The following is a 113,767-nucleotide window of genomic DNA, read 5'->3' as shown; positions in this document are numbered from 1 at the left end:
CAGCAGCGGCGGCGGGTGGCCGGCGACCGCGTAGTTGAGCTGCAGGCCGCCGCCCGGCGACTCCTCGACCCGGGCCAGCACGCAGGTGGCGGTGCCCTCGGGCGACAGCGTGGCCATCGCGGTGTTCAGCCGGCGCAGGATGTCGCCCGGGGGCTCCTCGCGGTCGACCGCGAGGCCCCGCAGCATGTTGCGGAGCTGGCTCATCGCGACGGCGGCGCCGAGGTCGTGCCCGGCGACGTCCCCGATGACGAGGGCGGTGGCGCCGTCGCGGAGCACGAACGAGTCGTACCAGTCGCCGCCCACCTCGGCCGCCGCGGGACTCGCCCGGTACCGGGCGACGATGTCCAGGCCGGGGACGTCGGGCGGCTCCGCCAGCAGCCCGTGCTGGAGGGCGAGGGCGACCCGCTGGGTGCGCTGGAACAGCATGGCGCTGCTCAGCGCGTCGTGCGCGTGGTCGAACATCTGCCCGATCAGCGCGACGTCGTCCGCGCCCATCGGCGGGCGGTCGCCGCAGGCGGACGCGGTCACCACCGCCGCGACCGCGCCGTCCACGACCACCGGCAGCAGAACCACGCTGTGGGCCTTGGCGTCGGTGAGCCACGACACGGTGCTCGCGGGCAGCAGGTCCGCGGGCGGCTCGCCGGGCGGGAAGCTGCGGCGCACCGGGCGGCGCCCCCGGACCGCCCGGACGAACCCGCTGCCGGCCGGGAACCACTCCTCGCCGGACGGGAGGCGCCCCGGCAGCCCCTCCCGCGCGGCGGTGGCGATCCGGCGGGCGAGGACGGGAGCGCTCGCCGGGCGCTCGGCGAACTCCGGCAGCAGGTGCACGCCGCAGCCGTCGGCGAGCGCCGGGACGAGGACGTCCGCCAGCGCGCCGAGCATGTCGTGCAGGTCGGCGTGCTCGGCGGTCGCCACCGCGGCCCGCCCGAGCAGCTCCCGGCGGCGCTGCCGCCGCCAGGACTGCTCGACGTCGGCGCAGGTGCCCACCCATTCCACGACGGCGCCGCCCTCGTACACCGGCGCGGCGTGCACCTCGAAGTGCCGGTACTCGCCGTCCACGGTCCGCAGCCGGTAGACGTGCCGCCAGGGGTGGGCCTCGCGCAGCGCCCCGTGCCAGGAGCGCAGCGTCGGCACGCGGTCGTCGGGGTGCAGCGCCCGCAGCCAGCCCTCGCCGCGGAACTCCTCCCAGCCCTGCCCCGTCACCCGCTCCCAGCCGGGACTCGGCTCGATGGGCCCGCCGTGCGGCCCGGTGACCCAGACGATCTCGGCGCTCACCCGGATCAGGCTCTGGAACCGGTGCAGCAGCCGGCGGCGCGTCTCGGCCATCTCCCGCGAGCTGCGGGCGGCGGTGACCTGCTCGGTGACGTCCGCGGCGACGGCGAGGACGCCGGGCTCGCCGTCCTCGAACCGGGACAGGCTGAAGGAGAAGTAGCGCCGCTCGCGGCCGGAGCCGAAGTACAGGCTGACCGGCGCGTCGGTGACGTTGACCGGCTCCCCGGTGGCGAGGACGCGGTCGAACAGGTGGAAGTAGTCCTGTTCGAGGAGCTCGCCGAACGCCTCGCGGATCGGCTGCCCGATCGGGCGCACGCCGAAGCTCGTGCGGTAGGCGACGTTGGTGTAGACGAGGCGGTGCTCGGGCCCGGTCGTCACGGCCACGCCCACCGGCGCGAGGTCGAAGACCTCCAGCGTGAGCTTGCGGTGCCGTTCCGCTCCGGCGTCGTCCATCGTCCCCCCGTCGGCCGGCCGTCCTGGTGGTCGCCGTACCCCGGGAACCGGGCGGATATGGGAATCTTGACTGCGGTTGCGGAGAGGTTTACCGTCCGCGGCGGGTCCACACGCCGAACCCAGGTCCGGAGGCCGCGCGCATGACAGATGGGGTCCGCACGGGTGGGGCCGGCGTCCGCGCCAGTCCGGCGCTCGGCAGGGAGAACGTGCTGGGCGGCGTCCGCGCGCACCTCGCCGGGGGCGGCGGCGTGCTGCTGGAGGGCCCGGTCGGGATCGGGAAGTCCACCCTGTTCGCGACGCTCGCGGCCGAGCACGCCGCGGCCGGCCACCGGGTGTTCTCCTGCTGCCCGGCCGAGGCCGAGCACCAGCTGCCCTTCCTCGGCCTCATCGACCTGATCGCGCAGGTGGCGGACGAGGTCGTCGAGCGGCTCCCGCCGCCCGAGCGCCGGGCCCTGCGCTCGGTGCTGCTGCTCCAGGACGCCCCGACGGGTGAGCGCGACCTGCTGTGCCTGCGGCTCGGGGTGCTGCACGCCTTCCGGCTGCTGTGCGCGGACCGGCCGGGGCTGGTGCTGGTCGACGACGCGCAGTGGCTGGACCGCCCGACCGGGGAGCTGCTGGCGTTCGTGGCGCGGCGAGCGGCCCGGCTCGCGCCGCCGCTGCGGATGGCGGCCTCGGTCCGGCCGGAGCCCGCGCCCGGCGAGCCGGCCGCCGGCGGCCGGTGGCGGGACGCGGCGGGCCTGTGCCCGGCGCCGGTGCTGGCGGTCCGGGTGCCGCCCATGTCGGCCGCGGAGCTGGCGGTGCTGCTCGGCGACCGGTTCGGCCGGTCCTGGCCGCGCGCGCAGCTCGCCCGGATCCACGAGGTGAGCGGCGGCAACCCGTTCTTCGCGGTGGAGCTGGCGCGCAGCGTGCTGGAGCACCCGAGCGCCGCCGACCCGCCGATCCCGCAGAGCCTGTCGGTGCTGATCCGCAAGCGGGTGGCGGCGCTGTCCCCGGCCGTCCGGGAGGCGCTGCTCGTGGCGAGCGCGGCCAGCCGCCCGTCGGTGGAGCTGCTGCGCCGGACGGGCCGCGGCGACCTCGCGGAGGCCGAGCGGCGCGGGATCGTGGAGGTGGACGCGGCCGGGCAGGTCCGCTTCACCCACCCGCTGCTGTCCGCCGCGATCTACGCCGAGGCCGGGCCCGTCGAGCGGAAGGCGGCGCACCGGGCGCTCTCCCAGGCGGTGGGCGACCCGGTGGAGCGCGCGCTGCACCTGGCCCGGCTGACCTCCGGCGGGGACCGGCACATCGCGGAGACCCTCGCGCAGGCCGCGGCGGTGGCGCGCCGCCGCGGCGGGCCGTCCACCGCCGCGCACCTCGGCGAGCTGGCCGCCGACCGCACCCCCGAGTCGGCGCGGGGCGCCGCGGTCGGCCGGCGGCTCGGCGCCGCCGAGGACGCGGTCGTCGCGGGCGACTACCCGCTGGCCCGGCGGCTCGCCCGGCGCGTCCTGGAGGCGACGGCCCGGCCGGACGAGCGGGTCCGGGCGTGGATCGTGGTGCTGGACTCCTCCGGCCAGGCGCTGGCCGAGGTGGAGGAGGTCTTCCCCAAGGCGATGGAGGACGCGCGCGGCGAGCCGCTGCTGCTGGCGCCGCTGCACTACCGGCTGAGCTGGCGGGCGTGGATGGTGCGGGGCTCGGCGGCGGCCGCGCACGTGCACGCCCGCCGGTCCGCCGAGCTGGCCGCGCTGGCGGGCGACCGCAGGACCGAGCTGTTCGCGCTGTCCAAGCAGGCGAGCATCGAGCTGTTCCTCGGGCACCCGGACGCAGAGCGGACGCTCCGCAAGGCGCTGGCGGACCCGCAGGACCCGCAGGTGATGTGGCACCACAACGGGCCCGTCTACATCAAGCACCGCCACCACCTGATGCACGACCGGGTCAGCGAGGCCCGCGCCGAGTTACGGGCGCTCATGTACAGCGTCCGCCAGCGCGGCGTGGTGGAGAGCCTGTGCCTGTGCCTGTACTGCATGACGCAGGTGGAGATCTACCAGGGGCGCTGTCGGCGGGCGCTCCGCCTGGCCGGGCAGAGCCTGGACCTGGCCGAGGACTCCGGGCTCAGCCAGGGGCCGTCCTGGTACGCGCTGGCGCTGGCGGAGGCCGCGGGCGGCGACCTCGGCCGGGCCCTGTCGGCGGCGGAGCAGGCGGTGCAGCACAGCGCCGACGACGGCGACCAGCTGTTCCTGCCGCGCGCCCTGCACGCGGAGGGGCTGGTCCGGCTGCAGCTCGGCGACGCCGGCGCGGCGGTGCGGGTGCTGGACCAGGTCCGCGCGCTGGAGACCGGGCAGGGGCTCGGCGACCCGGCGATGCGCCGCTGGCACGCCGACCTCGCCGACGCCCTCGTCGCCGCCGGCCGCGCCGGGGAGGCGGCCGAGCTGGTCGCCGGGACGCGGGCGCGGGCCGCCCGGCTGGGACGGCGCGGCGTGCTCGCCGTGCTGGAGCGTTCCGCGGCGCTCGTCCGCGCGGCCCAGGGCGACCTCGGCGCGGCCGAGGAGGGCCTCGAACGCGCGGCGGAGCTGCTCCAGGCCCTGCCCTACCGGCTGGAGGAGGGCCGCGCGTGGCTGGAGCTGGGCGCGTTGCGCTCTCGGCGGGACGACCCGGAGCGCGGGCGCGCGGCGCTGCTGCGGGCGCGGGGAGTCTTCGCGAAGGCGGAGGCGCGGCCCTGGCTGGCCCGCACCCAGGCCGAGTTGCAGCGGCTCGCCGCCGCCGGGCCGGTCCGGCGGGCGTCCGGCGACGACCCGCTCGGCGTGCTCACCGACATCGAGCGCAAGGTGGCGGTCCTGGTGGCCGAGGGCGCCACGAACCGGGAGATCGCCGCCCGGCTGTTCCTCAGCATCAAGACGGTCGAGGCCGCGCTCACCCGGACGTTCCGCAAGCTCGGCGTCCGCTCCCGGGTGGACGTCGCGCGGCTCACGGTCTCCGGCCGCTGACCCCCTCCCCGCGCAGCTGCCTCCACACATAGGGATATCCCTATGCATTCTTCGTCAGGCTTACTAATGCGGACGAAGCTGCTCACACTCGCGCTTGTCAACCCCCCGTCACCACGGGCTCCCTTCAGTGGTGAAAGGACATCCATCCCATGTCCCAACGGACAATCGCGATCGCCGCGTCGGCGGCGGCGCTGGTCGCCCTGACCGGCGTCGCCGTGGCCTCGCCGGCCGCGGCCACCCCGCAGGCCCCGCCCCGTCCGCAGCAGCCCGCCGGGCCGTCCGCCTTCGCGGACGCCCCCTTCACGCTCGACCCGTCCCCGGCCGTCCGCAAGCGCGCCATCAGCAGGGCGCGGAAGGCCATCGCCGCGCACCCCGGCCGCGCGCACCGCGCGAGCGGGCACGAGTTCACCGCCCGGTCGGTCGCCGTCGACCGCGACGGGTCGGCCGACGTCCGGTTCGACCGCACCTACCGCGGGCTCCCCGTCTACGGCGGGGACCTGGTCGTCCACCTCAGGCCGGACGGCTCCTACGGCGCGCTGGAGACCGCGTCCGACACCGCCGGCGCGGTCCGGACGACGCCCAGGGTGCGCGCCTCGGCCGCCGCCGGGATCGCCCGCAAGCAGCTCAAGGGCACGGTCTCCGCCGTCTCGAAGCCGAAGCTGGCGATCAAGATGGAGGGCCGGTCGGCGGCGCTGGTCTGGCAGACCGTCGTGACCGGCGTCCGCGCCGACCGCACGCCCAGCAGGCTGCACGTGCTGGTGGACGCCCAGAAGGGCGGCGTCGTCCAGAGCGACGACGAGGTCTCCACGTTCGCGCCGTCCGGCGTCCGGACCGGCCCGGCCGCCGCGGCCCCCGCCACCGCCCTGACCCAGGGCACGGGCCACGGCATCTACGTCGGCACCGTCAACCTCGACCTCACGCAGTCCGGCGGCACCTGGACGATGCGGGATCCCTCCCACGGCAACGGCTACACCACCAACCTGAACCACGCCACGTCCGGGACCGGCACCGTCTTCAGCAACTCCACCGGCGAGTTCGGCAACGGCAGCAACGGCGACCCGTCGTCGGCCGGGGTGGACGCGCACTACGGCGCCGCCATGACCTACGACTACTTCAAGAACGTCCACGACCGGAACGGCATCTTCGGCGACGGCCGCGGCGTCCCGTCCCGCACCCACTACGGCAACGCCTACGTCAACGCGTTCTGGGACGGCTCCCAGATGACCTACGGCGACGGCGAGGGCAACGCCAGGCCGCTGGTCGAGATCGACGTCGCCGGGCACGAGATGAGCCACGGCGTGAGCGGCGCCATCGTCGGCTGGGGCGAGAACGGCGAGACCGGCGGGATGAACGAGGGCACCAGCGACATCTTCGGGACGATGGTGGAGTTCTACGCCGGCAACCCGGTCGACAAGCCCGACTACACCATGGGCGAGCTGATCGACATCTTCGGCAACGGCGACCCGCTGCGCTACATGTACAACCCGGCGCTGGACGGCCAGTCCCCGAACTGCTGGGACAGCGGCAACGGCGGGCTCGACCCGCACTACTCCATGGGCCCGCTGAACCACTGGTTCTTCCTGACCGCCGTCGGCAGCGGCGACCACGGCTACGGCAACAGCCCGACGTGCGACAACTCCACGGTCACCGGGATCGGCAACGACAAGGCCGCCAAGATCTGGTTCAAGGCCCTGGCGTCCTACGCCAACAGCAACGAGGACTACCACGACGCCCGCATCGACTCGCTGAAGGCCGCGGCCGACCTGTACGGCACCCACTGCACCGAGTACAACACCGTGATGGCCGCCTGGGCGGCGGTCAGCGTCACCGGCTCCGACCCGGTGCCCGGCGAGTGCCCCGGCCAGGGCGACAACCCGAGGGTCACCAACCCGGGGAACCAGACCGGCACGGTCGGCACGGCGGTCGACCTCGCCGTGCAGGCCAGTGATCCGAAGGGCGAGACGCTGAGCTACAGCGCGACCGGGCTGCCGGCCGGGCTGTCGATCAACGCCTCCAGCGGCGTGATCTCCGGGACCCCGACCACGGCGGGCTCCAGCACCGTCGCGGTCACCGCGAAGAACACCTCCGGGCTCACCGGCACCGCGTCCTTCACCTGGACGGTCAACCCGCCCGGCGGAGGCTGCTCCGCGCCGGGCGACAAGGTCTCCAACGGCGGCTTCGAGGGCGGAACGTCGCCCTGGACCACCACCTCGGGCGTCGTGTCGTCCAACAGCGACGGTGAGACCGCCCACTCCGGCACGCACTACGCCTGGTTCGACGGCTACGGCCGGTCCCACACCGACTCGGCGACGCAGTCGGTGACGATCCCGGCCGGCTGCACGGCGACCCTCACGTACTACGTGCACATCGACACCGAGGAGACCACCGGCGTCACGGCGTACGACGACCTCACCGTGAAGGTCGGCGGCACCACCGTCGCCACCTACTCCAACCTCGACGCCAACTCGGGGTACGTCCAGAAGAGCATCGACGTGTCCGCCTACGCGGGCCGGACCGTCACGCTCTCGTTCTCCGGCACGGAGGACGCCGCCCTGTACACGAGCTTCGTCGTCGACGACGTGGCCGTGAACGCCAGCTGACGGACGCGGTCCCGCCGCCGGCCCCCGCCCCCGGGGGCCGGCGGCGGCCCTGAGGAGAGCGAGGCGAGTCGTTCTACCGGCTCGCAAGCGACTACCAGGTCACCCTCGACCATCCCGACTCCCTTGAGGTGCCCTCCACAGGTATCGCGGTGCAGATGCTGTCGCTCGCCGAATCCGCGACCGACGCCCACTCCGCGCGGTTCGGCGCCTATCCGACGAGGAGGTCGACGCCATTCTCGGCAACGATTTCCGGTTCGGCGGAATGGAGTATCCGGGGTTCATCCTGGACCTGGTCGGCAATGTCGCGCTGCCGCGCGAACTGGCCCACCAGCGGTGGTACGGAATCGTCGGCGACGACGAGTACAACGCCCCCTGGCTGGCCGAGTCCTTCGCCGACTACGCCGGCGGGTGTCCCGCCGGCCGCACCGGGCAGCCTGGAGGGCGTGGAACCGCTGCTGACCTTCGGCCACGGCACCGCCGGGCGCGCGGAGCTGGCGCCCCTGCTGCGCGGCGCCGGGGTGCGGTCCGTCGTGGACGTCCGCACCGCGCCCGGCAGCCGCCGCAACCCCGACGTGCACCGCGACGCGCTCGCGGAGTGGCTGCCGGCCGAGGGCGTCGGCTACCGCTGGGACAAGCGCCTCGGCGGCTTCCGGCGCGCCGCGCCCGGCAGCCCCGACACCTTCTGGCGCAACGACTCCTTCCGCGGGTACGCCGGGCACACCCGCAGCCCCGAGTTCCTGGACGCCATGGACGAGCTGCTGCGCGAGGCCGGGCAGGCCCGCACGGCCGTCATGTGCAGCGAGTCGGTGTGGTGGCGCTGCCACCGCCGGCTGATCGCCGACTTCGCCGTCCTGGCGCGGGGCCGCCCCGTCCTGCACCTGGCCCACGACGGCCGCCTCACCGAGCATCCGCCCACGCCGGGGGCGCGCCTGCAAGAGGACGGCCTGCTCGTCTACGACGGGGAATGACCGCCCCGGGCCCCGGCGCGCCCGGGACCCCCGTGGGGCGGCCAGTGCCCCACCCTGGTGCCCCCGGCGGGGGGCGGCGGTGACAGTTGTCGGTGTCGGCCCCCGGTCTGGTGACCGGCGGGTCATTGAAGGACGGACCTCCCGCATCGGGAAAAAGTTCGGGGGAACTGTCACGGGTGGGGGGTCCGCCTTGTCCTAGATGGCGGCCGGGCGGCGAGCGCCGCCGCCCGGCGAACTGGAGGGGATCGAACATGAAGATCGTGGTCATCGGCGGCACCGGCCTGATCGGGTCGAAGGTCGTGGCGAGGCTGAGCGCGCAGGGGCACGAGGCGGTGGCCGCGGCGCCGAACACCGGGGTGAACACGCTGACCGGCGAGGGCCTCGCGGACGTGCTGGCGGGGGCGTCGGTGGTGGTCGACGTGGCGAACTCGCCGTCGTTCGAGGACAAGGCCGTGCTGGAGTTCTTCGAGACCGCGACCGGCAACCTGCTGGCCGCCGAGGAGGGCGCGGGCGTCGGCCACCACGTCGGGCTGTCGATCGTGGGCACCGAGCGGGAGCCGTCCCGCGGCTACTTCCGCGCGAAGCTGGCCCAGGAGGACCTGATCCGCAAGTCGCCGATCCCGTACTCGATCGTGCACGCCACGCAGTTCTTCGAGTTCACCCGGGGCATCGCCGACGACGCCACCGACGGCGGCACCGTGCGGATCGCGCCCGTGGCCTACCAGCCCATGGCCGGCGACGACGTCGCCGCGCAGGTCGCCAAGGTCGCGATGGGCGCCCCGCTGAACGGCCGGATCGAGATCGCCGGGCCGGAGCGCTTCCGGATGGACGAGTTCATCCGGGACGCCCTGGCCTACTGGAACGACCCGCGCGAGGTCGTCGCGGACCCGCACGCGCACTACTTCGGCGCCGAGGTCGGGGAGACGAGCCTGGTCCCGGTCGGCGACGCCGTCCTCGGCGCGATCCGCTACACCGAGTGGCCGGGCCGCGACGCGGTGGCGAAGTAGGCCCCGCCGGACGATCGGGGGAGTGCCATGACCGCAGCGGCGATGGTCGCCGAGTTCGATGACGTGGCGGAATGGACGGCCGAGGCCGTCGAGCTGCTCGGCGGCCGGCACGCCATCCCGGCCGCCTGCCGCGGCAGCGCGAGCCCGGCGGCGCTGGCCTGGCTCGCCGAGGCGTGCGAGCTGGCGCCCGGGACGACGCTGCTGGACGTCGGCGCCGGCGCGGGCGGCCCGGCGGCCTGGGCGGCGGAGCGGTTCGGCGTCCGGCCGGTGCTGCTGGAGCGGATGCCGGCCGCGTGCCGGGCGGCGGCCCGGCTGTTCGGGCTGCCGGTCGTGACCGCCGACGCGGCGCGGATCCCGCTGCGGACCGGGTCGGTCGACGCCGCCTGGTGCCTGGGCGTGCTGTGCACCGTCCAGGACAAGGCCGCGCTGCTCGCCGAGATCCACCGGGTACTGGCCCCCGGCGCGTCGCTGGGACTGCTGGTGACGGTCGCCGCCGGCCCGGTGCTCGGCGCGGTTCCGGACGGGAACCACTTCCCCACCCAGCCGGAGCTCGCCGGACTGCTCGACGGGGCCGGATTCGACCTCGTCGAGCAGATCGAGCGGCCCGGCGACGCCCCCCTGGCCTGGTCGCGGCGCGCCGCGAAGGTCGCCGCCGTCGTCGCCGCCCGGCACCGCGAGGACCGCGCGTACGCGCTGGCCGCCCACCAGGGCGAGCGCTTCTCCCGCCTGCTCGCCTCCGGGCGGCTGTCCATGCAGCTCGTTCACGCCGCCGCCCGGCCCGGTGCGGCGCGGCCCCCCAAGGAGGAGACATGACCTCAGCGGATGAGGACAGGAGTTTCGAGATCGAACTCGAGATAGAGATCGAAGAGGAGCTGACCCTCGTCGAGTCGAGCCGCCCGGAGGAGGCCGCCGCCGAACCGGTCGGCGACTGGCTGTTCGACCCGACCGACGCCGAGCGCGACGAGGTCGGCCTGCGCAACCTCCTCGGCGCCGTGGAGAAGCTGGAAGGCGACGCATGAGCCGGATGACCGCCCGCCCCGCGCGGATCGCGACGCTGGAGGGCCTCCGCGAGCACCTGCAGTGGGCGATCGAGCTGGAGCACGCGACCCTGCCGCCGTACCTGTGCGCGCTGTACTCCCTCGACCCGGAGCGCAACCCCGAGGCCGTCCAGGTGGTGGCGAGCGTGTTCGCCGAGGAGATGCTCCATCTGGCGCTCGCGGCGAACCTGCTCAACGCGGTCGGCGGCCGGCCCCGGCTGGACGTCCCGGAGATGCTCCCGCCGCACCCCCGGCCGCTGCCGCACGGCGACCGCTCCCTGGAGCTGTCCCTGGTGCCGTTCGGCCCGGAGGCGCTCGAGGCGTTCCTGCGGATCGAGCGGCCCGCGCCGCCCGGCGCGCCGCCGGAGGACGACGCCTACGAGACGATCGGGCAGTTCTACGACGCGGTCGAGGAGGGGCTGCGCGGGCTGTGCGACCGGCTCGGCGAGGACGCGGTGTTCACCGGCGACCCGGCCCGCCAGGTGACGGCCGCCCACTTCCGCAACAGCGCCGGGCGGCTGTTCGCGGTCACCGACCTGACCTCGGCGCTGGCCGCGCTGGAGGAGATCGTCGAGCAGGGCGAGGGCACCGCGCGCGGCGAGGTCTGGGACGGCGACCGGGACGTCTTCCACCCCGAGCGGGACGAGGTCGCCCACTACTACCGCTTCCAGGAGCTGAAGGCGGGCCGGCGCTACCGGCGCGGCGACACCCCCGAGTCGGGGCCGACCGGCGAACCGGTCGGCGTGGACTTCGGCGGCGTCCGGCCGATGCGGCGCAACCCGCGGCTGGCCGACCATCCGCCGGGCAGCGAGATCCGCGCCGCGCAGGAGGAGTTCAACGGCACCTACTGCGGCATCCTGCACCTGCTCGAACTGGCGTTCGATGGCAGTCCGGGGATGCTCCCGGTCGCGATCGGCACCATGTACGCGCTGAAGGCGCAGGCCGAGGCCCTGATGAGCATGCCGGACGAGAACGGCGCGACCGCCGGCCCGACCTTCGAGTACGTGCCGAAGGAGGCGCGCGGCTGGAGCAGGGGGGAGGAGCGGCGCGTCGTCGTGCTCCGCGACGGCCCCTACGTCGTGTACGGCGGGATCCCGCTGCGCCGCAAGCGCAAGATCGTCTCGGCCGAGGGCGCCGCGCTGACCTGGCAGACCGGCGAGGACCTGCCCACCGAGGACGTGTACGCGCTGTGCCGCTGCGGCCGGTCGGGGTCCAAGCCGTTCTGCGACGGGACGCACGCCGTGGCCGGGTTCGACGGGACCGAGAGCGCCGGCGTCCGCCCCTACGCGCAGCTGCAGCACGTCCACGACGGGGAGGGCATCTCGGCGCAGCGGGTCGGCGAGCTGTGCATCCACGCCGCGTTCTGCATCGGCCGCACCCGGCCGATCGCCGAGATGCTCGCCGACACCGCCGACAGCGACGTCCGCGCGGAGATCATGGGGCGGATCGACCACTGCCCGTCCGGCTCCTACAGCTACGCCCTGCGGCGCGGCGGCGAGACGATCGAGGCCGACCTCCCGCAGGCGGTGTCCGTCCTCGCCGAGGAGGACGGCCTGGCGAGCGCGCTGTGGGTCACCGGCCGGGTGCCGGTCGTGCGGTCCGACGGCCTGCCGCTGGAGACCCGCAACCGGATGACGCTGTGCCGCTGCGGCCACTCGGAGAACAAGCCGCTGTGCGACGGCACCCACCGGGAGATCGGCTTCCGCGACGAGAACGCGCCGTGACTCCGCCGCACCGCGACGCGTCCGCGCCGCACCCGGACTCCGGCATCCGGATCCGGGTGCGGATGCGGGCGCGCCCGATCGACGAGCCGCACCGGGCCGCGAGCCCGCTGGAGCTGCTGTTCGACCTGACGTTCGTCGTCGCGGTCGCGGCGGTCACCGGGGAGCTGGCGCACGAGATCGCGGCGGGGCACGGCGGCGCGGGGGTCGTCCCGTTCCTGCTGGTCTTCTTCGCGATCTGGTGGGCGTGGATGAACTTCACCTGGTTCGCCTCGTCCTACGACACCGACGACGTGGCCTACCGGCTGCTGACCATGGTGCAGATGGCGGGCGTGCTGGTGCTCGCCGCCGGCGTGCCGGCGGCGGCCGACCACGAGGACCTCCGCGGCGTCACGCTCGGCTACTTCATCATGCGGATCGGGCTGGTCACGCAGTGGGTGCGGGCCGGGATCGAGAATCCGGACGGCCGCCGCACCGCGTTCCGGTACGCGGCCGGCATGACCGCCCTGCAGGCGGGCTGGCTGCTGCGGCTGCTCGCCGCAGAGCTCGGCGCACTGCCGGCGGACGCGCACGTGCCGGTCTTCGTGGCCCTGGCGGTCCTGGAGATGGCGGTGCCGCCGTGGGCGGAGCGGGCCGCGCCCACCACCTGGCATCCGCACCACATCGCCGAACGCTACGGGCTCTTCACGATCATCCTGCTGGGGGAGAGCGTCCTCGCCGCGACCCGGGGCGTCGCGGGGGCGCTGGAGGAGTCCGCGGTGAGCAGCCCGTTCCTGGTGATCGCGGTGTCCGGCCTCGTGGTGCTGTTCGCCCTGTGGTGGCTGTACTTCCTCGCCCCGGCGGGCGCGGGGCTGCGCGACCGGCGGCACCGCTCCTACCTGTGGGGCTACGGCCACTACGGGATCTTCGCGTCGCTGGCGGCGCTCGGCGCGGGCCTGGAGGTCGCGGTCGAGCAGACCGGGCACCACGTGGCGGCGTCGCCGGCGGTGATCTGCTACGCGGTCGCCGTACCGGTGAGCGTCTTCCTGGTGGTGCTCTGGCTCGTGCACGCCTTGATCGTGGCGGCGCCGCTGACCCGTCCGGGCGCGGTCGCGGGATGCGCCGCCGCGGTGCTGCTGCTGCCGCTGGCGGCGCCGCAGCTGGGCGTGGCCGCCGTGGTCGCCGGGATCGCGGCGCTGTGCGTGCTGCTGACCGCCGTCACGATCGCGTCGCGCTGACCGCCGGGCGGCGGGTCAGTCCTCGCTCCAGCCGTGCTTGCGGGCGAAGGTCAGCAGGCTCTCGCGGAGCCGGACGAGGTGGGCGCCGGTCAGCTCGGGCACGCTGTCGAGGATCAGCTCGGTCAGCTCGATGCGCAGCTCCGTCGTGGTGAGGACGTCGCAGAGGACCTCGTCGTCGGACGGGACGATCCGCCCGCCGCCGGAGGCGGGTGCGACGCGGTCGCCGATGACGCTGACGTCGAACGCCTTCAGCCCCCGCTCGCCGTCGATGAGCTCGTATTCGACTGAGGTCCCGGTGGCGATCAGCGTTTTGTCGTCGTTCAGATCATTCACGTGGACGAAGACGTCCGGACCGCCTTCGTCGGGCGTGATGAATCCGTAGCCGCGAACCTCATCGAACCGCGCGATCTTTCCCACATGCACCACGACAGCATCCTTCACCGAAACGCACCTGCACCATCGTTCACCGAAATGCGCGGAGGGATCCGAAATCGCGCCGCGTCGTCCCGGCCTTCGCTCCCAGGGTATCCAACGAGCCGTCCGCCGCGTGCGGAAGCGAAATCGCGCGATCCCGCGCTTACCAGGCGGCCGCCCCGGCGGCGCGGTCCGGGCGGTAAGGGGCGAGGGCCGGTTCGCCGCCGCGCAGATCCGCGGCGATCAGATCGGCGAGGTGCGGGCCCAGCGTGATCCCGCTGTGGGTGACGGCGGTGTAGAGGCCGGGGAACTGCGGGCCGACGAGCGGGAACCCGTCGGCGGGCAGCGGCCGGACGCAGCGGTGGACCGTCTCGACGGGGGCGGTCAGCGCGGGGATCAGCGCGCGGGCGCGGTCGAGGAGTTCGGCGGCCCCGCGGTCGAGGGCGGCCGCGGGGGTGGCGAGGTCGGTGGCGTCGTCCAGGTCGGCGGCCTCCAGGGCCAGCCCGCCGCCCGGGACGGGGCGCAGGTCGACGCCGGGGGAGTGGACCACGCCGTTGAGCAGGGCCGGGCCGGGGCCGGTGAAGGCGGTGAGGCCGGGCGCCGGGGACCCGGGCGCCTCGGCGTCCACCAGGGGGAGGCCGAGGCCGGCGGTCGCGAGCAGGGCGGGGGAGTGCCGGCCGGCCGCGCAGACCGTGAGGTCGGCGTCCAGGTCGTCGTCGGTGCCGAGGCGGACGCCGGTGACCCGGCCGCCGCGCAGGTTGAGGCGGGTGGCGGCCGTGCCGCCGATCAGCCTCGCCCCGGCGGAGCGGGCGCGGTCGGCGAGGGCCCGCACCGCGTCCGGGCCGTGCACGTGGCCCTCCCCCGGGTAATGCGCGATGACCGCGCCGGCGGCGGGAGGACGCAGGGACGGTTCGAGTTCGCGCAGCCGGTCCGGCGTGATCAGCGCGGCCGGGTAGCCGAGCGCGGCCAGCCGCGCGACCCGGTCGGCCAGCAGCTCCTTGGCGGGGTCCGCGGTGGCCCAGGCGGTGTTGCCCGCGATTCGGAACCAGGCGGGATCGCCGAACTCCCCGGCCAGCCGCCGCCAGGCGCCGAGGGCGGCGACGCGCAGGCAGTGGTAGGCGGGGTCGTCCGGGTCGTTGGCGTTGAGCCAGGCGAAGCTCGCGCCCGAGGTGCCCGCGCCGGGCCGGTCCCGCTCGACGAGCGTCACCTCGGCGGCGCCCGCCCCGCGGGCCAGCCGGTCGGCCAGCGCGGCGCCGATGATCCCGCCGCCGACGATGACGATGCGCATGCGTCCAGGATCGCAGGCTCCGCCCCCGGCGGCCAGGCCGCCCGAGGGCCCGCCCGGGCGCTCAGCCGGCGAGGTTCACGGCGACGACGAGGACGGCGAGCAGCAGCGGCACCAGCGCCCCGATGATCGCGATGGGCCGGGTCATCAGCGGCGGCCCCGGGTCGGCGGGCCGCCCGTGCGGCCGGCCGTCGGGCGGCGGCGTCGGGGCCGCGAGCCCGGCCACCTTCCCGTGCCGGGCCAGGTTGATCAGCACGGTGACCGGCGTGGCGATGAACGAGATGTAGCCCCACCAGCCGCCGATCAGCGTCTTGGCCGTCATGTCGCGGAACACCGACAGCCCGCAGTCCCGGCAGAAGGGGCCCTTCACGTGCAGGAAGGACATCACGAGGATCATTCCGCGGTGGCCGCGGAAGGTCGTGTCCACGGCGGGGACGCAGCCGCAGAAACGGCATTGGAGATGCATCGGCGCCGCCTGCGGCATGCCATAGGGCATTTGCTGCTGCGGCGGCGTATAAGGCATCGGCTGAGCCGCGCCGAAGGGCGCATTCGGCGGCGTGCCATGGGGTGCATTCGGCGGCGCGCCGTAGGGGGCGCCGTAGGGCGCGCCGCCATTTCCGTAAGGGGCGTGATTCGGTGGCTCCACGGCCGGAGATCATCCCATGCGCGCCGGGAACCGCGTTCGCATTTCCACTGATTCGCCGATTACGGACGTTCCCGGGTCCGTTTGCGGGCGCGCGGCAGCGGGACGGGCGCCCGCCCGGGCGTCCATGGCTCCGCGAGACCGCCGCCCGCGTGGCCGCCGACCTCGGCGTATGTGCGGCGGGCGATCGCGATGCGGGCTAGCATGTCGGCAAAGATCGGTTAAGTCGGACAACAGATGAATAGGTGGGGTTCTGGTGGCGGAGAACGATCCACGTCCGGACTGGCCGGGCGAGCGCGCGCCGTCCCTCGACCTGCGCACCGACGTCCCCCACTCGGCCCGCATGTACGACTACTACCTGGGCGGCAAGGACAACTTCGCGGCCGACCGCGACGCCGCCGCCAAGGTGCTGCAGATCTTCCCCGACGTCGCCACCGGCGCCCGCGCCAACCGCCGCTTCCTCGGCCGCGCGGTCCGGCTCGCCGCGGACATGGGCATCCGCCAGTACCTCGACATCGGCACCGGCATCCCGGCGTCCGACAACACCCACGAGGTCGCCCAGTCCGTCGCCTCCGACTCCCGCGTCGTCTACGTCGACAACGACCCGATCGTCCTGACGCACGCCCGCGCGCTGCTCGCCGGCAGCCCCGAGGGCCGCACCGCCTACCTGGACGCCGACTTCCGCGACCACGAGAAGATCCTCGCCGCCGCCGAGACCCGCGCCCTGATCGACTTCACCCGGCCGGTGGCCCTGCTCACCGTCGCCCTCCTGCACTTCATCCCGGACGAGGACGACCCGGGCGACATCCTGGAGCACTACAAGGCCGCCATGCCGCCCGGCAGCGTGATGATCTTCTCCCACTCCACCACCGACCTCGTGGACGACCCGGAGGAGGCCGCGGCCGTGGTCCGCACCTACCGGGCCGGCGGCGTGAACCTGACCCCGCGCTCCCGCGACCGCGTCACCGGGTTCTTCACCGGCTGGGACCTCCTCGACCCGGGCGTCGTCCCCGTCACCGACTGGCGCCCCGACGGCAACCCCCACGACGCCGCCCTCACCCAGGCCCAGGCCGGCGCCTTCGGCGGCGTGGCCGTCAAACCCGCCTGACCCCGCCCGCCCTCACGCGGGAAGGGAAACGGCCCGGCGCACCGCGGGGGTGCACCGGGCCGCCTCCGGCCGGTCGGTCACTTGCCCCCGTGGGGGCCCGGGGCCGCGCTGCCGGTGTAGTCGGGCAGGTTGGAGACGAGTTCGGTCAGCTCGGCGTCCTGGTCGTAGCGGCGCTGGTGCAGGGCGGCGATCTTGGCGGCCATCTCGGGGTCGAGGTCGTCGGTGATGTCGAACGAGGCGAACGTGTCCAGGAGCGGCAGGCCGATGCGGTCGGTCCGCATGTGGGCCGGGTGGGTGAGGTACTCCCAGTAGCCGTCCAGGTCGTCGAGGACGAACGTGGCGCCCCACTCGTACTCGCCGCCGTAATCGCGGCCGACGGTGAAGGACCGCACGGCCGGGATGGAGCGGCCCTGGTTGCGCAGGCTCTCCAGGGCCTCCTCGATCTCGGCGGCCGAGGTGCCGGGCTTGAAGGTGAAGCGGTTGCCGTGGACGATCATGGTGCTTTCCTTTCGGTCGTGCCCGGCGTCAGGCCGGGCGGTGTGAGCGGGCGGCGGCGAGGGCCGCCGTCCCGGCGATGAGGGAGGCGGTGAGGGCGGCGGCACCGGTCCAGCCGAAGGCGCCGGCGACGCCGGTCGCGGCGGCCAGCGGTGCGACCGCGATGGGGGAGAGGAACTGGCCCAGGAAGATCCCCGACACGAGCCCGGCCAGGACGCGTCCCCGGTGCACGGCCGGCGCCAGGCCGCTCAGGACGAGGTTGAGGTTCGGGACGGTCACGCCCACCCCCAGGCCGCCGACCAGCAGACCGGCGAAGACGCCCGGGAGGCTCGCCGTGGCGACCAGCAGCCACCCGGTGCCGAGCGCCGCGATGCCGAACGCGGTGATCGCCGACGTCGGAACGTGCCGCCACAGGACGGGATAGGCCAGGGCGCCGAAGAGCCCGGTCAGCGTGCTCGCGGCGATGGCGAGCCCGACGACGGTGGGCCCGGCGCCGGAGCCGTCCAGTAGGAACGGCACCTGGGTGGGTGCCATGTAGAACACGACGGTGGCGGCCAAGGCGAGGCCGTAGATTCCGGCGATGCGCGCGGTGGTCGTCCGGCCTTGCAAGGTCGGGCTTGGCCCGCTGCCAGGCGCTGGCCGTGTGGGCGTAGGTCTGGTCTGTCGGACGGTGGCGAACACGGCCGCGCCGACCAGGATGCCGGTGCCGTAGAGCCAGAAGGGCGCCCGCCAGCCGAGCCCGGACAGCAGCCCGGCCACGGGGAGCAGGACCACGCCGCCGAGGCTCGCCGCAGCCTGCTGCAAGCCGAGGTACCGCGCCCGCAGATCGCCGTCGAACCAGTCGGTGAGGGTGGCGGTGACGGCGGTGATGATCCCGCCGACGGCGACGCCGAGCAGAGCGCGGGTGGCGATCAGAACGCCCAGGCCAGGGGCGAGGGCGCCCGCCGTCCCGGCCAGCGCGTAGAGGACGAGCCCGCCCAGCAGGACGCCCCGGCGGCCGAACCGGTCGGTGAGCGCGCCCGCGAGCGGTGCGCTGACCGCGATCGCGAGCGAAGTGATCGTCAGCGCGAGCCGGACCGCCGACTCCGCGGCCGGTGTGCCCCCGAACGCCTCGGCCATCGCGGGCAGGCTCGGCGCGATGACGGCCGCGGCCATGAGCGTCAGCCCGGCCGCCGCCAGCACGGCGCCCCGAGCCGCCGCAGTGGGCGCGCCGCGTCCGGTCGCCGGGGCCGCGAGGACGGCGGTGGCGGTCTCCGTGTCGTTCATGAGCCTTCCCTCGGGCCAGTGAAGAGAGTGAACAGTCACTCACTCTCCAGGGCGAAAGCGAAGGGCGCCCAAGTGCGCCCTTCTGCCTTACGGGTGCCGGAACCCGGCGTCGAGCAGCCGGGCCCAGCTCTCGGACACCTCGGTGACGCCGGCCGTCACCAGCAGGTGGCAGAGCTGGCCGCGCGCCATGAACTCCTGCACCTTCTCGTCGGGCGCGCCGGAGCGCGTCTTGGCCAGGTCGACCATGCGCTTCAGCCCGGCTCGCAGCGCCGCGCCGATCTCGGGGACGTCGGCGACCGACTGCGCGTGGACCTGCATGAGCAGCAGCGTGCGGTCGCCGATGAGCTTCGCGTACGCGGCGCCCATCGCGTCGAGCACGGCGTCGGGCGCGGCGTCGGGCGCGGCGTCGGGCGCGGCGTCGGGCGCGGTGGAGGCGGCGCTTTCGGCGGCGTTCTCCAAGGCGTCCAGCACCAGGTCGAAGCACGTGTCCAGGGCGGCGACGAACAGCTTCTCCTTGGTCGGGAAGAGCTTGGAGACGTAGGCGGGCGAGATCTTCGCCGCCCGCGCGACGTCCGCGATCGTCGTCCCGTGGAAGCCGCCGCCCGCGAACTCCCGCACGGCGGCGGCCGCGACGACCGGCCTGCGGGACTCGGCGGTGGAGAGGATGCCTCGGCTCATGAGAGTGAATGTACAGCCACTCACTCACCTTGGCAAGCGGGCCCCGGCTCCGGATCGCCGGACGCCCTGCTCGCCGCCGGCGCGCTAGGAGGTCTGCTCCGACTCGCGCCGCGTGAGGACGAGGGGGCCGTCGGCGGTGATGGCCACCGTGTGCTCGGAGTGGGCCGTGCGCGAGCCGTCGGCCGACCGGATGGTCCAGCCGTCGGGGTCGTAGACGATCCGATCGGTGGTGCGGGCGAACCAGGGTTCGAGCGCGAGGGTCAGGCCCGGCCGCAGGGTGAGGCCGCGGCCCGCCTTGCCCTTGTTCGACACGTGCGGCCCCTCGTGCATGGTGCGGCCGAGGCCGTGGCCGCCGAACTCGTCGTTCACCGGGTAGCCGTAGCCGGTGGCGACCGCCTCGATCGCCGCCGAGATGTCGCCCAGGCGGTTGCCCGGCCGCGCCGTGTCGATCGCCGCCTCCAGGGCCTCCTCGGTGGCGCGGATGAGCCGCAGGTCATCGTCGGCGGGCGTCCCGACGATGACCGTGCGCGCCGAGTCGGCCACCCAGCCGTCGATGCTGACCGCGATGTCCGCGCTGAGGACGTCCCCGTCGCGCAGCGTGTAGTCGTGGGGGAGGCCGTGCAGGACGGCGTCGTTCACCGACAGGCAGATGACGTTGCGGAACGGGCCGTTGCCGAAGGACGGGGCGTAGTCCCAGTAGCATGACTCGGCGCCGCGCTCCTTGAGCATGGTGCGCGCGTGGTTCTCCAGGTCAAGCAGGTTGACGCCCACCGCGGCGAGCCGGCCGACCTCCGAGAGCACCTCGGCGACGAAACGGCCGGTCACGTGCATGCGCTCGATCTCCGCGGGCGTCTTCAGTTCGATCACGAGTACCTCACGTCCAGGGAGTTTCGGTATTACTATACCGGCCGACTGTAGCGCTTGACGGTATAGAAATACCACTCCTATCCTGGGGCCATGGTTCGCCAACCGCTCACGCCCGAACAGATCGAAGCCGGCAGGCGCCTCGGCGCCCTGCTGCGCCGGGCGCGGGCCGGCCGCGACCTCGCCGACGTCGCGCTCGCGGCCGGCATCTCCCCGGAGACCCTCCGCAAGATCGAGACCGGCCGCCTGCCCACCCCCGGCTTCGGCACGATCGTCCGCCTGGGCGAGGCCCTCGACATCCCCGTGCAGGACCTGGCCGCCACCTGGCGCGGCACCGGCCTTCCCCTCGAAGCCGTCTCCTAGGGCCCGTCCCGGCATCACCCCCGGGTCAGATATGGGCTCTGATCTGCCTGACGGGGTGGCCGAGCGCGCTGGCGATGGCGGCCAGATCCTCGTCGTCGAACCAGGTGCGTTCGGGATTCCAGATCGCGATCTCGAAGCGGGCGAACCCGCACGGCCAGTCATAGTCCAGCACGTCCAGCGACGTGGCGGCGCCGCAGCACGGCACCGTCACCGCCAAGGTGGCGAAGCCGTCCGCGGCATGGGCTTCGAGCAGGTCGGCCCACCAATCGGTGCCGATCGAGCCACTGCAGCGCGGGCACCCGATCCGTTCCAGATTGCCACCGCAGTCGACGGGCGTGAGGGTGTCGTGCCAGGTGACGTCGATGTCGACGTCCGCGCCGCCGGGAACGCCGGGCGCCAGTTCCGCGGCGAGTCCGGCGGCCCGCTCGGCCGCCGCGCCGCCCGGCTGCCACTGCGGATCGGTCGGGATGACCGACAGGACGTCGTCGCTCATGGGCGCTCATTTCGTCGGGGCCTGTGTGAGGGCATCGCGATCGTAGTGACCGCGGCTCCCCCTGCTCAGAAGGGGCGGCGGCCGCAGCAGGTGGCGCCCAGGTGAGACGGTCGGGGGAGTCGGCGCAGCGCCTGTCCGGGGCGGACGAGTGGCAGGCGTGCCGCCCTAGCGATCGCAGGACGTACTCGCACCTCGACCGCGACAGGGAGGCCGCGCGGTGGGGGAGGGACGGGAGGAACCTCCCCCACCGCGCGGCGGCTTGTGGGTCAGCGGTGGGTGCGGGCGTTGAGGATGGTCTCGATGAGGGCTTCGGGGTCGGGGGCGCTGACGATCTGCCATTGCGTCCCGCCGGGGATGAGCGCCCACCACTCCTCCGTGCAGGAGCCCCACCAGCAGATGACGCCGGAGCGGTCTTGCAGGCTGGCGATCGTCGTGGCGTGCGGCTGGTCCGGGTGGGGCCGGGGGATGGGGCGCTGCTCGCCGGTGGTCTCGCGCCGGTGGGTCTGGGCGGCGAGGACGGCCGCCACGTACGGGGTGAGGATCCGGGTGATCTGCTCGGCCGCGTGGACCGGCTTGGTGTGCGGGGCCAAGTGCTCGCCTGTGCTCGACCGATACCACCAGACGCCGGGCGTCGTCCCGGGGACGAGCGTGACGCTCTCGCCGAAGTCCGGGACGGCCGGATCGAAGACGCGTAGGAGCGGGTGCGGACCGTCGTAGCGCGGGACGGCCTTCCAGCCTTCGCGAATGACTTCTTGGGCAAGTCGGTCAAGGTGGACCGTAATGGAAGAAGTCGGGGCGCCTGCGTTCAGATTCTTCGCTTCGATCCACCGCATTACCATTGCACCCACTTAGTGGGTTCGGAGCCCCGGTGGATGGACGCGCGACTGAGTTCGTCTAGAAGCGCCCTGCGGAGTTCTTCTGCGGTGTTGCGTACAACGGTCGGATCTACACCGGCCTTAGGGTCGTGCAGAGTGGCGACCCAGTCGCCGAGCCTTCCGTCGTAGCGTGTCGCACGCCAGATTCGATGGCCCTGGAAGTCTGCGCGCAGGCGGGCCAACGCCTGGTCAGCGGGGTTGACGGACGTATCCATGATCGTTTGAACTTTCGGTGCGATTTCTCTCCGTTACCGCTTCCAAGCCTCCTGTAATCGAGCTACGCTCCGAAAGAGCGAGAAAGAAGAAGCGGCAAATCTCGCGTCCCCCCGTTCGAAAACGATCTTTTTTTCGAAAACCCCTGGAGGTTCTCATGCCTCGTCGCCCCCGCGACCCCGGCGTCCCGTCCTCGCCCGCCGAATACTTCGGCGTCGAGTTGCGCGCAAAGCGGGAATTGTCCAACTTGTCGCGACCACAGTTCGCGGAGAAGCTCGGCTACTCGCCTCAGCGGATCGGCCAGATCGAGTCGGGCGGGAGCCCTCCGTCCGAGGACTTCGCCAAGGACTGCGACGTCTTCTTCAAGACGGACGGCTCGTTCCACCGCATCTGGGAGTGGATCAAGGACTTCGGCCGCCTCGCCGTCCTCCCCCCAGGCTTCCCGGACTTCATCGCCCGAGAGCGCGTGGCTGAGGTGATCTACATCTTCGAGACCATGGTCATCACAGGGCTGTTCCAGACGCCCGAGTACGCACACGAGGTACTCAGGTCGGAGCAGGCGTCCGAGACTGCCGAGCAACTCGTCGCGACCCGAATGGAACGACAGGAGATCTTCAAGCGAGAGAAGCCGCCCCACATGGTCGCAATCTTCGACGAATACGCCATCCGCCGTCCGGTCGGGGATCCGGAGGTACTGAAGGGGCAGATCCAGCACCTCATCGACTTGACGGCGCTATCCCACATCACAGTCCAGATCGTCCCGACTTCTAGGGGTGCCTACGCGGGCTTGCCCGGCCCGTTCACAATCCTGAGTTTTGCGGATGACTCGGATGCGGTGCGTGTCGAAGGGCACATCGGTGGACAGCTCGTCGATCACCCTGCAGCTGTCCGGAAGTATGGGGTACGTTTCGATTTGATCAGGGCTTCGGCGATGAGCGCCGAGGACTCACTGGACTTCCTCCGGACGATCTTGGAGAGCCTATGAGTACGCAGCACCCGTGGGCTGTGCAATGGCGTACGAGTCGCCGCAGCACTAACGCTGGCGGACAGCGCGTTGAGGTCGCCTTGGTGCCGTCAGGGTGGCAAAAGAGCAGCTACAGCACTGGTACGGGTGACCAGTGCGTTGAGGTGGCACCCATGGTGCGGATCTCCGCGGCTGAGTGGCAGAAGAGCAGCCGTAGTACGGACACCGGTGGGGCGTGCATCGAGGTGGCCGATTTGGTGGCGGCCGTGGCAGTGCGGGACTCCAAGAACCCGGACGGGCCGAAGCTGGTCTTCGGTCCGTCCGCGTGGCAGGCGTTCGCAACACAGATCAAGACCGGCACCCTCGACCTAACCTGAGCCTCGGTGAGACACAGGCCCCCGGCCCGACCGACGAGCCACGGACCAGGGGCTTCGTGCGTCAGGCGTCCAGCCAGACCCACCAGCATGCCCGTCGCGTCCTGGACGCGTGCCCGCGTCCAGGACAAGCCCGCCGTCCCATCCCACCACGGGCCGCGCCAGTGCGGCCGCAGCCACGGCGCCTCGCCGTCCGACCGAGCGTGCCCCGCCCTGCCCCGGCCCGTCCCACCACGCCGGGCCGCTGCCGCGCGCGTTCACCGTCCAAGAGGACGCAAGAGCCGTGACGGCGCCACTTCCGCCCCGCCTCCATGCGCCGCCCCACCACACCACGCTGTTTTGGACGCGTCCGACGTCCAGGGCGGCGCGGCACCATCACGGCCAGGCCGCGCAGCGCACTCACCGTCCCGTCCCCCGCCGGGCTGCTGCCGCGCGCATTCACCGTCCAAGAGGACATAAGAGCCGTGATGGGGCCACGACCGCCCCGCCTCCATGTGTTGTCCCATCACGGCACGCCGTTCCACCACCCCAGCACGGCGTCCCACCACGGCACGCCGTCTTGGCCGTGTCCGACGTCCAGGGCGGCGCGGCACCATCACGGCCAGGCCGTTCAGCGCACCCACCGGCCTGTCCCACCGGCCGGTCCACGGCCGCGCGTACTCACCGTCCAAGAGGACGCAACAGCCGTGATGGGGCCAGGACCGCCCCGCCTCCATGCGCCGTCCCACCACGGCGCGCCGCCTTGGGCGTGTCCGACGTCCAGGACGGCGCGGCACCATCACGGCCAGGCCGCGCAGGGCACCCACCACCACGTCCCACCACGGCATGCCGTTCGGGCGCGTCCGACGTCCAGGACGGCGCGGCACCATCACGGCCAGGCCGCGCAGGGCACCCACCACCACGGCATGCCGTTCGGGCGCGTCCGACGTCCAGGACGGCGCGATACCACCACGGCCAGGCCGTTCAGCGCGCCCACCGTCCCGTCCCCCGCCGGGCTGCTGCCGCGCGCATTCACCGTCCAAGAGGACGCAAGAGCCGTGGCGGGCACTACCGCCCCGCTTCCATGCGCCGTCCCACCACGGCGCGCCGCCTTGGGCGTGTCCGACCTCCAGGACGGCGCGGAACCATCACGGCCAGGCCGCGCAGCGCACCCACCACCACGTCCCACCCACATGGGCGTGACCACACCAGGCCCGCGTAACGCGCCCCCGCGTCTTCCGGCACGGCACCACCATGACCAGCGCGCACGTCCCCGCGCCGCGACGACGCCAACCAACCCCGCGCGTCCCTGGAGCCGTCCGCTGCCCGCCTCATCCCGAGCCGCCCACGAGACCGGACGGCGCCCCGGCCGAGCCGACCCCTTCCCGCACGCCGGCATGTGGGCAAGCGCATCCTGCCCCGGCCCCCACGCGGGAGACGGTCCAGATCCCCACTTCAGCCCACTCCGGCGGCGTCCGCCCAATCGCGCTGCCCCCGTGCATCCCGCTGCCTTCGCCGACCGGGCACCGTCCCCAACCCCCGCACGTGACGGCGGCCCCCCGCCCCCCGCCCCGCGCCCCCACCGCGCACCCCACCGCGCACCCCCGCGCCGCACGTGACGGCGCACCCCCGCCCCGCGCCCCCGCCGCATACCCCAGCCGCGCGGCCCCACTGCGCGGCCCCACTGCGCGGCCCCACTGCGCGGCCCCACTGCTCGGCCCCACTGCTCGGCCCCACTGGGCGCGGGCGGCGCCTGCGTGCGGCGCCACCGGGCAACTCCCACACGCCGGGTTGGTCGGGCTCCTCGCGAAGTGCACCGCAATACTCAGGCGAGTCCGGGTGGCTGCCGAACCCCTGGGGGACTGGCTCGCAAGGCTGCGGCGCCCGTCGGACCACACCAGGTCCCTCCCGATCACACTGCGGCGAAGAGGGGTGTGATCCAGTGGCGCGGGCGATCGCGGTGCCGCCCGCGCCGTGGACCAGACGGGGACGCCTGGGCTGGGCGGTCAGTGCGCGGCCAGTGCCTGCGCCACCTCCTGGGCCGCCGCGTAGGCACCTCGGATGGCGTGCTTCCGGCTGAGGGGCTTGCGTTCGTCCGCCGCCTCGTAGGTCACCCGCACCAGGACGTTGCCGTCCCGGAAGACGACCTCGCCGGGAATGACCTCGGGGATCTGGACGGCGAACGCCTGGTCGCCCAGGCCGGGCACGGCGCGGAAGTACCTCTTGTCATGGACGCTGAGCGTCTCCTCCGTGCGGGCGTCGTCGTGGCGCATCGCGTACTCGCGGGTGGCGAGGCGGGCGCCGTCGAACAGGTCCGAGCCCGGCACGACCGCCGCGGAGACCGAGAGTTCGCGGTCCATCGACGTCCAGGAGCAGTTGCTGACCTTGGCGTCCTTGATGGCGAGCGCCCCGCCGCGCGAGGTGGGTTCGCCGGTGACGGAGTCGCCCTCCACGAGCCGGTGCACGGTCCGCTCGGACACGGCGGCGCACAGGTCGGGGACCGCGCGGGCCGGTGTCGGCTGCGGCGCCGCGGCGATCGCGGGCCGGGCGGGCGTGCGCGCGCCGAGGGCGGCGACGACCTCGGACGCGGCGGCGAACGCGCCGTCCTGCGCCGTCTTCTTGGGGATCGGCCAGAAGATCGAGCGGTACTGGACGGTGACGTTGGCGTTCCCCACCCGCATCACGACCGTCGAGCCTGTAGACGGGGAGAATTGCATGAACGCCTCGTCGCCCAGGCCCGTCACCGCCGTGCCGGGCACGTTGGACCATCTCGGGCCCAGCGACCTCATGGCCGCCGCGGCGGGCGCCCGACCGGGCTGCGGCATGCCCGGCCGCAGTGCGCTGCCGTGGAAGAGGGTGAAGCCGACCGACAGGTGCCGCTCGGACCTGCGGTCGTCCTTCTGCGACGACCACGTGCAGGTGCCCTGACCGCCGCCCCGCGTCGTCCGCGCGTCGGGCACCAGCCGGGCGAGCGTGGCGGCGGAGATCCCGCAGTGCTCGGGGTACGCCTCGACGACCGGCCCGGCCGGCACCCGGTCCGGCCCGGACGGCGGGTCGGGCATCCGGTCGAGGCTTCCGGGCGACGGCAGCGCCTTCACCAGGACGATGCTGAGCACGATGACGACCACGGCGGCGAACGGGACGGCCCCGCCCGTGCCGTTCTGCGATGCGGCGGACCGCGGCGTTCCCGTCATGACCGCAACGACCTCTCCACCGCGACGGCCACCGTGTAGGCGCTGTCGACCAGCCGGCTCCCCCTCATGGGCGTCTCCTCATCGGCGCCCTGGTAGGACACCTCGACCAGTAGGTTGCGTTTCTGGAAGACCACGAATCCCTCGTCGCCGCTGGACGAGGTCCGCGCGACCCGGGTCACGGCGAACGCCCGGTCGCCGGGCCCGGCGAGTGGCTTGAACCCGCTGAACTGGTCCGATCCCGGGGTGTTGCCGGCCCGCAGGTTCTCGTAGACGCCCAGGTACCGGCGCGCCGCCGTGAAGGCCCCGAGACCCGGGAGGCGGTCGTCCTCGACGGTGATCGCCACCGTGAGGGTGCGCGACTGGCCCTCGTCGGAGTACCGGGACGTGCGCGCCCTCCACCTGCAGCCGTCGGTGGACGTCCCCTGCCAGTTGAAGGAGGGGAACAGCGACGCGGTGGCCCGCCGCCGGTACGCGCCGCGCGCCACCTTGTCGACGGTGGCCGCCGGGACCGCGTCGCACGGCTTGGGCACGTGCCGCACCGGCGGCGTGACCGGGTGCTTCACCTTGCTCAGCACGGGCCGCGCCGCCGTGCCCATGCTCTTGGCCGTCTCGGACGCCGCCGCGAAGGCGCCGTCCAGCGCGGTCTTCGCCGGGATCGTCCTGCGCTCGCCGCCCACGGCGTCCCAGCCCCGGTAGCGGACCGTCGCGACGGCGTTGCCGACGCGGAACTTGACGATCGCGCCCTCGGTCTCGGTCTCCGCCGAGTAGCGGGCGGTGGCCTCCTCGCCCAGCCCCTCGACGATCTCGGGCCGGGCGGAGCTCCGCGGGAGGCCCGGCGTCTCGTTCATCTGCCGCAGCGCCTCGCTGATCGGCGACTGGAGGCGGCTCTCGGCGAGGGCGATGTCGACATTGAGGACGCGCTCGTTGCGGAAGTCGCCGGTGCAGAAGTCGCACTTGGCCTTGCCGTCGTCCAGCGAGTACCACATGCAGCTGCCCGGGCCGCCCTCCCGGAAGAGGCCGCCCTTCTCGGCGTCGGGGTCGGAGCCCGGCGCGAGCCGGGCGGCCGTGCCCTTCGACACCCCGCAGTTGGCGGGCACCTTCTTCACGATCCGGCCGGCCGGAACGGGGTCGGCCGTGGCGGGCGCGGCGGTCAGCGGCCCGTCGGAGATCCCGCCCGGCCCGGACCCCCGCGTGGCGATCGCGGCGACGGCGGCGACGCCCAGGACGAGGGCGAGCATCGCGGCCACCGCGCCGCGCCGCCACTTGCGGTCCGTCCGCAACCGGTACGCCAGACCGGTGGATTCGGGATCGGTATCGGGATCGGGCATGAGAACTCCAGGCCGGGGGCTTGTGCTGACCCGTTTGGAGCCCGCGGGGGAGAGAGTGGTTCCCTGGTTTGGCGTCCGGTTTCGGCCACGCCCTTTTCCCGGACCGGTCAGCGGCCGTCCTCGACCGCCGCCGCCAGCCGCGCGGCGTCCTTGTCGTCGTGGGCGCCGATGGTGAGCGGGCGCCTCTTGGCGCCGCGGAAGGCGGCCCGCCCGGGGGACGGGGCGTCGATGATGCCGATGACCGGGCGGACGGCGGCGTCCGGGCGCTGGCCGAGCAGCTTCCCGAGGACCGCGGCGCCGACCTTCATGGCCGTCCCGACGTCGCCCGCGAAGCTGGAGCGGACGATCCGCGCCGGTCCCCACGTCACGTAGGCCAGGTCCGGGTTCGCCTCGGCCGCGAGGATGCCGAGCAGCTCGTTGGCCCGGCGCTGCTGCGCGTTGGACCGCGCGAACGTGAACTTCTCCGACATCTCCAGGTCGTCGAAGTCGATGGCGTCGGCCCGCGCGCCGGGCACGGCGGTGTTCACGACGACCGGCCTTTCGGCGGCGCCGAACTGTGCGGCGAGGCCGGTCACGAACACGAACTTGGACACGAAGAACAGCACCCAGGACGCCTCGTGCCCCTCCGCCGTGACATGCCGGCGCTGCCGGACGAACGAGGCCGCGAGGACCAGCGCGTCGATCCGCTCGTGGCCGGCCCGCAGATGTTCGACCACGCGGCGGCCGTCGGCCACCGACGACAGGTCGGCCGCGATGAACTCCGCCCGCGCCGCCGTCGCCGAGGTGAGCAGCGCGTCGAACTTGGCGCGGCTCCGGCCGACGACCACGACGCGGTCGCCCGCTCCCAGGTAGTGGCGCGCCAGTGCCGCTCCCATGCCGTCGGTACCGCCTGTGATCACGATCGTCCGCACCGTTCGCCTCCGCGCTGTTCCGGAACACATGTTCCGGATCAACCTAGCATTAACCAGAACACGTGTTCCGGATCGCTAGGCTGTGGAGGTGGCAGCGGATCGGAGGCGGCGGCGGGACGCCGTCGAGAACAGGGAGCGGATCCTGGCGGCGGCGGAGCACGCCTTCCGGGAGCGCGGCATGGCCGTCGACATGCGCGCCGTCGCCGCGGCGGCCGGGGTCGGCGTCGGCACCCTCTACCGGCATTTCCCCACCCGCGAGCACCTCGTCCACGCCGTGACGGGCACCGACCTCGCCGACCTCGCCGCGGCGTCCCTCCCCGAGGGGATGCCCGCGATCACCGCTCTCCGCACGTTCTTCACTGGGGCGATGGCGCAGCTCACCGGCAGCAAGGCGATGCTCGACCTGCTCACGGCCGGGTCACCGGCGGACGAGGACCTCCAGCGGTGCGTCGCGCACCTCACCAGGGTCGGCCAGGAGGCCGTCGACCGCTCCCGCACCGACCACACCCTCGCCGCCGACGTGACCGCCCGCGACATCGCCTACCAGTTGCTCGGGCTCGTCCGCATCGCACCGCTGATCCCCGACTCCGAACCGGACGCGATCGCCCACCACGTGGAACTCGCGCTGCGCGGCCTCGCCGCGCGGTAGCGGCGCCCAGGGCGGGGTCAGTACGCGACGCGGTACCAGTGCGCCGACTCGCCCGCGAGCGGCTCCAGCCGGACCCGCTCGCCACCCGGGTTGTCGAACAGCGGCACCCCGTCCCCGAGGAGCACCGGGGCGACGAAGACGAGCACCTCGTCCAGGACCTTCGCTTCGATGCACTGCCGGGCGACGTCCGCGCCCAGGACGTTGACGTAGCGGTCGCCGGCGGCGGCCCTGGCCTGCGCGACCGCCGTCCCGAGGTCGCCGGCGAACGTGACCCCCGGCACGGGCCCGGCCGGTGGCCGGTGCGTCAGGACGACCACCGGCCCCTCGTACTCGCCGCCGAACGCGCCCTCCTTGTCGGTGCCCTTGTTCGGGTCGTCGCCGCCGAAGGTGCGGTTTCCGACGAGGAGGGCGCCGATCTGCGCGAGCAGCCGCTCGGCGGTCGGGTTCGGTTCGCCCAGGTGCTCCGTCAGCCAGGACATGTCCCCGCCCGGCCCGGCGATGAAGCCGTCGAGCGACATCGTCGCCGAGTACAGCAGCTTGGCCACAGCTCTTCCTTCCGTCGTGTTCGTCGGGATGACTCTCCCCGAACCCGGAAGTCATCGCCGTCCCGGCTCTCGGGCGGGGTCAGCGCGGTGCCGTGTGCGACTCCATGAAGCGGCGCTCGTCGGCGTACGCGGCGACGTGCGCCGAGAGCCCGCCGTCGATCGGGACGGTGCAGCCCGTGATGAACGCCGCCCGGTCGGAGGCGAGGAAGCTCACCAGCTCGCCGATGTCGTCGGGCTCGCCCAGGCGCGGCGTCAGGTGGTGGGCGAGCGACATGTCGCGGACCGGGGCCGGCATGTTGGACGTGAGGCCCTCGGTGAGCACCAGTCCGGGCGCGACGGCCACGCACCGGATGCCCTCCTTGCCGTACTGCGTGGCGACCGCGCGGGTGAAGCCGATGATCGCCGCCTTGGAGGTGCTGTAGGCCGACCGCCGGTACTCGCTCTGCAGGCCGGTCACGGAGGACGTGTGGACGATCACCCCGCCGCCGCGGGACAGCATCGGGGGGATCGCGTACTTGGCGCCGAGCATGTAGCCGCGCAGGTTGACCCGCATCACGCGGTCCCAGACATCGGGGTCCAGGTCGGCGATCTCCAGGTCGCGGCCGAGCACCCGGGGGTCCAGCAGCGAGGCGTTGCTGTGCAGGACGTCCAGCCCGCCGAACTCGCGGACCGCCGTGTCCACCATCGCCGCCACCTGGTCCGGCTCGCCGACGTCGACCGCCGCCGGGACGGCGCGCCCGCCCCCGGCCGCGATCTTCCCGGCGACCTCGTCGGCGCCGGGGCCGTTGATGTCGGCCACCACGACCGCCGCGCCCTCGCGGGCCAGGATCCGGGCCGTCGCGGCCCCGATCCCCGACGCCGCGCCCGTCACGATCGCCACCTTGCCCCGCAGTTCCCGCATCTCGTCTCTCCTCTCGATCGCCGGTTCCGGCGCCTTCCACCCTCGGCGGCCCGGCCCCGGGGCACCAGAGACGGGCCGAGACCCGGACGGGCCGTCCCTGGATACGGCGTCCGCGACCGGCCATGCTGGTGGGATGGACAGGAGAGAGCTGGCCCGCTTCCTGCGCGGCCGGCGGGAACGCCTCCGGCCCGCCGACCTCGGCCTGGAGGCCGGGGCGCGGCGGCGCACACCGGGCCTGCGCCGCGAGGAGGTGGCGCGCCTGGCCGGGGTGTCCGTCGACCACTACACCCGGCTGGAGCAGGCACGCGGCTCCCGTCCCTCGCGGGCCGTGCTGTCGAGCGTCGCCCGCGCGCTGCGGCTGACCGGCGACGAGCGCGCGCACCTGTTCCACCTGGCGGGCGAGGTGCCGCGCGCCCCGGGCCCGTCGGCCGACGTGCCGGCGAACATCGCGCACCTGCTGGACTGGCTGGACGGCACGCCCGCGATCGTCATCGACGCCAAGTACGACGTGCTCGCCTGGAACGCCCTCGCCGCGGCGCTGATCGCCGACTTCCCCGCCCGCCCGCACGGCCGCCGCAACCTGCTCCGCTGCTACTTCACCGGCGCGGAGCCCTCCTGGGTGTACGAGGCTCCGGGGATGCGCGAGTTCGCCGGGGCCTGCGTCGCCGACCTGCGCGCGACCGCCGCCGAGAACCCGGACGATCCCGGAATCGCGGCCCTGGTGGCGGAGCTGCGGGAGCGCAGCACCGAGTTCCGCGCGCTGTGGCACGCGCACGAGGTCCGGGTGCAGCGGAGCATGACCAAGCAGATCCGGCACCCTCGGGCGGGGGAGATGGAGCTCATCTGCACCATGCTCCACGTCCCCGAACGGAACCAGCGGGTCGTCCTGTACACGGCCGCGCCCGGCACACCGTCCCACGAGGCGCTGCGGAGCCTGCGGCCCGCCCATGGCCCCGGCCTCGGAGCCGAGGCTCGGCGGGGTGCCTGAACCGGGCCGGTCAGCGGCATGCTTCGTTTTCCGGGCGAAGCGCTGCGAAAGGGAGAGGTGGCTGTGATGCGGCGATGGACACCCGTGTACTGGGCCCTCGACCGTGTCCGGCACTCCTCGGCGCGGCGGGTGGCGGTGGCGCGGGCGTCCCGCTTCGAGGGGCTGCGCGGGCACGGGACCGTCCTGGTCGTGACGTTCCGCGGCGACGGAACCGCGGTGCCCACCCCGCTGTCGTGCGTCATGCAGGACGGACGCCTCCTGGCGAGCACCGCGCCCGACTCCGGAAAGGTCAAGCGGATCCGCCGCGACCCCCGCGCCCTCGTGGCGCCGGCCACCGTGCGCGGCAGGCCCGTCGGCCCGGCCGTGGAGGCCGCCGCGCGGATCCTGGAGGGCGGCGAGGCCGAGCGCGCCGAGCAGGCGCTCGCCGGACGCTTCGGCCCCGCCCGCCGCCTGTACCGGCGGCTCATCGGTGTGCACCCCGACGAGACCGCCTACCTGGAGTTCAGTCCCGGCGGCCGTCAGTGCACCAGGACGATCTTGCCTCGGGCGTGACGGGTCTCGCTCAGCTCGTGCGCGGCCGCCGCCTCGGTGAGCGGGAACGCCGCCGCCACCGGCACCCGCAGCCGCCCCTCCCCGGCGAGCGCGACCGCGGTCTCCAGGCCGTGCACCGCCATCGGGTCCGCCGAGGCGCCGAGCGCCGCGTGCGTCTCGTGGGCCGGTGCCCCGTGCGACATGTGCACCCCGTGCGCCGCCGCGTCGAAGTCGGCGATCGTCACCACGCGCGCCGGGTCCCCGGCGATGGCGACCAGGTCGGGCAGCGCCCCGCCGGCGCAGTCGAACACCGCGTCCACCCCGCCCGGCGCCAGCGCGCGGACCCGTTCGACCAGGCCCGTCCCATACGTGGTCGGCCGCGCGCCGAGGGAGCGCAGGAAGCCGTGGTTGCGCTCGCTCGCCGTCCCGATGACGGCGGCGCCGCGCGCGACCGCCATCTGGACCGCGACCGTCCCGACGCTCCCGGCCGCGCCCTGCACCAGCACCGTGTGCCCGGCCCCGACCGCCAGCCGGTCGAGCACACGGGTGGACGTCTCGACCGGGCCCGCCGCCCCGCCCGCCTCCTCCCAGCCCCACGCGGCCGGCTTGGGCGCCCATACGACCAGGACGGCATGGTCGGCGTTGGCGGCGCGCGCGGCGACGGTGGTCATGCCGAACACCTCGTCGCCGATGCCGACGCCCGTGACCCCGTCGCCGACCTCGTCGACGACGCCCGCGGCTTCGACTCCCGTCCGGTAGGGGAACGCGATGGGCATGATGTCGCGCATCCTCCCGGAGCGGACGAGGGTCTCTCCCGCCGAGACCCCGGACGCCCGCACCGCGACGCGGATCTCGCCCGGCCCGGCGTGCGGCGCCTCGGCCTCGGCGACATGGACGACGCCCGGCGGGCCGTACTCGGTGAACTGGACAGCTCTCATGCCGTGGACCGTAAGGGGCGGCCGGCTCAGGCCGACTAAAGTGAGAACGGTGACGGCCGAAGTGGGAACGAGTCGCCGGTCGGACGCCCGCGACAACCGCGCGCGCATCGTCATGGCCGCCCGCATGGCGTTCGCCGCCGAAGGCCCCGGCGTGCCGATCCGGGAGGTCGCCCGGCGCGCGGAGGTCGGCGTCGCGACCGTCTACCGGCACTTCCCGTCCAAGGAGGCGCTGCTCACCGAGGCGTTCGCCGAGCAGACCGAACTCTGCTCGGCGGTCGTGGCGGAGGGCCTCGCGGCGCCCGACCCGTGGCGCGGATTCCGCCTGGTGATCGAGAAGCTGCTGGAGGCGCACGCCCGCGACCGCGAGTTCCGCGCCTACGTCGCGCAACTGCCCCGGACGGCCGCCGTCACCACCGACCGCGACCGCGCGCTGCGCATGCTGCTCGAACTCATCCGCCGCGCGAAGGACTCCGGCGACCTGCGCCCCGACATCGTCGTGGAGGACATCGCCCTCGCGCTGATGGCGAGCGACGGCATCCACGCCGAGTCGCCCGAACTACGCGCCGCGGCCTCCCGCCGCCTCGCCGCCCTGATGCTCGAGTCCTTCCGCGCGTCCCCGACCTCGGCCCCCCTCCCGCCGGCCGTCCGCCTCCCCCTCACCGCCCGCTGACCGCCCGCTCGACAGGGACGCCGGGTCTTCCCGCCGGGCAGATAGCAGCGCGGCCCGGTGGAAGTGGACGTGGTGGAGGAAGGCCATGACATGGACGGCTCGTCCTACTGCACGAATGGCAAGGCTCCGGCCTTCGTCCGGGCATGCGCTGGCCCGGGAATGGCGCGAGGTGCCCCACGGTGCCGGCCCGCCCGTTTCGCGCGGCTCGCCGGTCGCGGGCGCGCCGACAGAGCCCGTCCGGTTCGGCGGCGGGTGAGCCGGGTGCGGGTCAGAGCTTGAAGAGCTTGGCGAAGGGGGCCAGGATCTTCACCTTCTGCGTCCCGAAGTCGACCAGGACGGAGCGGCCGTCGTGGACCTCCAGGATGGTGCCGAGGCCGTACTTGTCGTGCGTCACCCGGTCCTCAGGGGCGAAGACCTTCGCGGGCGGCGCGGCGGGCGGGGGCTTGAAGGGACTGGTGGGCAGGTGTCGCCGTCTGGCTGGTTCGGTGGGTTTCATCACCTGCAAGTATGCGCTCACCAGGACGATGACGGGGGGCTGTTCGTAAGCTGATACCGAAATCACAGTGAATCCTTGATTCAGGAGACGCCCTCCGGGCATGTGGTACGGTCGGTGTAGTTGCGGTTCCCAAGACATGTGCATGCGCCTGCGGATCAAACTTCAGCAGGCGCATTTTTTGTTGCTCTGGATCTTCCGGATGGGCCATCGCGGCGTCCCCGGTCGCGCACGGTGTGCGACCGGGACTAGCAGAGGAGATCGACATGGCCACCGGTACCGTCAAGTGGTTCAACGCGGAGAAGGGCTTCGGCTTCATCGAGCAGGACGGCGGCGGCGCCGACGTCTTCGCCCACTACTCCAACATCGCGGCCCAGGGCTTCCGTGAGCTGCAGGAGGGCCAGAAGGTGTCCTTCGACGTCACCCAGGGCCAGAAGGGCCTGCAGGCGGAGAACATCGTCCCGGCCTGACCGCCGGCCGCGCGGCGGGCGGCCTCCCGGGGCCCGTCCGCCGCGCGAGGTGTCCCCAGGGGCACCGCCTCCGGAGGCGCTCCCTCCGGCCATGCCCGCGCCTTCGCGGGTCCCACCAGGTTCGTCTTGAGAGCTGTTCGTCCGGCCCCTGGCCGCGCTCGCGCGCGGCGGAGGACTTCCTCGACACGCACCGTCTTCGAGGAAGGCCTCCCTTGTCACGCACGCCCCGAGAACGCTCCGCCTCCCGGCCCCGACGCGGCGGCGGCGGTCGGCGCCGTCCCGCCCAGCGGCAGGACGCCGCGCCCGCGCCGAAGACGACGCCCTCGACTCCGCCGCTCCCCGCGGTCGAGTCGTTCACCGACCTCGCCCTCCCGGCGCCGCTCCTGGCGGAACTCGAGCGCCAGGGAGTGACGGCGCCGTTCCCCATCCAGGCCGCGAGCCTGCCCAACGCCCTCGCCGGACGCGACGTCCTCGGCCGGGGCCGCACCGGCTCCGGCAAGACCCTCGCGTTCGGGCTGGCCGTCCTCGCCCGCACCGCCGGGCACCGCGCCGCGCCGCGCGCGCCGCTCGCGCTGGTCCTGGTCCCGACGCGGGAACTCGCCCAGCAGGTCACCGCCGCGCTCACCCCGTACGCCGACGCCGTGGGGCTGCGGCTCGCGACCGTCGTCGGCGGCCTCGGGATCACCCGCCAGGCGCAGGCCCTGGCCGCCGGCGTGGACGTCCTGATCGCCACGCCCGGGCGGCTGGCCGACCTGATCGAGCGCGGCGACTGCCGGCTCGGCGAGGTCGCGGCCACCGTCCTGGACGAGGCCGACCAGATGACCGACATGGGGTTCCTGCCGCAGGTCACCCGGCTGCTGGAGCAGACCCCGCCCGGCGGCCAGCGGATGCTGTTCTCCGCGACGCTGGACGGCGACGTCGACCGGCTCGTCCGCCGGTTCCTCGCCGACCCGGTGACCCACTCGGTCGACCCGCCGGCCGGCGCGGTCACCGCCATGGAGCACCACCTGCTGCACGTCGCCGACACCGACAAGCACGAGACGACCGCGCACATCGCCTCCCGCGCCGAACGCGTGATCATGTTCGTGGGCAAGAAGCACGTCGCCGACCGGCTGGTCCGCAAGCTGACCACCCGCGGCGTCCGCGCCGCGGCCCTGCACGGCGGCAAGACGCAGTCGCAGCGCAACCGGGCGCTGGACGCCTTCCACGCCTCGGACGTGACCGTGCTCGTGGCCACCAACGTCGCCGCCCGCGGCATCCACATCGACGACCTCGACCTCGTGGTGAACGTCGACCCGCCCGCCGACCACAAGGACTACCTGCACCGGGGCGGCCGCACCGCCCGCGCCGGGCGCACCGGCACGGTGGTCACGCTCGTCCTGCCGGACCAGCGGCGCGAGATGGACGCCCTGATGGCCAAGGCCGGCATCACCCCGGTGACCACCAGCGTCCGGCCCGGCGACCCGGAGCTCTCCCGGATCACCGGCGCCCGCACCCCGGAGCCCGCCCCCGCGCCGGCCGCGGCGCCCGCGCGCAAGCCGCGCGACCGCGCGCAGCCCGGAACCGCCCGAGGCACCGGCCAGACCCAGGGCCGCGGCCAGGGCCAGGGCCGCGCTCAGGGCCAGGGGCGCGGCCAAGGCCAGGGTCAGGGCCAGGGCCGCGGTCAGGGGCGCAGGCCCCGCCGCCGCGCGTCCTGACCGCCACCGGCGGCGGTCACATCGTGTCGAACAGGGCGCGCCGGCCCGCCTGAATCGGCGGGCGTCGAGGTCCTTCACCCGTCGAGTCCGGCGCCGTCCGCCCTTGATTATGGACAGGTGTCCAGACTAGACCGGGACGTGCAGCGCGCCGATCTTCCCGAACTGGGCTTCTACGCCGATCAGCCGGTGATCACCGCGTCCTGGCTCGGCGGCGTGCTGGGCTGCGCCTACCGGACGCCCACCGAGCGCGGCGACGCGATGTTCCTCGCCATGGCGGCCCGCGCGTGCGCCGCGATCCGGGACCACTCGCCCATCGCGTGACAGGTAGGGTCGGCCGGTGACCGCCGAACTTCGCACCGACCGCCTCGTCCTGCGCCGCTGGAAGGAGAGCGATCGCGGGCCCTTCGCCGCGCTGAACGCCGATCCGGCCGTCATGGAGCATTTCCCGGCGCCCCTCACGCGCGCGGAGAGCGACGCGATGATCGACCGGGCCGAGGCGGCCTTCGAGGAGCGCGGCTTCGCCTTCTGGGCGCTGGAGGCCGCCGGGACGGGCGAGTTCCTCGGCCTCACCGGCCTGTCGGTGCCGCGCTTCGAGGCCCACTTCACCCCGGCCGTGGAGATCGGCTGGCGGCTCTCCCGCTCCGCCTGGGGCCACGGCTACGCGGCCGAGGCCGCCCGCCGCGCGCTGCGCTTCGCCTTCGAGGACCTGCGCCTGGACGAGGTGGTCTCGTTCACCAGCACCACCAATGTCCGGTCCCAGGCGGTCATGGAGCGCATCGGCATGACCCGGGACGCGTCCGGGGACTTCGACCACCCGCTCGTGCCCGACGGGCACCGGCTGAAGCGCCACGTCCTGTACCGCGTCACCGCCGGCCGGTCATCGCCGGGCAAAATATCCGATTGATCCCAAGATTCAGGGTCACGGGACCTCCGTCCTCTTCTGCTGGCGCCGGGCCGCGCGCAGACTGGCAGGAGGGAGGCAGGCATGAACGGCGAGGAGAGGACACGCCGGCCGCACGTCCTGTTCGGCTACGACGGGACGGCGGAGAACGAGGCGGCCCTGCGCTGGGCGGTCGAGGAGGCCCGGCTGCGCGGGATCGGGCTGCTGATGTGCCACTGCTGGCACTGGCCCTACCCGGCCGGCCACACCGACCCCGAGATCGAGACGATCATGAAGCGGGCGGGGGAGAACCTGCTCGACAGCGGCGTGCGCCGGGCCTACGAGCTGGGCGTGCCGGGCGCCGTCCGCAAGCGGCTGCGGCGCGGCCCGGCCCTGGAGGCGCTGCTGCGCGCCGCCGCCGGCGCCGAGCTGGTCGTGATCGGCGCGGCCGGTGACCCGGTGGGCGGCGCGATGGCGCTGGAGCTGCCCGCCCGCTCCCCGCGCCCGGTGATCGCGGTCCGGGACGGCGGGGAGCCCCCGCCGCGCCGGGTCGTCGTCGGCACCGACGCGTCGGCCGGCTGCCGGGCCGCCCTCGGCTTCGCCGCCGAGGAGGCGGCGCTGCGCGGCTGGGACCTGCACGTCGTCCACGGCTGCTGGGAGCCCGGCGCGGTCGCCGAGTCCGAACTCCCGCTGTTCCACGACCGGGGCCGGCTGGCGGAGACCCGCGCGGCCGAGCTGGAGGAGGCCGTGGAACCGGTGCGGCGCCGCTACCCGCGGCTGCGCGTCGAGGCGTCGCCGCTGCTGGAGCGCCCGCTGGACGCCCTGCGGGAGGCCGCGGACGGCGCGGGCCTCGTGGTGCTCGGGGAGCGGGGCGCCGGCCCCGGCCTCGGCGCGATCGCCACCGGCATGCTGCGCCGCGACCGCCGCACCCTCGCGATCGTCCCGGCCGGGCAGGCGTCCGAGACGCACGCGCACGGTTCCGGGCGGCGCGTCGCCGCCCGGCACGGCTAGCGGACGCGACGCGCCCCGCGCGTCAGGGGTCGGTGACCAGGGCCTCGGTGGCGTGCAGCGCCGGGCCGGTCGGCAGCTCGGGGTCGAGGATCAGCTGGAGCAGCAGGCCGTCCAGCATGGCGGTGAACAGCATCGCGGTGCCCTCGTGCCGCTCGGCCGGCCAGTCCGGGCGCAGGTGCGCCAGCCGCGCCGCGATCCGGGCCCGGACGGTGCGCGACCAGTCCCGCCGCTCGGCGCCCATCCGCGGGTCGCGCAGCGCCCTGACCAGCAGCTCGGCCGCGAGCCGCAGGTTGCGCTCGCCGGCCGCCATGCGCGGTACGAGGTCGCGCAGCGTGCGCAGCGCCGCCGGGGTGTCGGGCGCGGCGATCAGCGCGTCCACCACCGGATCGATGATCATCTCGCTGGCGCGCTGCGCCACCGCGATGTGCAGGCCCGGCAGCCCGTTGAAGTAGTGGTGCAGCAGCCCCGGCCGGGTCCGCGCGCGGTCGGTGACGGCGCGCGCCGTGACCGCCGGCCAGCCGCCCTCGGCGAGCAGGTCGAGACCGATCCGCACCAGCTGGTCCCTGCGCGCCCGCCCGCGAGGAGTCGACGCTTCTCTCGCGCCGGAGGCGTCCTCGTGGGTCATGCCGCCCAAGCTATCCCAACCCTTGCACCGTGCAAAGATCATCTTCGGTGGCGGCGCCCTCACCGGCGCCCTTCCCGGCTTCCTTGCACTGTGCAAGGATGAGGCCCCCAGGACGAGGCGCCGTGGTCGCTCGGAGGCAGGACGTGACCGGAGACACCGCCCCCGTCCGGCCGCTGTCCATCGACATCACCGTCGAGCGCCGCTGCATCGTGCTGCGGCTGGGCGGCCACCTCGTCACCGACAACGTGCCCCGGCTGAGCCGCTGGCTCGACCGCATCGGTCGGCTGGAGGGCGGCGTCCTCGTCGCCATGGACCTGGAGGGCGTCGTCGGCTGCGACTCCGTCGGCGTCGACGCGCTCGTCGACGGCGCGGGCCGCATCCGCCGGGCCGGCGGGTTCCTCATCGCCGCGCACTACCCCGACGCCTGCGCGGCGCACCGCGCGCGGGCCGTCCTGGAGACGCGCCCCACCGTCCAGGACGCCATCGACGAGCTCCGCGACTGGCGCCGCTGACCCGCGAACGGACAAGGGCGCGGCGGCCGGCTGCGACCGGCCACCGCGCCCCGTGCGCCCGGAGGGTCAGGACTCCGCGCGCTCGCGCTCCGCGCGCAGCTGGAGCGCCACGTCGATGATCATGTCCTCCTGGCCGCCGACGTAGCCGGCCTCGCCGACCTTCTGCAGGATCTCGTGCACCGGGACCTCGTAGCGCTTCCCGGCCCGCTCGGCGTGCAGCAGGAAGCTGGAGTACACGCCCGCGTACCCCTGCGTGATCGCGCCCCGGTCGGCGAACGGCAGCCGGTGCAGGAACGGCTTCACCACGTCGTCGGCGGCGGCCATCACGCCCTGCACGTCCACGCCCGTCGGGACGCCGAGCCGCTCGAACGTCGGCACCAGCACCTCGGTGGGGGAGTTGCCCGCCCCCGCGCCGAGCGCGCACAGCGCCCCGTCGATCTGCAGCGCGCCGTTCTGCTGCGCCAGCACCGAGTTCGCGACGCCCAGCGACAGGTTCTGGTGGCCGTGGAAGCCGACCTGCGCCTCGTGCCCGATCTCCTTGACGACCGCGCTGATGCGCTCCTGCGCCTCGCCGAGCACCAGCGCGCCCGCCGAGTCGACGACGTACACGCACTGCGCGCCGCCGTCCACCATGATCCGGGCCTGCTTCGCCAGGACGTCCGGCCGCACCCGGTGCGACATCATCAGGAACCCGACGGTCTCCATGCCGAGGCCGCGGGCGGCGGCGAAGTGCTGCAGCGAGACGTCGGCCTCGGTGCAGTGCGTCGCGATGCGGGCGACGGACGCGCCCGCGTCGTGCGCCAGCTTCAGGTCCTCGACCGTGCCGACGCCCGGCAGCATCAGCACCGCGATCTTCGCGCGGGACGCCTCGTCCACCGCGGCGGCGACGAGCTTGACGTCGTCCTCCAGCGAGAAGCCGTAGTTGAACGAGGAGCCGCCGAGGCCGTCGCCGTGCGTGACCTCGATGACCTCCACGCCGGCCGCGTCCAGCGCGTGCACGACCCCGCGGACCTGCTCCTCGGTGAAGCGGTGCGCCATCGCGTGGCTGCCGTCCCGCAGCGTCGAGTCGGTGATCCGGATCTTCGCCGGTGTCTCCTGCGCGGCGCTCATGATGCCACCTTCCTACGCGCGATCTGCTCGCCCACCCGGGCCGCGGCCGCGGTCATGATGTCGAGGTTGCCGGCCCACGGCGGCAGGTAGTCGCCGTTCCCGCGGACCTCCAGGAACACCGCGACGCGGGCCATCCCGTTCCAGATGTCGCGGGGCTCGTCGAACTGCGGCTCGGCGCGCAGCGAGTAGCCGGGCACGTACACCGCGACCTCGGCCACCCTCTTCTCGATCGAGTCCTGGATCGCCTTGGTGTCGGCGTCCGACGGGATCGCGCAGAACACCGTGTCCCGCATGATCATCGGCGGGTCCACCGGGTTCAGGATGATGATCGCCTTGCCCCGCCCGGCGCCGCCGACCTTCTCGATCGCGCGGGCCGTGGTCTGGGTGAACTCGTCGATGTTCGCGCGGGTGCCGGGCCCGGCCGAGCGCGAGGCGATGGACGCGACGATCTCCGCGTACGGGACCGGGACGACCGACGACACCGCGTGCACGATCGGGATCGTCGCCTGCCCGCCGCAGGTGATCATGTTGAGGTTCGGTGCGTCCGAGAGCGTGTCCAGGTTCACCGGCGGGCACACGAGCGGGCCCGTCGCGGCGGGCGTCAGGTCGATCGCCGTGATCCCCGCCTCCTCGTAGCGGGGCGCGTTCGCCAGGTGCGCCTTCGCCGACGTCGCCTCGAACACCAGGTCGGGCAGCGCCGGCTGCTTCAGTAGCCAGTCCACGCCCTCCGCCGAGGCCTCGACGCCGAGCTTGCGGGCGCGCTCCAGCCCGTCCGACTCCGGCACCACGCCGATCATCGAGTGGACGTCGATCAGCTCGCTGCGCATCAGCTTGACCAGCAGGTCGGTGCCGATGTTGCCCGGCCCGACGATGGCCGCCGTCAGCTTGCTCATGCCTGCTCCTCCTTTCCGAACCGGGCGGTCACAGAACCGATCCCGGCGAACGTCGCCGTCAGGGTCTCGCCGGGCGCGACCGGCACGGCCGCGGTGATCGAGCCGGGCAGCACCACGTGCCCCGCCTCAAGGGACACGCCGCGCTCGCCGAGCACGTTCGCCAGCCACACCAGCGCGTTGATCGGCGAGCCCAGCACCGCGCCGCCCGCGCCGGTGTCGATCAGGTCGCCGTCCCGGCGCAGCAGGCAGCCCATCAGCGACAGGTCCAGGTCGTCCAGCCGGACCGGGCGGGTGCCGAGCACCACGCCGCCGCTGGAGGCGTTGTCGGCGATCGTGTCCGGCAGCGTGATCTTCCAGTCCGCGATGCGGGAGTCGATGACCTCCAGCGCCGGCAGCACGTACTCGACGGCGGCGACGGCGTCCGCCGTGGTCGCGCCGGGCCCCGCGAGGGGGCGGCCGAGCACGAACGCGATCTCCGGCTCGATCCGGGGCTGCAGGAACCGGCCGGTGTCGATCGGCGCGCTCTCCTGCAGGAACATCGTGTCCAGCAGGACGCCGAAGTCCGGCTGGTCGACGCCCATCTGGCGCTGCATCGCGGCCGAGGTCAGCCCGACCTTGTGCCCCTTGATCCGCGCCCCCGCGGCGGTCCACGCCTCGACCTGGGCGAGCTGGACCGCGTAGGCGTCGGCCACCGACATGTCCGGCTGGTCCTTCGTCAGCGGCGAGATGGGAGTGCCGGTGGCGTACGCGTCCAGTAGCGCCGCCGCGGCCTTCTCCACGGAACCCGGGTCCATTGGGGCCGTCCTTTCGTTGTCTGCCGAGGCCGAGCCTCCCCCGTCCCGGGCGCGGCGGGCAATCCGCGCGTCCCGCGTGGTGGGACACATCTTCTACAGTGGCGGCATGCCGCCCGACGACACGTTCCTGCGCCGCGCCGTCGCCGTGCTGACCGCGTTCCGGGCGGACGACGACGGCCTCGGCGCCGCCGAGCTGGCCCGCCGCAGCGGCCTGCCCAAGTCCACCGCGCACCGGATCGCGCTCGACCTCGCCGAGGCGGGCCTGCTGGAGCGCGACGGCGCCCGCGTGCGGCTCGGGCTGAAGCTGTTCGAGATCGGGCAGCGGGTGCCGCGCCAGCGGGTGCTGCGGGACGCCGCCGCGCCCTACATGTCGGACCTGCGGGAGGCGACCCGGCAGACCGTCCACCTGGCGGTGCTGGAGGGGGCCGAGGTCGTCTACGTGGAGATCCTCGGCTCGTCCGGCGGGCCGCGGCTGCCGTCCCAGGTCGGCGGGCGGCTGCCCGCGCACGTCACCGGGGTCGGCAAGGCGATCCTGGCGTTCTCCCCGCCGGAGGCGGTGCAGGCCGTCCTGGACGCCGGGCTGGCCAGGCGCAGCGGGCGCAGCGTCACCGCGCCGGGGCTGCTGGCCAAGGAGCTGGCCCGGATCCGCCGCGAGGGCGTCGCCTACGACCGGGAGGAGTCCGGCGCCGGGATCGTGTGCGCGGCCAGCCCCGTCCTCGGCGCCGGCGGGCTGGCGCTCGGCGCGCTGTCGGTGTCGGGCTGGGCGACGAAGATGCGCCTGGCCGCGGTGGCCCCGGCCGTCCACACCGCCGCGCTCACCCTCTCCCGCACCCTGTCAGCGGGAAAGGCGGCGTCAGCGGGCAAGGCGGCGTCAGCGGGGAAGGTGGCGGGCCAGTAGCTGGGCCAGGTGCTCGCCGCCGCGGCCCGCCAGGTCGGCCAGCTGGGTACGGCAGCTGAACCCGTCGGCGAGGACGACCTCCCCCTCGCCCGCGTTCCGGACGGCCGGCAGGAGCCGCGTCTCCGCGACCGCCACCGAGACGTCGTGGTGGCCCTTCTCGACGCCGAAGTTCCCGGCGAGGCCGCAGCAGCCGCCGATCCGGCCGACGTCCGCGCCCGCCTCCGCCAGCAGCGCCGCGTCGGCCGTCCAGCCCATGACGGCGTGGTGGTGGCAGTGCGGCTGCGCGACGCCCGCCACACCGGACAGGTCGGGCGGCGTCCAGCCCGGGGTCTCGGCGAGCAGCTCGGCGAGGGTGCGGGTCGCGGCGGCCACCTCGCGCGCGGCGGCGGCGTCCACGCCCCGCAGCAGCTCCGCCGCGTCCGAGCGCAGCACGCCCGTGCAGGACGGCTCCATCCCGACGACCTTCGCCCCGCGCCGGACGTGGGGGAGCAGCGCGCGGACGCTCTGCCTGGCCTGCGCGCGCGCCCCGTCGAGCTGGCCCGTGGAGATCCACGTGATGCCGCAGCACACCGGGCGCTCGGTCACGGTCACGCGGTAGCCGGCGTGCTCCAGCACCTGCACCGTCGCCTTCCCGACCTCGGGGGAGAACGCGTCGGTGAAGGTGTCCACGAACAGCACGACGTCGCCGTGCCGCCCCTCGGGGCTGCGGTGGGAGGCGAACCAGCGCCGGAACGTCACCGGCGCGAACGCGGGCAGCGAGCGCCGCCGGTCGATCCCGGCGCCCCATGCCAGCAGCGGCTTCAGGGCGCGCGACCGCAGCACCGCGTTCACCGTCCTGACCGACGCGGGGGCCTTCGCCGCGAGCCGCGTCCAGCGCGGGAGCCAGCCGAGCGCGTAGTGCGAGCGCGGCCGGACCCTCCGGCGGTACCGCCGGTCCAGCGCCTCCGCCTTGTAGGACGCCATGTCGACCCCGGTCGGGCAGTCGGACGCGCAGCCCTTGCAGGACAGGCACAGGTCGAGGACGTCGTGCAGCGCGTCGGACTTCCAGCCGTCCGGGCCCAGCTTCCCGCTGACGACCTCCTGCAGGACGCGCGCCCGCCCGCGCGTGGAGTCCTTCTCCTCGCGTGTGGCGAGGTAGGACGGGCACATCACGCCGCCCGCCGCCGTGTTGTCGGCGCGGCACTTGCCGACGCCGGTGCACCGGTGCACGGCGCGCGAGAGGTCGCCGCGGTCGTCGCGGTAGGCGAGCGCGAGCCCGCGGTTGAGCGGTACGAGCCCCACCGCGCGCAGGTCGTCGTCGACCGGCGCCGGGCGGACGATCACCCCCGGGTTCAGCACGTCGCCGGGGTCGAACACGTCCTTGACGGCGGCGCACAGCGCCAGCGCCTCCGGCGAGTACATGTGCGGCAGCAGCTCGCTCCGGGCGCGGCCGTCGCCGTGCTCGCCCGACATGGTGCCGCCGTGCCGCGCCGCCAGCGCGGCCGCCTCGTTCAGGAAGTCGCGGAAGACCCGGGTGCCCTTCGCCCGCCCGAACGGGAAGTCGATCCGCACGTGGACGCAGCCGTCGCCGAAGTGCCCGTACGGGACGCCGAACAGCCGGTGCTCCGCCAGCAGCGCCTCGAACTCGCGCAGGTAGGCGCCGAGCCGCTCGGGCGGGACGGCCGCGTCCTCCCACCCGGCGTGGGCCTGCTCGCCGTCCGGGGTCCGCGCGACGAGCCCGGACCCGTCCTCGCGGATCCGCCAGAGCGCGTCCGCGAGCGCCATGTCCTCCACGACCATGGAGCCGGTGCAGCCGGAGTCGCCGACGACCTTGCGCGCGGTGTCCCGCAGCGCCCCGATCTCCGCCCCGGCCAGCTCCACCAGCAGCCAGCCTGACCCGTCCGGCAGCGGCGGCACCGCGCCGGCGCCCCGCCGCTCGCGCACCACGCCGGTGATGCGCGAGTCGAGGCCCTCGCAGGCCACCGGCCCGTGCGGCAGGAGCGCCGGGACGGCGTCGGCGGCCTCCGCCATCGACCCGTAGCCGAGCACGACCAGCACCCGGCACGCGGGCTCGCGCACCATCCGCAGCCGCGCGGCCAGGGTCAGCGCGAGCGTCCCCTCGCTGCCGACCAGCGCCCGCGCGACGTCGAAGCCCTTCTCCGGCAGCAGGTGCTCCAGCGAGTAGCCCGACACCTGCCGCCCGAACCGGCCGAACTCGGTGCGGATGAGCGCCAGGTTGTCGCCCACCAGCCCGCGCAGCCGGTCCAGCAGGGGGCTCGCGGCCGGGCCGCCGGGGACCTCGCCGAGCCGGAGCCGCTCGCCGGAGCCGGTCACCACGTCGAGGCCGAGGACGTTGTCGCTGGTCCGGCCGTAGCCGAGCGCCCGCGACCCGCACGCGTTGTTGCCGATCATGCCGCCCAGCGTGGCCCGCGTCCGGGTGGAGGGATCGGGCCCGAAGCGCAGCCCGTGCCCGGCCGCCAGCTCGTGCAGCCGCGCCTGCACGATCCCGGGCTCGACCAGCGCCGTCCCCGCCTCGGGGTCGATCTCCAGCACCCGGTTCAGGTGCCGGCTCGCGTCCACGACGACGCCCGGCCCGACCGCGTTGCCCGCGATGGACGTGCCGCCGCCGCGCATCGTCAGCGGCACCCCGAGCCGGCGGCACACCGCCAGCACCGCGGGCAGCTCCGCGGTCTCCCGGGGCGTCACGACGACCGCCGGCGGCACCCGGTAGAGCGAGGCGTCGGAGGAGTACATGGCCCGCGCGAGCGCCGAGTCGTCGACGCCGCCGACCCCGGCCGCCCGCAGCGCCGCCGCCAGTTCGCCCTGCCCAGGATGCTCGGTCACCTCACCACGGTAGGACATCGGGCCGCCGCGGCGCCGTGCCGGGCGGCGCCGATGTTCCTTTAGTCCGCATAAATGCCGACAGATTGGACGGCATTGCGGGCCGATAAATGATCGCCAAATGCCGCCGGTGTCGCGCCGGTTAGGGATGACTGCCCTTGTTGTGCGATCGCGGGCCTGCCTAGACTCATCACTGTCAGGGCCAATACATAAACGGTCATGAAAATCGGGGGAACGAGCAGTGGCGGACTCGCCAGGGAAATGTCAGCCACCCGTGCCGCGACCGCGGCCGCCGGCCGGGGAATCGCTGGCCGCCGCATTCGATCCGCATCTTTTCCGGAGGAATTCCGAACTGGCCGCCGGGCGGCTGGAGACGTATCTGGCGGACCTGTCGGTCCGCGGCCTGGACCTCACCGACCCGGCGGTGCTCGGACGGGCGGCGCGGGCGCTGATGGCGACCGGGCAGGAGGGCGTCGCGGCGTTCGACGAGAAGCGGCTGGCCGGCATCATCGACCTCTACGTCCGGACCGGCATCCAGGTCCACTCGCCCGGCTACATGGGCCGCCAGTTCTCCGGGGCGGTCCCGCTGGCCGGCGTGATCGACTTCGTCAGCGCCGTCGTCGGCCAGCCGTCCTCCTTCTACGAGGCGGGGCAGCTCCCGCTCACGGCCGAGCGCATCATGGCCGACGAGCTCAACCGCTTCATCGGCTGGGAGCCGGGGCGCTTCGCGATGGTCACCACCTCGGGCGGCTCGCTGGCCAACCTCACCGCGCTGCTCGCCGCCCGCAACCGCGCCTTCCCCGGCATCTGGGCGGGCGGCCGGCACGGCGGCGGCCCGGCCCCGGCCATCGCGGTCAGCGAGGACGTCCACTACAGCGTGACCCGGGCGGCCGGGGTGCTCGGCGTCGGGGAGGCGCGGCTGGTCCGGCTGCCGGTGAACCGGCGCGGGCAGATCATCGCCGAGCGGGTGCCGGCCGTGCTCGCCGCGGCCGAGCGGCGGGGCCTCGCGGTGTTCTGCCTGGTGGCCTCGGCCGGCACCACGGCGCTCGGCGCGTTCGACCCGATCGACCGGCTCGCCGGCATCGCGGCCGAGCGCGGCATCTGGCTGCACGTCGACGGCGCGCACGGCGCCAGCCTGCTGGTGTCGGACCGGCTGCGGCACCGGCTGCGGGGCATCGAGAAGGCCGACTCGCTGGCCTGGGACGCGCACAAGATGATGTTCGTCCCGGCGCCCTGCACCCTGCTTTTCTACCGGAACGCGCAAGCGGCCCTCGGCGCGTTCCGGCAGCGCGCCAGTTATGTTTTCGACGAGGAACCCGATCCGTTCTGCGAATTCGACAGCGGCGACAAGAACTTCGAATGCACGAAACGCCCGATGATCATGCCGCTGTGGACGCTGTGGGCCGTCTACGGCCGCGCGCTGTTCGCCGAGAAGATCGAATATCTGTGCCGGCTCACCCGGGACGCGCACGACATTCTGCAGGGCGAACCCGACTTCGAGACGCTGCACCTGCCGGAGGCGAACATCCTCTGCTTCCGGCACCGCCCGCCGGGCGTCGCCGCCGGCCGGGTGCACCGCCTCCAACTGCAGATCCGCGACCGGGTCCGGCGGTCGGGGCGCTTCTTCATCTCCAAGGTCGACGTGCGGGGCACCGCCGCGCTGCGCGTCGTGATGATGAACCACCAGGCCGGCACCGAGCACGTCCGGATGCTGCTCGCCGAGATCAGGGAGACCGGCGAGCGGGTGCTCCGCGAACAGAACCCGTGACGAACAGGAGTGCGCGATGAGCGTCATGCGACTGGACCGGGCGGCCGGCGCCGCCGAGGTCGCGGCCCGGCTGATCCCCGACGAGGAGATGCAGCCGTGGTCGGCCGACACCGTCCCCGACCTGCCCTCGTTCGCGGGCAAGATGCGGGCGTGCGAGCGGTTGTGCGGCGTCCCGTACAGCGAGACCCCCCACGAGGTCCAGGACGCGCTCGTCCTGCGCCGCCTGCAGCAGATGGTCAACACCGTGCTGCTCAACCCGCTGTGGAAGGAGCGGCTCAGCGCCGCCGGGATCACCGGCCCGCCCGCCACCTACGCCGAGTGGGAGCAGATCCCGCTGTCGGACAAGGCCGTCCAGCGCGACATGGTGATGGGCGCGCGGCCCGGCATGGTCGTGCCGCTCAGCCGCGGCGGCTTCGAGATCGTCGCCAGCGGCGGCACCGGCGACGGGCTCCCGCTGGAGATCGTCTACTCGCTGCGGGAGCTGCGCGACACCTACCGGGTCGCCGGCGCGTTCATGGGCACCTACCAGCTGCGCGGCCACCTGCGCGGCGGCGACCCGAAATGGCTGTTCACCAACCTCGCCGACTACCAGATGTGGAGCAGCGGCACGATGGTCGGCGGCGTGCTGCAGCAGGTGCCGGGCGTCAACTACATCGGCGCCGGCCCCGTCACCGGGCCCGTCCTGGAGCACATGTTCTCCTACCCGGGGCCGAAGGCGATGATGGGCATCTCCGCGGGCGTCGCCGTCCTCGCCGACCTCGGCGCCGGGCTGAGCCGCGAGGCGCGCGAGAACTTCCGCGTCGCCCTCTACGGCAGCGGCGTGCTGCCGCAGCGCAAGCGGGCCGAGCTGCGCGCGCTGTACCCGAACGTCGCGATCCTCAGCTACTTCGCCGCGACGCAGGCGGAGACCATCGGCCTCCAGCTCCGCGACGACTCGCCCTGCCTGGCGGCGGTGCCGGGCCTGCACCTGGTCGAGATCGTCAACGAGGCGGGGCGCGCGGTCGCCGAGGGCGAGGAGGGCGAGCTCGTCGTCACCCGGCTGCACGCGCACGAGGCGCCGCTGCTGCGGCTCAAGCTCGGCGACCGGATGATCCGCCGCCCGGCCCTGGACGGCCCCGGGCTGAAGGCCGGCCGGTTCGAGTTCGCGGGCCGCACCGGCGACGTGCTGCACCTCAACGACAGCCAGTACTCCGCGGCGCTGGCCTACGCGGCGCTGCGCGACGACCTGTGCACGGCCACCGGCATCGACCTGGACGAGGCCGCGCACGAGATCCAGCTCGTCAACCACCGCGAGGCCAGGACGATCACGCTGCTCGCGGCGGTCGACGACCCCGACGGACTCACCCGCAAGGTCGGCTCGGCGCTCGGCCACGCCGGTCTCCAGCGCCTGTTCACCGGCGCGATGCCCCGGTCGCTGTCGCTGTTCAACGACCGGGAGGCCACCCGGGCGGCGGTGGAGCGGTCCGGATACGGGCTCCGGATCTCCTTCGTGCACCGGTCGTCCCCCGAGATCGAGCGGACGGCCGTCGGCAAGGTCCCCCTCGTACGCGACCGGGGGTGACGGGCAATGGTCAGGACAGGAGCGCAGAAATGAAACCGAACGTCAACATCGTCGTCCTCGTGGACGTCGTCGGAGCGCTGTCGGACGGGACCCTCCACAACGGGAACCTCTCGCTGTTGGACGACGGGCAGTTCGACAGCGCCGGGCAGGGCACCACGGACCTGTGCACCGTGGTCGTCCCGGGCCAGGTCGTCCAGTGGAGCGCCGTCGCCGTGGACGTGCAGACACCGGTCGAGATCCGGAGCATCTCGTTCCCCGGCGCCCCGGGCGCGGCCCCCGCCGGAGGCGGCGGGCCGGGCGGCGAGGCGGAGGGCAAGACCCCGGACGTCCTGGTCTGGTCCGGGATCGTCCCCGCCCACCTCGTGCCCGGCGCGCGCTACGGGTACCGGCTCGAACTCCAGATGCACGAGGGCCCGAACAGCGTGCTGGGCCTCGACACCGCCGCGCTCATGTGCGCGTGACCCCCGACCCGAAGGCGGACCCATGGCACAGCAGCAAGCGATCATCGTGATGGTCGACATCGCCGGCGCGCTCCAGGACCGGAAGCTCAAGGGCAACATCTACCTCTTCGACAACATGAAGTTCCTCGGCTCCACCGGCGACGGGACCGAGGACCTGGTCACCGCGATCCCCGGCACGTACTGGAGCGACGGGTCGCAGGGCACCGAGCAGGTGCTGAACTGGGCGCTGGCGAGCCTCGGCTCCATCCCGCCGACCGTGCCGCGCAGCTACCACTCCGACCGGGCGGAGGCCATCGACCGGGAGGCGCTGGAGGCGATCGGCACCGTCGCCGACCGGGCCCCGGACCCGTCCGTGGACACCACCGCCGACCTGGAGCACCTGCGCCGCCGGGTCGGCACGCACGCCCGCCGGCCGCGCGGCAGCCGCGGCCTGGCCAGCGCCAAGGTCCTCGACGTGACCGGCAACCCCGTCACCGGGGAGGACGCCGCCTACAACTACCCCCCGCCGATCATCACCGACCTCACCGGCGAGGCGGTGGACGAGAAGATCATCTACCCGGCGCAGTACGGCTCCCCGGACATGGTGTCCGACGGCTGGTACTGGTCGGCGACGGTCGACACGGCCCGTCCGGGCACCTACTCCTACACGATGCACATCCAGCTCCACGAGCTGGTGTACCGCAACGGCGAGCCCGTCTGGGAGTCGGTCGACATGACCTGGCCGTCGGCCATCCGGGTCACGGCCGAGCCCAAGCGCAACGCGTTCACCGGGGCGGGGCTGGGCTACCTGCCCATGCCGGCCGTCCCGCCGTCATAGCCCGCGGCCCGCAGCCCGTACCCGCAGCCCGCGGCCCGCGCCCCGCACCCGAAACGGAGGAGCCCATGCCCCCGAGGTCAAGACCCGCCGAGGCCAGGACGGCGCGTCCCGTCACGATCGTCTCCGTGGTGGACCCGGTCGCGATCATCGCGTCCGGCTCGCTGGACCACAACGTCTACCTCTACGACACCAACAAGTCCGCCGGGTCGACCGGCTTCGGCACCGAGCGGCTGCGCACGACGGTGCGGGCCGGCGACCAGCTCATCTGGAACGTCGTCGTGCTGGAGTGCGAGACCTACGCCTCCCTCGACGACATCGTGATCGACGCGAAGGTCTGCGAGCCGGAGCGCAGGGTGTTCCCGGGCACCGACATCGTGTTCTGGACCGGCACGGTGAAGAAGGCCGTCACCGAGCCGGTCTCCTACCGGCTGAAGTTCCGGCTCGGCACCCTCACCGAGCCGTTCGCCCTGTCGACGCCGGCGCTGACCGGCCCGGCCACCGCCGCCGGCCGGGCCGGCGCGGCGAAGGAGCGGTCATGAGCACCCCGCGCGGCGCCGAGCGCTCGGACGAGCGCGGCCAGCTGAACTCCGTCCAGCTCAACATCGTGACCCTGGTGAACATGGAGCGCGCGACGTCCACCGGGTCGCTCAAGGACGCCCTGTTCATGATGGACAACAGCCTCGGCGGCACCGGGCAGGGCACCGACCACCTGGAGACGGTCTGCAAGCAGGGGCAGGTCATCAACTGGATCATCCGGCCGGTGGAGATGGAGAAGCGGCCGGACGGCACCTGGCCGCCGATGCCGAAGATCAGCAACCTGGTGTTCCTGGACACCGAGAAGGGCGACGAGGAGGACGTCGCCGAGCGCCGCGTCACCACCGAGTTGAAGATCTACGGGGCGCCCGACCTCATGCGGTCGCCGTACACGCCCGTCTACTACTACTGGGCCGGCGCCATCCAGAGCACCGCGCGCCCCGGCCTGTACCACTACCGGTTCGTGCTCGAACTGGAGCAGGACGGCTCCAAGCAGAAGGTCTACCTGAGCCCTGAGCGCCATGCGGCGCTGAGGATCCTGGAGGTCTGAGCAGGACGCCGTCCAGACCGCGCCGACCGGGCCCGCCGCACCGGCCCGGTCGGCGTGCCGCGTGCCGGGCCGCGTGACAGGCCGCGCCTGGACGGGCCGCGTCCCGCCGACGGGACCGCCGACGGGACCGCCGACGGGACCGTCGGCGGGACGAAGGTCCCTTCAGCGCGCCGCCGCTCTCCGCGAGGGTGAGATCGGACCGGCGGGTACCGATCACGGTTACCCGCCGAGGGTCCGGGAACGATCACGGGAACCTGGCGGGAGCGATGGAAGCGGTGCGTGGGGTGGCCGAGCGGGATGTGAAGGAGCCGGGGCCGCCGGGGACCGGGCGGCCCATGGTCATGCTGGCGGTGGCCACGCTGGGGTTCGCGGTGAACTTCTGGGCGTGGGCGCTGCTGAGCCCGCTCGGCCCGCGGTTCAAGGACTCGCTGGAGCTGACGTCGTTCGAGCAGTCGCTGCTCGTGGCGGTGCCGGTGGTGGTGGGGTCGCTCGGGCGGATCCCGGTGGGGGCGCTGACCGACCGGTTCGGCGGGCGGGTGATGTTCCCCGCGGTGTCGCTGATCACGATCGTGCCCGTGCTGTACCTCGGGCTGGCCGGGCACTCGTCGCTGCCGGCGCTGCTGGCCGGCGGCTTCCTGCTCGGCATCGGCGGGACGGCGTTCGCGATCGGGGTGCCGTTCGTGAACGCGTGGTTCCCGCCGGAGCGGCGCGGGCTCGCGGTCGGGATCTTCGGCGCCGGGATGGGCGGCACCGCCGTCAGCGCGCTGACGACCGTCAAGGAGGTCGACAGGTACGGGATGGAGTTCCCGTTCGAGGTGATGGCGGTCCTGCTCGCGGTGTACGCGGTCGTCGCGTGGCTGGTGCTGCGGGAGGCCCCCGGCCGCACCGCCCCCACCGAGCCGCTGGCGAAGCGGCTGGCCGCGACCGCCCGGCTGAGCGTCACCTGGCAGATGTCCGCCCTGTACGCGGTGGCCTTCGGCGGCTACGTGGCGTTCTCGGTGTACCTGCCCACCTACCTGAAGGCCGAGTACGGGCTGTCGCAGGCGGACGCGGCGAACCGGATGGCGGGCTTCGTGCTGCTGGCCGTGGTGATGCGCCCGGTCGGCGGCTGGCTGTCGGACCGGATCGGCGCGGTGCGGGTGATGACCGCGGCGCTCGCGGTGACGGTGGCGGGCGCCGTGGCCCAGTCGTTCGCGCCCGCGCTGATGCCGGTCGGCACCATCGCGTTCCTGGCCATGGCCGCCGCGCTCGGCGCCGGGAGCGGAGCGACGTTCGCGCTGGTCGCGAGGCTCGCTCCGGCGAACAAGGTCGGCGCGGTCACCGGTGTGGTCGGCGCCGCGGGCGGGCTCGGCGGGTTCGTCCCGCCGCTGGTGATGGGAGCGCTCTGGGGCAGTCTCGGGGACTACCGGATCGGCCTGCTGCTGCTCGCGCTCGTGGCGGCGGCGGCCGGGGTGTTCACCGCCACGTCCGTCCGGCGCGCCGTGGCGGCGCGCGGGGACGGCTGACACCGCGCCGTCCCGCCGGGGCCCCGGCGGGACGGCGCACTCCGAGGGCGATTTGCCCCGGTTGATGCAGAAGAAGGGGATCCGAGATGAGCTCCACCGACGGCCGTCCCGGAATGGACGGTCCGCTGGAAGACGCGCTGGTGGGCACCCGTAGGTACTTCACCCGCGCGCGCGTGTCGCCCGACCTGCGGACGGTGACCAAGAAGGGCGGCCGGGAGGCCGACTCCTTCTACCGCGACCGCTGGTCGCACGACAAGGTGGTGCGCTCCACCCACGGCGTGAACTGCACCGGGTCCTGCTCCTGGAAGGTGTACGTCAAGGACGGCATCATCACCTGGGAGGCGCAGCAGACCGACTACCCGTCGGTCGGCCCGGACCGCCCCGAGTACGAGCCGCGCGGCTGCCCGCGCGGCGCGTCCTTCAGCTGGTACACCTACTCGCCGACGCGGGTGCGGTACCCGTACGTGCGCGGCGTCCTGCTGGAGATGTACCGCGAGGCCAGGGCGCGTACCGGCGACCCGGTGGCGGCGTGGCGCGAGATCGTCTCCGACCCGGAGCGGGCGCGCGCCTACAAGGACGCGCGCGGGCGCGGCGGCCTGGTGCGGGCGACCTGGGACGAGGCGACCGAGATGATCGCCGCCGCGCACGTGCACACCATCAAGGAGTTCGGCCCCGACCGGGTCGCCGGGTTCTCCCCGATCCCGGCGATGTCGATGGTGTCGCACGCGTCCGGCGCCCGGTTCGTGTCGCTGCTCGGCGGGACGATGCTGTCGTTCTACGACTGGTACGCCGACCTGCCGGTGGCGTCCCCGCAGGTGTTCGGCGACCAGACCGACGTCCCGGAGTCGGGCGACTGGTGGGACGCCGGGTACCTCATCATGTGGGGGTCCAACCTGCCGGTGACCCGCACCCCGGACGCGCACTGGATGACCGAGGCCCGCTACCGGGGCCAGAAGGTCGTCGCCGTGTCCCCGGACTACGCCGACAACGTCAAGTTCGCCGACGAGTGGCTGGCCGCCCAGCCCGGCACGGACGGCGCCCTGGCGATGGCCATGGGCCACGTCGTCCTCAAGGAGTTCTTCGTCGACCGGCAGGTCCCGTACTTCACCGACTACGTGAAGCGCTACAGCGACCTGCCGTTCCTGGTGCGGCTTGAGGAGCGCGACGGCAGGTACGTCCCCGGCAAGTTCCTCACCGCGGCCGACCTGCCCGGTGCCGAGTCCGAGTCGGAGCACGCCGCGTTCAAGACCGTGATCCTGGACGCGGCGACCGGGCGCCCGCTCGTCCCGAACGGGTCGCTCGGGTTCCGGTACGGCGAGGCCGGCGAGGGCAGGTGGAACCTCGACCTCGGCGACGCCGACCCGCTGCTGTCGATGGAGGGCGGCGCGGCGGTCGAGATCGAGCTGGCCCGCTTCGACGGCATCGACGGCGCGCCCGGCACGCTGCGGCGCGGCGTCCCCGTCCGCACCGTCGGCGGCCACCTGGTCACGACCGTGTTCGACCTGCTGCTCGCGCAGTACGGCGTCGGCCGCGACGGCCTGCCCGGCACCTGGCCGACCGGGTACGACGACGCCTCCGAGCCGGGCACCCCGGCGTGGCAGGAGACGTTCACCGGCGTCCCCGCGCGGGCCGCCGAGAGGATCGGCCGCGAGTACGCCGCCAACGCCGAGGAGACGCGCGGCCGCTCGATGATCATCATGGGCGCGGGCACCAACCACTGGTTCCACTCAGACACCATCTACCGGACGTTCCTCGCGCTGACCACGCTGACCGGCGGGCAGGGCGTCAACGGCGGCGGCTGGGCGCACTACGTCGGGCAGGAGAAGTGCCGCCCGGTCACCGGGTGGGCGCAGCTGGCGTTCGGGCTGGACTGGTCCCGCCCGCCCCGGCAGATGATCGGCACCGCGTTCTTCTACCTGCACACCGACCAGTTCCGCTACGACCCCTTCGACGCCGGCACGCTGTCGGCGGCGACGGCCGGCGGCGCGTTCGCCGGCCGGTCCACCGCCGACGTGATCGCGCAGGCGGCGCGGCTCGGCTGGATGCCGTCCTACCCGACCTTCGACCGCAACCCGCTGACCCTCGCCGACGAGGCGGAGGCCGCCGGGAAGCAGGCCGGCGAGCACATCGTGGACGAGCTGAAGGCCGGCCGGCTCAAGTTCGCCTGCCAGGACCCGGACGCGCCGGAGAACGTCCCCCGCGTCCTGACGGTGTGGCGGTCCAACCTGCTCGGGTCGTCCGCCAAGGGCAACGAGTACTTCCTGCGGCACCTGCTCGGCGCCGCCGACGCCGTTCGCGCCGAGGAGGCGCCGCCTGGCGCCCGGCCGGAGGAGGTCGTGTGGCGGGACGAGGCACCCGCCGGCAAGCTCGACCTGCTGCTGTCGCTGGACTTCCGGATGACCAGCACCACCGTCTACTCCGACATCGTGCTGCCCGCGGCGACCTGGTACGAGAAGCACGACCTGAACACCACCGACATGCACCCGTTCGTGCACTCGTTCAACCCGGCGATCGGGCCGCCGTGGCAGACCCGCAGCGACTGGCGGGCCTTCCAGGACATCGCGGACGCGTTCAGCCGGCTCGCCGAGGGGCACCTCGGCGTCCGCAAGGACGTCGTCGCCGTGCCGCTGCTGCACGACACCCCCGACGAGATGGCGACGCCGCACGGCCGCGTCCTCGACTGGGCCAAGGGCGAGTGCGAGCCGGTCCCCGGCGTGACGATGCCGAAGCTCGTCACGGTCGAGCGCGACTACCCGGCCGTCGCGGCGAAGATGACCGCGCTCGGCCCGCTCGCCGAACGGCTCGGCGCCACCACCAAGGGCGTCACGTTCGACGTCGGGCGCGAGGTCGAGTACCTGAAGCACAAGAACGGCGTCGTGCGCGGCGGCCCGGCCGACGGGCGGCCGTCCCTGAAGCAGGACGTGCACGCCTGCGAGATGATCCTCGCCTTCTCCGGCACCACGAACGGGCACCTGGCCACCCAGGGCTTCAAGACCGTGGAGCGCCGCACCGGGACCCGGCTCGCCGACCTCGCCGCCGAGCACGAGGGCAAGCAGATCACGTTCGCCGACACCCAGGCCCGCCCCGTCCCGGTCATCACCTCCCCGGAGTGGTCGGGGTCGGAGAGCGGCGGGCGCCGGTACTCGCCGTTCACCATCAACGTCGAGCGGCTCAAGCCCTGGCACACCCTCACCGGGCGGCAGCACTTCTACCTCGACCACGACTGGATGGCCGAGATGGGGGAGCAGCTGCCGGTGTTCCGGCCGCCGCTCAACATGTCCGCCCTGTTCGGCGAGCCCGAGCTGGGAGAGACGGGGGAGCTGGGCCTGACCGTCCGGTACCTCACCCCGCACAACAAGTGGTCGATCCACTCCGAGTACCAGGACAACCTGTTCATGCTGTCGCTGTCGCGCGGCGGCCCGGTGATCTGGATGAGCGGGATCGACGCCGCCAAGATCGGCGTCCGCGACAACGACTGGATCGAGGCGGTCAACCGCAACGGCGTCGTCGTCGCCCGCGCGATCGTCACGCACCGGATGCCCGAGGGCACCGTGTACATGCACCACGCGCAGGACAAGCTGATCGACGTCCCGCGCGCGGAGACGTCCGGCCGCCGCGGCGGCATCCACAACTCCCTGACCCGGCTGCTGATCAAGCCGAGCCATCTCGTCGGCGGGTACGCGCAGCTGTCGTTCGCGTTCAACTACCTCGGGCCGACCGGCAACCAGCGCGACGAGATCACCGTCATCCGCCGCCGCTCCCAGGAGGTGCAGTACTGATGCGCGTCATGGCCCAGATGTCGATGGTCATGAACCTCGACAAGTGCATCGGATGCCATACCTGCTCGGTCACCTGCAAGCAGGCGTGGACGAACCGCAGCGGCGTCGAGTACGTCTGGTTCAACAACGTCGAGACCCGCCCCGGCCAGGGCTACCCCCGCCGCTACGAGGACCAGGAGAAGTGGCGCGGCGGCTGGACGCTGAACCGGCGCGGCCGGCTCGCGCTCAAGGGCGGCGGCCGGTGGCGCAAGCTGCTGACGATCTTCTCCAACCCCAAGCTGCCGGGGATCGACGACTACTACGAGCCCTGGACCTACGACTACGAGACCCTCACGAACGCGCCGCTGCAGGAGCACACGCCGGTCGCCCGGCCGAAGTCGCTGCTGTCCGGCAAGGACATGAAGGTCACCTGGTCGGCGAACTGGGACGACGACCTCGGCGGCTCCGTCGAGCACGGCGACAAGGACGTCCTGCTCAAGAAGATCTCCGACAAGGTGAAGATGGAGTTCGACAAGACCTTCATGTTCTACCTGCCGCGGATCTGCGAGCACTGCCTCAACCCGTCCTGCGCGGCGTCCTGCCCGTCCGGCGCGATCTACAAGCGCACCGAGGACGGCATCGTCCTCGTCGACCAGGACAAGTGCCGCGGCTGGCGCATGTGCGTGTCCGGCTGCCCCTACAAGAAGATGTACTTCAACCACCGGACCGGCAAGGCCGAGAAGTGCACGTTCTGCTTCCCGCGCATCGAGGTCGGCATCCCGACCGTGTGCTCGGAGACGTGCGTCGGGCGGCTGCGCTACATCGGCCTGGTGCTCTACGACGCCGACAAGGTGCTGGAGGCCGCGTCCACCACCGACGACCAGGACCTGTACGAGGCGCAGCGCGGCGTGTTCCTCGACCCGAACGACCCCCGGGTCATCGCGGCGGCCGAGCGGGACGGCATCCCGTGGGACTGGATCGAGGCCGCGCAGCGGTCCCCGGTGTACGCGCTCATCAACACCTACAAGGTGGCGCTGCCGCTGCACCCGGAGTACCGGACGATGCCGATGGTCTGGTACATCCCGCCGCTGTCGCCGGTCGTGGACGTCGTCCGCGACACCGGGCACGACGCCGAGGACCCGGGCAACCTGTTCGCCGCGATCGACGCGCTGCGCATCCCCGTCGAGTACCTGGCGGAGCTGTTCACCGCCGGGGACACCGCGGTCGTCGACGGCGTGCTGCGCCGCCTGGCGGCGATGCGGTCCTACATGCGCGACATCAACCTCGGCCGCGACGCCGACGAGGCGATCCCCGAGGGGGTCGGGATGACCGGCGAGTCGATGTACGAGATGTACCGGCTCCTGGCGCTCGCCAAGTACGACGAGCGGTACGTCATCCCGACCGCGCACGCCGAGCAGGCCCACAGCCTGGAGGAGCTGGCCACCGAGTGCAGCCTGGACTACGAGGGCGGGCCGGGGATGGGCGGCGCCGGGCTCGGCGGCGGCTCGGGGCCGTTCGGCGAGGCGTCCGGGCGCCCGAACCCGATCGCGGTGGAGAACTTCCACATGCTGCGCGACCGGCAGACCTCCGACAACCCGGTCGACCCGGCCGACAAGCACAAGCGCGTCAACCTGCTCAACTGGGACGGCAAGGGCATGCCGTCCGGGCTGTTCCCCGAGCGCGGGCAGGACGCGGACGGAACGGAGCCGAAGCCATGAGGACCAAGCCCCCGAAGACCGCCGGCTTCGGCGACGCCGAGCTGGCCACCGCCTGGCAGGCGGCCTCGCTGCTGCTCGGCTACCCCGACGAGGAGCTGCTCGCGCGGCGGCCGCTGCTGCGCCGCGCCGTCGCGGCCCTGCCCGCGGCCGCCGCGGAGCCGCTCGGCCGCGTCCTCGACCATCTCGACGCGACGCCGCCCCAGCGGCTCGCCGCCGACTACGTCACCACGTTCGACCAGCGCAAGCGGTGCTGCCTCTACCTGACGTACTACGCCTGCGGCGACACCCGCAAGCGGGGGATGGCCCTGCTGCGGTTCCAGCAGGCGTACCAGGCGGCCGGGCTCGACCTGGACGGCGCCGAGCTGCCCGACCACCTGGCCGTCGTGCTGGAGTTCGCCGCGACCGGCGACCTCGCGGAGGGGCGGCGGCTGCTCGTCGAGCACCGCGCCGGCCTGGAGCTGCTGCGCCTCTCCCTCACCGAGGCCGGATCGCCGTGGGCGCCCGTCCTGGACGCGGTGTCGGCGACGCTGCCGCCGCTCACCGGCCGGACCGAGGACGCCGTGGCCAAGCTCATCGCCGAGGGCCCGCCGGAGGAGACGGTCGGCCTCGCGCCCTACGGCGCCGAGGCGGCCGCTGCGGGCCCCGTCCTCCTGCCCGATCCCGTCGTTCCCGCCGTTGGAGCACGTTCATGAGCACCCTGCTGTGGGTCGTCCTGCCCTATGTCGCCATCGCGGTGTTCGTCCTCGGGCACGTCTGGCGGTACCGCTACGACAAGTTCGGCTGGACGACCCGCTCGTCCCAGCTCTACGAGCGGCGCCTGCTGCGCATCGGCAGCCCGCTGTTCCACTTCGGCATCCTGGTCGTCGCGCTCGGCCACGTCGGCGGGCTGGTCATCCCGGACGGCTGGACCGAGGCCGTGGGCATCACCGAGCACATGTACCACGTGGTCGCGGTCGTGCTCGGCACGGTCGCCGGGTTCTGCACCCTGGCCGGCCTCGCGATCCTGATCTACCGGCGCCGGACGGTCGGGCCGGTGTTCCTCGCCACGACCCGCAACGACAAGATGATGTACGCGGTGCTCGCCGGCACCATCGTCCTCGGGCTGGCCGCGACGGTCGCCGCGAACGTCGTCGGCGGCGGCTACAACTACCGCGAGTCGGTGTCCCCGTGGTTCCGGTCGGTGTTCTACCTCCAGCCGGACCCCGACCTGATGACGGGCGTGCCGATCCTGTTCCAGCTGCACGCGCTGAGCGCGCTCGTGCTGTTCTGCGTCTGGCCGTTCACGCGGCTGGTGCACATGCTCACCGCTCCGATCGGCTACGTGACGCGCCCCTACATCGTCTACCGCAGCCGTGACGAGCACCTGGGGATGCACCAGACGCGGCGCGGCTGGGAACGCGTCCAGTAGGCGACCCTTCCGAGCCCGGAACGATGACGCTCCCACCCCAGGCCGGGGTGGGAGCGCGGTCATGTGGGGGAGGGGTCAGCGGATCCAGAGGTCGGGGCCGAACACCTCGTAGTGGATGCGCTCGTCGGAGACGCCCGCGTCCAGCAGCCCCTGCCGGACGTCCCGCATGAATGGCAGCGGCCCGCACATGAACACCCGGGCCTTGTCCGGCAGCGGCAGCGCCGCCACGTCGATCCGGCCGGGCCGGACGTCCTCGCCGAGCTCGGCGTCGCCGGGCTCCTCGTACCAGGTCAGCTGCCGGAACCCGGGGATCCGGCGGCCGGCCTCGGCGGTCTGCGCGCGCATCGGGTGGGTGCGCGGGCTCCGGTCGGCGTGGACGGCGAGGACCGGGCGGTCCGGGGCCGACGCCGCCAGGTGGTCGAGGACGGCGGCGGCGGGGGTGATGCCGATGCCCGCGCTGATCAGCACGAGCGGGTCCTCCCCGTCGTCCACCACGACGTCGCCGAACGGCCGGGACATCTCCAGCACGTCGCCGGGCGCGGCGTGCTCGAACAGGTAGCCGGAGACGGCGCCGTCCGGCGCCCCGTCCTCGCCCCGCACCCGCCGGACGGTGATCTGTGCCGTGCCGCCCGCCGCCCGCGACAGCGTGTACTGGCGGGGCTGGCGCAGGCCGTCCGGCAGCGTCACGGCGACGGACACGTACTGGCCGGGGCGGTGCGCGGGGACCTCGCCGCCGTCGGCGGGCTCCAGGACGAGCGAGAACACGTCCTCGGCCTCGTCCCGCCGGTCCACGACCCGCCACGGCCGGTACGGGGCGGCCGGTCCGCAGCCGGCGTCCTGGTAGAGCCGCGCCTCCTCGGCGATGAGCAGCGTCGCGAAGAGCCAGTACACCTCGGACCAGGCCGCGTGCACCGCGGGCGTCACCGCGTCGCCGAGCACGTCGGCGACCGCGTCCAGCAGGTGGCGCCCGACGATCGTGTACTGCTCGGGGCGGATGCCGAGCGAGGCGTGCTTGTGCGCGATCCGCGGCAGCATCTGCTGGAACGGCGTCGCGGACTCGGGGCTCACCAGGTGCGCCGCGAACGCGGCCACCGAGCCGGCGAGCGCCTGGCGCTGCTCGCCGTTGGCCTGATTGCCCTGGTTGAAGACGTGCCGCAGCTCGGGGTGCGCCTCGAACATCGAGTCGTAGAACCGGCCGGTGATCTCCACACCGTGGGCGCCGACGGCGGGCAGCGTGGCCCGCACTGTCTCGGCATGGTCGGACGACAGCATCAGATCCCTTCCTGTGGGGGGTGTCGCCGCGGACGGCGGCGACGACAGGAGAGCGCGGCCGGCCCCGGGAGGGACCGGACGCACTCCCCATATCCTTATTGGCGCAGCGACAATAAGCGCTGTGACGTTGGCCACAGCGCGGCGGGGGGCTCAGGGCGCGGTGGCCGCGCCCGTCCCGATCCGGCGGCCGGTGATCAGCTGCGGCCGGATCCGGATGAAGTGGTCGCGCTCGCCCGGAGCCCAGCTGCGCAGCGGCAGCGCCGCCAGCGCGGCGGCGTCGGCCGGGTCGGCGACGTGCCGGGCCGGCCCGACGGCGACCACCGACCAGCCCGTCTCGGCGGCGGTGTCGAACTCGTCGATCTCGAACGCGACGATCGTGTCGGCGGCGGCCTTGGCCAGCCGCGACGTCCGCGACGTCCGGAACACGATGTCGCCGCCGCTGGCCGCGAAGTTCACCGGCTGGACGGCGGGCAGCGCGTGATGGGTGAACACGATCCGCCCGATCGTCGCGCCCGCCAGCAGGGCGCGGCACTCGTCCTCGCCGAGGACCTCCAGGCCGCTGTGGTCGAGCTCCATGCCACCAGGGTGCGCCGCCGGCGCCCGCCGCCGTTAGGGACCAAGGTCCCGAGAAACGGGGTGGTGCCGGAACGCCCCGGCACGGGCGGTAACGTCCCGCAGAAGGACCGACGACACCCCGCCCCAGGAGGACCCCCTTGCTCGCCCTCACCACCGCCGACGTGCGGATCTTCCTGCATGTGCTCGCCGCGACGATCTGGGTCGGCGGCCAGATCACCCTCGGCGCGCTGGTGCCGGCGCTGCGCGGCTACGAGGGCGTCACCAAGGTCGCCGCGCGCCGCTACAACATGGTCGCCTGGCCCGCCTTCGCCGTGCTCGTCCTCACCGGCGGCTGGAACATCAGCGCGGGCGACATGGGCGACGCCGCGCAGCGGACCCTGGAGGTCAAGCTGGTGTTCGTGCTGCTGTCCGGGGTCGCCGCGTTCCTGCACACCCGCGCCAAGTCCAAGGCCGGGCTCGCCGTGTGGGGCGCGCTCGGCATGGTCGGCGCGCTCGCCGCGCTGTTCTTCGGCGTCCAGCTCGGCTGACCCGGCCACCGGGGAGATCGTCTAGGTTTGCCCCATGAGTGAATCTGTGGCGGTGGGGCTGGTCGGAGCGGGCCCGTGGGCGGGGATGGTGCACGCGCCCGCGCTGGCGGCGGGGCCCGCGACGCGGCTCGCCGGGGTGTGGGCGCGGCGCCCGGAGGCGTCCGCCGAGCTCGCCGGCAGGCACGGCGCGCCCTCGTTCGAGCGGATCGAGGAGCTGTTCGACGCCTGCGAGGCCGTCGCCTTCTCCGTCCCGCCGGACGTCCAGGCCGACCTCGCCGCCAGGGCCGCCCGCGCGGGCAAGGCCGTCCTGCTGGAGAAGCCCCTCGCCATGGACCTCGACGGCGCCCGGCGGGTGGCCGGCGCCATCGCCGAGGCGGGCGTGGTCTCCCAGATGGTCTTCACCCTGCGCTACTCCCGCGCCGCCCGCGACTTCCTCGCCCGGGTACGCGACCTCGACCCGTTCGGCGGCTACGGCTCCTTCGTCTCCTCGGTGCTGAGCGGCGGCCCGTTCGCCACCCCGTGGCGGCTGGAGAAGGGCGCGCTGCTCGACCTCGGCCCCCACATCGTCGACCTGCTGGACGCCTCCCTCGGCCGCGTCGCGGGCGTCCGCGCGCACGGCGACCCGCTCGGCTGGCTCGGCCTCACGCTGGAGCACGAGGGCGGCGCCGTCAGCCAGGCGTCGGTCTCCATGGCGGGGACGGGGGAACTGCCGCCCGCCCGCGTCGAGGTGTTCGGGCGCAAGGGGCACGCCGTCCTCGACTGGTCGCAGCTCGGCGACGACGCGTTCGCCACCATGGTCGCCGAGTTCGCCGCGGCGGTCCGCGGCGGCGCCGCCCCGCCGCTGGACGCGGCGCACGGCCTGCGCATCCAGGAGGTCCTCGCCTCCGCCGAGGCGCAGCTCGCCACCTGAAGCCGCCATGATGGACCCATGGCACAGACGATCGACGACATCCTCGCCGCGGCCCGCACCCGCCTCGACCGCGTCCGTCCCGACGAGGCGCACGCCGAGGCCGGGGGCGGCGCGGTCCTGGTCGACATCCGCCCCGCCGCCCAGCGCGCCGCGGAGGGCGAGATCCCCGGCGCGCTGATCGTGGAGCGCAACGTCCTGGAATGGCGCTTCGACCCGGCGTCCGACGCCCGGCTGCCCGTGGCGACCGGCCACGACCTGCGCGTCATCGTGTTCTGCTCGGCGGGCTACACCTCCAGCCTCGCCGCCGCGTCCCTGCACGACCTCGGCCTCACCCGCGCGACCGACATCGTCGGCGGCTTCCAGGCCTGGCGCGCCGCCGGGCTGCCGACGGCCGGCGGCGCGGACCGGTGACGCCGGGCCCCCGGATCCCCGCCGCCCGCGCGACCTGATACGGCTGTTTCGGCGGGCTATATCGTATTCGCCTTAGCGTCGCCTTCCGCAGTTTTAGCGGGGTTCGATAAAACGCGATTTTATTTCGGATCGGGCCTTGATTTCCACGATCACTCGGGTAGAAAAAATGAAACCCTCTCCCCGAGGAGGAAATCCCCCGTGAAAGCTCCCATCACCAGGCTGGCCGTGCCGCTGGCCGCCGCGTCCGCCGCCCTGGCCGTGACCGCCGCCGGCGCGTCCGCCGCCACCACCACCGTCCGCGCGGAGACCGCCGCCGGAGCGCCCTACTCCGGCAACTGGCAGGTCGCCACCGTCGGCCCCCTCACCTTCTCCGTCGACTACCTGGGCTCGCAGATCACCGGCTCCTGCGACGGCGCCACCCTGCAGGGCACGGTGGTGTCCACCGGTGCCGGCGAGCTCACCGCCGCGTCGATCGGCGCCTGCCAGACCTCCAACGGCCTCAGCTCGCCCGCCTCGGACCTCGACCTGTCCGAACTCCCCGACAAGAGCGGGCAGATCGCCTACGACCCCGTCGCCGGCGGGCGCGACGGCGTCCTGTCCATCAACGGCGGCCTGCGCTTCAAACTGGAGGGCAAGGTCTTCGGCATCACCGTCACGTGCTACTACGGCTTCGAGACGGCCGGCACCCCCGGCCTCAGCTTCGACGTCTACAACCGCGACAACCCGAACCGCCCGCTCCCGGACCTGGACGACGCGCAGGGCAAGTCCGACGACATCACCCTCGTGCGGCAGTCGGGCAGCAGCCTGCTCTGCCCGTCCAACGGCACCGGAAGCGGCGCCGGGACGGCCCGCGGCGAGAGCACGCCGGGATCCGGCGTCTTCGACCGCAAGCTGTACCTGACCTCGTAGCGCGGAGCGGCGGCCGGACCCCGGGACCGGTGCAAGGGAGTGATCATCCACCCCGGGGCCCGGCCGCGCTCACTTGGTCCTCGCGGTGCTGGGTCGCCGTGTCGGAACGACCGGGGGCGTACGGCCGAAATCCTTCTGGACGAATCGCGAGGAATTAGAGCCTAACTCCACTGGTCAGCGCGACGTAATGACATCGTGCTTACAGTTGTTTCCCACCGGTGTCCGGGCCGCGCCGTGGCAAAATCACCCGAAAGCCGCCGCGCGGGCCCGCACCTCGTGCGGAACAATGGGCGCATGAGAGCGGTGGCCATCTCCGACACCCACGCGCCCCGGCGCTGGAAGTCCTGCCCGCCGCGCGTGGCCGAGCACCTGCGCGGCGCCGACGTGATTCTGCACGCCGGCGACGCGTGCACGGCCGCCGTCCTCGACGAACTCGCCGGGTACGCGCCCGTCCACGCCGTCCTCGGCAACAACGACGGCCCCGACGTCGCCGCCTGGGGCGCCCCCGAACGCCTCGAACTCGACCTCGACGGCCTCAAGGTCGCGATGGTCCACGACAGCGGCCAGGCCCGCGGCCGCACCGCCCGCATGCGCCGCTGGTTCCCCCGCGCCGACCTCGTCGTCTTCGGCCACTCGCACATCCCGCTGGACGAGACGGGCGACGGCGTCCGCATCTTCAACCCCGGCTCGCCCACCGACCGCCGCCGCCAGCCGCATGGCACCCTCGGCCTCCTCGACATCCACGCCGGCCGCCTCACCGGCGCCCGCATCGTCCCCGTCACCTGACCCGCCCTCGACCGGGCCCGGGGCGGCATGGAATCGTCCCCCTGAGACGATCCGCCACGACGGAGGAGTGCCCGGGATGACCGACCGCGTCACCGTGAGCGTCCACGAAGGGGTCGCCGATGTGCGGCTCAACCGGCCCGACAAGCTGAACGCGCTCGACATGGCCACGTTCGACGCCCTCGCCGAGACCGGTGACGCGCTCGCCGCCGACCCGTCCGTCCGGGCCGTGGTCCTGTCCGGCGCGGGCCGCGCCTTCTGCGCCGGCCTCGACTTCTCCGGCTTCGCGGCCATGGCCGGCGACGGCGTCCGCACCGGGGAGAGCGAGCGCACGCAGCGGCTGCTCGGCGACATCACGGAACGCGAACCGGGCCGCATCACCAACCTCGGCCAGCAGGCCGTCCACGTCTGGCGGGAACTGCCGCAGCCCGTCATCGCCGCCGTCCACGGCCACGCCCTCGGCGGCGGCCTGCAGATCGCGCTCGGCGCCGACATCCGCATCGTCGCGCCCGACGCGAAGCTCTCGGTCCTGGAGATCCGGTGGGGCCTCGTCCCCGACATGACCGGGACCGCCGCGCTGATCCGCCTGGTGGGGGAGGACGTCGCGAAGGAGCTCACCTTCACCGGCCGCACGGTCTCCGGCGAGGACGCCGCCCGCCTCGGCCTGGCCACCCGCGTCGCCGCCGACCCCCGCGCCGCCGCGACCGACCTGGCCCGCGAGATAGCCGGCAACAGCCCCGACGCCGTCCAGAGCGCCAAGCGCCTGCTGAACCGCGCCGCCGACCACGACCTCGCCGGCCAGTTCCTCGAAGAGTCCCGCGCCCTGGGCGCCCTCCGGGGCAGCCCCAACCAGGTCGAAGCCGTCCGCGCCTACTTCGAAAAGCGCCCACCCTCCTTCACCTGACCCCGAAGCCCCAGGCCCCCTCACGACGGCCGCGGCGCTCAGCCTCACCGCGTGCGGGGACGACGGCGACGACTCCGGCGGCGCCGCGGCGAAGGGCAAGGTCGGCGTGATCCTGCCCGACACGGCCTCCTGCGCGCGGTGGGAGAACTTCGACCGCCCCTACCTCGAGCGGGCCTTCAAGGCGGCCGGCATCCCGAGCGCCGAAGGCTCGGCCCCAGCGGTTCCAGACCGTCCCCGACCAGATGCTGACCAGCGGCGTCACCGGCCTGCTCGTCACCGGGCTCGACCCCAACTCCGCCGCCGCCGTGCAACGCAAGGCGCAGGCGCAGGCGCAGGTACGAACAGCTCTGCGCACTTCAACCAGGACGCCGCTAGGGCTGCCGCGCCCGTGAATCCAGACGTTGAGGGCACGAGGTCTCTACCTCTACGAAACTGCCCCGCTCTGGGCGGTGCGGCAGCAGGCCCGCGCCCTGGACGTCGGGCCTCGCCTCGCCCCGCGCCGCGACCGGTGCCGGGCGGTGCGGACAGCAGGTCCGCGCACTCCTTCCAGAACGCCGCCGAGGCTGGTGCGGCCGTCCAAGGCGTGGCGTCGCCGCATTCTCCGAGTCACCGCGCGGGGCCTGCTCGCTTATCCAGGGCGGCGTTCAGGCTGGTCCGCCACCGCAACCAGGCGGCACGGCTAGCAGGTCGCTGCCTTCTCCTGCGGTCCCGCGCCGAGCACGGAGCTGCGTTGAAGCAGCCGGAGATTGAGCGGCCGGGCCCGCTGAACTCTAACCATCCAGCGCAGCGCGGTGCCGGTGTAGCCGGGATGGCGGGGGAGCGGGCCCGCTCATAGCTTCCTGGGCGCCCCCCGGGTTGGTGCGCCGTGCTGCTGGGCGTTGTTGCGCGGGCGTGGAGTATTCGGGGTGTTACGGACAGTGGGCCCCTGCACTCCTTCGCGGGCGCCGCTCGGGCGGGTCCTGCCCGGCGGCGTTGCGCAGGGGCCGAGCATTCGGGTGTTACGGGCAGCGGGTCGCCTGGGCCGCCGAGGACGCCGACCACCACCCCGACATCGACATCCGCTGGCGGACGCTGACGTTCACGCTGTCCACGCACAGCGCCGGCGGCCCGTGCAGTTCCTCCAAAGCGCCACTCGGCCGGGTATTGCGAGTAACGGATGGCCGTTTTCTGACGGTGCGGTGCAGCCAGCATGGTGCGGGCAGCGGGTGCGCTTGTCTTCCAGGGCGGGGTAAAGGCTCGTCTGCCGGTGCGGCCGGGCGGCGCGGCTGGTGGGTCGCTGTCCTCCCTGCGGCGCCGCGCCCAGTGGGGCAGGGTGCCAGCGCACCTGAGGCCGGTGCGGTGTGGTGAGCGGGTCAGCTCGTAGTTTCGAGTGCGGCCTTCAGGCCTGTGTGCGGCTGCGGCTGGGCGACCCGGCTGGCGAGTCGCTGGCCAGAGGCGCAGCGCACGACGGTGCGTTGGCGCAGTCGGAGACCTGAGCGGTCGGGGGTGCGCTGAACTTCGATCGTCCAGCGCGAGGGGCGTGCCGTCCCCGCGATCGCCAGTGCGAGGACGGCACGCTGCCTGCTCAGGCCCAGAGGGACGCGATCTTCCCGGCCGCCGCCTTGCCCTGTTCGAGGCCGGCGTTCGCCGACGGGGTGCGGGTGGACGGGTCAAGCGGGTCGGCGCCGAACGCCGCCAGCGCCGCCTCGTCCGGGACGATCACCTCGACGCGCCCGCCAGCGCCCTTCACGGTGGCGATGTCGGCGGGCAGCCCCGGGTCGTCCATCGGCGAGATCAGCAGGACCCGGCCGTACCCTGCCGCGAGGTCGAGGTTGTTCACCGAACGCACCCCGCCGTCCACGTAGCGGATGCCGCCGATGGTCACCGGCGGCCAGACCATCGGGACGGCGCAGCTGGCCGCGACCGCGTCCACCAGCGAGACGCCCGAGCCGCGGTCGAACACGCGGAGGTCGCCCGTCAGCGCGTTCACCGCCGTGACCCGCAACTCCCTGGACGGCCACTCGTGCACCGGCAGGCGCGCCTCGATCACCTCCCGCCGCGCCGCCTCGTCGACGGTGTCGGTGGCGAGCGCCCGCGCCCCCAGCCCGCGGCGGATCGCCGCGGGGTCGTCGTCCTCCTGGGCGAGCCGTGCCCAGATCTCCCCGAACTCGGCGACCGTCACGCCCCCGGACGGGACCAGCTCCCGGTTCTGCAGTGCCGGATCGGCCTGGCGGGCGAGCAGCTCCCCGATGGGCAACCCGCTGCCGACCTGCGCGGCGACCGCGGAGCCAGCCGACGTGCCGAGCAGCAGGTCGGCGCCGGTGACGTCGGCCCCCTCGCCCGCGAGCCCCGCGAGCACCCCCGTCAGCCAGGCGATCCCCGCGACACCACCGCCCCCGAGAACCAGGGCGCGTCCGTTCTCACTCATGATCAAGCCTCCGTTCAGACCGTGAGAGCGTAGAGGGGCGGTGAGACATTCCCACGCGTGGCCGGCCCGTCGATTTGACGTGGCCGCGGCGACGACGTAAGTTAACCGCTCGTCCCCCTCACGGATGCAGGACGCCCGCATGGCGGTCGGCCGGACGACGGGGAAACCACCACCGAACCAGTCGACGCGGTCCTGCCGTGTCGGCCGCGCCGTGGTGGGCGTCAGAAAAGGCTTCGTTTTGACAAACGGGCCGGATCTGATGAAATAGCTCCACCGCCCGGAAGGCGCTGCGGAAGCGGAATCGGAAGGGCGTTATCAGAGAAAGCCGAAATTGACAGACCGGCCGGAACTGATAAAGTAAGACGAGTCGCCCCGGGGCGGGAAACGCGAAAGCGGGACCAGCACGGTGGGTGTCCGTTTCTTGAGAACTCAACAGCGTGTTAAAAGCCAGTGCCTTTATCGGCTCGGTGCTCTCTTCTGGGAGTCCGGGTCGCCCCGTGGCCGTCAGCCCTTCCGGGTTGATGGTGGGGATTTCTTTGAGGCAATGCGCAACTCTTCGGAGTTGTGCTTTTGCTGGGATTTTCTTCGAGGTTTGGCCGGCTGGGGTTCGCCCCCTGGTTGGTCGTTTGGACCTTAATGGAGAGTTTGATCCTGGCTCAGGACGAACGCTGGCGGCGTGCTTAACACATGCAAGTCGAGCGGAAAGGCCCCTTCGGGGGTACTCGAGCGGCGAACGGGTGAGTAACACGTGAGCAACCTGCCCCTGACTCTGGGATAAGCCCGGGAAACTGGGTCTAATACCGGATATGACCGGCCTTCGCATGGAGTGTCGGTGGAAAGTTTTTCGGTTGGGGATGGGCTCGCGGCCTATCAGCTTGTTGGTGGGGTGATGGCCTACCAAGGCGACGACGGGTAACCGGCCTGAGAGGGCGACCGGTCACACTGGGACTGAGACACGGCCCAGACTCCTACGGGAGGCAGCAGTGGGGAATATTGCGCAATGGGCGGAAGCCTGACGCAGCGACGCCGCGTGGGGGATGACGGCCTTCGGGTTGTAAACCTCTTTCAGCAGGGACGAAGCTAACGTGACGGTACCTGCAGAAGAAGCGCCGGCTAACTACGTGCCAGCAGCCGCGGTAATACGTAGGGCGCAAGCGTTGTCCGGAATTATTGGGCGTAAAGAGCTCGTAGGCGGTTTGTCGCGTCTGTCGTGAAAGCCCACGGCTTAACCGTGGGTCTGCGGTGGATACGGGCAGACTAGAGGCAGGTAGGGGAGAATGGAATTCCCGGTGTAGCGGTGAAATGCGCAGATATCGGGAGGAACACCGGTGGCGAAGGCGGTTCTCTGGGCCTGTACTGACGCTGAGGAGCGAAAGCGTGGGGAGCGAACAGGATTAGATACCCTGGTAGTCCACGCCGTAAACGTTGGGCGCTAGGTGTGGGGTTCTTCCACGGATTCCGCGCCGTAGCTAACGCATTAAGCGCCCCGCCTGGGGAGTACGGCCGCAAGGCTAAAACTCAAAGGAATTGACGGGGGCCCGCACAAGCGGCGGAGCATGTTGCTTAATTCGACGCAACGCGAAGAACCTTACCAAGGCTTGACATCGCCGGAAATCCCGCAGAGATGCGGGGTCCTTTTTGGGCCGGTGACAGGTGGTGCATGGCTGTCGTCAGCTCGTGTCGTGAGATGTTGGGTTAAGTCCCGCAACGAGCGCAACCCTCGTTCCATGTTGCCAGCACGTAGTGGTGGGGACTCATGGGAGACCGCCGGGGTCAACTCGGAGGAAGGTGGGGATGACGTCAAGTCATCATGCCCCTTATGTCTTGGGCTGCAAACATGCTACAATGGCCGGTACAGAGGGCTGCGATACCGTGAGGTGGAGCGAATCCCTTAAAGCCGGTCTCAGTTCGGATCGAAGTCTGCAACTCGACTTCGTGAAGTCGGAGTCGCTAGTAATCGCAGATCAGCAACGCTGCGGTGAATACGTTCCCGGGCCTTGTACACACCGCCCGTCACGTCACGAAAGTCGGCAACACCCGAAGCCCGTGGCCCAACCAGCAATGGGGGGAGCGGTCGAAGGTGGGGCCGGCGATTGGGACGAAGTCGTAACAAGGTAGCCGTACCGGAAGGTGCGGCTGGATCACCTCCTTTCTAAGGAGCACACAACTGGCCGGGGCTGCTTCCTCTCGGGGAAGGCTCAGGTCGGTGGCCACTGTTGACAGCGAGTGTCTGTCAGGTGGCTGCTCATAGATGTGGAGCACTGGCTACTCAGTCTGCTGGCCGTGCGGCTCAGCTAGTACCGCCCTGGGATGGGAGACCATCTCGGGGAGTGGGAACGGTGAGTCCCGGGCGGTCGGCAGGTTGGACACGCTGTTGGGTCCTGAGGAAACGGGCTCTGCCCGGTGACCTCGGACTGCGGGACCAGACGCCGCTTCGCTCGCAATGAGCGTGGCGGCGCTGGTGGGCCCGGTTGTTTTTTGAGAACTGCACAGTGGACGCGAGCATCTCTGGTGAGAGTTCGAGATCCTGCTTTCGGGTGGGGTTGAGGGTTCTCATCTGCGATTTGTTTTGATCGTTTTGTGTGTTCAAGTTTTTAAGGGCATACGGTGGATGCCTTGGCATCAGGAGCCGATGAAGGACGTGGGAGCCTGCGATATGCCTCGGGGAGTCGGCAACCAGACTTTGATCCGGGGATTTCCGAATGGGGAAACCTGGCACCCGTCATGGGGTGTCGCCGCCTGCTGAATGTATAGGCAGGTTGGTGGGAACGCGGGGAAGTGAAACATCTCAGTACCCGCAGGAAGAGAAAACAATAGTGATTCCGTGAGTAGTGGTGAGCGAAAGCGGATTAGCCTAAACCGTGCGCGTGTGATAGCCGGCAGGTGTTGCGTGTGCGGGGTTGTGGGACCATCCTGATCTAGCTGCCGCTGGGTCGAAGAGTTACAAAATATCGTGGTAGTCGAACGGCATGGGAAGGCCGACCGTAGACGGTGAGAGTCCGGTAGACGAAACTGCGGTGTCTCTTGGGTGTGTTCCCGAGTAGCACGGGGCCCGTGAAATCCCGTGTGAATCTGCCACGACCACGTGGTAAGGCTGAATACTTCCTGATGACCGATAGCGGACCAGTACCGTGAGGGAAAGGTGAAAAGTGCCCCGGTGAGGGGTCGTGAAATAGTACCTGAAACCGTGTGCCTACAAGCCGTCAGAGCGTCCTCAGGAGCTTGCTCCTGTTCGTGATGGCGTGCCTTTTGAAGAATGAGCCTGCGAGTTATGGTGTGTGGCGAGGTTAACCGGTGGCGGGTAGCCGTAGCGAAAGCGAGTCTGAATAGGGCGTTTGAGTCGCATGCTGTAGACCCGAAGCGGGGTGATCTAGCCATGGGCAGGGTGAAGCGCCGGTAAGACGGTGTGGAGGCCCGAACCCACCAGGGTTGAAAACCTGGGGGATGACCTGTGGTTAGGGGTGAAAGGCCAATCAAACTCCGTGATAGCTGGTTCTCCCCGAAATGCATTTAGGTGCAGCGTCGCGTGTTTCTTGCCGGAGGTAGAGCTACTGGATGGCTGATGGGCCCTACAAGGTTACTGACGTCAGCCAAACTCCGAATGCCGGTAAGTGAGAGCGTGGCAGTGAGACTGCGGGGGATAAGCTTCGTAGTCGAGAGGGAAACAGCCCAGATCATCGGCTAAGGCCCCTAAGCGTGTGCTAAGTGGGAAAGGATGTGGAGTTGCTGTGACAACCAGGAGGTTGGCTTAGAAGCAGCCATCCTTGAAAGAGTGCGTAATAGCTCACTGGTCAAGTGATTCCGCGCCGACAATGTAGCGGGGCTCAAGCACACCGCCGAAGCCGTGGCATTGACACGTTTGTGTTGATGGGTAGGGGAGCGTCCTGTAGCCGGTGAAGCCGCCGAGTGATCGAGTGGTGGAGGCTGCGGGAGTGAGAATGCAGGCATGAGTAGCGAGTCACACGTGAGAAACGTGTGCGCCGGATGACCAAGGGTTCCTGGGGCAGGCTAATCCGCCCAGGGTAAGTCGGGACCTAAGGCGAGGCCGACAGGCGTAGTCGATGGACAACGGGTTGATATTCCCGTACCCGCTGGTATGCGCCAACGCTGAACCCTCTGATGCTAAGACCCCGAATCCTGGTTGGGGCCTTCGGGCTTCTTCCGGGCCTAGCGGTCGACCCGAGGGGGTAGTAGGTGAGTGATGGGGTGACGCAGGAGGGTAGCTCAGCCCGGGCGATGGTTGTCCCGGGGTAAGCATGTAGCCCGCGCCATAGGCAAATCCGTGGTGCATGAGGGTGAGATGTGATGCCGAGCCGTTTTAGGTGAAGTGAGTGATCCCATGCTGTCGAGAAAAGCCTCTAGCGAGTGTACTGGCGGCCCGTACCCTAAACCGACTCAGGTGGTCAGGTAGAGAATACCAAGGCGATCGGGTGAACTGTGGTTAAGGAACTCGGCAAATTGCCCCCGTAACTTTGGGAGAAGGGGGGCCTCGTCCGGTGAAGGAACGTGCTTCCGGAGCTGGGTGGGGTCGCAGAGGCCAGGGGGAAGCGACTGTTTACTAAAAACACAGGTCCGTGCGAAGTCGTAAGACGCTGTATACGGACTGACGCCTGCCCGGTGCCGGAACGTTAAGAGGACCGGTTAGATCTCTTCGGGGGTCGAAGCTGAGAATCTAAGCGCCGGTAAACGGCGGTGGTAACTATAACCATCCTAAGGTAGCGAAATTCCTTGTCGGGTAAGTTCCGACCTGCACGAATGGCGTAACGACTTCCCCGCTGTCTCAACCACAGGCCCGGCGAAATTGCAGTACGAGTAAAGATGCTCGTTTCGCGCAGCAGGACGGAAAGACCCCGGGACCTTCACTATAGCTTGGCATTGGCGCTTGGAGCGTCTTGTGTAGGATAGGTGGGAGACTGTGAAGCCGGCACGCCAGTGTCGGTGGAGTCGTTGGTGAAATACCACTCTGGTCGTTTTGAGCGTCTAACCCGCACCCGTATATCCGGGTGGGGGACAGTGCCTGGTGGGTAGTTTAACTGGGGCGGTTGCCTCCTAAAGTGTAACGGAGGCGCCCAAAGGTTCCCTCAGCCTGGTTGGCAATCAGGTGGCGAGTGTAAGGGCACAAGGGAGCTTGACTGTGAGACGGACGTGTCGAGCAGGTGCGAAAGCAGGGCCTAGTGATCCGGCACCTACGTGTGGAAGTGGTGTCGCTCAACGGCTAAAAGGTACCCCGGGGATAACAGGCTGATCTTCCCCAAGAGTCCATATCGACGGGATGGTTTGGCACCTCGATGTCGGCTCGTCGCATCCTGGGGCTGGAGTAGGTCCCAAGGGTTGGGCTGTTCGCCCATTAAAGCGGCACGCGAGCTGGGTTTAGAACGTCGCGAGACAGTTCGGTCCCTATCCGCTGCGCGCGTAGGAGAATTGTGAGGGTCTGTCCCTAGTACGAGAGGACCGGGACGGACGGACCTCTGGTGTGCCAGTTGTCCCGCCAGGGGCACGGCTGGTTGGCTACGTTCGGTCGGGATAACCGCTGAAAGCATCTAAGCGGGAAGCCTTCCTCGAGATGAGTTCTCCCACTCCTTTGTGGGTGTAAGGCCCCCGGTAGACGACCGGGTTGATAGGCCGGAGATGGAAGCGCGGTAACGTGTGGAGTCGACCGGTACTAATAGGCCGAGTGGCTTGAACACACTGAACGTTCAAAGCGAGTCGCTGCTACGAGATTTTGTTCGCGTCCCTGTGTGGTTCTCAGGAAACAACCTGGAACCGCAGCACATAATTGAAGTATTCCGAGCCTGCCGGCTTGGACGTTGATTTGCTCACCCGTGTGCGGGTGGTGCGTTGAGACGTTCGGTGGTTTTGGCGAAGGGGAAACACCCGGTCCCATCCCGAACCCGGAAGTTAAGCCCTTCAGCGCCGATGGTACTGCATGGGAGACTGTGTGGGAGAGTAGGACGCCGCCGGACATGAATTGGTCGAGGGTCGCCCTGATTTACGGGGCGGCCCTCGACGCATGTGGGGCTCCGGCCAAAGTAGGCTGCAAGTATCCACGAACACTCAAGAACAGTGACGGACGTGATGAGCGCGGAAGAGGACGGCCGCGGCGACGACAGCCGCGAACGGCGGGGCGACAACGGGCGGCGGGGCACCCCGCCCCGTCGCGGGGGCGGCCCCCGCGGCGGCCAGGGCGGGCCCGGGAACCGCAAGGGCGGCGGCCCGCGCGGTGCGGCGCCTCGCGCCGGCGGTCCGCAGGGCGGACGCGGCCGTCCCCCGGGCGGCGGGTGGAAGGACCGGGACTCACGCGGTCAGCGTGATGACCGCAAGCCCGGCCGTCCGTTCAAGCGTTCCGATGACCGGCGCCCGGAATCCCGCGAGGGACGTCCCGACGACCGCCGTGAGGGGCGCTCCGGGGGGCCCCGCGGCGACCGTTCGGAGGGCCGCTTCGAGCGGCCGCGCAGCGGTCAGGGCAAGCCTGGCGAGCGGCGGTTCAGTGGCCCGCGTGATGGCGGGCAGGGTAAGCCCGGTGAGCGGCGGTTCAGCGGCCCGCGTGATGGTGGGCAGGGTAGGCCCGGTGAGCGCAAGGAAGGCCGCTTCGGTGGATCTCGTGGGCCCCGCCAGGGCCAGGGCCAGGGGCAGGGCGGCGGGCCCCGGCGTGAAGGGCGTCCTGCCGGTGGGCAGGGCGAGCGCCGGTTCGAAGGGCGTCCTCCCGAGCGCCGGTTCAAGGACCGCGACGACCGGCCGGGGCGCGAGGAGCGCCGTCCGGCGGGGCGCCGGTTCGAGGGCAAGCGCGAAGGGCGTCCCGGCGACCGCGACAAGGGCAGGCCGCCGTTCAAGGGGCGCGGCCCGAAGCGTTCGCAGGACGGTGGGCGGTCGTACGGGCCGCCGCGCGACCGGCAGGACCGGCGGCCACGGGTGGAGGAGCGCGAGCGTCCAGCACCCGCGCACGACGATCCGCTGCTGCCGGACGACGTCACCGGCGAGGAGCTGGACGCCGAGGCGCGCGTCGAGCTGCGCACGCTTCCGAAGGACCTGGCGGCCAAGGTCGCCCGCCACCTGGTGATGGCGGGACGGCTGGCCGAGGACGAGCCGGAGCAGTCCTACAAGCACGCGAAGGCGGCCCGGCGGCTCGCGTCCAGGGTCGGGATCGTCCGCGAGGCGGCCGGGATCGCCGCCTACCACGCGGGCGAGTGGGCGGAGGCGCTCGCCGAGCTGCGCGCCGCCCGCCGGCTCGGCGCCGGGGACGACTCCTACCTGCCGGTGATGGTCGACTGCGAGCGGGGCCTCGGCCGGCCCGAGCGGGCCCTCGACCTGATCAAGTCGCCGGAGGCCGGGAAGCTCGACCAGCCGGGGCGCATCGAGCTGCGCATCGTGGAGTCGGGCGTCCGCCGCGACATGGGGCAGTACGACGCCGCCGTCGTCACCCTGCAGATCCCGGAGCTGCGCGACCGGCGGCTCCGGCCGTGGTCGATGCGGCTGTTCTACGCCTACGCGGACGCGCTCGTGGAGGCGGGGCGCGCGGAGGAGGCCGCCGACTGGTTCGCGCGGGCCGCCGCCGCTGACCGGGACGGGGAGACCGACGCCGCCGAGCGCTACGCCGAGATCGAAGGGCTCCACATCCTCGACACCGAGGAGACCGAGGAGACCGAGGAGACCGAGACCGAGGAGACCGAAGAGACCGAGGACGGTGAAGCGGCCGACGACGTCGAAGAGGCGGCGGACGCCGGCGACTCCGCCGCGGAGGCCGAGCCGGCGGCGGCGACCGACATCGCGTTCCAGCCGCCCGAGCCCGAGGTGCTGGAGGCGCCGGAAGGGGACGCCCCGCAGGCTCCGGCGCTGTTCCTGGAGCCCGAGACGAAGGCCGGGGACGGGCCCGAGGCGCCCGGCGGGCCCGAGGAGGAGCCGCCGGCAGGGGCGTGACCACCGGTACTTGACTGGCGGGTAGGTTTCCCGGATATTCACGGGACCGCGCCGTTCGGGGGGCCGCCGGACACGTCCGGCGGAGATGGACTCCTTGAGGAGAGTCATGTCCCTGAACCGACGTACGTTCCTGCGCGCCTCCGCCGTCGCCGGCGGCACGACCGCGTTCTCCGGCGCCCTGTGGCAGCGGGCCTTCGCCGCGGGGCCCGCACAGCCCGGCCCGAGCCCGTACGGGCCGCTGCGGGCCGCGGACGGCAACGGGGTGCAGTTGCCGGACGGCTTCACGAGCCGGGTCGTGGCGCGGTCGATGCAGCGCGTCGAGGGGACGCGCCACACCTGGCATCCGGCGCCCGACGGCGGCGCGTGCTTCGCCGACGGCGACGGCTGGATCTACGTCAGCAACTCGGAGGTCCCGGTCGTCGGCGGCGTGTCCGCCGTCCGGTTCGACGCGTCCGGGAAGGTGACGTCGGCGTACCGGATCCTGAACGGCACCACGCTGAACTGCTCCGGCGGCGCGACGCCGTGGAACACGTGGCTGTCCTGCGAGGAGCACGACTTCGGCCTGGTGTACGAGACGGATCCGCGCGGGCAGAAGTCGGCGGTGGCGCGTCCCGCGATGGGCAGGTTCAAGCACGAGGCCGCCGCGTCCGACCCCGAGCGCGAGGTCGTCTACCTGACCGAGGACCAGGGGGACGGCTGCTTCTACCGGTTCCGTCCGAACACGTGGGGCGACCTGTCGTCGGGGACGCTCGAAGTCCTGGTCGGCTCCGGGACGGGCCCCGTCCGGTGGGCGAAGGTGCCGAGCCCGCAGCTGTGGTTCACGCCGACCCGCGAGCAGGTGGCGGACGCCATGCGCTTCGACGGCGGCGAAGGGTGCTACTACACCCGCGGTGTCTGCTACTTCACCACCAAGGGCGACAACCGGGTGTGGGCCTACGACGCCGCCGGCGAGCGTCTGGACATCGCCTACGACGACGACCTGGTCACCACCGGGGAGGCGCCCCTGCACGGCGTCGACGCCGTGACCGCGACCGCGTCCGGTGAGCTGTACGTCGCCGAGGACGGCGACAACATGGAGATCAACCTCATCACCAGGGACGGGATCGTGACCCCGTTCCTGCGCGTCCTCGGCCATGACGAGTCGGAGATCACCGGGTGCGCGTTCAGCCCGGACGGGTCGCGGCTGTACTTCTCGTCCCAGCGCGGCAAGAGCGGCTTCATCGCCGGGACGGACGGCTGCACGTTCGAGGTGACGGGCCCCTTCCGCCGCTGAGCGCTCAGGCGTGCCTGTTCAGGGCGTGCAGGATGCCGGTGACGTTGCTCTCCGCGCTGTTCAGGACCTCGTACTTGGCGATCAGGTCGGGGTCGGTGTCGTCGCTCATGATGGCGTAGCGGTGCCTGGTCCGGTCGACGACCATGGCGACGGCGTGGTCGAGGTCGAGGTCCTGGTCCTTGGCGTCCTGGACGGCGTCCACCCAGACGCGCAGTTCCTCCGCCGACCGCTCCAGCGTGCCGTCCACCTCGGTGACGGGCCCGTAGTGCGCGAACAGGAGCCGCTGCGGGCCCAGTGACCGGAACTTGCCGAGGGACGCGAGCGCGGTGTCGAGGTCGAAGTCCGGCGGCGGCGTCGCGGGCTTCACGTCCGCGGTCTCCGGGATGTAGATGCCGGCGGCGTCGCCCACGTACAGGTCGCCGGTCCGGGAGTCCATCAGCCCGACGTGGTGCTTGGCGTGGCCGGGGGAGTAGTGCGACTCCAGCCGGCGCCCGCCGCCGAGGTCGATGCTGCCGGTGTCCTCGACGGACCTGATCCGGGCGGCGTCCGTGGGCTTCAGCTCGCCGAACAGGGTGTCGAGGCTGTCCCCGTACACCATGCGGGCGCTGCGCATGAGCCGCGCCGGGTCGGCCAGGTGCCGCGCGCCCTTCTCGTGGACGACGACCTCCGCCCGCGGGTACATCTCCGCGATGTCGCCGACGCCGCCCGCGTGGTCGAGGTGGATGTGGGTCACGACCACGGACGCCAGGTCGTCCGGCCCCACGCCCAGCTGCCGCAGCGCCGCCTGCACCACGGGCGCCGAGCCGGACGTGCCGGGCTCCACCAGGCATGGCCGGTCGGACAGGATCAGGTATCCGGCGGTGATGCCGCTGTAGCCGGCCATCCGGGTGTCGATCTCGTAGACGTCCCCGCCGAGCGGCGTGATCGTGGTCGCGGTGTCCATTCCCCGATCATGGCCTCTCGGGGGCGTCCGGGTCGAGGAGCCGCAGGACGAGACCGGTGCGGGGCTTCGGCCCGAACGACGTCGACTTGCGCGGGACGCGCTCCCCGCCGCCCGCCACGGCGAGGACGTCCTCGACCTTGAGCGGGTTCAGGACGACCGCCGTCCCGCCCGAGTGCCGGGCGCGGGCGATGGCGGCGGACGGGTCGTCGTGCACGACCTCGATGGCGTCCTCGTTCTCCGGGACGTCCCACACGCCGCCGATCAGGACGTGGTCCAGGACGGCGGTGCCGAGCCCGCGCCAGCGCGGTGAGTGCTCGGACGGCATGCAGCGGGCGAGGACGTCCTCGTCGGGGTCGGTGAGCAGGTGGAGGGTGTCGCCTCCGCCGAGGAGGAACGCGGGGCCGTCCGCGTCGGCGAGGGCCTCCACGGCGGTCTGCTCGTCCGAGAAGGCGGTCACGCGGAACACCTTGCGGGCCTTCTCGGCCGCCTCGTCCGGGCGGAGGCCGGGCAGGACGCGGTGGATCGCGCCCAGGTGCGGCGGGTAGCGCGTCGAGTCGACCAGCAGTGCCAGGCCCGCGTCCCAGGGCCCCGGGCCGTCACCGGCGGCGTGGCGGCGGGCCTGCAGCGCGCGGTAGGTGGCGTAGCGGTGGTGGCCGTCGGCGATGAGGGCCTGCTTGTCGCGGAGGTCGGCGGCCACGCGCGCGTGCGCGCCGGGGTCGGTGATGCGCCACAGCCGGTGCGTCAGGCCGTCGTCGGCGTCGAACTCCAGCAGCGGGGCGGCCGCGGCGGCGTCGTCGACGATCCGGGCGGCGTCGCCGCCGCCCTCGTACACCAGGAAGATCGGCTCCAGGTTGGCGTTCGCGGCCGTCATCAGCGCGAGCCGGTCGCGGACCGGGCCGGGGAAGACGTTCTCGTGCGGCAGCACGACGCCGTCGGCCTCGGCGCGCAGGCCCAGCGCGCCGATGAGGCCGCGCTGCAGGACGGTGCCCTCGCGGGCCGCCTCGTAGACGTACAGGGCCGGGTCGGGGTCGGCGGCGAGCGCGCCGTCGGCCAGCCAGCGGCGGAGCCGGTCGCCCGCCGCCGCGTAGCTCTCCCCGGCGGCGCGCGGCAGGTTGAGCCGGACGATGTTGTGCCCGCCGCCCGCCAGCAGCCGCAGCGCCGCCGCCTCGTCGATCAGGTCGTAGGGCGGCATGGTCACCGCCGCCGGGTCGCCCGCCACCGCGGGGACGAAGCGGACGCCGCGGAACGGGGCCAGCTCCAGGCCGGCGCCCGTGCGCGGCCCCGCCGTCCCGAAGATCCGGGCGCTGAACTCCTCCGGCGCCAGGCCGGAGGACGCGAGGCCGGAGGAGAGGTCGTCGTCCACGCTGGGCATGGTATGCAGCGGAGGGCGCGCGGCGTCCCTGCGGGTACGGTCGTACTGATCCGAGGGGAGGTCCATATGAGTGGTCAAGGGCCTGGGCGGCCGGAGGATTCCCCGAGCGGGCACCCGGACGCGGGCCGGGGCGAGGAACCGGGTGCCGACCCGGGCGGGCACGCGGCCTCGCCGGGCGGCGGGGTCTACGAGTGGTATACACGGGGCCTGGAGCTGCTGCGCTCGGGCAGCGCCGCCGCCGCGCTGCAGCTGCTGGCCAGGGCGGCGGAGGCCGAGCCCGGGTCGCACAGCATCCGGGAGGCGCTCGGCCGCGCCCAGTTCGGCGCCCGCCAGTTCGGCGCGGCCGCCGAGAGCTTCCGCGGGATCGTCGAGGAGGAGCCCGCCGAGGACTACGCGCGGTTCGGGCTCGGGCTGGCGCTCAGCCGGCTCGGCGACTTCACGGGCGCCGTCGAGCAGCTGGCGCTCGCCGCCGCGATGCGCCCCGACAACGCCGACTACGCCAGGGCGCTGCGGCAGGCCAGGGCCACCCTCGACGCCCGGCGCTGAGCCGCCCCTTACCCGTTGGTAACAACCCCCGTACGATCGCACGCATGAGGAGCGCGATGAAAGGCAGCGACCGTCCCCTGAGCGAGGCGTACGACGTCGCCCTGCTCGACCTCGACGGGGTGGTCTACATCGGCCGCAGGCCCGTCCCGGCGGCGGCGGAGTCGCTCGCCAAGGCGCGCGCGGCCGGGCAGCGGCTGGCGTTCGTGACCAACAACGCGTCCCGGACCCCGTCGGCCGTCGCGGCGCTGCTGACGGAGGTGGGCGTCCCGGCCGAGCCCGCCGACGTGGTGACCTCCGCGCAGGCCGCGGCGCGGCTGCTCGCCGAGCGGCTGCCCGCCGGGTCGGAGGTGCTCGTGGTCGGCGGCATGGGCCTGCGCCACGCCCTGTACGCGCGGGGGCTGCGGCCGGTGTCGACCGCGGCGGGGCGCCCGGCCGCCGTCGTGCAGGGCTACGACCCGGAACTCTCCTACCGGACGCTGGCCGAGGGGGCGCGGGCCGTCAGCGCGGGCGCCCTGTTCGTCGGCTCCAACGGCGACCTGACCATCCCCGGCGGCGACGGCCCCCCGCAGCCCGGCAACGGCGCCCTGCTCCGCGTGATCACGGCGGCGACCGGCGTCGAGCCCATCGTGTCCGGCAAGCCCGAGCGGCCGCTGCACCAGGAGTCGATCCTGCGCACCGGCGCGCGGCGCCCGCTCGTGGTCGGCGACCGCCTCGACACCGACATCGAGGGCGCGTGGAACGGCGGTGCCGACAGCCTCCTGGTCTTCACCGGCGTCACCGGCCCGCTGCAGGCCCTCACCGCGCCGCCGCACCGGCGCCCGAGCCTCCTGGCCGCCGACCTGACGGGGCTGCTCGTCCCGCACGCGGAGCCCGTCCGGGCGGACGGGGCGCACCGCTGCCGGGACTGGACAGCCCGCCGCGACGGCGACGCCTTCACCGTGACCGGCTCCGGCGACCCCTGGGACGGCCTGCGCGCCCTCGCGTCCGCCGCCTGGGAGACCGACGCGCCGCCGCCCCCCGAGGCCCTCACCGGGGCCCTGGAGTCCCTCCGGCTGTAGAGCGGGCTCCGGGCCGCCTAGAGCAGCCGCCGCAGCCGCAGCAGATCGAGGAAGCTCGCCTCGATCTTGACGCGGCCGGCCGCCCACGCCTTCGCCGGATGCAGCTCGTCGCCGGCCATGGCGACGAGGTCGTCGCTGCCCACGGTGAGGCGCACCTGCGCCGACCCCGGGTCGCCGTCGGCCTCGAACGGGTCGAGGCCGCCCGCGTGGAGCCGGGTGCGGTAGGCCAGCCCGAGGTCGGTGATGCGGCAGCTGATCGTCCGCTCCACGACGTGCTCGGCGAGCCGGTCGCCGTCCACCTCCGCCAGCCGCGCCGCGATGCGCTCCAGCGCCGCCCGGCAGTCGTCCTCGTTCGCCATGGTCAGGCCGTTCCCCCCTCGTCCGGCAACGATGTCGCTCAGGGACGGTAGCGTTCGCAATGAGCCGGAGGCGACTCGTGGCGGGCGCTCCGGGACCGTTTGGGAGGTAAAAGTGATGTCCGACGAGGCCGCGGAGGCCGCGCAGGCGCCGGAGCGGGCGCCGGAGCCGGAGCCGGAGTTCCCGGCGGCGCCGCCGCCCGACCCGACCGGCGACCCGCGCGTCGACGCCGCCGTCGCGCCCCTCGGCGGGCTGGGCGGGCTGCCCGTCGCCGAGCACGTGCGGGTCTTCGAGGACGTCCACCGCCGGCTCCAGGACCTGCTCGCGTCCGCCGGCCAGGACGAGCCGGCCCCGCCGGCCCCGGCCGCGCCGCCGCGCTCCGCCTTCCCCGACGCCCTGCGCCCCCGCCCGTGAGCGCCAGGCGCAGGCTCGACGCCGAGCTGGTCCGCCGCAAGCTGGCGCGGTCGCGCGAGCACGCCGGGCAGCTCATCGCCGACGGCCGGGTCCGGGTCGGCGGGCAGCGGGCCGCCAAGGCCGCGACGCAGGTCGAGACCGGCGCGGCGATCCTCGTCGAGGACGCCCCCGGCGGGCCCGACTACGTCTCGCGCGGCGGGCACAAGCTCGCAGGCGCGCTCAAGGCGTTCCCCGGCCTGCGGGTCGAGGGGCGCACCTGCCTCGACGCGGGCGCCTCCACCGGCGGGTTCACCGACGTCCTGCTGCGCGCGGGCGCCGCCCGCGTCTACGCGGTCGACGTCGGCTACGGGCAGATCGCCTGGTCGCTGCGCACCGACGAGCGGGTCACCGTCATGGAGCGGGTCAACATCCGCGACCTGGAACCGGGGTCGCTCGGCGACCCGCCGCCCGACCTGGTCGTCGGCGACCTGTCGTTCATCTCCCTGAAGCTCGTCCTCGGGCCGGTGCGCGCCTGCGTCGCCCCCGGCGCCGACTACGCGGTCATGGTGAAGCCGCAGTTCGAGGTCGGCAAGGACCGGGTCGGCGCGGGCGGCGTCGTCCGCGACCCGGAGCTGCGCGCCGGCGCCGTGCGGGGCGTCGCCGAGCACGCCGCGACGCTCGGCCTGGGCGTCCTCGGCGTGGCGGCCAGCCCCCTGCCCGGCCCGTCCGGCAACGTCGAGTACTTCCTGTGGCTGCGCGCCGGGGCCCCGCCGCTGGACGAGACGGCCCTCGCCAAGGCGATCGACGAGGGGCCGAAGTGAGACGAGGGCCGAAGTGAGGCGAGGGGCCGGAGTGAGCGTCGCGCCCCCGAACGTGGACCGTCCCCGGAACATGCAGAGGACGTCCGAAGCGGGAACCCCCGCGGTGGGGGTGTTCGTCCAGACGTCTGCAGGCCGCAGCGCACCGGGGAGTGGGGCGAGAGCATGAGCAAGAGGTCGGTGCTGGTGGTGGCGCACACCGGGCGGCCGGAGGCCGTCCGCAGCGCGCAGCTGGTCATCGAGCGGCTCGGCCAGGCCGGGATCGGCGTCCGCGTCCTGGACGGCGAGGCCGACCAGATCGGCTGCACGGGCGTGGAGGTCATGCCGAGCACCGCGGCGGCGGCCGACGCCGCCGAGGTCGTGATGGTCCTCGGCGGCGACGGCACGCTGCTGCGCGCCGCCGACCTGACCCGCGCGTCCGGCACGCCGCTGCTCGGCGTCAACCTCGGGCACGTCGGGTTCCTCGCCGAGGCCGAGCGCGACGACCTCGCGGCCACCGTCGACCGGGTGTGCGACCGCCGCTACGAGGTCGAGGAGCGGATGACCGTCGACGTCACCGCCCGCCGCAACGGCACGGTCATGGGCGCGACGTGGGCGCTGAACGAGGCGAGCATCGAGAAGGCCGAGCGGGAGCGGATGCTGGAGGTCGTCGCCGAGATCGACGGCCGCCCGCTGTCGAACTGGGGCTGCGACGGAGTGGTGATCGCCACCCCGACCGGCTCCACCGCCTACGCGTTCTCCGCCGGCGGCCCGGTGGTGTGGCCGGAGGTCGAGGCGATGCTGGTCGTGCCGATCAGCGCGCACTCGCTGTTCTCCCGGCCGCTGGTGGTGTCGCCGCGCTCGTCGGTGGCCGTCGAGGTGCTGCCCGGCACGCCGCGCGCGGTGCTGTGGTGCGACGGGCGCCGCACCCTCGACCTGCCGCCGGGCGCGCGGGTGGAGGTGCGCCGCGGCGCGGTCCCGGTGCGGCTCGCGCGGCTGCACCTCACCCCGTTCACCGACCGGCTGGTCACCAAGTTCGGGCTGCCCGTGACGGGCTGGCGCGGACGGGTCAGGCAGCCGTCCCGGCCGTCCCCGCCGCTGGCGGATTCGCAGGTCGCGGACGCCGGCGGGGCCGGCGGCGCGACCGCGCTCCCCGGGCCGGACGGCGCCCCGGAGGGCGGCTCCGGCGAATCGGGCGGGGGAGCGGCGGGCGGGCAGAGAGGATAATCTCCACAGGCGCCGATCGGGTTCTGTTTTGCGGAGGGTTGTGACGCCGGTGCGTCCGATGGTCGATGAGGTGCGGATCCAGGGCCTCGGGGTGATCGACGAGGCCGTGCTCGATCTGTCGCCGGGCTTCAACGTGGTCACGGGGGAGACCGGGGCGGGCAAGACCATGGTGGTCACCAGCCTCGGCCTGCTGTTCGGCGGCCGCGCCGACCCGCAGCGGGTCCGGCCGGGCGCGGGCCGCGCCACGGTCGAGGGGCGGCTGATCGTCGACCCGGGCGGCCGCGTCGTCGAGCGGGTCGAGGAGGCCGGCGGCGAGCTGGACGACGGCGCGCTGATCGTCACGCGGTCGGTGTCGGCGGAGGGCCGCTCCCGCGCGTTCCTCGGCGGCCGGTCCGTCCCGGTGAGCGTGCTGATCAACCTGGCGGACGACCTGGTCGCCGTGCACGGCCAGTCCGACCAGCAGCGGCTGCTGCAGGCCGGGCGGCAGCGCGCCGCGCTCGACCGGTACGCGGGCGGCGCGCTGACCAAGCCGATGCGCGCCTACACCAAGGCGTACCAGCGGCACCGGCAGGTCACGGCGCTGCTGGAGGAGCTGACGACCCGGGCGCGCGAGCGGGCCCAGGAGGCCGACATGCTCCGCTTCGGCCTGGAGGAGATCGAGAAGGTCGACCCGAAGGACGGCGAGGACGCCGACCTCGCCGCCGAGGAGGAGCGCCTCGGGCACGCCGACGCGCTGCGCGGCGCCGCCGACACCGCGCACGAGGCGCTGCTCGGCGACCCGGCCGCCGCGTTCGAGGCCGCGAACGTCACGAGCCTGCTCGGCCAGGCCCGCAACGCGCTGGACGCCGTCCGCGACCACGACCCGGAGCTGGCGGCGCTCGCCGACCGGCTCGCCGAGGCCGGCTACCTCGTCTCCGACGTCGGCACCGACCTCGCGTCCTACGCCGAGTCCGTGGACGCCGACCCGGCGCGGCTCGCGGCCGCCCAGGAGCGGCGCGCCGAGCTGACCGCGCTGATCCGCAAGTACGGCGGGGCGGAGGGCGCGGCCGCCGAGGTCCTGGAGTGGGCCCGCACGGCCGCGGCGCGGCTCACCGAGCTGGAGGGCGACGACGACCGCATCGAGGAGCTGCGCGCCGAGCACGCCGAGCTGGCCGAGCGGCTCGCCGCCGAGGCGGGGGAGCTGACCGCGGTCCGCACGCGCGCCGCCGAGCGGTTCTCCGGCGCCGTCACCGAGGAGCTGACGGCCCTGGCGATGCCGCACGCCCGCGTCTCCGTCACCGTCACCCCCGCCGGGGAGTACGGGCCGCACGGCGTCGACGAGGTCGAGGTGCGGCTCGCGCCGCATCCGGGCTCGCCGCCGCTCCCGCTGCACAAGGGCGCCTCCGGCGGTGAGCTGTCCCGGGTGATGCTCGCCATCGAGGTCGTGTTCGCGGGCGCCGACCCCGTCCCGACGTTCGTGTTCGACGAGGTCGACGCGGGCGTCGGCGGCAAGGCCGCGGTGGAGATCGGGCGCCGGCTGGCGCGGCTCGCCCGCAACGCGCAGGTGATCGTCGTCACGCACCTGCCGCAGGTCGCCGCGTTCGCCGACCAGCACCTGGTGGTGGAGAAGTCCGACGACGGCACCGTGACCAGCAGCGGCGTCACCGCCCTGGACCGGGAGGGCCGCGTCCGGGAGCTGTCGCGGATGCTCGCCGGCCTGGAGGACTCCGAGCTCGGCCGCGCCCACGCCGAGGAGCTGCTGGCCATGGCCGCCGACGACCGGTGACCGCCCCGGCAAACGCTACAGAGCGTGCTCGATCGGACACGCCTGGACGGTCGCGCCTTCCGGCGTCCACTGCGGCGCTCTGGCAGGATGGACGGTGATGAACGACCCGTCACCCACCGCCGAGCCCGGTGCCGACCGCGGCGCCCGGCCGGCCCTGAAGCTGCCGCGGCGCGTGCTCACGCTCGGCCGCGGCCGCGACGACGGCCGGTCCGGGGTCACCGCCGCGGCCCGGCTCGACCGCCGCACCAAGGACCTGACCAAGCGGCTGCAGCCCGGCGACGTCGCGGTGATCGACCACGTCGACCTCGACCGGGTCAGCGCCGAGGCGCTGGTGTCGTGCGAGGTCGGCGCCGTGGTGAACGTCGCGCCGAGCATCTCCGGGCGCTACCCGAACCTCGGCCCGCAGATCCTGATCGACGCCGGCATCCCGCTGGTGGACGACGTCGGGCCGGAGATCTTCACCAAGCTGCACGAGGGCGACCAGGTCCGGGTCGAGGGGCCCGCGGTGCACCGCGGCGAGGACGTGGTGGCCAAGGGCACCGAGCAGACGGCCGAGACCGTCGAGGCGGCGCTGACCGAGGCCAAGGCGGGCCTCGCGGCCCAGCTGGAGGCGTTCGTCGCCAACACGATGGAGTACGTCAAGCGCGAGCGCGACCTGCTCATCGACGGCGTCGGCGTCCCCGACGTCACCACGAGGATCGCCGGTCGGCACGCGCTCATCGTCGTCCGCGGCTACCACTACCGCGAGGACATCGCGACCCTGCGGCCCTACATCCGCGAGTACCGCCCGGTGCTGATCGGGGTGGACGGCGGCGCCGACGCGCTGCTGGAGGCCGGCTACCGCCCCGACATGATCGTCGGGGACATGGACTCGGTGTCCGACGACGCGCTCACCTGCGGTGCCGAGATCGTCGTGCACGCCTACCGGGACGGCCGCGCGCCCGGGCTGAAGCGCGTCCACGAGCTGGGGCAGGAGGCCGTCGTCTTCCCCGCCACCGCCACCAGCGAGGACATCGCGATGCTGCTCGCCGACGACAAGGGCGCCACCCTGATCGTCGCGGTCGGCACGCACGCCAACATGGTGGAGTTCCTCGACAAGGGCCGCGCCGGCATGGCCAGCACCTTCCTCACCCGGCTCCGGGTGGGCAGCAAGCTCGTCGACGCCAAGGGCGTCAGCAGGCTCTACCGCAGCAGGATCTCCACCTGGTCGCTGCTGTTCCTCGTCCTCGGCGCGTTCATCGCCATCGTCACCGCCGTCGCCATGTCCCCGGCGGGGGACGTCATCAGTCCCCTGATCGCCGACCGCTGGCACGCCTTCGTCTTCTGGCTGACCGGACTCTTCACGTGATCGATTTCCGCTACCATCTCGTCTCCATCGTCGCGATCTTCCTCGCGCTGGCGCTCGGCATCGTGCTGGGCTCCACCACCCTGTCGGACTCGGTGAGCGACACCCTGCGCCAGCAGGCCAACTCGGCGGCCAAGACCGCCCAGCAGGCCCGGCTGGCGCAGCGCGAGCTCGAGCACCAGGTGAAGGGGCAGGAGCAGTTCGCGAACGTGCTGTCGCCCCAGCTCGTCGCGAACCGGCTGAAGGACCAGTCGGTCGTGCTGATCGAGACGCCGGGCGCCGGCAACGACAGCATCGAGCGGGTCAGCGAGCTGGCGAAGAACGCGGGCGCCGCCGTCACCGGCCGCGTCACGATCCAGAAGAAGCTCCTGGACGCCGACCAGCAGACCACCGTCGACGAGCTGGCCACCCAGCTGAAGGCCGACGACGTGACCTTCCCCGCCGACGCGAGCGCCTACGACAAGGCGGGAGTGGTGCTGGCGAACGCCCTCGTCACCAAGGACCCCGCCAAGTCCGGCCGCGAGGACGCCGTCGGCGGCGCCGTCCTCAACGGCTTCAAGGAGGCCGGGTACGTCACCACCAGCGGCAAGCCGGGCCAGCACGCCACGCTCGCCGTCATGGTCGCGCCCGCCGCCCCGTACAACTACTCCGGCGGCGACGCCGCGACCAAGGGCCTGATCTCGCTGGCGACCGCCCTCGACGCGGCCGGGCGCGGTACCGTCGTCGGTGGCCCGCCGACCTCCGCGCAGGAGGGCGGGTTGATCGCGGCGCTGCGCGACTCCGACGCCGGCGACGCGGTCTCCACCGTCGACGCGGTGGACACCGCGTCCGGGCAGGTCGTGACGATCCTGGCGCTGCAGAAGGAGATCGGCGGCAAGTCCGGGCAGTACGGGACGGGCGCCGGCGCGAGCGGCTACCTGCCCTCGCCCGCGCCCACGGCGGGGAAGAACGGGTGACCTGATGAGCAGAGGCATCGCGAGGGGCGCGCGGCTCGCGGCGGGCCTGGCCCTCGGCGCGGCGGCGGCGCGCGCCGCCCATGCCGCGCTGACCCGGCGGCCGCCCGGCCTGAACGGGCTGCCGGGCGAGGAGGTCTGGGGGCGCACCAACCACCGCGGCGAGCCGGTGACGCTGCTGGAGGGGCCCGCGTTCGTCGCGGGCGCCGCCGCGGCCGGGCTCCTCGTCCCCGGCGCCGCCGGCCGGACGCGCGCCGCCGCGCTGCTCGCCGGCACCGGCTCCGGCGTCCTCGGCGGCTACGACGACCTCGCCGGGTCGGGCGCCTCCCGCGGCTTCAAGGGCCACCTCACCGCGCTCGCCCGCGGCGAGGTCACCAGCGGCGCGGTGAAGATCCTCGGCATCGGCGCGACCGGGCTGGCCGCCGCCGCGGTCGCGGGGTCGCCCGCCCCGTCCCGCACCGGGCGCGCGTTCGACACGCTCGTCAACGGCGCGATCATCGCCGGCGGCGCGAACCTGATGAACCTGTTCGACCTGCGCCCCGGCCGGGCGATCAAGGTCGGCCTGCTCGCCGGCGGCCCGCTGGCGCTGACCCGCTCCGGCTCCGCGGTCGTCGCGGCGCCGCTCGGCGCCGCCGTCGCGCTGCTCCCCGAGGACCTCGGTGAGCGCGCGATGCTCGGCGACACCGGCGCGAACGCGCTCGGCGCGCTGCTCGGCCTCGGCGCGACCCGGCTCGGGCGCGGGCCGCGCCTGGCCGTGCTGGCCGGGCTCGCCGGGCTGAACGCCGCCAGCGAGTTCGTCAGCTTCACCAAGGTCATCGCGGGCAACCCGGTGCTGAACCGCATCGACATGCTCGGCCGCCGCCCGGCCGCCGTGCCCGCCCCCGCCGCCGCGGACAAGCCCGCCACGCGGGACGCCTACCGGCCGTCCGTCCCGCCGCAGGCGGGCCCGGCGGGCGACGGCGTCGCGGCGGGCCCCGCCTAGGCCGGCCCGCCGCTCCCCGGAGAACGTCCACGCGCGTGACCCCTCCCGAAACGTCCCCGCCGGCCCGGCGGTCCCCGAGCGTGCGCCGGTTCGCCGGCGGCCTCGCGGGCGCGGCCGTCGTCATCGCCGTCCTCACGGTGCTGGCGCGGCTCGCCGGGTTCGGCCGCACCTACGCCTTCTCCCAGACCGTCACCACGTCCTGCCTGAGCCAGGCGTACTTCACCTCGACGCAGTTCCCCGGCATCGTCTACGAGATCGTCGCGGGCGGTGCGCTCGCCGGCATGGTCGTGCCGGTGCTCGCCGGGCCCGCCGAGCGCGGCGACCGCGAGCAGGTCCGCCGGATCGGGTCGGCGCTGCTCACCTGGATCGTCGTGCTGATGGTGCCGTTGTCGGCGCTGATGGCGCTCGGCGCCCGCCCGATCATGCGGGCGCTGGTCGGCGACGACCTGCAGGGCTGCTCGCCCGACGAGATCGTGGACACCGGCTCCACCATGCTCGCGATCATGTCGGCGCAGATGGTGATGTACGGGATGGCGGTCGTCCTGTACGGGCTGCTGCAGTCGCACCGCCGGTTCGCCGCGCCCGCGCTGGCGCCGCTCATGTCGAGCCTGGTGGTGATCGGCGCGTACCTCGCCTACGCGCCGCTCGGCCGCGGCTTCGAGAACGACCTCGCCGGGCTGCCGACGGACGCGATGCTGACGCTGTCGGTCGGGACGGCGCTCGGCGGCGTCGCGATGGCGGCGACCGCGGGGGTCGCGGTGTGGCGGCTGAAGCTGCGGCTGCGGCCGACGCTGCGCTTCCCGGACGGGGTGGCGCCGCGGGTGCGGCGGCTCGCGGTCGCGGGCCTCGCGACGGTCGCGGCGCAGCAGCTGTCGGCGCTGCTGGTGGTGCGGCTCAGCTCCCGGGGGACGAACGGCGCGCTCGCCAACTACCAGTACGCGTGGGCGGTCTACCTGCTGCCCTGGGCGATCCTCGCGGTGCCGATCGCGACCAGCGCGTTCCCGATGCTGTCGGCGCGGATGAGCGCGGGGGAGCAGGACCGGTTCGACGCGGTGACCGCGTCCACCACCCGCGCGGTGATCCTGGTGTCGTGCGCGGGCGCCGCCGCGCTCGCCGCCGTCGCCGTCCCGATCGCGGCGGTGTTCAACCCCGGCCATCCCGACCAGCAGGAGGTGCTGTCGCGGGCGGTGCTCGCGTTCGCGCCCGGCCTGCTCGGCTACGGGCTCGTCGCGCATCTCGGCCGCGTCCTGTACGCGTGCCACCGGGGGCGGATGGGCGCCGCCGCGGTCGCGACCGGCTGGGGGGTCGTGATGATCGCCGACGTCGCGCTGGTGCTGACGGTCGAGCGGCAGTGGGTCGTCGCCGCGTTCGGCGCCGGCAACGCCCTGGGGATGACCGTCGCCGGTGTGCTGCTGCTCGGCACGCTCGTGCGCGCGCGGGGCGCGGCGGCCGCCCGCGGCCTGCCGCGCGCGCTCGCGGCCGGGGTGCTGGGCGGCGCGGCGGGCGGCGCCGCCGGCTGCGCGGTCGCGGCGCTGCTCGGCCCCGGCGGCACCGGCGCGGCCGGCGAGCTGCGCAACGTCGGGACGGGGGCCCTCGCCGCGCTGGTCGCGGGCGCGGTGTTCCTGGCCCTCGCATTCATGATCGACGGCCGCGACCTGCGCGCCGTCCTCACCCGGAAGGTGACACGCCATGGCTGACGGCCGGGACCTGGAGGGCCTGCGCGTCGCGCTCGTCCTCGGCACGAGCGCGGGCGGCGTCGGGCGGCACGTCCGGTCGGTGGCGGCGGGCATCGCCGGCCGCGGCGCCCGGGTGCTGGTGTGCGGGCCCGCGGCGACCGAGGAGCAGTTCGGGTTCGGTGCCGCCGGGGCCCGGTTCGCCGAGGTCGACCTCGCCGACCGGCCGCGCCCGGTGCACGACGCGAGGGCGGTGGCGCGGCTGCGGTCGCTGCTGCGCGGCGCCGACGTCGTGCACGCGCACGGGCTGCGGGCGGGGGCGCTCGCGGTGGCGGCGGGAGCGCGGGTCGCGCCGGGCCCGCTGCGGTTCTCCCGGGGCGGCCCGCCGCTGGTGGTCACCCTGCACAACGCGGTCATCGCGGGCGGGCGGACGGCCGCGGTCTACGGGGCGCTGGAGCGCGTCGTCGCGCGCGGCGCCGCCCGCGTCCTCGGCGTCTCGCCCGACCTGGAGGAGCGGATGCGCTCGCTCGGCGCCCGGTCGGTGGGGCACGCGCTCGTGCCCGCCCCGGCGCCGAAGGCGCAGCCGGGCCCGGCCGCGCGCGCCGACCTGCGGGCCGAGCTCGGCGTGGGGGACCGGCCGCTGATCCTCACGGTGGGGCGGCTCGCCGCGCAGAAGGGCCTGCCCACGCTGCTGGACGCCGCCGCGGTCTGGGCGGCCCGCACCCCGCGGCCGCTGGTCGCGATCGCCGGGGACGGCCCGCTGGCCGGGGAGCTGGGCGCCCGGATCGAGGCCGAGGACCTGCCCGTCCGGCTGCTCGGCCACCGCTCCGACGTGCCCGGGCTGCTGGCGGCGTGCGACGTGGCGGTGCTGCCGAGCGTGTGGGAGGGGCAGCCGCTGATCGTCCAGGAGATCCTGCGGGCCGGGCGGCCGCTCGTCGCGACGCGGGTCGGCGGCATCCCCGGCATGGTGGGCGCCGAGCCGCGGCCCGCCGGGGGGTCGCTGCTGCAGGGGCCGGAGAGCAGGGCGGCGCTGCTGGTGCCGCCGGGCGACCCGGAGGCGCTGGAGCGCGCGGTGAGCCGGGTGCTGGACGACCCGTCGCTCGCGGCGCGGCTCGGCGCGGCCGCCGCCGAGCGCGCCGCGGCGCTGCCGGACGAGGACGACGCCGTCGAGCAGCTCGCCGGCGTCTACCGGGAGCTGGCCGCCGGGCGTTAGACGCCCGAACCGGGGACAGGGTTCGGAACGGGTTCGGAAAAAGACCGCTGAACGGGGAACCGCCCCGCCGCGGCCTGCGTTCAAGTAGGCAAATGGAGGGGAGTATCCCCGCGCGCGGTTCTCGTCAATACGGTCGGCCCATGCCGGCCCGGGTTCCGCGGCCCGCATTCTCTTCAGGGCGGGAGAGACCTCCAGCGCTCGTTCGTGTCCGCTGGAGGTGTTCACGTTGTCCGTGTCCCCCCTGGTGTGGGGCCTCACCCTCGCAGGCATCCTCGCCGTCATCGCCGCCGACCTGTTCCTGATCCACCGCAACGACACGCGGGAGTTCACCACCCGCAGGGCCGCGTTTTGGTCCACGATCTACATCGGCCTCGCCGTGGCGTTCGGCGTCGGCGTCTGGATCTTCGCCGGCGGCCGGTACGCCGGAGAGTACTTCGGCGGGTTCGTCACCGAGAAGAGCCTCAGCGTCGACAACCTGTTCGTCTTCATGGTGATCCTCGCCCGGTTCGCGGTGCCGAAGCAGGCCCAGCACACCGTGCTGATGGCGGGCATCGTGATCGCGCTGCTGCTGCGCGGCCTGTTCATCGCGGTGGGCGCCGCCGCGATCTCCACCTTCACCTGGGTGTTCTTCCTCTTCGGCGCGTTCCTCATCTGGACCGCGATCGGGCTGGTGCGCGGCGACGACGAGGACGAGTTCAAGGAGAACGCGCTGCTGCGGTGGGCCAAGCGCGTCATCCCGACCTCCGACGAGTACGACGGCGCCCGGTTCACCACCCGGCGGGGCGGCCGGCGGCTGATCACCCCGATGGCCATCGTCATGATCGCGATCGGCTCCACCGACGTGCTGTTCGCGCTCGACTCGATCCCGGCGATCTTCGGGCTGACCACCGAGCCGTACCTGGTGTTCACGGCCAACGCGTTCGCGCTGATGGGCCTCGTCCAGCTGTACTTCCTGCTCGGCGGGCTCACCGACCGGCTGGTCTACCTCGCGCACGGGCTGGCGTTCATCCTCGGCTTCATCGGGGTCAAGCTGATCTTCCACGCGCTGCACGAGTACGGTGTCGCCTGGGCACCGGAGATCCCGATCTGGCTGTCCCTCGCGGTGATCGCCGGGACGCTCACCGCCACCACCGTGGCGAGCCTCGCGGTCGGCGGCGGCAAGGCAGCCAAGGCCGGCGAGGGCGCGCCGGAGGTGGCGGCGGAAACCGGCGAGGCGGAGCGGGACGCCGCCGCGACACGCGAGAGCTGAGACCCGGCTCTCTCCCCACTGATCCGAATCCTGTTCTAGAATCTCGGTCAAAAGGGTCTGAGAGAGGGTTGACGCATGGCCATCGGGCTGACCGAGGAGCACGAGGCGCTCGCCGAATCGGTGCGCGGCTTCGCCGAGCGCAACATCCCGGCGACGGCCGTCCGGGCCGTGCTGGACGCCGACGAGGAGACCAGGCCGGGCTTCTGGCCCGCCCTGGCGGAGCAGGGCCTGCTGGGCCTGCACCTGGACGAGGAGCACGGCGGGCAGGGCTACGGCCTGCTGGAGCTGTCGGTCGTGCTGGAGGAACTGGGCCGCGCCGCCGCGCCCGGCCCGTTCCTGCCGACCGTCCTCGCCAGCGCCGTCATCGACGCCTCCAGCAACGCCAAGCTGCGCGCGGAGCTGCTGCCCGCGCTGGCCGACGGGTCCAAGACGGCCGCGGTCGCGCTGGACGGCGCGCTGACGGGCCGCAGCGAGAAGGGCTCCCTCGTGGTGTCCGGCACGTCCGGCACGGTGCTCGGCGCCGCGCTCGCCGACGTCGTCGTGCTGCCGGTCGCGGCCGACGACGGGGAGCAGTGGGTCGCGGTGGACGCCGCCGACCTCGCCGTCACCCCGGTCGCGAGCCTGGACCGGGTCCGCCGCGTCGCCGCCGTCGAGGCGTCCGGGGTGGCCGTCGCCGCCGACCGCGTCCTGGACGGCCTCACCGCCGGCCGGGTCGCCGACCTCGCCGCCGCGCTGTTCGGCGCGGAGGCGGCCGGCCTCGCCGGGTGGCTGGTGGAGACCGCCGCCGAGTACGCCAAGGTCCGCGAGCAGTTCGGCCGCCCGATCGGGCAGTTCCAGGGCGTCAAGCACAAGGCCGCCCGCAGCCTGATCGCGCTGGAGCAGGCCCGCGCCGCCGCCTGGGACGCCGCCCGCGCGCTGGACGAGGGCACCGAGGAAGCCGGGTTCGCCGCCGCGGTCTCCGCGGTGATCGCGCTCGACGCCGGCGTGCAGACCGCCCGCGACGCCATCCAGATCCTCGGCGGCATCGGGTTCACCTGGGAGCACGACGCGCACGTCTACCTGCGCCGCGCGCTCACCCTGCGGGCGCTGCTCGGCCCGTCCAAGGGCTGGGCCGCCAAGGTCGCGGAGCTGGCGCTGGGCGGCGGCCGCCGCGAGGTCGTGCTGGAGCTCGACGAGGACGCGCAGCCGCTGCGCGAGCGGGTCCGCGCCGAGATCGCCGAGCTGGCGGCGATCGAGGACAAGGACGCGCTGGCCGCCCGGATGGGCGACGAGGGCTGGACCGTCCCGCACTTCCCGAAGCCCTGGGGCCGCGAGGCCGGGCCGGTCGAGCAGATCCTCATCCAGCAGGAGCTGAAGGCCGCCAAGGTCAAGGCCCCGAACCTCGGGATCGGCGCGTGGCTGGTGCCCTCCCTCGTCCGCTACGGGTCGGACGAGCAGAAGGAGCGCTTCCTGCGCCCGACGCTGCAGGGCAAGATCGTCTGGTGCCAGCTGTTCTCCGAGCCGGGCGCGGGCTCCGACCTGGCGTCGCTGTCGATGAAGGCCGAGCGGGTCGAGGGCGGCTGGAAACTCACCGGGCAGAAGATCTGGACGTCGCTCGCCCAGCACGCCCAGTGGGGCTTCTGCATCGCCCGCACCGACGTCGACGCGCCCAAGCACGACGGGATCACCTACTTCCTCGTCGACATGAAGGCGGCGGGCGTCGACGTCCGGCCGCTGCGCGAGCTGACCGGTGACGCGCTGTTCAACGAGGTGTTCCTGGACGGCGTGTTCGTCCCGGACGAGCAGGTCGTCGGCGAGGTGGACCGGGGCTGGCAGGTCGCGCGCAACACCCTGTCCAACGAGCGGGTGTCGCTGTCGACCGGCGGCGGGCTCGGCATGGGCGTGCCCGAGCTGCTGCGGTTCTTCGCGAACCGGGAGCCCGACGCCGTCGCCGCGGCCGAGGTCGGCAGGCTCGTCGCGCAGGGCCAGTCGATCGACCTGCTCGGCCTGCGCACCACGCTCAAGCAGCTGAACGGCGTGGAGCCGGGCGCGGAGGCCAGCGTCCGCAAGCTCCTCGGCGTCCAGTTCAACCAGGACGTCGCCGACTACTGCTGGGCGGCGCAGGGCACGGCCGCCGCGACCGAGGTCCCGATGGCCGAGAGCGGCATCGTGGGGCGCGCCATGCTGTTCAGCCGCGCGATGACCATCTACGGCGGGACGACCGAGGTGCAGCTCAACATCATCGGCGAGCGCATCCTCGGCCTGCCCCGCGACGCCGAGCCCGGCAGGTAGCGCCGCTACCGGCGCGGACGGAAGGTGTAGGTGACGTTCACCAGGACGACGCCGGCGATGGCGAGGGCGAGGCCGGCCAGGCCGGCGTTGACGACGCCGATCGCGCTCAGCGGGATGGCGGCGAGCAGCGACAGCACCGCCATGGCCAGGCTGTGATCGCGCTCGCCGCCGCGCCGCGGCACCGGTGCCGGACGGGACCGGGGCCGCGGCGCGGCGGCGGCGCGCGCGTCGAAGGCCTCCTCGATGCGGTCGACGACCGTCTCCAGGAACGCCTCGTCGTAGTCGGGCCCGAGCTCGCGCCGGGCCGCCATCGCCGCGGTGAGGTCCTCGCGCGGCAGTCGTGGGGACGTCATGTCCCGGTTATAGGCGGCCGGGCGCCGGGGCCGCGTCCCCCGGCGGGGCGAACCGGCCCGTACCCCGCAGGTAGCAACCGCATTACACTGCCGCTTTCGCCCCAGACCACCCGGAGGTCCGCGTGACGCGTCGGAGCGTTCTCGCCGTCTGTGCCGTCAGTGCCGCCGCGCTCGCGCTCGGCGGGTGCGGCGGCGGGGAGAAGGACGCGGCGGAGGACGGCCCGTCCGCGGCGGCCACGACGCTGGCGCCGCTGCCGGCGGTGAAGCCGTCCGACGTCAAGCCGCTCGTCGGCCGCTGGGTCGGCACGGCCGAGGACTACTTCCAGTTCAAGGCGGACGGCAGCGGAGTGTGGGTGCGGGGCGGGCAGAAGCTGTGGAGCGGCGCCGCCATCCCGGAGGGGGACGGCAAGTTCCGGTTCTCCTGGCAGGGCGGCGATCCGCGGATGGCGTCCTACTGGGGCGTCACGCTGGAGGACAAGTCCACGCTCGTCTTCGCCGGCACCAACCAGAAGTACAAGAAGGCCGTCGCGAAGAAGGGCAAGGGATGACCGACGCGATGTTCTCCTCGCCCGCCGACGTCGAGGGCAGGCTGGCCGAGGCCGGCTACCTCGCGGACGAGGCGATCGCCACCACCGTGTACCTCGCGCAGGCGCTCGGCAAGCCGCTGCTCGTCGAGGGCCCCGCCGGGGTCGGCAAGACCGAGCTGGCGAAGGTCGTCGCGGCCTCGACCGGCGCGGAGCTGATCCGGCTGCAGTGCTACGAGGGGCTGGACGAGGCCCGCGCGCTGTACGAGTTCAACTACAAGAAGCAGCTCCTCGCCATCCAGGCGGCGCCCGCCGACCGGGCCTGGCAGGAGACCCACGACGACATCTTCTCCGAGGAGTTCCTGCTGGAGCGGCCGCTGCTGGCGGCGATCCGGCGCACCGGCCCGACCGTCCTGCTGATCGACGAGGCGGACAAGGCCGACGTCGAGGTGGAGGGCATGCTGCTGGAGGTCCTGTCGGACTTCCAGGTCACGATCCCCGAGCTCGGCACGGTCGGCGCGGTGCGGCGCCCGTTCGTGCTCATCACCTCCAACGCGGCGCGGGAGCTGTCGGAGGCGCTCAAGCGCCGCTGCCTCTACCTGCACCTGGACTACCCGTCGGCCGAGCGGGAGCGCGACATCGTGCTCGCGCAGGTGCCGGGGATCGAGGCGGAGCTGGCCGAGCAGCTCGTCCGCACGGTCGGGACGCTGCGCGACCTGGAGATCAAGAAGGCGCCGTCGATCGCCGAGACCGTCGACTGGGCGCGCACGCTGCTCGCCCTCGGCCTGGACGAGCTGGACGAGGCCGCCGTCGCGCGGACCCTCGGGGTCGTCCTCAAGCACGTCTCCGACCAGCGGCGCGCCGCGACGGAGCTGGGGCTGCGGGGCTGACATGGCATCGCTCGTCGACCGGCACACCGGGTTCGTCGCGGAGCTGCGCCGGGCCGGGCTGCCGGTGTCGGTCGCCGAGGGCCTGGACGCGGTCCGCGCCATGCAGGCGATCGACCTGCTCGACCGGGAGTCGCTGCGCGCCGCCTACGCCGCGACGGTCGTCAAGCGGCCCCAGCACCGCCCGACGTTCGACACGCTCTTCGACCTGTGGTTCCCGGCGGCGGTCGGGGACGGCGCGGCGGCGCCGCCGCGGCGCCGGGAGCGGACGCTGAACGCCGACGGGCGGCCCGTGCCGCCCGCGCTCGACCCGCTGGTGCAGGCGCGCCGGGACGAGCTGGCGGAGCTGCTGCTGTCCGGCGACGACGCGGGGCTGCGGCAGTTCGCCCGGACGGCCGTCGCCGAGTACGGGCGGACGCCGGGGCAGGAGTCGTGGTTCTCCTCCGGCGTCCTGAACGCGCTGTCGCCGGACACGCTGATGGCGCGGCTGCTGAACGCCGTCCTCGGCGGCCAGGAGCGGGGCGGGATGGCCGAGCGGGTCGCGCGCCGGACGTTCCGCGACCGCGTCACCCGGTTCCAGGACCTCGTCGGCGCGGAGGTGCGCCGCCGCATCGCCGAGGACACCGGCGTCGAGCGCACCGCCCGGATCACCGTCCGGCCGCCGCTGGAGCGGCTCGACTTCGCCGGCGCGAGCCGCGCCGAGATGGCGGCGCTGCGCCGCGAGGTGCAGCCGCTGGCCCGCCGGCTGGCGGCCCGGCTGGTGCGGCGGCAGCGGCACGGCAGGCGCGGGCGGCTGGACTTCCGCCGGACGGTCCGCGCGTCCCTGGCCAGCGGGGGAGTGCCGCTCACCACCCACCACCGGCCGCCGCGCCCGCACCGGCCCGAGCTGGTGGTGCTGTGCGACGCCAGCGACTCGGTGTCGGCGTTCGCGCACTTCACGCTGCTGCTGACGTTCGCGCTGCGCGAGCAGTTCAGCAAGGTCCGCGCGTTCGCGTTCATCGACACCACCGACGAGATCACCAAGTACTTCGCGCCGGGCAGCGACGTCGTGGACGCGATGGCCCGGCTCGCCGCCGAGGCCGACCTCGTCTGGATCACCGGCCGCTCCAACTACGGCCACGCCATCAAGGTGTTCGACGAGCGGTACGGCGACGCCGTCACGTCCAAGACGGCGCTGCTGATCCTCGGCGACGCGCGCTCCAACTACGGGGAGCTGTCGCTGCCGGTCCTGGAGTCGCTGGCCGGCCGGGCCCGGCACGCGTACTGGCTCAACCCCGAGCCGCGCGGCCGGTGGGACACCGGCGACTCCGCCGCGTCCCGCTACGGCGAGCTGGTGCCGATGTTCGAGTGCCGCAACCTGACCCAGCTCGCAGCGTTCATCGAGGAACTGGGCTGAGCGGGCCGGGGGCGGGGCGGCGGTCGCGGATGACCAGGGCGAGGGCGGCGTAGGCGAGCGCGGCGACCGCGGAGACGACCATGGCGGTGTTGGTGCCGTGCGCCAGCGCGGCCGGGTCGTGCCCGGAGCCGGTCGCGACGGCCCCGACGACCGCCACGCCCAGCGACGCCCCGATGTAGCGGGCGGTGTTGTTGGCGCCGGCGCCCATGCTGGCCCGGTCGGCGGGGACGCTCTCCACGGCGAGCCGGGCGAGCATCGCGTTGGTGAGGCCGCTCGCGACGCCGGCGACCGCGAGGCCGGGGGCGAGGCGCCACCAGTGCCCGTCCGGGGCGAGGCCGGCCATCGCGAACTCGCCGACGGCGGCGAGCGCGAACCCGCCGGCCAGCAGCCGCCGGACGGGCAGCCGCGCCGGGAGCCGGTGCGCCTGCAGCGCGACGGCGAACGACAGCGCGGACCAGATCGCGAGGACGAGCGCCGCTTCGACCGGTGACAGGCCCATCACCAGGGTCATCATCGTCGCCAGGTAGGTCATGACGCCGATCACCGCGAGCCCGGTGACGAGCGCGCCGGTCACCGACAGCAGGAACGCGGGCCGCCGGAACAGCGCCAGGTCGACCAGCGGTTCCCGGCGCCGCGCCTCGACCAGCACGAACGCGGCGAGCAGGACGGCCGCCGCGGCGAGCAGCGCGAGCACGCCCGGCGCCGTCCAGCCGGTGCGGCCCCAGGTGATCGCGGCGGTCAGCGCCGCGATGCCGAGGCTCATGGTGGCGAGGCCGGGGACGTCCACGCCGCGCGGCCGCTCGGCCCGAGACTCCTCCAGCGCGCGCGCCGCCGCGACGGCGAGCAGCACGGAGGCGGCGACCGTCGCCCAGTACCAGAGCCGCCAGCCGCCGAGCACGGTCAGCCCGGCCGCGCCTATCGGGCCGAGCGCGATGCCGAGCCCGACCATCGCGCCCCACATGCCGGTGGCCCGCGCCCGGCGCGGCCCCTGCCCGAACGAGGCGCCGATGATGCCGAGCCCGGTCACCAGCAGCGCGGCGCTGGCGGCGCCCTGCGCGATCCTTCCCGCGACGAACACCAGGGCGTTCGGGGCGAGCGCGCACGCCACGCTGGAGGCGGCGAGCGCCGCCGCGCCGGCGACGAACGTCCGCTTGCGGCCGTGGTCGTCGGCGAGGCCGCCGGCGGCGAGCAGCGCCGCAGACAGCCCGAGGCTGATCGAGCTCATCAGCCAGATCTGCGCGGTCGCGCCGGCGTGCAGGCCGCGGGCGGTGTCGGCGAGCGTCGCCGCCGGCGCGCAGTAGTTCATCAGTGCCAGCAGGGTCGCGGCGGCCGGCAGCGCCAGCGCGGCGGGCGGGCCGGACGCGCGGCGCGCCGCGCGCGGTGCGGCCAGGGTCGTCATGCGGTCTCCGATCAAGTTCAGTCAACGAACCGAATGGGGCGACCGTAGCATGCGTGGTTCGGTCAATGAACTACCTGGCGGGTAATGTGGGGCGCATGGCACTCGGCAAGGACTACGCGGCGCAGGACTGCTCGCTGGCCCGCGCGCTGGAGGTCGTGGGGGAGCGCTGGACGCTGCTGATCGTCCGGGACGCCTTCTACGGCGTGCGCCGGTTCAGCGACTTCCTCGTCCACCTCGACATCCCGCGCGCCGTGCTGTCGGCGCGCCTCCAGGCGCTCGTGGAGGCCGGCGTCCTCGCCAAGGACGACCACGACTACGTCCTCACCGAGGCGGGCAGGGAGCTGTGGCCGGTCGTCCACACGCTCGCCCGCTGGGCCGAGGACCACCTGTCCGCCGAGGCGTGCCGGGTCTTCCTGCACGCCGGCTGCGGCACCCGGATCGGGCCGGACGGGATGTGCGCCGCCTGCGGGCGGCCGGTCCGGCCCGAGGAGCTGGAGATCCACGCCGGCCCCGGCCTCCGGCGCCGCACCGATCCGGTCAGCCTGGTCCTGCGCTCGCCGCACCGGATGCTCGACCCGATCCGCACCTGAGTGAGCAATCCCTCGCCGAGATCGCGCGCTCCGGACGGGGATATGCGAGTTATGACCGGATAATCTGCACGCCCATGGAGACCGAGAAGGCGACGCCTGCGCCCCGGCCCAGGCGGATCATCTTCGGTCCCCTGTGGCGGTTCATCGACGGCGCCCCCGGCGACTCGCGCACCCGGATCGCCCGCCGCGCCCGCGTCCTCGTCACGATCGCCACCGGCCTCGCCAACCTCGGCGGCGCGCTCGTCGTGCTCGCGTTCACGGTCGTCGTCCCCGACCCCGTCGGGCACGTCTCCGAGCGGCTCCGGCTGATCAACCTGAGCGTCTTCACCGCCTACGTCGCCGCGGCCGTGCCCGTCGGCCTGCTGCTCGGCGAGCGGTTCTTCCGCCGCGTGCGCCGCCTCGTCGAGCGGCACGGCGAGCCCGACCGGCACGAGCGCGCGCTGCTGCTGTACGGGCCGCTGCGGCTGATGGCCCTGCACCTCACGCTATGGGGTATCGGGACGGTCGGCTGGGTCGTCATCAACGCCCCGTTCTCCGGCCTCCTGGCCGTCAAGCTCGGCCTGACGAGCCTGCTCGGCGGCCTCACCACCTGCACGATCGTCTACCTGCTCACCGAGCGGCTGCTGCGCCGCGCGGTGACCACCGCGCTGCGCAGCGAGGTGCCGAGCCGCACCGGGCTGCCCGGCGTCGTCGCCCGCTCGGTGCTGGCCTGGGCGCTCGGCACCGCCGTCCCGATCCTCGGGCTGATCACCCTCGCCATCGGCAGCTTCCTCATCGCGAAGATCACCGTGCGGGACTTCGCGGTCGCGGTGCTCGCGCTCGGCGGCATCGCGCTGCTCGTCGGGCTCGGCGTCACCTACACCGCCGCCCGCGCCATCGCCGACCCGGTCGAGTCGGTGCGGGCCGGCCTCGCCCGCGTGCAGCGCGGCGACCTGGACGTCGAGGTCCCCGTCTACGACGCCAGCGAGGTCGGGCTGCTGCAGGCCGGGTTCAACCACATGGCCGCCGGGCTGCGCGAGCACGAGCGGCTCCAGGACCTGTTCGGCCGGCAGGTCGGCGCGGACGTCGCGCGCGTCGCCGTCGAGCGCGGCATCGACCTCGGCGGCGAGCTGCGCGAGGTCGCGGTGATCTTCGTGGACCTGATCGGGTCCACCCGGCTCGCCGCCGACCGGCCGCCCGCCGAGGTCGTCCGGCTGCTGAACGCGTTCTTCGCCGTGGTCGTCGAGGTCATCGGCGCGCACGGCGGCTGGATCAACAAGTTCGAGGGGGACGCCGCGCTCGCGATCTTCGGGGCGCCGCTGCCGCTGGAGGGCGCCCCCGGCCGCGCGCTGGCCGCGTCCCGGGAACTGGCCGCCCGGCTGCGCGCAGACGTCCCCGACCTCGCGGCGGCCATCGGCGTCTCGGCGGGGGAGGCCGTCGCCGGGCACATCGGCGCCGAGGAGCGCTTCGAGTACACGGTGATCGGCGACCCGGTCAACGAGGCGGCCCGCCTCACCGACATGGCCAAGGGCACCGACGAGCGCGTCCTCGCGGCGGGCTCGCTCGTCGACCAGGCCGATGCGGAGGAGAAGGAGCACTGGCTCATCGGCGGCGAGGTCACGCTGCGGGGGCGGACGCAGGCCACGCGGCTCGCATCGCCCCGCCAGCCTGAGCGCGTCACCGGCTAGGAGGGGCTCCGGCTAGGAGGGGCTGAGGGTGGCGCGGTTCAGCGTCGTGTAGTACGGCGACTCCGACAGCCGCGTGTCCTTCTCCTCGCCGATGTAGACGTCGGCGTGGTTCTCGCCGCCGTAGCCGGGGCGGAACAGGTCGGTGACCGTCCAGCGGGCGTTGCGGAACGCCGCGCACACCGGGCCCTCGATCGGGCGGCCGTGCGCGTCCTCGCCGCAGCCGGTGATCGCGAACCGCTGCCCCCGCGCCAGCACCGACCTGTCGGCCGCCGCCGACGCCCACGCCTTCAGCGGACGGCCCCGCGAGTCGCGCGTGGTGTCGTCCAGCCAGAACCCGACGCTGTGCGACCAGTTCAGGTACCGGCCCCGCTGCGGCCCGGCGGTGATGCGGCCGCTGCCCTCCATCTGGACGACCTTCAGGAAGTCCTCCGGGTAGGACCCGAGCGGCTCCTTGCCGTGCGAGCAGTGGAACCGCGTGCAGCCCCGGACGGCCTTGCGCTCGCCGCGGTAGAGGCTCTCAAGCGCCGTGTAGTAGGTGGTGACGCGCCACCCGCCGGGCCGCCCGAGCGGCGACGCCGGAGCGGGCGTGCTCGGAGCGGACGTGCTCGGAGCGGGCGCGGTCGGGGCGGAGGTGGCCGGAGCGGGGGTGGCCGGAGCGGGTGCGGCGGGCGGCGGGACGTAGCCCGCCGCCCCCTCGGCGTCCTGGCCGCATCCCGCCAGCGCGCCGCACAGCATCAGCGCCGCCGGTACCGCGCGCCGCATCGCACCCTCCCGGCTCGGGACGCCCGCCCACCACCGGGGACCTTATCCCGGTCAGTGCCCGCGGGCTATCCACTCGTCCAGATGCGGGGCCTCCGCGCCGATCGTGGTGGAATCTCCGTGCCCGGTGCGGACCGTCGTCTCCGCCGGCAGCGTCAGCAGCCGCTCCCGGATCGAGGTGATGATCGTCGGGAAGTCGGAGAACGACCGGCCGGTCGCGCCCGGCCCGCCGCTGAACAGCGTGTCGCCGGAGAACACCGTGCCCAGGTCGGGGGCGTGCAGGCAGACCGCGCCGGGACTGTGCCCGGGGGTGTGCAGGACGGTCAGCTCCGTGCCCGCCACCGCGATGACCTGCCCGTCGGCGAGTTCGCCGTCGGGGTCCTCGCCGGGGTGCTTCCGCTTCCACAGCATCAGGTCGTCCGGGTGCAGCAGGATCGGCGCGCCCGTGGCGGCCTTCAGCGCGGGGGCCGCGTCGATGTGGTCGTCGTGCCCGTGCGTGGACACGATCGCCACCAGCCGGCGGCCGCCGACGGCCGCCGCGATCGCCTCGGCGTCGTGCGCGGCGTCGATGACGACCGCCTCGCTGTCGTCGCCGACGATCCAGACGTTGTTGTCGACCTCCCACGTCCCGCCGTCCAGGGAGAACGTGCCGGACGTGACGACGTGGTCGATGCGGGCGCGCGGTGAGTCCGGAGCCATCAGAGCAGCACCACCGAGCGCAGCACGTCGCCGTGGTGCATCTTCTCGAACGCCGCCTCCACGTCGCCGAGCCCGATCGTCTCGGAGACGAACGCGTCGAGGTCCAGGCGGCCCTGGAGGTAGAGGTCGATGAGCATCGGGAAGTCGCGGGAGGGCAGGCAGTCGCCGTACCAGGACGACTTCAGCGAGCCGCCGCGCCCGAACACGTCCAGCAGCGGGAGCTCCAGCTTCATCTCCGGCGTCGGCACCCCGACCAGCACCACGGTGCCGGCGAGGTCGCGCGCGTAGAACGCCTGCTCGTAGGTCTCCGGGCGGCCGACCGCCTCGACGACGACGTCCGCGCCGAACCCGCCGGTCAGCTCCCGCACCGCCTCGACGACATCCGCGTCCGCGGCGTTGACGGTGTGCGTGGCGCCGAGCCCGGACGCGGTCGCCAGCTTCCGCTCGTCCAGGTCCACCGCGATGATCTTCGCGGCGCCGGCCAGCCGGGCGCCGAGCACGGCCGCCGCGCCGACGCCGCCGCAGCCGATGACCGCGACCGTGTCGCCGCGCCCCACCTGCCCGGTGTTGATCGCCGCGCCGAGCCCGGCCATCACGCCGCAGCCGAGCAGCCCCGCCACCTCCGGCTTGGCCGCCGCGTCGACCTTCGTGCACTGCCCGGCCGCCACCAGCGTCTTGTCGGCGAACGCGCCGATCCCGAGCGCGGGCGACAGCTCGGTGCCGTCCTCAAGGGTCATCTTCTGGGCGGCGTTGTGGGTGTTGAAGCAGTACCAGGGCCGCCCCCGCAGGCACGCCCGGCACTGACCGCACACCGCCCGCCAGTTCAGCACCACGAAGTCGCCCGGCGCCACCTCGGTGACCCCGTCGCCGACCGACTCGACGATCCCGGCGGCCTCGTGCCCGAGCAGGAACGGGAAGTCGTCGTTGATCCCGCCCTCGCGGTAGTGCAGGTCGGTGTGGCACACCCCGCACGCCTGCACCTGGACGACCGCCTCCCCGGGCCCCGGGTCCGGGACGTTGATCGTCTCGATCCGCACCGGCTGCCCCTTGCCCGGTGCCACGACCCCGCGTACCTGCTGCGCCATCCCTGCCGCCTCCGTCCTCTCGATCTTCCCCGACCCTATCCGCCTCCCCACCCGACCGCCCGCACGCTTCTGCTCGGCGGAACACCACCGCGGGCATGAAGACCAAGATCGTCTGCGCGCGACGCGCGTCTGGGCGGACGCGGGCCGCCCTCAGGTGAAGTGGATGGCCTGCAGCTTGTCGGCGGCGGTGCGGTCGAGGACGGTGACGCCGGCGGCGGGCGGCGGGGGGTCGCCGCCGCGGGCGCGGTCGACGATCGGCCCCCAGCGGCGGCAGTGCCGGTTGAACGTCGCGGACGTGACCACCCGGCCCCGGGCGAACTGGCCCGCGCGGGCTGTCTCCGGGGCGACGTCGATGAGGATCAGGTGCAGCCGGCCGCCGCGCCGCCGCGCCAGCCAGGCGAACAGGTACAGGATGTGCGGCCAGGTGCCGCGGGTGTGCGCGACGACGCCGTGCCCGGCGAGGACGGCGCGTCCGATGCGCCACACGTGCGTCGCGTGGACGAGCGGGGTGCGCAGCCGCACGGGCAGGGGGCGCAGGAACCGCGCCCACCAGTTGCGGGACTGCCGCGAGTCGATCACCAGCGCGCCGCCGGCGGGCACCGGCGCCGTCTCGTCGCCGCGCAGCCCGTAGATCCGGTCGAGCAGGGTGCTCTTGCCGGCCCCCGGCAGGCCGGCGACGAGCACGAGGGAGCCCGCCGGGTAGCGCAGCGCCGGCCCCGGATCCACCTCGTGGCGTTCGTGGATGGTCGTCTCCTGGTCTCGGCCCGGTGGTGAAGGGGCCAACGAACACCCCCCACCGCTTGTTCCGGGCCGGACGTCACCATCCCCGGGCGCGCCACTCCGGGAGGGAGGGCCGCTCGCGGCCGAGCGTGGAGTCCTTGCCGTGGCCGGGATAGAACCAGGTGGCGTCGGGGAGCCGGTCGAAGACGCGCTCCTCGACGTCCGCCAGCAGCTGCTTGAACCGCGTCGGGTCGCCCCAGGTGTTGCCGACGCCGCCCGGGAAGAGGCTGTCGCCGGTGAACAGGTGCGGGCGGTCGGCCAGCTCGCCGCCCGCGTCGTACAGCAGCGCGATCGACCCCGGCGTGTGGCCGCGCAGGTGGACGACGTCGAGGGACACCCGCCCGAAGCCGATCGCGTCGCCGTGCTCGACCGGCTCGGCGACCGGTTCGGGAAGCGCGTCGGCGTCGCGGGGGTGCGCGGCGACCGGGGCGCCGGTGGCGCGCACCACCTCGCTCAGCGCCATCCAGTGGTCCTGGTGGCGGTGGGTGGTGACGACGCGGGTGAGGGGGCCGTCGCCGACCAGCTCCAGCAGCCGGGACGCCTCGTTCGCCGCGTCGATCAGCAGCCGCTCGCCCGTCGCCGTGCAGCGCAGGATGTAGGCGTTGTTGTCGTAGGGGCCGACGCTCACCTTCGTCACCGACAGCCCGGGCAGCTCCCGGACGTCGGGGCGCCCGCCGGTCTCGACGTTCCCGGTGTAGGTCATGGCGACCATCTTCCCTCATCGCGCGGCGGCGCGCGCGCCGGGCCCGCCGACGGAATGAGTCGCCAGACGCAGCCGAACCGTGCGCCCGCGGACGGAAATCTCCCGCTTGCCACCGCACCATGGGAACTGGAAGATCAGGTTCGACGCGTGAGGACGGTGAAGGCGTTGGTGACCGCGTTCCGTCCCGGACCGGACAGGGAGAAGCCCGAGGAGCTCCTCGGGCACGCCTGCGAGCTGGTCCGGCTCAGCGGCAGGGACTCCGCCGTCGCCGCGGTGTTCCTCGCCCTCGTGCTCGCCGGGACCGCGTCCCGGCTCGCGGCCGGCCTGCCCGGCCTGCCCGCGCTGGCGCTGCTGCCGGTGCTCGCCGGCGCGTTCGCGGTCTCCGCCGGGTACGCCGCCCGGTCCCGCCGCACGCTGCTGGCGGTGCTCGGCGAGGTCCGCGCCCGCACCGGCTCACCCGTCGACCCGGGCGTGCCGTGGACGCCGTTCGGGTCCGCGGCCGTGCTGGAGGACCGGGTCCGCGACGCGGAGCTGCGCCGGCTGCTGGCCGCCGCGCACCGCTGCGGCGAGCTGTCCTGGCAGGCCGTCGCGTGGGCGGTGGCCACCTCCGTGCTGTTCCTGTTCTGGACGCTGGCGGCGGCGATGGCGGGCGGGTGACCGGATTGACCGACCTCGGGCAGATCGACCACGTGCCGGACGTCCGGCCGGGCAGCTTCTGGGACCGGCTCGCCCCCGCCGACCGGCAGGCCCTGCGCGCCATGGGCCGCCGCACCGACATCCCGCCCGGCGGGATGCTGTGCCACCAGGGGTCGGTGGCCCCCGCCGTGTACGTGGTGTTCAAGGCGTCGCCGCGCGCGGCCAGCAACGCGGTCGCCAAGGAGTTCGTCGACTCCAGCGACGGCGACGAGTCGATCATCGACCTGTTCGGGGCCGGGGACCTGGTCGGCGTCCTCGGCCCGTGGGGGCACCCGCAGCGCGGCAGCGTCGCCGCGCTCGACCACGTCGCGGCGCTGCGCGTGGACCGCGCCACCTTCCGCAGCCTGCTGGCGGCCAACCCGCGGGTCGCCGAGGCGATGATGCACGCGATCTCCGAGAGCGTCACCTTCGGCGGCCGCCGCCACGCGGTCCGCGCCGCCGACCACCCGCAGCGCCTCGCCTACCACCTGCTGGAGCTGGCGCACCGGTTCGGCGAGCCCGGCCCCGGCGACGGGACGCGGATCCCGCTCAAGCTCAGCCAGGCCGAGCTGGCGAACTGGGCGGGGATCTCCCGCGAGACGCTCGTGCGGTGGTTCCGGTCCTGGCGGGCCAAGGGCATCCTGCACGCCCGCCCCCGGCCGCTGACCGTGCTCGACGTCGAGCGGCTGCGGCGCGCCGCCAGCCCCTGGGGGGACGAGTGGCCCGCCGCCGGCGCCGCGCCGGCCCGTCCCGCCGAGCCCGCGGGGGACACCGGGGACACCGCCATCGCGGCGCGCGAGCCGGTGCGGCTGGAGCCGCCGGGCGGCCGCCCGACCGCGGCGCGGCTCCCCGCCGACAACGCCTTCTTCGCCGGCCGGGCGGTGAGCCTCAGCAAGCTCGACCTGCTCGTCGGCCAGTCGGTGTGGCCGCGCGCGGTCGTCGTCCAGGGCATGGCGGGGGTCGGCAAGACGACGCTGGCGCTGCACTGGGCGCACCGCGTCGCCGACCGGTTCCCCGACGGCGCCCTGTTCGCCGACCTGCGCGGCACGACCCGCAGCCCCGTCACCCCGGCGGAGGCGATGGGGCAGGTGCTGCGCGCCGCCGGCGTCCCCGGCGACCAGCTGCCCCGCACCGAGGACGAGCTGGCGGCGCAGTGCCGGTCGCTGCTCGGCGGCCGCCGGATGCTGCTGATCCTCGACAACGCCGTCCAGCCCGAGCAGGTCAGGCCGCTGCTGGCGGCGGTCGTCTCCGGGCTGGTGGTGGTCACCAGCCGGCGGCGGCTGCCCGCGCTGCTGGAGGGCGCCGACATCCGGACGCTGGAGCTGCGGGAGATGGCCACGCAGGAGGCGGTGGACCTCATCGCCAACGTCCTCGGGCCGCGCGACGCCCGCGTCCGGGACGAGCACCGGGCCGTCGAGCGGCTCGCCCGCGAGTGCGGGCACCTGCCGCTGGCGCTCGGCGTCATCGCCGGCCGGCTCGCCGAGAACCCCGGCGAGTCGATCGCCGGGACCGTCCGGGAGCTGGCCGCCCGGGACGCCCCCGCCGGCGCCCCGCCCGGGACGCCGGGACCGGGCCTGAGCGCCGCCGTCGACCCGACGTTCGACGTCGCCTACCGCAGCCTGCGCCGCGACCAGCGGGAGGCGTTCCGCCGCCTCGGGCTCCTCGCGGGCCCCGACTTCACGCCCGCCGCCCTCGCCGCCCTCCAGGACCGCACGGCCGACGCGGCCCGCGAGTGCCTGGAGGGCCTCCGGCAGGCCTACCTCGTGCAGGACGTCGGCCCCGGCCGGTACCGGATGCACGACCTGCTGCGCGACTTCGCCCGCGAGCGCGGCCTCGGCGAGGACTCCGACGGCGAGCGGCAGGCGGCGCAGCGGCGGCTGCTGGCCGGCTACCTCGCCGACGCCCGCGCGGCCGGCGCGGCGCTGCCGGGGCGGCCCCGCCCCACCGCGCACCGGGGCGAGGCGCGGGCCCGCCCGTCGGCCGCCGAGCGCGCGGAGGCGCTCGCCTGGTTCGAGGCCGAGCGGCGCAACCTGGTCGCCGCCGTCCACCAGGCCGCCCGGCTCGGCTTGCACCGCACCTGCTGGGAACTGGCCGACGCGCTGTTCGACTTCCAGGAGTTCCGCCGCTACAGCGAGGACAACATCGCCGTCCAGCAGGCGGGCCTGCACGCCGCCCGCACCGAGGAGGACTGGGCGGCGGCGGCCGTCATGCTGCACAACCTCGCGGTCGCGCACTTCGAGCTGGGCGGCTCCGTCGAGGCCATCGGCTACGGCGAGGACGCGCGCCGCGGGTTCCGGGCCGTCGACCCGCCCGACCCGTACGGGGAGGCCGTCACGCTGGCCACGCTCGCCGACGTCCACGTCGTCCTCGGCCGCTACCTGACGGCGATCGACCACGCGCGCCGCTCACTGGAGATCCACGAGCGGCTCCGCGACGACGGGGGAGTGGCCAAGAGCCGCAGCACGCTCGCCCGCGCCCACCTGGGCGTCGGCGACTACGAGACGGCGCTGGTGCACGCCGACCGCGCGCTCGCCGTCCGGCGCCGGATCGACGACCAGGCGGGCGTGGCCGAGACCCTGATCACCGTGGCCGGCGTCCACCGCCGCCAGGGCAACGTCCACGAGGCCGTGACGCACGCGCTGGAGGCGCTGTCCATCCGGCAGGAGCTCGCGGACATGCACGGCGCCGCGCAGGCGCTGACGGAGCTGGCGCGCATGAACGCCGCCCTCGGCCTGCGCGACATGGCCCAGCAGGACGCCGAGCAGGCCCTGCGCACCTACCGCGCCCTGGGCGGACGCCACGGGGAGGCGCGCGCGCTGAACACGCTCGGGATGCTGATGTGCGAGGCCAGCAAGTTCGCCGAGGCGTTCACCTACTGCGGGGAGGCGCTGCGGCTGCACCGCGACACCAGCGACCGGCACGGCGAGTCCGAGGCGCTCGCGCAGATCGGGATCGTCCACTGGCGGCTCGGGCGGTACCGGGAGGCGCGCGAGCACCTGCTGCGCGCGCTGGACATCCGCCGCGAGATCGGCGACCAGCACGGCGAGGCCCACGACCTGGAGCACCTGTCGGTCGTGATGCGCCGCCTCGGCCGCCCCCAGGAGGCGCTCGTCCTCGGCCTGGAGGCCCTCGACCTGTGGCACCGGCTCGGCGCGCGCAGCGGCATGGCCGGCACCCTCGGCAGCCTCGCCCGCACCTACTCCTGGCTCGGCCTGCCGGTGGAGGCCGAGCACGCGGCCCGGCAGGCGCTGCACCTGCGCAGGTCGGGCGGCGACTGGTACGGCCTCGGCGTCGGCCTGGACACCCTCGCCGCCGTGCTGCGCCGCGCCGGGCGCCCGGCGGAGGCCCTCGCCGAGGAGCTGGAGGCGCTGCGCTTCCTCGGCGAGGTCGGCGACCGGCACAGCGAGGCCACCGGCCTGGTCCACCTCGCCGCCATCCACCTCGACCTCGGCCGCGCCGACGACGCCCTGGAGACCGGGCGGCGCGCCCTGGACCTCGCCGCCGGGCTGGGCGCCGCCCGCGAGCAGGCGCACGCGCTGCACACGATGGCCCGCGCGTCGCAGCTGCTCGGCAAGCACGCCCGCGCGGTCGAGCACGTCGGCGCGGAGATCGTCGTCCGCCGCGACATGGACGACCGGCGCGGGCTCCGCGCGGCGCTGGAGCTGCTCGGCGACTCGCACCGCGCGCTCGGCGACCGGGCCGCCGCGGCGGACTGCGCCCGGCGCGTCCGCGCCCTCGACAACCTGCTTGAATCGGAAAGATCACTCGACACGTGACGAACGACCTGGTTCGGCGGCGGGGTGGCGCGTTCACTGGACGAGGAGTCCCGTGGACGAGGACACGTGTGCGGGTCGCGGCCCCGGCGGTGAGGAGGCGAGAGGTGGAGAGCCCGTTCTGGGACGCGCTGAGCCCGCGCACCCAGGAGGCGCTGCGCGCCGCCGGAGCACCGGTCGTGATCAGGCCGGGCGCGTTCCTGATGCGCGAGCACACCCGCGCGTCCCAGGTCTTCGTGCTGCGCGCGGGCGCCGTGAAGATCTGGGTGGACCGGGACGGCGAGACCGCGATCCTCGACGTCCTCGGGCCCGGCGACCTGGTCGGCGAGGTGGAGGCGGCCGACGGCGGCATCCGGCACGCCAACGTCGAGGCGATGACCCGGGTGGAGGCGCTCGTGCTGCCCGCCGCCCGGTTCCGCGCCGTCCTGGACGCCCACCCCGGCGCCGTCTGGGCCGTCGCCGCCGTCCTCGCCGAGCGGCTGCGCGACTCCAACGACCTGCGCGTCGCCCACTTCCCCGACGACCCCGAGCGCCGCCTCGCGAGCCGGCTGCTGCGCCTGGCCGCGCGGTTCGGCACCCCGGTCAAGCAGGAGCGGCCGGACGGCGCGCCGGAGGAGGGCGTGCACGTGCAGATCCCGATCACCCAGCAGGACCTCGGCCGCTGGGCCGGGATGGGCCGCCGCAAGGTCGCGCAGATCCTCGCCGCCGAGCCGCTGCGCGGCGGCCTGACCGTCGCGCGCAACGCGATCGTCGTGCGCTCCGCCGGCGCCCTGCGCCGCCTCGCCGGCCGCGACTGACGCTAGAACCCCGCCGGCGGGTGCGGCCAGGGCGGCGGCGCCGGCAGCGGGCCGTCCGGGCGGACGTGCACGCCCGCGCCGCCGGTGCGGCCGGACAGCCAGCCGAGCAGCGCCCGCCCCGAGCCGGACGCCTCCGGCCCGCCCGCCGTCCAGCCGAGGGCGGCGGACTCCCCAGAGTCGGTCGCGGTGATCCGGTACCCGGCCAGCCCGCCGCGGAGCCCGTCCGGCAGGGCCGCCATGTCCGCCAGCGTGGCGGCCGACGCCCACCGGACGTAGGACTCGGGCCAGTCGGCGGCGCCGTACCCGGCGGCGAGGTCGGCGTGGTGGGCCTCCACCTCGTTCCACCGGCGGTACACCGCGTACCAGGCCGGATGCGCCCAGCCCTGCATCGCCTTCACCGGAGCGTCCCAGACGTCCTCGGGCAGGCTCCGGGCCTGCCCGGCGAAGCGCTCGGCGGTGGCGCGGACGTCCGCGACCAGTTCGGCGCCGCTGCGCCCGGCGCCCGCGTCGAGGTCGGCGTTGCGCTTGTCCAGGCTCGGGTACTGCGGGATCTCCACGCCCGTCCGCGCCCATTCGAGCAGGTTCCACAGGGAGTCGGCGTTGCGGGCGATATGGGTGGCGACATGGCCCCGGCTCCACCCCGGCAGGGCCGACGGGCCGCGCAGCTCGGCCTCGCCGAGCCCTTCCAGGGTCCCGATGATGCGCTCGGTGCCCGCGTCCAGCTCCCCGATCACGTCCCGCCAGTCCATGACCCCTCCTCGGCCGGAAACGACGCTCCATCCTGTCGCACCCGCCCGTCCCGTGCCAGAGTGGTGATCATGGACCTTCCGATCTGCGCGACCTGCGGCGCCCAGTACGGCGGCCCGCGGCCCGACTGCCCCATCTGCGAGGACGAGCGCCAGTACGTCGGCTGGGACGGCCAGCGGTGGACGACCCTCACCGAACTCCGCGAGAACCACCGGGCGCGGATCGCCGAGGAGGGGCCGGGCATCGTCGGGATCGGCACCGAGCCGTCCTTCGCCATCGGCCAGCGCGCCCTGCTGCTGCGCGCCCCGTCCGGCAACGTCCTCTGGGACATGATCACCTACCTGGACGACGACCTGGTCCGCCGGGTGAACGCGCTCGGCGGCGTCTCGGCGATCGCGATCAGCCACCCGCACTACTACGGCACCATGATCGAGTGGGCGCACGCGTTCGACGCCCCGGTCTACATCCACGAGGCCGACCGCCGGTGGGTGGCCCGCCCGGACGACGCGGTCGTCTTCTGGGAGGGCGACACCCACGAGCTGGCGGACGGCATGACGCTCATCAACGCCGGCGTCCACTTCGACGGCGGCCAGGTGCTGCACTGGCGCGACGCCCGCGCCCTGTTCTCCGGCGACATCCTCCAGGTCGTCAACGACCGGGACTGGGTGAGCTTCATGTACTCCTACCCGAACTACATCCCGGAGCGCCCCCGCACCGTC

The 113,767-nt window shown here is 73.5% G+C and carries 101 protein-coding genes, 3 rRNA genes and 2 pseudogenes (2 of these 106 only partly in view); 69 read left to right on the top strand and 37 right to left on the bottom strand.

Annotated features, from left to right (window positions below):
* Positions 1-1,725 carry the 5' portion of a SpoIIE family protein phosphatase gene (locus HUT06_RS24210; RefSeq protein ID WP_176197823.1) on the bottom strand. It extends 312 nt beyond the left edge of the window, so only the first 1,725 of its 2,037 coding nucleotides appear in the window; the start codon lies at positions 1,723-1,725; its stop codon lies beyond the left edge, outside the window.
* Positions 1,726-1,865: 140 nt separating this feature from the next.
* Here HUT06_RS24210 and HUT06_RS24205 point away from each other — a divergent pair, with 140 nt between their 5' ends.
* The 8 genes from HUT06_RS24205 to HUT06_RS24170 all read left to right on the top strand — a co-directional run bounded on the left by HUT06_RS24205 (position 1,866) and on the right by HUT06_RS24170 (position 13,232).
* Positions 1,866-4,682, top strand: a complete 2,817-nt coding sequence (locus tag HUT06_RS24205) for a LuxR C-terminal-related transcriptional regulator (protein ID WP_176197822.1) — start codon at positions 1,866-1,868, stop codon at positions 4,680-4,682.
* 149 nt (positions 4,683-4,831) lie between these two features.
* A complete protein-coding gene (locus tag HUT06_RS24200) occupies positions 4,832-7,282 on the top strand; it encodes a M4 family metallopeptidase (protein WP_176197821.1) in 2,451 nt (816 codons plus the stop codon).
* A gap of 443 nt (positions 7,283-7,725) precedes the next feature.
* A complete protein-coding gene (locus HUT06_RS24195) occupies positions 7,726-8,250 on the top strand; it encodes a DUF488 family protein (protein WP_217711418.1) in 525 nt (174 codons plus the stop codon).
* A gap of 251 nt (positions 8,251-8,501) precedes the next feature.
* On the top strand, positions 8,502-9,257 hold the full coding sequence (locus tag HUT06_RS24190) for an SDR family oxidoreductase (RefSeq protein WP_176197820.1): 756 nt from the start codon (positions 8,502-8,504) through the stop codon (positions 9,255-9,257).
* 27 nt (positions 9,258-9,284) lie between these two features.
* Entirely contained in the window at positions 9,285-10,070 is a 786-nt protein-coding gene (locus HUT06_RS24185; protein WP_217711417.1) for a class I SAM-dependent methyltransferase, read from the top strand.
* Entirely contained in the window at positions 10,067-10,276 is a 210-nt protein-coding gene (locus HUT06_RS24180; RefSeq protein WP_176197819.1) for a hypothetical protein, read from the top strand. Before HUT06_RS24185 ends, HUT06_RS24180 begins: the two co-directional genes overlap by 4 nt.
* Positions 10,273-12,018: a ferritin-like domain-containing protein gene (locus HUT06_RS24175; RefSeq protein ID WP_176197818.1), complete on the top strand. Its 1,746-nt coding sequence runs from the start codon at positions 10,273-10,275 to the stop codon at positions 12,016-12,018. Before HUT06_RS24180 ends, HUT06_RS24175 begins: the two co-directional genes overlap by 4 nt.
* Positions 12,015-13,232 (top strand): low temperature requirement protein A, encoded by a 1,218-nt coding sequence (locus HUT06_RS24170; RefSeq protein WP_254715357.1) that lies wholly within the window; start codon positions 12,015-12,017, stop codon positions 13,230-13,232. The genes HUT06_RS24175 and HUT06_RS24170 overlap by 4 nt, the downstream gene beginning before the upstream one ends.
* A gap of 15 nt (positions 13,233-13,247) precedes the next feature.
* On the opposite strand, the gene HUT06_RS24165 is transcribed toward HUT06_RS24170, so the two are convergent.
* The 4 genes from HUT06_RS24165 to HUT06_RS24150 all read right to left on the bottom strand — a co-directional run bounded on the left by HUT06_RS24165 (position 13,248) and on the right by HUT06_RS24150 (position 15,780).
* Positions 13,248-13,658 carry a cold-shock protein gene (locus HUT06_RS24165; protein ID WP_176197817.1) on the bottom strand — a complete coding sequence of 137 codons (411 nt, stop codon included), beginning with the start codon at positions 13,656-13,658 and terminating at the stop codon, positions 13,248-13,250.
* Between the two features lie 151 nt (positions 13,659-13,809).
* Complete coding sequence (locus HUT06_RS24160) at positions 13,810-14,934, bottom strand: FAD-binding oxidoreductase (RefSeq protein WP_176197816.1); 1,125 nt, start codon at positions 14,932-14,934, stop codon at positions 13,810-13,812.
* A gap of 61 nt (positions 14,935-14,995) precedes the next feature.
* The gene (locus tag HUT06_RS24155) at positions 14,996-15,316 is read right to left on the bottom strand and encodes a hypothetical protein (protein WP_176193788.1); all 321 of its coding nucleotides are present in this window, start codon (positions 15,314-15,316) and stop codon (positions 14,996-14,998) included.
* Positions 15,317-15,636: 320 nt separating this feature from the next.
* Positions 15,637-15,780 (bottom strand): hypothetical protein, encoded by a 144-nt coding sequence (locus HUT06_RS24150; RefSeq protein ID WP_176197815.1) that lies wholly within the window; start codon positions 15,778-15,780, stop codon positions 15,637-15,639.
* Positions 15,781-15,830: 50 nt separating this feature from the next.
* On the opposite strand from HUT06_RS24150, the gene HUT06_RS24145 reads away from it, so the two are divergent.
* Positions 15,831-16,682 carry an SAM-dependent methyltransferase gene (locus tag HUT06_RS24145; protein ID WP_254715356.1) on the top strand — a complete coding sequence of 284 codons (852 nt, stop codon included), beginning with the start codon at positions 15,831-15,833 and terminating at the stop codon, positions 16,680-16,682.
* 77 nt (positions 16,683-16,759) lie between these two features.
* Here the strand turns inward: HUT06_RS24145 and HUT06_RS24140 are convergent, their stop codons facing one another.
* From HUT06_RS24140 to map, 4 genes are all read right to left on the bottom strand, one after another.
* A complete protein-coding gene (locus HUT06_RS24140) occupies positions 16,760-17,179 on the bottom strand; it encodes a Dabb family protein (RefSeq protein ID WP_176197814.1) in 420 nt (139 codons plus the stop codon).
* Positions 17,180-17,207: 28 nt separating this feature from the next.
* Complete coding sequence (locus HUT06_RS24135; RefSeq protein WP_176197813.1) at positions 17,208-18,443, bottom strand: MFS transporter; 1,236 nt, start codon at positions 18,441-18,443, stop codon at positions 17,208-17,210.
* 87 nt (positions 18,444-18,530) lie between these two features.
* Positions 18,531-19,121 (bottom strand): TetR/AcrR family transcriptional regulator, encoded by a 591-nt coding sequence (locus HUT06_RS24130; RefSeq protein WP_176197812.1) that lies wholly within the window; start codon positions 19,119-19,121, stop codon positions 18,531-18,533.
* An 84-nt stretch (positions 19,122-19,205) separates the two neighbouring features.
* Entirely contained in the window at positions 19,206-19,988 is a 783-nt protein-coding gene (gene map / locus HUT06_RS24125; protein ID WP_176197811.1) for a type I methionyl aminopeptidase, read from the bottom strand.
* 90 nt (positions 19,989-20,078) lie between these two features.
* On the opposite strand from map, the gene HUT06_RS24120 reads away from it, so the two are divergent.
* Positions 20,079-20,348 (top strand): helix-turn-helix transcriptional regulator, encoded by a 270-nt coding sequence (locus HUT06_RS24120; RefSeq protein WP_176197810.1) that lies wholly within the window; start codon positions 20,079-20,081, stop codon positions 20,346-20,348.
* A 25-nt stretch (positions 20,349-20,373) separates the two neighbouring features.
* On the opposite strand, the gene HUT06_RS24115 is transcribed toward HUT06_RS24120, so the two are convergent.
* Together HUT06_RS24115 and HUT06_RS24110 are read right to left on the bottom strand one after the other, a co-directional pair.
* Entirely contained in the window at positions 20,374-20,841 is a 468-nt protein-coding gene (locus tag HUT06_RS24115) for a hypothetical protein (protein ID WP_176197809.1), read from the bottom strand.
* A gap of 266 nt (positions 20,842-21,107) precedes the next feature.
* The gene (locus HUT06_RS24110) at positions 21,108-21,431 is read right to left on the bottom strand and encodes a hypothetical protein (protein WP_176197808.1); all 324 of its coding nucleotides are present in this window, start codon (positions 21,429-21,431) and stop codon (positions 21,108-21,110) included.
* A 655-nt stretch (positions 21,432-22,086) separates the two neighbouring features.
* Between HUT06_RS24110 and HUT06_RS24105 the strand changes: the two genes are divergently transcribed.
* Positions 22,087-22,914: a helix-turn-helix transcriptional regulator gene (locus tag HUT06_RS24105; protein ID WP_176197807.1), complete on the top strand. Its 828-nt coding sequence runs from the start codon at positions 22,087-22,089 to the stop codon at positions 22,912-22,914.
* Positions 22,911-23,270, top strand: a complete 360-nt coding sequence (locus HUT06_RS45655) for a DUF397 domain-containing protein (protein ID WP_176197806.1) — start codon at positions 22,911-22,913, stop codon at positions 23,268-23,270. The genes HUT06_RS24105 and HUT06_RS45655 overlap by 4 nt, the downstream gene beginning before the upstream one ends.
* A gap of 1,982 nt (positions 23,271-25,252) precedes the next feature.
* On the opposite strand, the gene HUT06_RS24095 is transcribed toward HUT06_RS45655, so the two are convergent.
* The 3 genes from HUT06_RS24095 to HUT06_RS24085 form a co-directional block, all read right to left on the bottom strand.
* Positions 25,253-26,440, bottom strand: a complete 1,188-nt coding sequence (locus HUT06_RS24095; protein WP_176197805.1) for a hypothetical protein — start codon at positions 26,438-26,440, stop codon at positions 25,253-25,255.
* A complete protein-coding gene (locus tag HUT06_RS24090; RefSeq protein ID WP_176197804.1) occupies positions 26,437-27,768 on the bottom strand; it encodes a hypothetical protein in 1,332 nt (443 codons plus the stop codon). Before HUT06_RS24090 ends, HUT06_RS24095 begins: the two co-directional genes overlap by 4 nt.
* 107 nt (positions 27,769-27,875) lie before the next feature.
* A complete protein-coding gene (locus HUT06_RS24085) occupies positions 27,876-28,679 on the bottom strand; it encodes an SDR family NAD(P)-dependent oxidoreductase (RefSeq protein WP_176197803.1) in 804 nt (267 codons plus the stop codon).
* 88 nt (positions 28,680-28,767) lie between these two features.
* Between HUT06_RS24085 and HUT06_RS43970 the strand changes: the two genes are divergently transcribed.
* Positions 28,768-29,328, top strand: coding sequence for a TetR/AcrR family transcriptional regulator (locus tag HUT06_RS43970; protein ID WP_254715355.1), 561 nt, complete (start codon positions 28,768-28,770; stop codon positions 29,326-29,328).
* Positions 29,329-29,345: 17 nt separating this feature from the next.
* Here the strand turns inward: HUT06_RS43970 and HUT06_RS24075 are convergent, their stop codons facing one another.
* Positions 29,346-29,873, bottom strand: coding sequence for a dihydrofolate reductase family protein (locus tag HUT06_RS24075; protein WP_176197802.1), 528 nt, complete (start codon positions 29,871-29,873; stop codon positions 29,346-29,348).
* Between the two features lie 79 nt (positions 29,874-29,952).
* Complete coding sequence (locus HUT06_RS24070; protein ID WP_176197801.1) at positions 29,953-30,774, bottom strand: SDR family NAD(P)-dependent oxidoreductase; 822 nt, start codon at positions 30,772-30,774, stop codon at positions 29,953-29,955.
* Between the two features lie 133 nt (positions 30,775-30,907).
* Here HUT06_RS24070 and HUT06_RS24065 point away from each other — a divergent pair, with 133 nt between their 5' ends.
* Both HUT06_RS24065 and HUT06_RS24060 read left to right on the top strand, forming a co-directional pair.
* Positions 30,908-31,762 (top strand): helix-turn-helix transcriptional regulator, encoded by an 855-nt coding sequence (locus HUT06_RS24065; RefSeq protein ID WP_176197800.1) that lies wholly within the window; start codon positions 30,908-30,910, stop codon positions 31,760-31,762.
* Positions 31,763-31,828: 66 nt separating this feature from the next.
* Entirely contained in the window at positions 31,829-32,314 is a 486-nt protein-coding gene (locus HUT06_RS24060) for a PPOX class F420-dependent oxidoreductase (protein WP_176197799.1), read from the top strand.
* On the opposite strand, the gene HUT06_RS24055 is transcribed toward HUT06_RS24060, so the two are convergent.
* Positions 32,281-33,231 carry an NADP-dependent oxidoreductase gene (locus tag HUT06_RS24055; RefSeq protein ID WP_176197798.1) on the bottom strand — a complete coding sequence of 317 codons (951 nt, stop codon included), beginning with the start codon at positions 33,229-33,231 and terminating at the stop codon, positions 32,281-32,283. The two genes, HUT06_RS24060 and HUT06_RS24055, sit on opposite strands and share 34 nt — an antisense overlap.
* Before the next feature lie 49 nt (positions 33,232-33,280).
* Here HUT06_RS24055 and HUT06_RS24050 point away from each other — a divergent pair, with 49 nt between their 5' ends.
* Positions 33,281-33,901, top strand: a complete 621-nt coding sequence (locus tag HUT06_RS24050; RefSeq protein WP_254715354.1) for a TetR/AcrR family transcriptional regulator — start codon at positions 33,281-33,283, stop codon at positions 33,899-33,901.
* Positions 33,902-34,169: 268 nt separating this feature from the next.
* On the opposite strand, the gene HUT06_RS24045 is transcribed toward HUT06_RS24050, so the two are convergent.
* Positions 34,170-34,397 carry a hypothetical protein gene (locus HUT06_RS24045; RefSeq protein ID WP_089327858.1) on the bottom strand — a complete coding sequence of 76 codons (228 nt, stop codon included), beginning with the start codon at positions 34,395-34,397 and terminating at the stop codon, positions 34,170-34,172.
* Positions 34,398-34,660: 263 nt separating this feature from the next.
* Between HUT06_RS24045 and HUT06_RS24040 the strand changes: the two genes are divergently transcribed.
* From HUT06_RS24040 to HUT06_RS24020, 5 genes are all read left to right on the top strand, one after another.
* The gene (locus tag HUT06_RS24040; protein ID WP_067460243.1) at positions 34,661-34,864 is read left to right on the top strand and encodes a cold-shock protein; all 204 of its coding nucleotides are present in this window, start codon (positions 34,661-34,663) and stop codon (positions 34,862-34,864) included.
* Between the two features lie 212 nt (positions 34,865-35,076).
* Positions 35,077-36,561, top strand: a complete 1,485-nt coding sequence (locus HUT06_RS24035) for a DEAD/DEAH box helicase (protein WP_176197796.1) — start codon at positions 35,077-35,079, stop codon at positions 36,559-36,561.
* 117 nt (positions 36,562-36,678) lie between these two features.
* Positions 36,679-36,882: a hypothetical protein gene (locus HUT06_RS24030; protein ID WP_176193787.1), complete on the top strand. Its 204-nt coding sequence runs from the start codon at positions 36,679-36,681 to the stop codon at positions 36,880-36,882.
* Positions 36,883-36,898: 16 nt separating this feature from the next.
* Positions 36,899-37,465: a GNAT family N-acetyltransferase gene (locus tag HUT06_RS24025; RefSeq protein WP_176197795.1), complete on the top strand. Its 567-nt coding sequence runs from the start codon at positions 36,899-36,901 to the stop codon at positions 37,463-37,465.
* 81 nt (positions 37,466-37,546) lie between these two features.
* Complete coding sequence (locus HUT06_RS24020; RefSeq protein WP_176197794.1) at positions 37,547-38,452, top strand: universal stress protein; 906 nt, start codon at positions 37,547-37,549, stop codon at positions 38,450-38,452.
* A 22-nt stretch (positions 38,453-38,474) separates the two neighbouring features.
* Here the strand turns inward: HUT06_RS24020 and HUT06_RS24015 are convergent, their stop codons facing one another.
* Entirely contained in the window at positions 38,475-39,077 is a 603-nt protein-coding gene (locus HUT06_RS24015; RefSeq protein ID WP_217711415.1) for a TetR/AcrR family transcriptional regulator, read from the bottom strand.
* Positions 39,078-39,220: 143 nt separating this feature from the next.
* Here HUT06_RS24015 and HUT06_RS24010 point away from each other — a divergent pair, with 143 nt between their 5' ends.
* On the top strand, positions 39,221-39,589 hold the full coding sequence (locus tag HUT06_RS24010; protein ID WP_176197793.1) for an STAS domain-containing protein: 369 nt from the start codon (positions 39,221-39,223) through the stop codon (positions 39,587-39,589).
* 66 nt (positions 39,590-39,655) lie between these two features.
* Here HUT06_RS24010 and dmpG read toward each other — a convergent pair whose 3' ends face one another.
* Genes dmpG through HUT06_RS23995 form a run of 3 tightly spaced genes read right to left on the bottom strand, consistent with a single transcriptional unit; the run spans position 39,656 to position 42,386 of the window.
* Positions 39,656-40,699 (bottom strand): 4-hydroxy-2-oxovalerate aldolase, encoded by a 1,044-nt coding sequence (gene dmpG, locus HUT06_RS24005; RefSeq protein ID WP_176197792.1) that lies wholly within the window; start codon positions 40,697-40,699, stop codon positions 39,656-39,658.
* The gene (locus HUT06_RS24000) at positions 40,696-41,592 is read right to left on the bottom strand and encodes an acetaldehyde dehydrogenase (acetylating) (RefSeq protein ID WP_176197791.1); all 897 of its coding nucleotides are present in this window, start codon (positions 41,590-41,592) and stop codon (positions 40,696-40,698) included. The genes dmpG and HUT06_RS24000 overlap by 4 nt, the downstream gene beginning before the upstream one ends.
* Positions 41,589-42,386 carry a 2-keto-4-pentenoate hydratase gene (locus HUT06_RS23995; RefSeq protein WP_176197790.1) on the bottom strand — a complete coding sequence of 266 codons (798 nt, stop codon included), beginning with the start codon at positions 42,384-42,386 and terminating at the stop codon, positions 41,589-41,591. Before HUT06_RS23995 ends, HUT06_RS24000 begins: the two co-directional genes overlap by 4 nt.
* 106 nt (positions 42,387-42,492) lie before the next feature.
* On the opposite strand from HUT06_RS23995, the gene HUT06_RS23990 reads away from it, so the two are divergent.
* Positions 42,493-43,284: an IclR family transcriptional regulator gene (locus HUT06_RS23990; RefSeq protein WP_176197789.1), complete on the top strand. Its 792-nt coding sequence runs from the start codon at positions 42,493-42,495 to the stop codon at positions 43,282-43,284.
* Here the strand turns inward: HUT06_RS23990 and HUT06_RS23985 are convergent.
* On the bottom strand, positions 43,258-46,107 hold the full coding sequence (locus tag HUT06_RS23985) for an FAD-binding and (Fe-S)-binding domain-containing protein (protein ID WP_254715353.1): 2,850 nt from the start codon (positions 46,105-46,107) through the stop codon (positions 43,258-43,260). The genes HUT06_RS23990 and HUT06_RS23985 overlap by 27 nt on opposite strands.
* Positions 46,108-46,378: 271 nt before the next feature.
* Between HUT06_RS23985 and HUT06_RS23980 the strand changes: the two genes are divergently transcribed.
* The 11 genes from HUT06_RS23980 to narI all read left to right on the top strand — a co-directional run bounded on the left by HUT06_RS23980 (position 46,379) and on the right by narI (position 60,184).
* On the top strand, positions 46,379-47,872 hold the full coding sequence (locus tag HUT06_RS23980) for a pyridoxal-dependent decarboxylase (protein WP_176197787.1): 1,494 nt from the start codon (positions 46,379-46,381) through the stop codon (positions 47,870-47,872).
* Between the two features lie 16 nt (positions 47,873-47,888).
* Positions 47,889-49,433, top strand: coding sequence for a hypothetical protein (locus tag HUT06_RS23975; protein ID WP_176197786.1), 1,545 nt, complete (start codon positions 47,889-47,891; stop codon positions 49,431-49,433).
* Positions 49,434-49,462: 29 nt separating this feature from the next.
* Positions 49,463-49,894, top strand: a complete 432-nt coding sequence (locus HUT06_RS23970; RefSeq protein WP_176197785.1) for a hypothetical protein — start codon at positions 49,463-49,465, stop codon at positions 49,892-49,894.
* 22 nt (positions 49,895-49,916) lie between these two features.
* Positions 49,917-50,711: a hypothetical protein gene (locus tag HUT06_RS23965; RefSeq protein WP_176197784.1), complete on the top strand. Its 795-nt coding sequence runs from the start codon at positions 49,917-49,919 to the stop codon at positions 50,709-50,711.
* A gap of 65 nt (positions 50,712-50,776) precedes the next feature.
* Positions 50,777-51,250, top strand: coding sequence for a hypothetical protein (locus tag HUT06_RS23960; RefSeq protein WP_176197783.1), 474 nt, complete (start codon positions 50,777-50,779; stop codon positions 51,248-51,250).
* Positions 51,247-51,795, top strand: a complete 549-nt coding sequence (locus tag HUT06_RS23955; protein WP_176197782.1) for a hypothetical protein — start codon at positions 51,247-51,249, stop codon at positions 51,793-51,795. Before HUT06_RS23960 ends, HUT06_RS23955 begins: the two co-directional genes overlap by 4 nt.
* A 266-nt stretch (positions 51,796-52,061) precedes the next feature.
* Positions 52,062-53,300 (top strand): nitrate/nitrite transporter, encoded by a 1,239-nt coding sequence (locus tag HUT06_RS23950; protein WP_368406987.1) that lies wholly within the window; start codon positions 52,062-52,064, stop codon positions 53,298-53,300.
* An 86-nt stretch (positions 53,301-53,386) separates the two neighbouring features.
* Complete coding sequence (locus HUT06_RS23945; protein WP_176197781.1) at positions 53,387-57,079, top strand: nitrate reductase subunit alpha; 3,693 nt, start codon at positions 53,387-53,389, stop codon at positions 57,077-57,079.
* Positions 57,079-58,776 (top strand): nitrate reductase subunit beta, encoded by a 1,698-nt coding sequence (gene narH, locus HUT06_RS23940; protein ID WP_176197780.1) that lies wholly within the window; start codon positions 57,079-57,081, stop codon positions 58,774-58,776. Before HUT06_RS23945 ends, narH begins: the two co-directional genes overlap by 1 nt.
* Positions 58,773-59,468: a nitrate reductase molybdenum cofactor assembly chaperone gene (gene narJ, locus HUT06_RS23935; RefSeq protein ID WP_176197779.1), complete on the top strand. Its 696-nt coding sequence runs from the start codon at positions 58,773-58,775 to the stop codon at positions 59,466-59,468. Before narH ends, narJ begins: the two co-directional genes overlap by 4 nt.
* Positions 59,465-60,184, top strand: a complete 720-nt coding sequence (gene narI / locus HUT06_RS23930; protein WP_176197778.1) for a respiratory nitrate reductase subunit gamma — start codon at positions 59,465-59,467, stop codon at positions 60,182-60,184. The genes narJ and narI overlap by 4 nt, the downstream gene beginning before the upstream one ends.
* Positions 60,185-60,259: 75 nt before the next feature.
* Here narI and HUT06_RS23925 read toward each other — a convergent pair whose 3' ends face one another.
* Positions 60,260-61,456 (bottom strand): globin domain-containing protein, encoded by a 1,197-nt coding sequence (locus HUT06_RS23925; RefSeq protein ID WP_176197777.1) that lies wholly within the window; start codon positions 61,454-61,456, stop codon positions 60,260-60,262.
* 150 nt (positions 61,457-61,606) lie between these two features.
* Positions 61,607-62,032 (bottom strand): pyridoxamine 5'-phosphate oxidase family protein, encoded by a 426-nt coding sequence (locus HUT06_RS23920; RefSeq protein WP_176197776.1) that lies wholly within the window; start codon positions 62,030-62,032, stop codon positions 61,607-61,609.
* Positions 62,033-62,169: 137 nt separating this feature from the next.
* Between HUT06_RS23920 and HUT06_RS23915 the strand changes: the two genes are divergently transcribed.
* From HUT06_RS23915 to HUT06_RS44700, 8 genes and pseudogenes are all read left to right on the top strand, one after another.
* Positions 62,170-62,559 carry a hypothetical protein gene (locus HUT06_RS23915; protein WP_176197775.1) on the top strand — a complete coding sequence of 130 codons (390 nt, stop codon included), beginning with the start codon at positions 62,170-62,172 and terminating at the stop codon, positions 62,557-62,559.
* Positions 62,560-62,593: 34 nt separating this feature from the next.
* Positions 62,594-63,469 (top strand): Gfo/Idh/MocA family protein, encoded by an 876-nt coding sequence (locus tag HUT06_RS23910; protein ID WP_176197774.1) that lies wholly within the window; start codon positions 62,594-62,596, stop codon positions 63,467-63,469.
* A gap of 18 nt (positions 63,470-63,487) precedes the next feature.
* Positions 63,488-63,880, top strand: coding sequence for a rhodanese-like domain-containing protein (locus HUT06_RS23905; protein WP_176197773.1), 393 nt, complete (start codon positions 63,488-63,490; stop codon positions 63,878-63,880).
* A 198-nt stretch (positions 63,881-64,078) separates the two neighbouring features.
* Entirely contained in the window at positions 64,079-64,789 is a 711-nt protein-coding gene (locus tag HUT06_RS23900) for a hypothetical protein (protein ID WP_176197772.1), read from the top strand.
* Between the two features lie 294 nt (positions 64,790-65,083).
* Positions 65,084-65,575 carry a metallophosphoesterase family protein gene (locus HUT06_RS23895; RefSeq protein ID WP_176197771.1) on the top strand — a complete coding sequence of 164 codons (492 nt, stop codon included), beginning with the start codon at positions 65,084-65,086 and terminating at the stop codon, positions 65,573-65,575.
* A gap of 76 nt (positions 65,576-65,651) precedes the next feature.
* Positions 65,652-66,476 carry a crotonase/enoyl-CoA hydratase family protein gene (locus HUT06_RS23890; RefSeq protein ID WP_176197770.1) on the top strand — a complete coding sequence of 275 codons (825 nt, stop codon included), beginning with the start codon at positions 65,652-65,654 and terminating at the stop codon, positions 66,474-66,476.
* Between the two features lie 242 nt (positions 66,477-66,718).
* Positions 66,719-66,868, top strand: coding sequence for a hypothetical protein (locus tag HUT06_RS23885; RefSeq protein ID WP_176197769.1), 150 nt, complete (start codon positions 66,719-66,721; stop codon positions 66,866-66,868).
* A 616-nt stretch (positions 66,869-67,484) separates the two neighbouring features.
* Positions 67,485-67,583 (top strand): annotated as a pseudogene (locus HUT06_RS44700) (4a-hydroxytetrahydrobiopterin dehydratase); the annotation flags it as partial.
* A gap of 457 nt (positions 67,584-68,040) precedes the next feature.
* Here HUT06_RS44700 and HUT06_RS23875 read toward each other — a convergent pair.
* The gene (locus tag HUT06_RS23875) at positions 68,041-68,883 is read right to left on the bottom strand and encodes a patatin-like phospholipase family protein (protein ID WP_176197768.1); all 843 of its coding nucleotides are present in this window, start codon (positions 68,881-68,883) and stop codon (positions 68,041-68,043) included.
* A gap of 633 nt (positions 68,884-69,516) precedes the next feature.
* On the opposite strand from HUT06_RS23875, the gene HUT06_RS23870 reads away from it, so the two are divergent.
* The 5 genes from HUT06_RS23870 to HUT06_RS23850 all read left to right on the top strand — a co-directional run bounded on the left by HUT06_RS23870 (position 69,517) and on the right by HUT06_RS23850 (position 78,070).
* Positions 69,517-71,035, top strand: a 16S ribosomal RNA gene (locus HUT06_RS23870).
* 432 nt (positions 71,036-71,467) lie between these two features.
* Positions 71,468-74,570 (top strand): 23S ribosomal RNA (locus tag HUT06_RS23865).
* 159 nt (positions 74,571-74,729) lie between these two features.
* Positions 74,730-74,846: ribosomal RNA gene (gene rrf / locus HUT06_RS23860) — 5S ribosomal RNA — on the top strand.
* Together the 16S, 23S and 5S rRNA genes form the textbook arrangement of a ribosomal RNA operon.
* 946 nt (positions 74,847-75,792) lie before the next feature.
* A complete protein-coding gene (locus HUT06_RS23855) occupies positions 75,793-76,797 on the top strand; it encodes a hypothetical protein (RefSeq protein ID WP_254715352.1) in 1,005 nt (334 codons plus the stop codon).
* Positions 76,798-76,903: 106 nt separating this feature from the next.
* Positions 76,904-78,070, top strand: a complete 1,167-nt coding sequence (locus HUT06_RS23850; protein WP_217711414.1) for an alkaline phosphatase PhoX — start codon at positions 76,904-76,906, stop codon at positions 78,068-78,070.
* A 4-nt stretch (positions 78,071-78,074) separates the two neighbouring features.
* Here HUT06_RS23850 and HUT06_RS23845 read toward each other — a convergent pair whose 3' ends face one another.
* The gene (locus tag HUT06_RS23845) at positions 78,075-79,013 is read right to left on the bottom strand and encodes an MBL fold metallo-hydrolase (RefSeq protein ID WP_176197767.1); all 939 of its coding nucleotides are present in this window, start codon (positions 79,011-79,013) and stop codon (positions 78,075-78,077) included.
* 7 nt (positions 79,014-79,020) lie between these two features.
* A complete protein-coding gene (locus tag HUT06_RS23840) occupies positions 79,021-80,385 on the bottom strand; it encodes a DUF1015 family protein (protein WP_176197766.1) in 1,365 nt (454 codons plus the stop codon).
* A gap of 66 nt (positions 80,386-80,451) precedes the next feature.
* On the opposite strand from HUT06_RS23840, the gene HUT06_RS23835 reads away from it, so the two are divergent.
* A complete protein-coding gene (locus tag HUT06_RS23835; protein ID WP_176197765.1) occupies positions 80,452-80,931 on the top strand; it encodes a M48 family metallopeptidase in 480 nt (159 codons plus the stop codon).
* Between the two features lie 56 nt (positions 80,932-80,987).
* A complete protein-coding gene (locus HUT06_RS23830) occupies positions 80,988-81,989 on the top strand; it encodes an HAD-IIA family hydrolase (protein ID WP_176201572.1) in 1,002 nt (333 codons plus the stop codon).
* Between the two features lie 17 nt (positions 81,990-82,006).
* Here HUT06_RS23830 and HUT06_RS23825 read toward each other — a convergent pair whose 3' ends face one another.
* Complete coding sequence (locus tag HUT06_RS23825) at positions 82,007-82,348, bottom strand: SCP2 sterol-binding domain-containing protein (RefSeq protein ID WP_176197764.1); 342 nt, start codon at positions 82,346-82,348, stop codon at positions 82,007-82,009.
* Between the two features lie 115 nt (positions 82,349-82,463).
* Here HUT06_RS23825 and HUT06_RS23820 point away from each other — a divergent pair, with 115 nt between their 5' ends.
* The 11 genes and pseudogenes from HUT06_RS23820 to HUT06_RS23770 all read left to right on the top strand — a co-directional run bounded on the left by HUT06_RS23820 (position 82,464) and on the right by HUT06_RS23770 (position 96,214).
* Positions 82,464-82,760 (top strand): hypothetical protein, encoded by a 297-nt coding sequence (locus tag HUT06_RS23820; protein WP_176197763.1) that lies wholly within the window; start codon positions 82,464-82,466, stop codon positions 82,758-82,760.
* Positions 82,757-83,560 (top strand): TlyA family RNA methyltransferase, encoded by an 804-nt coding sequence (locus tag HUT06_RS23815; protein ID WP_176197762.1) that lies wholly within the window; start codon positions 82,757-82,759, stop codon positions 83,558-83,560. The genes HUT06_RS23820 and HUT06_RS23815 overlap by 4 nt, the downstream gene beginning before the upstream one ends.
* A 162-nt stretch (positions 83,561-83,722) precedes the next feature.
* A pseudogene (locus HUT06_RS23810) lies at positions 83,723-84,610 on the top strand (NAD kinase); the annotation flags it as partial.
* A 211-nt stretch (positions 84,611-84,821) separates the two neighbouring features.
* Positions 84,822-86,528, top strand: coding sequence for a DNA repair protein RecN (gene recN / locus HUT06_RS23805; RefSeq protein ID WP_176197760.1), 1,707 nt, complete (start codon positions 84,822-84,824; stop codon positions 86,526-86,528).
* Between the two features lie 97 nt (positions 86,529-86,625).
* Positions 86,626-87,876, top strand: a complete 1,251-nt coding sequence (gene steA, locus HUT06_RS23800) for a putative cytokinetic ring protein SteA (RefSeq protein ID WP_176197759.1) — start codon at positions 86,626-86,628, stop codon at positions 87,874-87,876.
* On the top strand, positions 87,873-88,829 hold the full coding sequence (locus HUT06_RS23795) for a copper transporter (protein WP_176197758.1): 957 nt from the start codon (positions 87,873-87,875) through the stop codon (positions 88,827-88,829). The genes steA and HUT06_RS23795 overlap by 4 nt, the downstream gene beginning before the upstream one ends.
* Positions 88,830-88,833: 4 nt before the next feature.
* Positions 88,834-89,808, top strand: a complete 975-nt coding sequence (locus HUT06_RS23790; protein WP_176197757.1) for a hypothetical protein — start codon at positions 88,834-88,836, stop codon at positions 89,806-89,808.
* A gap of 35 nt (positions 89,809-89,843) precedes the next feature.
* Positions 89,844-91,505, top strand: coding sequence for a murein biosynthesis integral membrane protein MurJ (murJ, locus tag HUT06_RS23785; RefSeq protein WP_254715351.1), 1,662 nt, complete (start codon positions 89,844-89,846; stop codon positions 91,503-91,505).
* Positions 91,498-92,694: a glycosyltransferase family 4 protein gene (locus HUT06_RS23780; RefSeq protein WP_176197756.1), complete on the top strand. Its 1,197-nt coding sequence runs from the start codon at positions 91,498-91,500 to the stop codon at positions 92,692-92,694. The genes murJ and HUT06_RS23780 overlap by 8 nt, the downstream gene beginning before the upstream one ends.
* A 232-nt stretch (positions 92,695-92,926) precedes the next feature.
* Positions 92,927-93,943 carry a TerC family protein gene (locus HUT06_RS23775; RefSeq protein WP_368407036.1) on the top strand — a complete coding sequence of 339 codons (1,017 nt, stop codon included), beginning with the start codon at positions 92,927-92,929 and terminating at the stop codon, positions 93,941-93,943.
* A 75-nt stretch (positions 93,944-94,018) separates the two neighbouring features.
* Positions 94,019-96,214: an acyl-CoA dehydrogenase gene (locus HUT06_RS23770; protein WP_176197754.1), complete on the top strand. Its 2,196-nt coding sequence runs from the start codon at positions 94,019-94,021 to the stop codon at positions 96,212-96,214.
* Between the two features lie 5 nt (positions 96,215-96,219).
* Here the strand turns inward: HUT06_RS23770 and HUT06_RS23765 are convergent, their stop codons facing one another.
* Positions 96,220-96,567: a hypothetical protein gene (locus tag HUT06_RS23765; protein ID WP_176197753.1), complete on the bottom strand. Its 348-nt coding sequence runs from the start codon at positions 96,565-96,567 to the stop codon at positions 96,220-96,222.
* Positions 96,568-96,689: 122 nt separating this feature from the next.
* Between HUT06_RS23765 and HUT06_RS23760 the strand changes: the two genes are divergently transcribed.
* Genes HUT06_RS23760 through HUT06_RS23750 form a run of 3 tightly spaced genes read left to right on the top strand, consistent with a single transcriptional unit; the run spans position 96,690 to position 99,374 of the window.
* Positions 96,690-97,115 carry a hypothetical protein gene (locus HUT06_RS23760; protein ID WP_176197752.1) on the top strand — a complete coding sequence of 142 codons (426 nt, stop codon included), beginning with the start codon at positions 96,690-96,692 and terminating at the stop codon, positions 97,113-97,115.
* Positions 97,112-97,981 carry a MoxR family ATPase gene (locus tag HUT06_RS23755; RefSeq protein WP_176197751.1) on the top strand — a complete coding sequence of 290 codons (870 nt, stop codon included), beginning with the start codon at positions 97,112-97,114 and terminating at the stop codon, positions 97,979-97,981. The genes HUT06_RS23760 and HUT06_RS23755 overlap by 4 nt, the downstream gene beginning before the upstream one ends.
* 1 nt (position 97,982) lies before the next feature.
* A complete protein-coding gene (locus tag HUT06_RS23750) occupies positions 97,983-99,374 on the top strand; it encodes a VWA domain-containing protein (protein WP_176197750.1) in 1,392 nt (463 codons plus the stop codon).
* Here the strand turns inward: HUT06_RS23750 and HUT06_RS23745 are convergent.
* Positions 99,355-100,773 carry an MFS transporter gene (locus HUT06_RS23745; protein WP_176197749.1) on the bottom strand — a complete coding sequence of 473 codons (1,419 nt, stop codon included), beginning with the start codon at positions 100,771-100,773 and terminating at the stop codon, positions 99,355-99,357. The two genes, HUT06_RS23750 and HUT06_RS23745, sit on opposite strands and share 20 nt — an antisense overlap.
* Before the next feature lie 95 nt (positions 100,774-100,868).
* On the opposite strand from HUT06_RS23745, the gene HUT06_RS23740 reads away from it, so the two are divergent.
* The gene (locus tag HUT06_RS23740) at positions 100,869-101,363 is read left to right on the top strand and encodes a helix-turn-helix domain-containing protein (protein WP_176197748.1); all 495 of its coding nucleotides are present in this window, start codon (positions 100,869-100,871) and stop codon (positions 101,361-101,363) included.
* Between the two features lie 74 nt (positions 101,364-101,437).
* Positions 101,438-103,030, top strand: a complete 1,593-nt coding sequence (locus HUT06_RS23735; RefSeq protein WP_176197747.1) for an adenylate/guanylate cyclase domain-containing protein — start codon at positions 101,438-101,440, stop codon at positions 103,028-103,030.
* 12 nt (positions 103,031-103,042) lie between these two features.
* On the opposite strand, the gene HUT06_RS23730 is transcribed toward HUT06_RS23735, so the two are convergent.
* The 5 genes from HUT06_RS23730 to HUT06_RS23710 all read right to left on the bottom strand — a co-directional run bounded on the left by HUT06_RS23730 (position 103,043) and on the right by HUT06_RS23710 (position 107,056).
* Complete coding sequence (locus tag HUT06_RS23730) at positions 103,043-103,792, bottom strand: hypothetical protein (RefSeq protein ID WP_176197746.1); 750 nt, start codon at positions 103,790-103,792, stop codon at positions 103,043-103,045.
* Positions 103,793-103,843: 51 nt separating this feature from the next.
* Complete coding sequence (locus HUT06_RS23725; protein ID WP_176197745.1) at positions 103,844-104,488, bottom strand: MBL fold metallo-hydrolase; 645 nt, start codon at positions 104,486-104,488, stop codon at positions 103,844-103,846.
* Positions 104,488-105,573, bottom strand: a complete 1,086-nt coding sequence (locus HUT06_RS23720) for an S-(hydroxymethyl)mycothiol dehydrogenase (RefSeq protein WP_176197744.1) — start codon at positions 105,571-105,573, stop codon at positions 104,488-104,490. The genes HUT06_RS23725 and HUT06_RS23720 overlap by 1 nt, the downstream gene beginning before the upstream one ends.
* A gap of 150 nt (positions 105,574-105,723) precedes the next feature.
* The gene (locus HUT06_RS23715) at positions 105,724-106,356 is read right to left on the bottom strand and encodes an ATP-binding protein (RefSeq protein WP_254715350.1); all 633 of its coding nucleotides are present in this window, start codon (positions 106,354-106,356) and stop codon (positions 105,724-105,726) included.
* Between the two features lie 34 nt (positions 106,357-106,390).
* The gene (locus tag HUT06_RS23710) at positions 106,391-107,056 is read right to left on the bottom strand and encodes an MBL fold metallo-hydrolase (protein ID WP_176197743.1); all 666 of its coding nucleotides are present in this window, start codon (positions 107,054-107,056) and stop codon (positions 106,391-106,393) included.
* Between the two features lie 147 nt (positions 107,057-107,203).
* Here HUT06_RS23710 and HUT06_RS23705 point away from each other — a divergent pair, with 147 nt between their 5' ends.
* The 3 genes from HUT06_RS23705 (at position 107,204) to HUT06_RS23695 (ending at position 112,301) form a co-directional block, all read left to right on the top strand.
* Entirely contained in the window at positions 107,204-107,713 is a 510-nt protein-coding gene (locus HUT06_RS23705; protein ID WP_176197742.1) for a hypothetical protein, read from the top strand.
* Complete coding sequence (locus HUT06_RS23700) at positions 107,710-111,507, top strand: tetratricopeptide repeat protein (protein ID WP_176197741.1); 3,798 nt, start codon at positions 107,710-107,712, stop codon at positions 111,505-111,507. The genes HUT06_RS23705 and HUT06_RS23700 overlap by 4 nt, the downstream gene beginning before the upstream one ends.
* 104 nt (positions 111,508-111,611) lie before the next feature.
* Positions 111,612-112,301, top strand: coding sequence for a Crp/Fnr family transcriptional regulator (locus tag HUT06_RS23695; RefSeq protein WP_176197740.1), 690 nt, complete (start codon positions 111,612-111,614; stop codon positions 112,299-112,301).
* A 2-nt stretch (positions 112,302-112,303) separates the two neighbouring features.
* Here the strand turns inward: HUT06_RS23695 and HUT06_RS23690 are convergent, their stop codons facing one another.
* The gene (locus HUT06_RS23690) at positions 112,304-113,050 is read right to left on the bottom strand and encodes a maleylpyruvate isomerase family mycothiol-dependent enzyme (RefSeq protein ID WP_176197739.1); all 747 of its coding nucleotides are present in this window, start codon (positions 113,048-113,050) and stop codon (positions 112,304-112,306) included.
* Positions 113,051-113,119: 69 nt separating this feature from the next.
* On the opposite strand from HUT06_RS23690, the gene HUT06_RS23685 reads away from it, so the two are divergent.
* Positions 113,120-113,767, top strand: partial view of an MBL fold metallo-hydrolase gene (locus HUT06_RS23685; protein ID WP_176197738.1) — the 5' portion only. 144 nt of this gene lie beyond the right edge of the window; only the first 648 of its 792 coding nucleotides appear in the window; its start codon is at positions 113,120-113,122; its stop codon lies beyond the right edge, outside the window.

It is taken from the genome of Actinomadura sp. NAK00032, from assembly GCF_013364275.1.
Classification (GTDB): domain Bacteria; phylum Actinomycetota; class Actinomycetes; order Streptosporangiales; family Streptosporangiaceae; genus Spirillospora.
The sequence above is the reverse complement of the archived record's forward strand: the minus strand, read 5'-3'. Positions and strand labels throughout refer to the sequence as shown.

Coding starts and splice junctions, on each gene's coding strand:
- dmpG (WP_176197792.1), bottom strand. CDS start 40,699: ATGAGCGCCGCGCAGGAGACACCGGCGAAGATCCGGATCACCGACTCG.
- HUT06_RS24205 (WP_176197822.1), top strand. CDS start 1,866: ATGACAGATGGGGTCCGCACGGGTGGGGCCGGCGTCCGCGCCAGTCCG.
- HUT06_RS24040 (WP_067460243.1), top strand. CDS start 34,661: ATGGCCACCGGTACCGTCAAGTGGTTCAACGCGGAGAAGGGCTTCGGC.
- HUT06_RS23755 (WP_176197751.1), top strand. CDS start 97,112: ATGACCGACGCGATGTTCTCCTCGCCCGCCGACGTCGAGGGCAGGCTG.
- HUT06_RS23740 (WP_176197748.1), top strand. CDS start 100,869: ATGGCACTCGGCAAGGACTACGCGGCGCAGGACTGCTCGCTGGCCCGC.
- HUT06_RS24180 (WP_176197819.1), top strand. CDS start 10,067: ATGACCTCAGCGGATGAGGACAGGAGTTTCGAGATCGAACTCGAGATA.
- narH (WP_176197780.1), top strand. CDS start 57,079: ATGCGCGTCATGGCCCAGATGTCGATGGTCATGAACCTCGACAAGTGC.
- HUT06_RS24065 (WP_176197800.1), top strand. CDS start 30,908: ATGGACAGGAGAGAGCTGGCCCGCTTCCTGCGCGGCCGGCGGGAACGC.
- HUT06_RS23885 (WP_176197769.1), top strand. CDS start 66,719: ATGCTGACCAGCGGCGTCACCGGCCTGCTCGTCACCGGGCTCGACCCC.
- HUT06_RS24185 (WP_217711417.1), top strand. CDS start 9,285: ATGACCGCAGCGGCGATGGTCGCCGAGTTCGATGACGTGGCGGAATGG.
- HUT06_RS23950 (WP_368406987.1), top strand. CDS start 52,062: ATGGAAGCGGTGCGTGGGGTGGCCGAGCGGGATGTGAAGGAGCCGGGG.
- HUT06_RS23995 (WP_176197790.1), bottom strand. CDS start 42,386: ATGGACCCGGGTTCCGTGGAGAAGGCCGCGGCGGCGCTACTGGACGCG.
- HUT06_RS23920 (WP_176197776.1), bottom strand. CDS start 62,032: ATGGAGCTCGACCACAGCGGCCTGGAGGTCCTCGGCGAGGACGAGTGC.
- HUT06_RS23780 (WP_176197756.1), top strand. CDS start 91,498: ATGGCTGACGGCCGGGACCTGGAGGGCCTGCGCGTCGCGCTCGTCCTC.
- recN (WP_176197760.1), top strand. CDS start 84,822: ATGGTCGATGAGGTGCGGATCCAGGGCCTCGGGGTGATCGACGAGGCC.
- HUT06_RS23990 (WP_176197789.1), top strand. CDS start 42,493: ATGCCGCCCGACGACACGTTCCTGCGCCGCGCCGTCGCCGTGCTGACC.
- HUT06_RS24090 (WP_176197804.1), bottom strand. CDS start 27,768: ATGCCCGATCCCGATACCGATCCCGAATCCACCGGTCTGGCGTACCGG.
- HUT06_RS23690 (WP_176197739.1), bottom strand. CDS start 113,050: ATGGACTGGCGGGACGTGATCGGGGAGCTGGACGCGGGCACCGAGCGC.
- HUT06_RS23910 (WP_176197774.1), top strand. CDS start 62,594: ATGAGTGAATCTGTGGCGGTGGGGCTGGTCGGAGCGGGCCCGTGGGCG.
- HUT06_RS24020 (WP_176197794.1), top strand. CDS start 37,547: ATGAACGGCGAGGAGAGGACACGCCGGCCGCACGTCCTGTTCGGCTAC.
- HUT06_RS24070 (WP_176197801.1), bottom strand. CDS start 30,774: ATGCGGGAACTGCGGGGCAAGGTGGCGATCGTGACGGGCGCGGCGTCG.
- HUT06_RS23965 (WP_176197784.1), top strand. CDS start 49,917: ATGGCACAGCAGCAAGCGATCATCGTGATGGTCGACATCGCCGGCGCG.
- HUT06_RS23725 (WP_176197745.1), bottom strand. CDS start 104,488: ATGGCTCCGGACTCACCGCGCGCCCGCATCGACCACGTCGTCACGTCC.
- HUT06_RS23905 (WP_176197773.1), top strand. CDS start 63,488: ATGGCACAGACGATCGACGACATCCTCGCCGCGGCCCGCACCCGCCTC.
- HUT06_RS23770 (WP_176197754.1), top strand. CDS start 94,019: ATGGCCATCGGGCTGACCGAGGAGCACGAGGCGCTCGCCGAATCGGTG.
- HUT06_RS24150 (WP_176197815.1), bottom strand. CDS start 15,780: ATGCTAGCCCGCATCGCGATCGCCCGCCGCACATACGCCGAGGTCGGC.
- HUT06_RS23745 (WP_176197749.1), bottom strand. CDS start 100,773: ATGACGACCCTGGCCGCACCGCGCGCGGCGCGCCGCGCGTCCGGCCCG.
- HUT06_RS24000 (WP_176197791.1), bottom strand. CDS start 41,592: ATGAGCAAGCTGACGGCGGCCATCGTCGGGCCGGGCAACATCGGCACC.
- HUT06_RS23945 (WP_176197781.1), top strand. CDS start 53,387: ATGAGCTCCACCGACGGCCGTCCCGGAATGGACGGTCCGCTGGAAGAC.
- HUT06_RS23845 (WP_176197767.1), bottom strand. CDS start 79,013: ATGGACACCGCGACCACGATCACGCCGCTCGGCGGGGACGTCTACGAG.
- HUT06_RS24115 (WP_176197809.1), bottom strand. CDS start 20,841: ATGAGCGACGACGTCCTGTCGGTCATCCCGACCGATCCGCAGTGGCAG.
- HUT06_RS24155 (WP_176193788.1), bottom strand. CDS start 15,316: ATGTCCTTCCTGCACGTGAAGGGCCCCTTCTGCCGGGACTGCGGGCTG.
- HUT06_RS23735 (WP_176197747.1), top strand. CDS start 101,438: ATGGAGACCGAGAAGGCGACGCCTGCGCCCCGGCCCAGGCGGATCATC.
- HUT06_RS24175 (WP_176197818.1), top strand. CDS start 10,273: ATGAGCCGGATGACCGCCCGCCCCGCGCGGATCGCGACGCTGGAGGGC.
- HUT06_RS23925 (WP_176197777.1), bottom strand. CDS start 61,456: ATGCTGTCGTCCGACCATGCCGAGACAGTGCGGGCCACGCTGCCCGCC.
- HUT06_RS23960 (WP_176197783.1), top strand. CDS start 50,777: ATGCCCCCGAGGTCAAGACCCGCCGAGGCCAGGACGGCGCGTCCCGTC.
- HUT06_RS24140 (WP_176197814.1), bottom strand. CDS start 17,179: ATGATCGTCCACGGCAACCGCTTCACCTTCAAGCCCGGCACCTCGGCC.
- HUT06_RS23710 (WP_176197743.1), bottom strand. CDS start 107,056: ATGACCTACACCGGGAACGTCGAGACCGGCGGGCGCCCCGACGTCCGG.
- HUT06_RS24120 (WP_176197810.1), top strand. CDS start 20,079: ATGGTTCGCCAACCGCTCACGCCCGAACAGATCGAAGCCGGCAGGCGC.
- HUT06_RS23890 (WP_176197770.1), top strand. CDS start 65,652: ATGACCGACCGCGTCACCGTGAGCGTCCACGAAGGGGTCGCCGATGTG.
- HUT06_RS24055 (WP_176197798.1), bottom strand. CDS start 33,231: ATGAGAGCTGTCCAGTTCACCGAGTACGGCCCGCCGGGCGTCGTCCAT.
- HUT06_RS24130 (WP_176197812.1), bottom strand. CDS start 19,121: ATGAGCCGAGGCATCCTCTCCACCGCCGAGTCCCGCAGGCCGGTCGTC.
- HUT06_RS23825 (WP_176197764.1), bottom strand. CDS start 82,348: ATGGCGAACGAGGACGACTGCCGGGCGGCGCTGGAGCGCATCGCGGCG.
- HUT06_RS23975 (WP_176197786.1), top strand. CDS start 47,889: ATGAGCGTCATGCGACTGGACCGGGCGGCCGGCGCCGCCGAGGTCGCG.
- HUT06_RS24060 (WP_176197799.1), top strand. CDS start 31,829: ATGCGGCGATGGACACCCGTGTACTGGGCCCTCGACCGTGTCCGGCAC.
- HUT06_RS23750 (WP_176197750.1), top strand. CDS start 97,983: ATGGCATCGCTCGTCGACCGGCACACCGGGTTCGTCGCGGAGCTGCGC.
- HUT06_RS23970 (WP_176197785.1), top strand. CDS start 49,463: ATGAAACCGAACGTCAACATCGTCGTCCTCGTGGACGTCGTCGGAGCG.
- HUT06_RS23730 (WP_176197746.1), bottom strand. CDS start 103,792: ATGCGGCGCGCGGTACCGGCGGCGCTGATGCTGTGCGGCGCGCTGGCG.
- narI (WP_176197778.1), top strand. CDS start 59,465: ATGAGCACCCTGCTGTGGGTCGTCCTGCCCTATGTCGCCATCGCGGTG.
- steA (WP_176197759.1), top strand. CDS start 86,626: ATGAACGACCCGTCACCCACCGCCGAGCCCGGTGCCGACCGCGGCGCC.
- HUT06_RS23790 (WP_176197757.1), top strand. CDS start 88,834: ATGAGCAGAGGCATCGCGAGGGGCGCGCGGCTCGCGGCGGGCCTGGCC.
- HUT06_RS24190 (WP_176197820.1), top strand. CDS start 8,502: ATGAAGATCGTGGTCATCGGCGGCACCGGCCTGATCGGGTCGAAGGTC.
- narJ (WP_176197779.1), top strand. CDS start 58,773: ATGAGGACCAAGCCCCCGAAGACCGCCGGCTTCGGCGACGCCGAGCTG.
- HUT06_RS24095 (WP_176197805.1), bottom strand. CDS start 26,440: ATGACGGGAACGCCGCGGTCCGCCGCATCGCAGAACGGCACGGGCGGG.
- HUT06_RS24015 (WP_217711415.1), bottom strand. CDS start 39,077: ATGACCCACGAGGACGCCTCCGGCGCGAGAGAAGCGTCGACTCCTCGC.
- HUT06_RS23955 (WP_176197782.1), top strand. CDS start 51,247: ATGAGCACCCCGCGCGGCGCCGAGCGCTCGGACGAGCGCGGCCAGCTG.
- HUT06_RS23850 (WP_217711414.1), top strand. CDS start 76,904: ATGTCCCTGAACCGACGTACGTTCCTGCGCGCCTCCGCCGTCGCCGGC.
- HUT06_RS23765 (WP_176197753.1), bottom strand. CDS start 96,567: ATGACGTCCCCACGACTGCCGCGCGAGGACCTCACCGCGGCGATGGCG.
- HUT06_RS23835 (WP_176197765.1), top strand. CDS start 80,452: ATGAGTGGTCAAGGGCCTGGGCGGCCGGAGGATTCCCCGAGCGGGCAC.
- HUT06_RS23820 (WP_176197763.1), top strand. CDS start 82,464: ATGTCCGACGAGGCCGCGGAGGCCGCGCAGGCGCCGGAGCGGGCGCCG.
- HUT06_RS24200 (WP_176197821.1), top strand. CDS start 4,832: ATGTCCCAACGGACAATCGCGATCGCCGCGTCGGCGGCGGCGCTGGTC.
- HUT06_RS45655 (WP_176197806.1), top strand. CDS start 22,911: ATGAGTACGCAGCACCCGTGGGCTGTGCAATGGCGTACGAGTCGCCGC.
- HUT06_RS23720 (WP_176197744.1), bottom strand. CDS start 105,573: ATGGCGCAGCAGGTACGCGGGGTCGTGGCACCGGGCAAGGGGCAGCCG.
- HUT06_RS23875 (WP_176197768.1), bottom strand. CDS start 68,883: ATGAGTGAGAACGGACGCGCCCTGGTTCTCGGGGGCGGTGGTGTCGCG.
- HUT06_RS23830 (WP_176201572.1), top strand. CDS start 80,988: ATGAAAGGCAGCGACCGTCCCCTGAGCGAGGCGTACGACGTCGCCCTG.
- HUT06_RS23895 (WP_176197771.1), top strand. CDS start 65,084: ATGAGAGCGGTGGCCATCTCCGACACCCACGCGCCCCGGCGCTGGAAG.
- HUT06_RS23840 (WP_176197766.1), bottom strand. CDS start 80,385: ATGCCCAGCGTGGACGACGACCTCTCCTCCGGCCTCGCGTCCTCCGGC.
- HUT06_RS24105 (WP_176197807.1), top strand. CDS start 22,087: ATGCCTCGTCGCCCCCGCGACCCCGGCGTCCCGTCCTCGCCCGCCGAA.
- HUT06_RS24045 (WP_089327858.1), bottom strand. CDS start 34,397: ATGAAACCCACCGAACCAGCCAGACGGCGACACCTGCCCACCAGTCCC.
- HUT06_RS24160 (WP_176197816.1), bottom strand. CDS start 14,934: ATGCGCATCGTCATCGTCGGCGGCGGGATCATCGGCGCCGCGCTGGCC.
- HUT06_RS24135 (WP_176197813.1), bottom strand. CDS start 18,443: ATGAACGACACGGAGACCGCCACCGCCGTCCTCGCGGCCCCGGCGACC.